The sequence below is a fragment of the Streptomyces sp. NPDC001714 genome (assembly GCF_042892755.1).
In the GTDB taxonomy this organism is placed as follows: domain Bacteria; phylum Actinomycetota; class Actinomycetes; order Streptomycetales; family Streptomycetaceae; genus Streptomyces.
Map to the genome: position 1 here is coordinate 169,151 of NZ_JBIAUL010000010.1, position 111,715 is coordinate 280,865.

At 72.4% G+C, this 111,715-nt stretch carries 105 protein-coding genes and 3 pseudogenes (2 of these 108 cut by a window edge); 54 read left to right on the forward strand and 54 right to left on the reverse strand.

Features of this window, described 5'->3' with window-relative positions:
- On the reverse strand, positions 1-1,173 hold the 5' portion of the coding sequence (locus ACFY0P_RS26105) for an FHA domain-containing protein (protein ID WP_388917650.1). It extends 594 nt beyond the left edge of the window; only the first 1,173 of its 1,767 coding nucleotides appear in the window; the start codon lies at positions 1,171-1,173; its stop codon lies off the left edge, out of view.
- 143 nt (positions 1,174-1,316) lie between these two features.
- On the opposite strand from ACFY0P_RS26105, the gene ACFY0P_RS26110 reads away from it, so the two are divergent.
- From ACFY0P_RS26110 to ACFY0P_RS26120, 3 genes and pseudogenes are all read left to right on the forward strand, one after another.
- Positions 1,317-2,471: a hypothetical protein gene (locus tag ACFY0P_RS26110; protein ID WP_388917652.1), complete on the forward strand. Its 1,155-nt coding sequence runs from the start codon at positions 1,317-1,319 to the stop codon at positions 2,469-2,471.
- A 797-nt stretch (positions 2,472-3,268) separates the two neighbouring features.
- Positions 3,269-3,427 (forward strand): annotated as a pseudogene (locus ACFY0P_RS26115) (IS5/IS1182 family transposase); the annotation flags it as partial.
- 1,011 nt (positions 3,428-4,438) lie between these two features.
- Positions 4,439-5,806 carry an MFS transporter gene (locus ACFY0P_RS26120; protein WP_388917655.1) on the forward strand — a complete coding sequence of 456 codons (1,368 nt, stop codon included), beginning with the start codon at positions 4,439-4,441 and terminating at the stop codon, positions 5,804-5,806.
- A 32-nt stretch (positions 5,807-5,838) separates the two neighbouring features.
- Here the strand turns inward: ACFY0P_RS26120 and ACFY0P_RS26125 are convergent, their stop codons facing one another.
- The 4 genes from ACFY0P_RS26125 to lnt all read right to left on the reverse strand — a co-directional run bounded on the left by ACFY0P_RS26125 (position 5,839) and on the right by lnt (position 10,904).
- On the reverse strand, positions 5,839-7,806 hold the full coding sequence (locus ACFY0P_RS26125) for a helix-turn-helix domain-containing protein (protein WP_388917658.1): 1,968 nt from the start codon (positions 7,804-7,806) through the stop codon (positions 5,839-5,841).
- Positions 7,807-7,882: 76 nt separating this feature from the next.
- Complete coding sequence (locus ACFY0P_RS26130) at positions 7,883-8,689, reverse strand: 3-hydroxybutyrate dehydrogenase (protein ID WP_388917660.1); 807 nt, start codon at positions 8,687-8,689, stop codon at positions 7,883-7,885.
- A gap of 54 nt (positions 8,690-8,743) precedes the next feature.
- Complete coding sequence (locus ACFY0P_RS26135; protein WP_388917663.1) at positions 8,744-9,223, reverse strand: NUDIX domain-containing protein; 480 nt, start codon at positions 9,221-9,223, stop codon at positions 8,744-8,746.
- Between the two features lie 67 nt (positions 9,224-9,290).
- On the reverse strand, positions 9,291-10,904 hold the full coding sequence (gene lnt, locus ACFY0P_RS26140) for an apolipoprotein N-acyltransferase (RefSeq protein ID WP_388917666.1): 1,614 nt from the start codon (positions 10,902-10,904) through the stop codon (positions 9,291-9,293).
- A gap of 254 nt (positions 10,905-11,158) precedes the next feature.
- Between lnt and ACFY0P_RS26145 the strand changes: the two genes are divergently transcribed.
- Positions 11,159-12,130: an O-antigen ligase family protein gene (locus tag ACFY0P_RS26145; protein ID WP_388918181.1), complete on the forward strand. Its 972-nt coding sequence runs from the start codon at positions 11,159-11,161 to the stop codon at positions 12,128-12,130.
- Between the two features lie 138 nt (positions 12,131-12,268).
- Here the strand turns inward: ACFY0P_RS26145 and ACFY0P_RS26150 are convergent, their stop codons facing one another.
- Both ACFY0P_RS26150 and ACFY0P_RS26155 read right to left on the reverse strand, forming a co-directional pair.
- Positions 12,269-12,826: a hypothetical protein gene (locus ACFY0P_RS26150; protein WP_351488072.1), complete on the reverse strand. Its 558-nt coding sequence runs from the start codon at positions 12,824-12,826 to the stop codon at positions 12,269-12,271.
- A gap of 89 nt (positions 12,827-12,915) precedes the next feature.
- A complete protein-coding gene (locus ACFY0P_RS26155) occupies positions 12,916-13,707 on the reverse strand; it encodes a glutamate racemase (RefSeq protein ID WP_388917670.1) in 792 nt (263 codons plus the stop codon).
- A 39-nt stretch (positions 13,708-13,746) separates the two neighbouring features.
- Here ACFY0P_RS26155 and ACFY0P_RS26160 point away from each other — a divergent pair, with 39 nt between their 5' ends.
- Positions 13,747-14,940 (forward strand): glycosyltransferase, encoded by a 1,194-nt coding sequence (locus tag ACFY0P_RS26160; protein WP_388917673.1) that lies wholly within the window; start codon positions 13,747-13,749, stop codon positions 14,938-14,940.
- Positions 14,941-14,960: 20 nt separating this feature from the next.
- Here the strand turns inward: ACFY0P_RS26160 and ACFY0P_RS26165 are convergent, their stop codons facing one another.
- Positions 14,961-16,316 (reverse strand): TerD family protein, encoded by a 1,356-nt coding sequence (locus ACFY0P_RS26165; RefSeq protein WP_388918184.1) that lies wholly within the window; start codon positions 16,314-16,316, stop codon positions 14,961-14,963.
- 278 nt (positions 16,317-16,594) lie between these two features.
- Between ACFY0P_RS26165 and ACFY0P_RS26170 the strand changes: the two genes are divergently transcribed.
- From ACFY0P_RS26170 to ACFY0P_RS26185, 4 genes are all read left to right on the forward strand, one after another.
- Positions 16,595-17,056: a DUF6643 family protein gene (locus ACFY0P_RS26170; RefSeq protein WP_388917676.1), complete on the forward strand. Its 462-nt coding sequence runs from the start codon at positions 16,595-16,597 to the stop codon at positions 17,054-17,056.
- 42 nt (positions 17,057-17,098) lie between these two features.
- Positions 17,099-17,923: an MOSC domain-containing protein gene (locus tag ACFY0P_RS26175; protein WP_388917679.1), complete on the forward strand. Its 825-nt coding sequence runs from the start codon at positions 17,099-17,101 to the stop codon at positions 17,921-17,923.
- Between the two features lie 207 nt (positions 17,924-18,130).
- Positions 18,131-18,736 carry a hypothetical protein gene (locus tag ACFY0P_RS26180; protein WP_388917682.1) on the forward strand — a complete coding sequence of 202 codons (606 nt, stop codon included), beginning with the start codon at positions 18,131-18,133 and terminating at the stop codon, positions 18,734-18,736.
- 175 nt (positions 18,737-18,911) lie between these two features.
- Positions 18,912-21,350 carry a right-handed parallel beta-helix repeat-containing protein gene (locus ACFY0P_RS26185; protein WP_388917685.1) on the forward strand — a complete coding sequence of 813 codons (2,439 nt, stop codon included), beginning with the start codon at positions 18,912-18,914 and terminating at the stop codon, positions 21,348-21,350.
- On the opposite strand, the gene ACFY0P_RS26190 is transcribed toward ACFY0P_RS26185, so the two are convergent.
- The gene (locus tag ACFY0P_RS26190) at positions 21,351-23,600 is read right to left on the reverse strand and encodes a hypothetical protein (protein ID WP_388918187.1); all 2,250 of its coding nucleotides are present in this window, start codon (positions 23,598-23,600) and stop codon (positions 21,351-21,353) included. It abuts the gene before it with no gap.
- Positions 23,601-24,055: 455 nt separating this feature from the next.
- Here ACFY0P_RS26190 and ACFY0P_RS26195 point away from each other — a divergent pair, with 455 nt between their 5' ends.
- The gene (locus tag ACFY0P_RS26195; protein WP_388917688.1) at positions 24,056-24,874 is read left to right on the forward strand and encodes a DeoR/GlpR family DNA-binding transcription regulator; all 819 of its coding nucleotides are present in this window, start codon (positions 24,056-24,058) and stop codon (positions 24,872-24,874) included.
- An 88-nt stretch (positions 24,875-24,962) separates the two neighbouring features.
- Positions 24,963-25,433: an SRPBCC family protein gene (locus ACFY0P_RS26200; protein ID WP_388917691.1), complete on the forward strand. Its 471-nt coding sequence runs from the start codon at positions 24,963-24,965 to the stop codon at positions 25,431-25,433.
- 4 nt (positions 25,434-25,437) lie between these two features.
- Here ACFY0P_RS26200 and ACFY0P_RS26205 read toward each other — a convergent pair whose 3' ends face one another.
- A complete protein-coding gene (locus ACFY0P_RS26205; protein ID WP_388917694.1) occupies positions 25,438-26,562 on the reverse strand; it encodes a PLP-dependent cysteine synthase family protein in 1,125 nt (374 codons plus the stop codon).
- A gap of 368 nt (positions 26,563-26,930) precedes the next feature.
- Between ACFY0P_RS26205 and ACFY0P_RS26210 the strand changes: the two genes are divergently transcribed.
- Together ACFY0P_RS26210 and ACFY0P_RS26215 are read left to right on the forward strand one after the other, a co-directional pair.
- Positions 26,931-27,254: a hypothetical protein gene (locus ACFY0P_RS26210; protein ID WP_301649398.1), complete on the forward strand. Its 324-nt coding sequence runs from the start codon at positions 26,931-26,933 to the stop codon at positions 27,252-27,254.
- Between the two features lie 214 nt (positions 27,255-27,468).
- Entirely contained in the window at positions 27,469-28,092 is a 624-nt protein-coding gene (locus ACFY0P_RS26215) for an ATP-binding protein (RefSeq protein ID WP_388917697.1), read from the forward strand.
- Between the two features lie 49 nt (positions 28,093-28,141).
- Here ACFY0P_RS26215 and ACFY0P_RS26220 read toward each other — a convergent pair whose 3' ends face one another.
- Positions 28,142-28,432: an SHOCT domain-containing protein gene (locus tag ACFY0P_RS26220; protein ID WP_388917700.1), complete on the reverse strand. Its 291-nt coding sequence runs from the start codon at positions 28,430-28,432 to the stop codon at positions 28,142-28,144.
- 155 nt (positions 28,433-28,587) lie between these two features.
- Here ACFY0P_RS26220 and ACFY0P_RS26225 point away from each other — a divergent pair, with 155 nt between their 5' ends.
- The 4 genes from ACFY0P_RS26225 to ACFY0P_RS26240 are packed head-to-tail and all read left to right on the forward strand — an operon-like array spanning position 28,588 to position 31,056.
- Positions 28,588-29,157: a TetR/AcrR family transcriptional regulator gene (locus tag ACFY0P_RS26225; RefSeq protein ID WP_388917703.1), complete on the forward strand. Its 570-nt coding sequence runs from the start codon at positions 28,588-28,590 to the stop codon at positions 29,155-29,157.
- Between the two features lie 5 nt (positions 29,158-29,162).
- Positions 29,163-29,552, forward strand: a complete 390-nt coding sequence (locus tag ACFY0P_RS26230) for a cupin domain-containing protein (protein ID WP_388917706.1) — start codon at positions 29,163-29,165, stop codon at positions 29,550-29,552.
- 14 nt (positions 29,553-29,566) lie between these two features.
- Positions 29,567-30,151 (forward strand): DUF4865 family protein, encoded by a 585-nt coding sequence (locus tag ACFY0P_RS26235; protein WP_388917709.1) that lies wholly within the window; start codon positions 29,567-29,569, stop codon positions 30,149-30,151.
- Complete coding sequence (locus tag ACFY0P_RS26240; RefSeq protein ID WP_388917712.1) at positions 30,148-31,056, forward strand: phosphotriesterase; 909 nt, start codon at positions 30,148-30,150, stop codon at positions 31,054-31,056. Before ACFY0P_RS26235 ends, ACFY0P_RS26240 begins: the two co-directional genes overlap by 4 nt.
- A 147-nt stretch (positions 31,057-31,203) precedes the next feature.
- On the opposite strand, the gene ACFY0P_RS26245 is transcribed toward ACFY0P_RS26240, so the two are convergent.
- Positions 31,204-32,676, reverse strand: coding sequence for a ketol-acid reductoisomerase (locus tag ACFY0P_RS26245; RefSeq protein WP_388917715.1), 1,473 nt, complete (start codon positions 32,674-32,676; stop codon positions 31,204-31,206).
- 88 nt (positions 32,677-32,764) lie between these two features.
- Between ACFY0P_RS26245 and ilvY the strand changes: the two genes are divergently transcribed.
- The gene (gene ilvY, locus ACFY0P_RS26250) at positions 32,765-33,619 is read left to right on the forward strand and encodes an HTH-type transcriptional activator IlvY (protein WP_388917718.1); all 855 of its coding nucleotides are present in this window, start codon (positions 32,765-32,767) and stop codon (positions 33,617-33,619) included.
- Between the two features lie 19 nt (positions 33,620-33,638).
- On the opposite strand, the gene ACFY0P_RS26255 is transcribed toward ilvY, so the two are convergent.
- Positions 33,639-34,877: an ROK family protein gene (locus ACFY0P_RS26255; RefSeq protein ID WP_388917721.1), complete on the reverse strand. Its 1,239-nt coding sequence runs from the start codon at positions 34,875-34,877 to the stop codon at positions 33,639-33,641.
- Between the two features lie 154 nt (positions 34,878-35,031).
- Positions 35,032-35,682 carry an alpha-ketoglutarate-dependent dioxygenase AlkB family protein gene (locus ACFY0P_RS26260; protein WP_388917724.1) on the reverse strand — a complete coding sequence of 217 codons (651 nt, stop codon included), beginning with the start codon at positions 35,680-35,682 and terminating at the stop codon, positions 35,032-35,034.
- Positions 35,683-35,749: 67 nt separating this feature from the next.
- On the opposite strand from ACFY0P_RS26260, the gene ACFY0P_RS26265 reads away from it, so the two are divergent.
- Positions 35,750-36,880 (forward strand): methyltransferase, encoded by a 1,131-nt coding sequence (locus ACFY0P_RS26265; protein WP_388917727.1) that lies wholly within the window; start codon positions 35,750-35,752, stop codon positions 36,878-36,880.
- Here the strand turns inward: ACFY0P_RS26265 and ACFY0P_RS26270 are convergent.
- Positions 36,867-37,738 (reverse strand): annotated as a pseudogene (locus ACFY0P_RS26270) (class II fructose-bisphosphate aldolase). The gene ACFY0P_RS26265 and the pseudogene ACFY0P_RS26270 overlap by 14 nt on opposite strands.
- 134 nt (positions 37,739-37,872) lie before the next feature.
- Between ACFY0P_RS26270 and ACFY0P_RS26275 the strand changes: the two are divergent.
- The gene (locus tag ACFY0P_RS26275) at positions 37,873-38,652 is read left to right on the forward strand and encodes a DeoR/GlpR family DNA-binding transcription regulator (RefSeq protein WP_388917730.1); all 780 of its coding nucleotides are present in this window, start codon (positions 37,873-37,875) and stop codon (positions 38,650-38,652) included.
- Between the two features lie 36 nt (positions 38,653-38,688).
- Here the strand turns inward: ACFY0P_RS26275 and ACFY0P_RS26280 are convergent, their stop codons facing one another.
- From ACFY0P_RS26280 to ACFY0P_RS26290, 3 genes are all read right to left on the reverse strand, one after another.
- Positions 38,689-39,084 (reverse strand): luciferase family protein, encoded by a 396-nt coding sequence (locus tag ACFY0P_RS26280; protein WP_388917733.1) that lies wholly within the window; start codon positions 39,082-39,084, stop codon positions 38,689-38,691.
- A 225-nt stretch (positions 39,085-39,309) separates the two neighbouring features.
- Positions 39,310-40,239 (reverse strand): carbohydrate kinase family protein, encoded by a 930-nt coding sequence (locus tag ACFY0P_RS26285; RefSeq protein ID WP_388917736.1) that lies wholly within the window; start codon positions 40,237-40,239, stop codon positions 39,310-39,312.
- Positions 40,236-40,913, reverse strand: a complete 678-nt coding sequence (locus ACFY0P_RS26290) for a class II aldolase/adducin family protein (protein WP_388917739.1) — start codon at positions 40,911-40,913, stop codon at positions 40,236-40,238. Before ACFY0P_RS26290 ends, ACFY0P_RS26285 begins: the two co-directional genes overlap by 4 nt.
- Positions 40,914-40,969: 56 nt before the next feature.
- Here ACFY0P_RS26290 and ACFY0P_RS26295 point away from each other — a divergent pair, with 56 nt between their 5' ends.
- Positions 40,970-41,647 (forward strand): TetR family transcriptional regulator, encoded by a 678-nt coding sequence (locus ACFY0P_RS26295; protein WP_388917742.1) that lies wholly within the window; start codon positions 40,970-40,972, stop codon positions 41,645-41,647.
- A 29-nt stretch (positions 41,648-41,676) separates the two neighbouring features.
- Here the strand turns inward: ACFY0P_RS26295 and ACFY0P_RS26300 are convergent, their stop codons facing one another.
- A complete protein-coding gene (locus tag ACFY0P_RS26300) occupies positions 41,677-42,003 on the reverse strand; it encodes a hypothetical protein (protein WP_388917745.1) in 327 nt (108 codons plus the stop codon).
- 157 nt (positions 42,004-42,160) lie between these two features.
- Between ACFY0P_RS26300 and ACFY0P_RS26305 the strand changes: the two genes are divergently transcribed.
- Positions 42,161-43,327, forward strand: a complete 1,167-nt coding sequence (locus ACFY0P_RS26305; protein WP_388917748.1) for an MFS transporter — start codon at positions 42,161-42,163, stop codon at positions 43,325-43,327.
- A 39-nt stretch (positions 43,328-43,366) separates the two neighbouring features.
- On the opposite strand, the gene ACFY0P_RS26310 is transcribed toward ACFY0P_RS26305, so the two are convergent.
- Positions 43,367-45,112: an alpha/beta hydrolase gene (locus ACFY0P_RS26310; protein ID WP_388917750.1), complete on the reverse strand. Its 1,746-nt coding sequence runs from the start codon at positions 45,110-45,112 to the stop codon at positions 43,367-43,369.
- Between the two features lie 122 nt (positions 45,113-45,234).
- On the opposite strand from ACFY0P_RS26310, the gene ACFY0P_RS26315 reads away from it, so the two are divergent.
- Genes ACFY0P_RS26315 through ACFY0P_RS26325 form a run of 3 tightly spaced genes read left to right on the forward strand, consistent with a single transcriptional unit; the run spans position 45,235 to position 46,945 of the window.
- Entirely contained in the window at positions 45,235-45,456 is a 222-nt protein-coding gene (locus ACFY0P_RS26315; RefSeq protein ID WP_388917753.1) for a hypothetical protein, read from the forward strand.
- A 13-nt stretch (positions 45,457-45,469) separates the two neighbouring features.
- Entirely contained in the window at positions 45,470-46,174 is a 705-nt protein-coding gene (locus tag ACFY0P_RS26320; RefSeq protein ID WP_388917756.1) for a CPBP family intramembrane glutamic endopeptidase, read from the forward strand.
- 36 nt (positions 46,175-46,210) lie between these two features.
- Positions 46,211-46,945, forward strand: a complete 735-nt coding sequence (locus ACFY0P_RS26325; RefSeq protein WP_388917759.1) for a maleylpyruvate isomerase family mycothiol-dependent enzyme — start codon at positions 46,211-46,213, stop codon at positions 46,943-46,945.
- Between the two features lie 27 nt (positions 46,946-46,972).
- Here the strand turns inward: ACFY0P_RS26325 and ACFY0P_RS26330 are convergent, their stop codons facing one another.
- The gene (locus ACFY0P_RS26330; protein WP_388917762.1) at positions 46,973-47,374 is read right to left on the reverse strand and encodes a MarR family winged helix-turn-helix transcriptional regulator; all 402 of its coding nucleotides are present in this window, start codon (positions 47,372-47,374) and stop codon (positions 46,973-46,975) included.
- Positions 47,375-47,460: 86 nt separating this feature from the next.
- Here ACFY0P_RS26330 and ACFY0P_RS26335 point away from each other — a divergent pair, with 86 nt between their 5' ends.
- Positions 47,461-48,936, forward strand: coding sequence for an MFS transporter (locus ACFY0P_RS26335; protein WP_388917765.1), 1,476 nt, complete (start codon positions 47,461-47,463; stop codon positions 48,934-48,936).
- Positions 48,937-49,095: 159 nt separating this feature from the next.
- On the opposite strand, the gene ACFY0P_RS26340 is transcribed toward ACFY0P_RS26335, so the two are convergent.
- From ACFY0P_RS26340 to ACFY0P_RS26350, 3 genes are all read right to left on the reverse strand, one after another.
- Entirely contained in the window at positions 49,096-49,761 is a 666-nt protein-coding gene (locus ACFY0P_RS26340) for a response regulator (RefSeq protein ID WP_388917768.1), read from the reverse strand.
- Entirely contained in the window at positions 49,758-51,032 is a 1,275-nt protein-coding gene (locus ACFY0P_RS26345) for a sensor histidine kinase (RefSeq protein ID WP_388917771.1), read from the reverse strand. The genes ACFY0P_RS26340 and ACFY0P_RS26345 overlap by 4 nt, the downstream gene beginning before the upstream one ends.
- A gap of 93 nt (positions 51,033-51,125) precedes the next feature.
- Complete coding sequence (locus ACFY0P_RS26350; protein WP_388917774.1) at positions 51,126-51,788, reverse strand: TetR/AcrR family transcriptional regulator; 663 nt, start codon at positions 51,786-51,788, stop codon at positions 51,126-51,128.
- Positions 51,789-51,992: 204 nt separating this feature from the next.
- On the opposite strand from ACFY0P_RS26350, the gene ACFY0P_RS26355 reads away from it, so the two are divergent.
- Positions 51,993-53,096 carry a medium chain dehydrogenase/reductase family protein gene (locus ACFY0P_RS26355; protein ID WP_388917777.1) on the forward strand — a complete coding sequence of 368 codons (1,104 nt, stop codon included), beginning with the start codon at positions 51,993-51,995 and terminating at the stop codon, positions 53,094-53,096.
- Between the two features lie 26 nt (positions 53,097-53,122).
- Here the strand turns inward: ACFY0P_RS26355 and ACFY0P_RS26360 are convergent, their stop codons facing one another.
- Entirely contained in the window at positions 53,123-54,343 is a 1,221-nt protein-coding gene (locus ACFY0P_RS26360) for a GDSL-type esterase/lipase family protein (protein WP_388917780.1), read from the reverse strand.
- A 56-nt stretch (positions 54,344-54,399) separates the two neighbouring features.
- On the reverse strand, positions 54,400-54,972 hold the full coding sequence (locus ACFY0P_RS26365) for a TetR/AcrR family transcriptional regulator (RefSeq protein ID WP_388917783.1): 573 nt from the start codon (positions 54,970-54,972) through the stop codon (positions 54,400-54,402).
- A gap of 87 nt (positions 54,973-55,059) precedes the next feature.
- Between ACFY0P_RS26365 and ACFY0P_RS26370 the strand changes: the two genes are divergently transcribed.
- The gene (locus ACFY0P_RS26370) at positions 55,060-55,554 is read left to right on the forward strand and encodes an FBP domain-containing protein (protein ID WP_388917786.1); all 495 of its coding nucleotides are present in this window, start codon (positions 55,060-55,062) and stop codon (positions 55,552-55,554) included.
- 10 nt (positions 55,555-55,564) lie between these two features.
- Here ACFY0P_RS26370 and ACFY0P_RS26375 read toward each other — a convergent pair whose 3' ends face one another.
- Positions 55,565-56,257 carry a TetR/AcrR family transcriptional regulator gene (locus ACFY0P_RS26375; RefSeq protein WP_388917788.1) on the reverse strand — a complete coding sequence of 231 codons (693 nt, stop codon included), beginning with the start codon at positions 56,255-56,257 and terminating at the stop codon, positions 55,565-55,567.
- 204 nt (positions 56,258-56,461) lie between these two features.
- Here ACFY0P_RS26375 and ACFY0P_RS26380 point away from each other — a divergent pair, with 204 nt between their 5' ends.
- A complete protein-coding gene (locus ACFY0P_RS26380; protein ID WP_388917791.1) occupies positions 56,462-56,965 on the forward strand; it encodes a nitroreductase/quinone reductase family protein in 504 nt (167 codons plus the stop codon).
- On the opposite strand, the gene ACFY0P_RS26385 is transcribed toward ACFY0P_RS26380, so the two are convergent.
- Entirely contained in the window at positions 56,955-58,238 is a 1,284-nt protein-coding gene (locus tag ACFY0P_RS26385) for a geranylgeranyl reductase family protein (RefSeq protein ID WP_388917794.1), read from the reverse strand. The genes ACFY0P_RS26380 and ACFY0P_RS26385 overlap by 11 nt on opposite strands.
- A gap of 192 nt (positions 58,239-58,430) precedes the next feature.
- On the opposite strand from ACFY0P_RS26385, the gene ACFY0P_RS26390 reads away from it, so the two are divergent.
- From ACFY0P_RS26390 to ACFY0P_RS26400, 3 genes and pseudogenes are all read left to right on the forward strand, one after another.
- The gene (locus ACFY0P_RS26390; RefSeq protein WP_388917797.1) at positions 58,431-59,786 is read left to right on the forward strand and encodes a dipeptidase; all 1,356 of its coding nucleotides are present in this window, start codon (positions 58,431-58,433) and stop codon (positions 59,784-59,786) included.
- 62 nt (positions 59,787-59,848) lie between these two features.
- A pseudogene (locus ACFY0P_RS26395) lies at positions 59,849-60,112 on the forward strand (MBL fold metallo-hydrolase); the annotation flags it as partial.
- Positions 60,113-60,122: 10 nt separating this feature from the next.
- Entirely contained in the window at positions 60,123-61,178 is a 1,056-nt protein-coding gene (locus ACFY0P_RS26400; RefSeq protein ID WP_388917800.1) for a protein kinase family protein, read from the forward strand.
- Here ACFY0P_RS26400 and ACFY0P_RS26405 read toward each other — a convergent pair.
- From ACFY0P_RS26405 to ACFY0P_RS26435, 7 genes are all read right to left on the reverse strand, one after another.
- Complete coding sequence (locus ACFY0P_RS26405; protein WP_388917803.1) at positions 61,151-62,203, reverse strand: ABC transporter ATP-binding protein; 1,053 nt, start codon at positions 62,201-62,203, stop codon at positions 61,151-61,153. The genes ACFY0P_RS26400 and ACFY0P_RS26405 overlap by 28 nt on opposite strands.
- Positions 62,200-63,318 (reverse strand): ABC transporter ATP-binding protein, encoded by a 1,119-nt coding sequence (locus ACFY0P_RS26410; RefSeq protein WP_388917806.1) that lies wholly within the window; start codon positions 63,316-63,318, stop codon positions 62,200-62,202. Before ACFY0P_RS26410 ends, ACFY0P_RS26405 begins: the two co-directional genes overlap by 4 nt.
- Positions 63,315-64,235, reverse strand: a complete 921-nt coding sequence (locus ACFY0P_RS26415; protein ID WP_388917809.1) for an ABC transporter permease — start codon at positions 64,233-64,235, stop codon at positions 63,315-63,317. The genes ACFY0P_RS26410 and ACFY0P_RS26415 overlap by 4 nt, the downstream gene beginning before the upstream one ends.
- Positions 64,228-65,214, reverse strand: coding sequence for an ABC transporter permease (locus tag ACFY0P_RS26420; protein ID WP_388917812.1), 987 nt, complete (start codon positions 65,212-65,214; stop codon positions 64,228-64,230). Before ACFY0P_RS26420 ends, ACFY0P_RS26415 begins: the two co-directional genes overlap by 8 nt.
- Before the next feature lie 70 nt (positions 65,215-65,284).
- A complete protein-coding gene (locus tag ACFY0P_RS26425; protein ID WP_388917815.1) occupies positions 65,285-67,102 on the reverse strand; it encodes an ABC transporter family substrate-binding protein in 1,818 nt (605 codons plus the stop codon).
- A gap of 257 nt (positions 67,103-67,359) precedes the next feature.
- Positions 67,360-68,400 carry an NUDIX domain-containing protein gene (locus tag ACFY0P_RS26430; protein WP_388917818.1) on the reverse strand — a complete coding sequence of 347 codons (1,041 nt, stop codon included), beginning with the start codon at positions 68,398-68,400 and terminating at the stop codon, positions 67,360-67,362.
- A gap of 133 nt (positions 68,401-68,533) precedes the next feature.
- Positions 68,534-68,725, reverse strand: a complete 192-nt coding sequence (locus ACFY0P_RS26435) for a hypothetical protein (RefSeq protein WP_388917821.1) — start codon at positions 68,723-68,725, stop codon at positions 68,534-68,536.
- Positions 68,726-68,993: 268 nt separating this feature from the next.
- Between ACFY0P_RS26435 and ACFY0P_RS26440 the strand changes: the two genes are divergently transcribed.
- Positions 68,994-71,012, forward strand: coding sequence for an NPCBM/NEW2 domain-containing protein (locus tag ACFY0P_RS26440; RefSeq protein ID WP_388917826.1), 2,019 nt, complete (start codon positions 68,994-68,996; stop codon positions 71,010-71,012).
- Between the two features lie 90 nt (positions 71,013-71,102).
- Here ACFY0P_RS26440 and ACFY0P_RS26445 read toward each other — a convergent pair whose 3' ends face one another.
- Positions 71,103-72,056, reverse strand: a complete 954-nt coding sequence (locus ACFY0P_RS26445) for an ROK family protein (protein WP_388917829.1) — start codon at positions 72,054-72,056, stop codon at positions 71,103-71,105.
- A gap of 213 nt (positions 72,057-72,269) precedes the next feature.
- On the opposite strand from ACFY0P_RS26445, the gene ACFY0P_RS26450 reads away from it, so the two are divergent.
- Positions 72,270-73,355: a LacI family DNA-binding transcriptional regulator gene (locus tag ACFY0P_RS26450; RefSeq protein WP_388918190.1), complete on the forward strand. Its 1,086-nt coding sequence runs from the start codon at positions 72,270-72,272 to the stop codon at positions 73,353-73,355.
- Between the two features lie 150 nt (positions 73,356-73,505).
- The gene (locus ACFY0P_RS26455) at positions 73,506-74,303 is read left to right on the forward strand and encodes a hypothetical protein (protein WP_388917832.1); all 798 of its coding nucleotides are present in this window, start codon (positions 73,506-73,508) and stop codon (positions 74,301-74,303) included.
- Here the strand turns inward: ACFY0P_RS26455 and ACFY0P_RS26460 are convergent.
- Positions 74,249-76,267 carry a protein kinase gene (locus ACFY0P_RS26460; protein WP_388917835.1) on the reverse strand — a complete coding sequence of 673 codons (2,019 nt, stop codon included), beginning with the start codon at positions 76,265-76,267 and terminating at the stop codon, positions 74,249-74,251. The two genes, ACFY0P_RS26455 and ACFY0P_RS26460, sit on opposite strands and share 55 nt — an antisense overlap.
- A gap of 82 nt (positions 76,268-76,349) precedes the next feature.
- Positions 76,350-77,654 carry a DUF6986 family protein gene (locus ACFY0P_RS26465; RefSeq protein ID WP_388917838.1) on the reverse strand — a complete coding sequence of 435 codons (1,305 nt, stop codon included), beginning with the start codon at positions 77,652-77,654 and terminating at the stop codon, positions 76,350-76,352.
- Positions 77,655-77,850: 196 nt separating this feature from the next.
- Here ACFY0P_RS26465 and ACFY0P_RS26470 point away from each other — a divergent pair, with 196 nt between their 5' ends.
- A complete protein-coding gene (locus tag ACFY0P_RS26470) occupies positions 77,851-78,804 on the forward strand; it encodes an endonuclease/exonuclease/phosphatase family protein (RefSeq protein WP_388917841.1) in 954 nt (317 codons plus the stop codon).
- 78 nt (positions 78,805-78,882) lie between these two features.
- On the opposite strand, the gene ACFY0P_RS26475 is transcribed toward ACFY0P_RS26470, so the two are convergent.
- The 4 genes from ACFY0P_RS26475 to ACFY0P_RS26490 all read right to left on the reverse strand — a co-directional run bounded on the left by ACFY0P_RS26475 (position 78,883) and on the right by ACFY0P_RS26490 (position 82,059).
- Complete coding sequence (locus tag ACFY0P_RS26475; RefSeq protein WP_388917844.1) at positions 78,883-79,845, reverse strand: electron transfer flavoprotein subunit alpha/FixB family protein; 963 nt, start codon at positions 79,843-79,845, stop codon at positions 78,883-78,885.
- 52 nt (positions 79,846-79,897) lie between these two features.
- Positions 79,898-80,686, reverse strand: coding sequence for an electron transfer flavoprotein subunit beta/FixA family protein (locus ACFY0P_RS26480; protein WP_388917846.1), 789 nt, complete (start codon positions 80,684-80,686; stop codon positions 79,898-79,900).
- Between the two features lie 241 nt (positions 80,687-80,927).
- Positions 80,928-81,437, reverse strand: coding sequence for a flavin reductase family protein (locus ACFY0P_RS26485; protein ID WP_388917849.1), 510 nt, complete (start codon positions 81,435-81,437; stop codon positions 80,928-80,930).
- A gap of 208 nt (positions 81,438-81,645) precedes the next feature.
- Positions 81,646-82,059, reverse strand: coding sequence for a TlpA family protein disulfide reductase (locus tag ACFY0P_RS26490; RefSeq protein ID WP_388918193.1), 414 nt, complete (start codon positions 82,057-82,059; stop codon positions 81,646-81,648).
- A 105-nt stretch (positions 82,060-82,164) separates the two neighbouring features.
- Between ACFY0P_RS26490 and ACFY0P_RS26495 the strand changes: the two genes are divergently transcribed.
- Together ACFY0P_RS26495 and ACFY0P_RS26500 are read left to right on the forward strand one after the other, a co-directional pair.
- Positions 82,165-82,581, forward strand: a complete 417-nt coding sequence (locus ACFY0P_RS26495) for a DUF4395 domain-containing protein (RefSeq protein WP_388917852.1) — start codon at positions 82,165-82,167, stop codon at positions 82,579-82,581.
- 187 nt (positions 82,582-82,768) lie between these two features.
- Complete coding sequence (locus tag ACFY0P_RS26500; protein ID WP_388917855.1) at positions 82,769-83,497, forward strand: lysophospholipid acyltransferase family protein; 729 nt, start codon at positions 82,769-82,771, stop codon at positions 83,495-83,497.
- A 3-nt stretch (positions 83,498-83,500) separates the two neighbouring features.
- Here the strand turns inward: ACFY0P_RS26500 and ACFY0P_RS26505 are convergent, their stop codons facing one another.
- The 5 genes from ACFY0P_RS26505 to ACFY0P_RS26525 form a co-directional block, all read right to left on the reverse strand.
- Positions 83,501-84,202 carry a B3/4 domain-containing protein gene (locus ACFY0P_RS26505; RefSeq protein ID WP_388917858.1) on the reverse strand — a complete coding sequence of 234 codons (702 nt, stop codon included), beginning with the start codon at positions 84,200-84,202 and terminating at the stop codon, positions 83,501-83,503.
- Positions 84,203-84,212: 10 nt separating this feature from the next.
- A complete protein-coding gene (locus ACFY0P_RS26510) occupies positions 84,213-84,806 on the reverse strand; it encodes a transglutaminase domain-containing protein (protein WP_388917861.1) in 594 nt (197 codons plus the stop codon).
- Between the two features lie 195 nt (positions 84,807-85,001).
- A complete protein-coding gene (locus ACFY0P_RS26515) occupies positions 85,002-86,072 on the reverse strand; it encodes a threonine aldolase family protein (RefSeq protein ID WP_388917864.1) in 1,071 nt (356 codons plus the stop codon).
- Positions 86,069-86,818 carry an SDR family NAD(P)-dependent oxidoreductase gene (locus ACFY0P_RS26520; protein ID WP_388917867.1) on the reverse strand — a complete coding sequence of 250 codons (750 nt, stop codon included), beginning with the start codon at positions 86,816-86,818 and terminating at the stop codon, positions 86,069-86,071. The genes ACFY0P_RS26515 and ACFY0P_RS26520 overlap by 4 nt, the downstream gene beginning before the upstream one ends.
- A 38-nt stretch (positions 86,819-86,856) precedes the next feature.
- Positions 86,857-88,254, reverse strand: a complete 1,398-nt coding sequence (locus ACFY0P_RS26525) for a DUF6421 family protein (RefSeq protein ID WP_388917870.1) — start codon at positions 88,252-88,254, stop codon at positions 86,857-86,859.
- Between the two features lie 413 nt (positions 88,255-88,667).
- Here ACFY0P_RS26525 and ACFY0P_RS26530 point away from each other — a divergent pair, with 413 nt between their 5' ends.
- Positions 88,668-89,351 carry a glycerophosphodiester phosphodiesterase gene (locus tag ACFY0P_RS26530; RefSeq protein WP_388917873.1) on the forward strand — a complete coding sequence of 228 codons (684 nt, stop codon included), beginning with the start codon at positions 88,668-88,670 and terminating at the stop codon, positions 89,349-89,351.
- Between the two features lie 15 nt (positions 89,352-89,366).
- On the opposite strand, the gene ACFY0P_RS26535 is transcribed toward ACFY0P_RS26530, so the two are convergent.
- The gene (locus ACFY0P_RS26535; RefSeq protein ID WP_388917876.1) at positions 89,367-89,906 is read right to left on the reverse strand and encodes a GNAT family N-acetyltransferase; all 540 of its coding nucleotides are present in this window, start codon (positions 89,904-89,906) and stop codon (positions 89,367-89,369) included.
- 124 nt (positions 89,907-90,030) lie between these two features.
- On the opposite strand from ACFY0P_RS26535, the gene ACFY0P_RS26540 reads away from it, so the two are divergent.
- Positions 90,031-90,429, forward strand: coding sequence for a VOC family protein (locus tag ACFY0P_RS26540; protein WP_388917879.1), 399 nt, complete (start codon positions 90,031-90,033; stop codon positions 90,427-90,429).
- 121 nt (positions 90,430-90,550) lie between these two features.
- Here ACFY0P_RS26540 and ACFY0P_RS26545 read toward each other — a convergent pair whose 3' ends face one another.
- The gene (locus ACFY0P_RS26545) at positions 90,551-91,141 is read right to left on the reverse strand and encodes a MarR family winged helix-turn-helix transcriptional regulator (protein ID WP_388917882.1); all 591 of its coding nucleotides are present in this window, start codon (positions 91,139-91,141) and stop codon (positions 90,551-90,553) included.
- Complete coding sequence (locus tag ACFY0P_RS26550; RefSeq protein WP_388917885.1) at positions 91,138-92,796, reverse strand: FUSC family protein; 1,659 nt, start codon at positions 92,794-92,796, stop codon at positions 91,138-91,140. Before ACFY0P_RS26550 ends, ACFY0P_RS26545 begins: the two co-directional genes overlap by 4 nt.
- A gap of 165 nt (positions 92,797-92,961) precedes the next feature.
- Here ACFY0P_RS26550 and ACFY0P_RS26555 point away from each other — a divergent pair, with 165 nt between their 5' ends.
- From ACFY0P_RS26555 to ACFY0P_RS26590, 8 genes are all read left to right on the forward strand, one after another.
- Complete coding sequence (locus tag ACFY0P_RS26555; protein WP_388917888.1) at positions 92,962-93,504, forward strand: DUF5134 domain-containing protein; 543 nt, start codon at positions 92,962-92,964, stop codon at positions 93,502-93,504.
- Between the two features lie 95 nt (positions 93,505-93,599).
- Positions 93,600-94,535 carry a M56 family metallopeptidase gene (locus tag ACFY0P_RS26560; RefSeq protein ID WP_388917891.1) on the forward strand — a complete coding sequence of 312 codons (936 nt, stop codon included), beginning with the start codon at positions 93,600-93,602 and terminating at the stop codon, positions 94,533-94,535.
- A 57-nt stretch (positions 94,536-94,592) separates the two neighbouring features.
- On the forward strand, positions 94,593-95,264 hold the full coding sequence (locus tag ACFY0P_RS26565) for a phosphatase PAP2 family protein (protein ID WP_388917894.1): 672 nt from the start codon (positions 94,593-94,595) through the stop codon (positions 95,262-95,264).
- 35 nt (positions 95,265-95,299) lie between these two features.
- Complete coding sequence (locus ACFY0P_RS26570) at positions 95,300-96,022, forward strand: HAD family hydrolase (protein ID WP_388917897.1); 723 nt, start codon at positions 95,300-95,302, stop codon at positions 96,020-96,022.
- 136 nt (positions 96,023-96,158) lie between these two features.
- Complete coding sequence (locus ACFY0P_RS26575) at positions 96,159-96,818, forward strand: TetR/AcrR family transcriptional regulator (RefSeq protein ID WP_388917900.1); 660 nt, start codon at positions 96,159-96,161, stop codon at positions 96,816-96,818.
- 96 nt (positions 96,819-96,914) lie between these two features.
- Positions 96,915-97,292, forward strand: a complete 378-nt coding sequence (locus ACFY0P_RS26580; protein WP_388917903.1) for a VOC family protein — start codon at positions 96,915-96,917, stop codon at positions 97,290-97,292.
- 167 nt (positions 97,293-97,459) lie between these two features.
- Entirely contained in the window at positions 97,460-98,803 is a 1,344-nt protein-coding gene (locus ACFY0P_RS26585) for an FAD-dependent oxidoreductase (protein ID WP_388917906.1), read from the forward strand.
- A gap of 126 nt (positions 98,804-98,929) precedes the next feature.
- A complete protein-coding gene (locus tag ACFY0P_RS26590; RefSeq protein ID WP_388917909.1) occupies positions 98,930-100,282 on the forward strand; it encodes a nucleobase:cation symporter-2 family protein in 1,353 nt (450 codons plus the stop codon).
- Between the two features lies 1 nt (position 100,283).
- On the opposite strand, the gene ACFY0P_RS26595 is transcribed toward ACFY0P_RS26590, so the two are convergent.
- Positions 100,284-101,606, reverse strand: a complete 1,323-nt coding sequence (locus ACFY0P_RS26595; protein ID WP_388917912.1) for an SGNH/GDSL hydrolase family protein — start codon at positions 101,604-101,606, stop codon at positions 100,284-100,286.
- Between the two features lie 377 nt (positions 101,607-101,983).
- Here ACFY0P_RS26595 and ACFY0P_RS26600 point away from each other — a divergent pair, with 377 nt between their 5' ends.
- Positions 101,984-102,778 carry a pectate lyase gene (locus ACFY0P_RS26600; protein ID WP_388917915.1) on the forward strand — a complete coding sequence of 265 codons (795 nt, stop codon included), beginning with the start codon at positions 101,984-101,986 and terminating at the stop codon, positions 102,776-102,778.
- A 59-nt stretch (positions 102,779-102,837) separates the two neighbouring features.
- Here the strand turns inward: ACFY0P_RS26600 and ACFY0P_RS26605 are convergent, their stop codons facing one another.
- Positions 102,838-103,254, reverse strand: coding sequence for an ester cyclase (locus ACFY0P_RS26605; protein ID WP_388917918.1), 417 nt, complete (start codon positions 103,252-103,254; stop codon positions 102,838-102,840).
- Between the two features lie 277 nt (positions 103,255-103,531).
- A complete protein-coding gene (locus ACFY0P_RS26610) occupies positions 103,532-104,290 on the reverse strand; it encodes a PaaX family transcriptional regulator C-terminal domain-containing protein (RefSeq protein WP_388917921.1) in 759 nt (252 codons plus the stop codon).
- A gap of 71 nt (positions 104,291-104,361) precedes the next feature.
- Between ACFY0P_RS26610 and ACFY0P_RS26615 the strand changes: the two genes are divergently transcribed.
- Together ACFY0P_RS26615 and ACFY0P_RS26620 are read left to right on the forward strand one after the other, a co-directional pair.
- A complete protein-coding gene (locus ACFY0P_RS26615) occupies positions 104,362-106,023 on the forward strand; it encodes an acyl-CoA dehydrogenase family protein (protein WP_388917924.1) in 1,662 nt (553 codons plus the stop codon).
- A 129-nt stretch (positions 106,024-106,152) separates the two neighbouring features.
- Positions 106,153-108,132, forward strand: coding sequence for a HEAT repeat domain-containing protein (locus ACFY0P_RS26620; protein WP_388917927.1), 1,980 nt, complete (start codon positions 106,153-106,155; stop codon positions 108,130-108,132).
- 50 nt (positions 108,133-108,182) lie between these two features.
- Here ACFY0P_RS26620 and ACFY0P_RS26625 read toward each other — a convergent pair whose 3' ends face one another.
- Positions 108,183-108,794, reverse strand: a complete 612-nt coding sequence (locus ACFY0P_RS26625; RefSeq protein ID WP_388917930.1) for a hypothetical protein — start codon at positions 108,792-108,794, stop codon at positions 108,183-108,185.
- A gap of 295 nt (positions 108,795-109,089) precedes the next feature.
- On the opposite strand from ACFY0P_RS26625, the gene ACFY0P_RS26630 reads away from it, so the two are divergent.
- From ACFY0P_RS26630 to ACFY0P_RS26640, 3 genes are all read left to right on the forward strand, one after another.
- Positions 109,090-110,175 (forward strand): WD40/YVTN/BNR-like repeat-containing protein, encoded by a 1,086-nt coding sequence (locus ACFY0P_RS26630; protein WP_388917933.1) that lies wholly within the window; start codon positions 109,090-109,092, stop codon positions 110,173-110,175.
- Between the two features lie 126 nt (positions 110,176-110,301).
- Positions 110,302-110,979, forward strand: a complete 678-nt coding sequence (locus ACFY0P_RS26635; RefSeq protein ID WP_388917936.1) for a uracil-DNA glycosylase — start codon at positions 110,302-110,304, stop codon at positions 110,977-110,979.
- Positions 110,976-111,715: the 5' portion of an N-acetylglucosamine kinase gene (locus tag ACFY0P_RS26640; RefSeq protein ID WP_388917939.1), read on the forward strand. Its footprint extends 274 nt past the window's final position; 740 of the gene's 1,014 nt are visible here — the first part of the coding sequence; its start codon is at positions 110,976-110,978; its stop codon lies beyond the right edge, outside the window. The genes ACFY0P_RS26635 and ACFY0P_RS26640 overlap by 4 nt, the downstream gene beginning before the upstream one ends.

Below are 111,715 nucleotides of genomic sequence, written 5' to 3' on the forward strand. Positions count from 1 at the left end.
GTCGCTGGTGTCCACGAACGCGAACGGCATGCCCATCATCAGCAGGAACCCGCCGCGCCGGACCTTGCGGCCGTACGACTTCACGGCCAGCGCGTGCGTCAGCTCGTGGACCAGCAGCGCGGTCACGTATCCGGCGGCCAGCAGGACCGGGCCCCACACGCCCGCTCCGCCGAAGTCCAGCAGGTGGTGCCGGCCCTGAGCGGCGAAGAACGCTACGAGGCCGCCGGCGACCGACAGCCAGGCGAGCAGCACCCCGGTCCGGGTGAACAGCCGCCAGCCGAAGGCCCGGTAGAGCCGGGTCACCAGTCGGTCGAGGCCCGGGACGGACAGCTCCAGCTTGAGCAGCGCCCGGTACACGGCACTCGCCGCGCGCCGCCAGCCCTTCGGCCGCTCCTCCTCCGGCCGGCCGGGCAGGCCGCGCAGCAGTCCGGCTTCCGCGAACGCGGCCAGCGTGGACTCGATGCGGGGCAGGGCGAGTTCGCCGTAGCGGTCGGCGTAGGCGAACAGCAGGTCCCGTACGGTGTTGTCACCGTCGACGGCGTGCCAGAGGAAAACCTGGCGCTCGTCCAGTTCCAGATAACGGCCGGTGCGGGTGCTGCTGAGCACCCAGCGGGGTGCGCCCCGTTCGGTGGGGATCTGTTTGAGGGCCCAGCCGGAACGGCGGCGGGGGCACGCGGTGAGAGGGCCGTTTGCCTCGGGGGCCTCCTCCTGCCCCGCCTGTCCGGCGGTGGGCAGATGGGTCAGCTCGGTGCCGACGACCATCGTGCGCGAGCCGATCCGGGTGTCGCGGGGCTGCTCGAACACCAGGCGTACGTCGCCCACGGACAGCTCGGTGCCGTCGGCAAGCCCGGCCGCGCCGCCGTGCAGGTCGACGCCGCCGACGGTGGTGCCGTTGAAGGAGTCCAGGTCCTCGATCCGGAAGCCCTCAGCAGTGCGGACGATGCGGGCGTGGCGGCGCGAGACGCTGGTGTCGGACAGGACCATGTCGTTGTCCTCGCCCCGGCCCAGTGTGGTGACCGGGCCGGTCAGCGAGACGAGCAGGGTGGGGTCGTCCAGGCCGCGCAGCTGAGGCGCGGCGTACGACGTCGGTGCGGCACCCCGGCGCGGGGTGCCGCAGTGCAGGCAGTACGGGAAGTCGCGCCGCACGTGGACGCGACAGACACGGCAGAGCATGCGGTGGCTCAGCCGGCGCCGGAGCCGCTGGCGAACGTTCCTGCGTCGAAGCCTGCGTCGGCTTCCGCGGCGGGGCCGGAGTCCGGCAGGTGCGTGGCGGCGTTTCCGAGGCTGGAGGCGGGCAGGCCGCCCTGGACGATGATGTGAGCACTGTGGTCACTCTCGCCGGAGGCGGACAGGCCACCCTGGACAATGATGGCGTTACCACCGCCGGGCTCACCGACACCGCCGGGACGCCGACCTATGTTCTCCTGGCTGCCTGCGCCGTTTCCGTCGCCCTCACCGTCACCGCCGCCATGGCCACCGCCACCGCTGGGACGATTGGTGTTCTCCGGGTCGCCACCACCCTCACCCCCACCGCCACCGCCCTCACCACCACCGTGACCACCACCGCCACTGGGACGATTGGTGTTCTCCGGGTCGCCACCACCCTCACCACCACCGCCACCACCCTCACCACCACCGCCACTGGGACGATTGGTGTTCTCCGGGTCGCCACCACCCTCACCACCACCGCCACCACCCTCACCACCACCGTGACCACCACCGCCACTGGGACGATTGGTGTTCTCCGGGTCGCCGCCACCTTCGCCACCGCCGCCACCGCCCTCACCACCACCGTGACCACCGCCACCGCTGGGACGATTGGTGTTCTCCGGGTCGCCACCACCCTCACCACCACCGCCACCGCCTTCGCCGCCGTCACGGTCGTAGATGCCACCGTGGCCGAAGTGACCGGCGTCCCCGCCGCCTTCCCCGCCGAAGCCGCCATGCCCCCCGAAGTCGCCGAAACCACCGGAACCGACACCACCGTCACCGAAACCACCGGAGCCGACACCGCCGTCACCAAAGCCACCGTCACCGAAGCCACCGTCGGCACCGCCGCCGAACCCGCCGTCGCCCCCGGCGCCGAAGTCACCGAAGCCCCCTTCGGCACCCCCACCGACCTGCCCACCGAGCCCGCCGAGGTCCGCGCCCGTACCCGCGTTCCCGTGATCGTCAAAACCGCCGAAGTCGCCGAAGTCGCCGAACTGCCCCTGACCACCGGCCAATTCGACGGGCGACCGGTCCAGCAGCGGGCCGCCGAGCAGGCTGTGGGAACCGGTCGACGCTACGTCGACACTGCCGACGCCCTCCTGACCCGCGGCGGGATCCGGCAGCTCCGACGAGTGGCCGGCGGGGGCCGGGCCCCCGGCGTCGTGGTCGCCGGAGACCTGGTCCGCCGGAACGGCGTGGGGCGTGGAGACGTCATGCGTAGCTGCGGAGACGTGGTCCGCCGGTACGGCGTGGTCGGTTGATACGGCGTGGTCGGCCGGGACGTCGTGGTGCGCCAGCGCATGCGCCGCGCTTCCGAAGAACAGGGACGACTTGGACAGCCGTGGGTCGAGAGCGGCCGGTCCCCCGTCGCTGCCGGACTCTACGCGGAGGGAGCGGAGTTCGGCGACCTGCGCGGGCGACAGGCCGAGTCTTCGCGCCACCTCGTCCGTGTCGCCATCGAGCTCGGCACGGAAGGCCGGATCGACGGCCAGACGGGTCAGGGCAGCACGATATGCATGGTCGGTCACGGTTCGGTCTCCGTCGGTCTGCGGGCGCTGATGCCGATCGCGGCGGAGCCGAGGATCCCCCCTGGTCGGCGGCAACTGCTATTTCCGGCCATCCCCGCCGATACCTGCAGAACACGTTATAGAGGCTTGGCATGGGCAACGCAAGAGCATCGAGCATGGCTGCCCGACGAGGACCAGGAGCGTCTGGACCGGCTCGCCGGCGTGCGCAAGAACGAGGCGGTCTGGGAGCACCAGCGCAAGTACGAGCAGAGCAAGCGCCAGTATCTGGGCGAGGACGTCCTCAAGGACACCGGCAGCGCCGTCGTGTGGTGGCTCACGAAGAACGACGAGCACGTGGCGAAGACCGTGGCCGACCTCCCCTTGCTGGCGCAGCTGACCTCCGCTGCCAACGACACCGACATCCCCGAGCGCCTGCTCGAGATGCTGCCGGACCGGTCGGGAGGACCCGGGACGCCGGACATCGGCACGGAGTCTGCCGATCTCCCGGCCCGTGAGCCCTCGGCTGCGGACCACCTGTCGGGGTTCTTCCCTGCCGCGGGACACCTACCATCGCCGAACGCGGCTACCGGGGCACCGGCCTGCTCATCCCGCACCGCAGACGACGGGACCGGACCCACCTCAGCCCGCGACGGGAAGCCGAGAACGCCACCCACTGCCGGGTGCGAGCAGGTTTCGAACGCGCTCACTCACATCCCATGAGGACACCCTCTGGACGATCCGGTCCTTCGGGCTCCATCCATCCGTGGCCGGGGCGCGCCGTGAGCGGCACGGAACATCAGGCGCACCCTCAAAGCGTCACAGGAACCCGGACCGCATGAGGCGCCGACCGCCTCGCAGCGCCAGCGCAGCCCATCTCGACGAAGCCGCACCGGAACACTCCTGTGCGTCTTCGTCGTCGCACTGTCTTGTGATGAGGTCCCCGTCAGGATGGTTCCGGGAGGGGCTTCGCCGTATCACCCGCTATCACTCAGCTGTCACGAACTCGGCGGACCCTCTGGAACCAGAAGGCGCTGACCTGCAATTCCGTGCCTGCCTTGGAAGCGCTGGACGTCCATCGACGGTCTCTACAACCTGTGCCATGTGGTATCGCACACCCAGGCGACTCCCATAAGGCGTCGCCCTTCCTGCCCTCAGTACCTCCCACGCACGAAGCCGAGGGACAGGAAAGGTCCGGACCGTACGCGGACCAACCAAGACGCAAAGGCCACCGCTTACACCCTGCAGTTCAGGGGCTCGCAAGCGCTGAACCACCAGCAGACGAGCGTACTTCGCGCAGGCGCAACGCCTTGTCTGCCCGCAGAGCCGAGCGGCATAGCCGGGTCGGCCTCTCAGTCAGGTCGCCTTCCGCGCAACGGCCCTGAGCCGATCAGCCCCAAGATGTCCGAGTTCAACGGAGCGTAGTCAGCACCAAGTCAGCACGGTAGGGGTGAACACGGGTGATGACGTGGGCTTTTAGTCAGCACCAAACCAGCACGGGAGTCAGCACCGCACAGGGAAATCACCCCGAACCGTGCGTCCCGGACAGCACTCGTTTCGACCATCTTCGAGCCCCTGAACCGCCCTTCCGTGAGCCAGCATGGTGGCCGCATGCATAGCTAACGCTCGAACTATGTTGCTCCACCACATGTGCGCCTGACCTGCATGTTTCTACCGTGTGCCGACACGTACCCGTCCCCACCACACACGAGGAAGTGGCGCACATGGCCTCCGGAACCACCGCTCCCCCACCACCCGTGAACCTAAAGCGCATCGTCGCCGCCAGCCTGATCGGCACGACCATCGAGTGGTACGACTTCTTCCTCTACGGCTCCGCGGCCGCCCTCGTCTTCAACAAGCTGTTCTTCCCCGACTCCGACCCGCTCGTCGGCACGCTGCTGTCGTTCCTGACGTATGCCGTCGGGTTCGCCGCCCGGCCGCTCGGTGCCCTGGTGTTCGGGCACTTCGGCGACCGGCTCGGTCGCAAGCGGCTGCTCGTGCTCAGTCTGCTGCTGATGGGTGGGGCGACGTTCGCGATCGGGCTGCTGCCCACGCATGCGACGGTCGGCGGTGCGGCACCCGTCCTGCTGACCCTCCTGCGGCTCGTCCAGGGGTTCGCGCTGGGCGGTGAGTGGGGCGGAGCCGTCCTGCTCGTCTCCGAGCACGGGGACGCGCGCCGGCGCGGCTTCTGGGCGTCGTGGCCGCAGACCGGGGCCCCGGCCGGCCAGTTGCTGGCGACCGGCGTGCTGTCGCTGCTCACCGCCGTCCTGTCGGACGACGCCTTCGCGAGCTGGGGCTGGCGGATTCCGTTCCTGCTCTCCGGAGTGCTGGTCGTCGTCGGTCTGTGGATTCGGCTCTCCGTCGACGAATCGCCCGTGTTCCGGGAGGCGTTGGCCCGGTCCGAGGCCCGGCGGACCGCCGGGAGCGCCGAACAGCCGCCGCTCGTCGGCGTGTTGCGGCACCACTGGCGTGACGTGCTCGTCGCGATGGGCGCGCGGATGGCGGAGAACATCAGCTACTACGTCATCACCGCCTTCGTCCTCGTCTACGCCACCACCTCCGCCGGTGTCTCCAAGCAGACCGCGTTGAACGCCGTACTCATCGGCTCCGCCGTGCACTTCGCCGTCATCCCGGCGTGGGGCGCGCTGTCGGACCGGGTCGGACGACGGCCCGTCTACCTGCTGGGCGCGGCCGGGATCGGGCTGTGGATGTTCCCGTTCTTCGCCCTCGCCGACACCGGGCGGTTCGGGTACCTGGTACTGGCGGTGACCGTCGGCCTGGTGCTGCACGGCGCCATGTACGCGCCCCAGGCCGCGTTCTTCGCCGAGATGTTCGCGACCCGGATGCGCTACTCGGGCGCCTCCGTCGGCGCCCAGTTCGCCTCCGTGGCCGCGGGTGCGCCCGCCCCGCTCGTCGCCACCGCCCTGCTGGCCGACTACGACAGCTCGACCCCGATCGCCCTGTACGTGATCGCGGCGTCCGTGCTCACCCTGGTCGCGGTGGGCGTGGCGAAGGAGACCCGGCGGCGCGACCTGGCCGACGACGGCGCCGCGACCGTCCCGGCGCGTGGCGAAGACGTACCCGCCCGCTGAGTCCGCGCCGCCGGTCCCCCGTCCCCGGGGGATCAGCGGCGCTCCGGCGCCGCCCCCAACCGGTGCAGGCGCAGCGCCAGTTGGATCTCCAGGGCGCGGGCGGGACTCTGCCAGTCGGCGCCGAGGAGGCGGGCCACCCGCTCCAGCCGCTGGGCCACCGTGTTCACGTGCACGTGGAGTTCGTCCTTCGTGCGGGCCGGGCTCATCCCGCAGGCGAAGTACGCGTCGAGGGTGCACAGCAGTTCCGTGCCGCGCCGTGTGTCGTAGGCGACGACCGGGCCGATGGTGCGGGTGACGAACGCGGCGACGTCCCGCTCACCGGCGAGGAGCAGGCCGAGGAAGCCGAAGTCCTCGGCGGCGGCGCCGTCACCGCCCCGGCCGAGGAGGTTCAGCGCGTCGAGGCAGCGGCGGCCCTCGGCGTAGCCGGCGGCCACGGTGTCGGGGCGGGTGGCGAGGTCGGCGACGGGGGCGGAGGCGCCGACGCTCACCGGCTGGTGGACGGCGGTGCCGAGGTGCCGGGCGGTGCGCCGGGCCACGTCGGCGGCAGTGTCGCCGGGGTCGAGGGGCAGCAGCAGAACGGTGCCGCCGTCGCGGGCGGCGGCCAGGCCGTGCCGGGTGGTGGCGAGGTGGGAGGCGGCCGCCCACAGCCGGCGACGCGCTGCCGCCGCCTCCTCGGCACCCGTCGCCGGGCCTTCCAGGCGGGCGGCGAGCACGACGTGGGTGGCATCGAGGTCGGCGTGCAACCGTGCGGCGCGGTCCCGCAGTTGGCGCGGTTCGCGGTCACGGGCGTCGAGGAGGTCGTCCAGCAGTTCGCCGCGCACCCGCTGTTCGGCCTCGGCGGCGGAGCGGCGGGCCAGCAGGAGCAGCGAGGTGACCATCGCGGCGCGCTCCAGGGTGCGCTGGTCGACGGGGTCGAGGCCGGGACGGCCGCGCAGTACGAGCGCGCCGAGGAGTTCGCCGCCCGCGGCGACCGCGGCGATCCAGTCGTCGCCGTGCCGTACCGCGTGCCCCTCCGTGCGGGATGTCTCCAGCGACCGCGTGTCGGCGGTGTCCGTGAACTCGACCGTACCGCCGAGGACCTGGGAGACGGCGGCGGCGACGTCCTGGACCTGGCCGCCGCGCAGCACGAGTTCGGCGAGCCGGTCGTGGATGTCCGAGGCACGTTCGATGACCACGCTGTGGTCCTTGATGATCTCGTTGGCCCGCTCCAGTCCGGCCACGGCCGAACGGGTCTCGGTGAGCAGGTTCGCCGTGTCGATGGCGGCCGCGGCGAGCGCGGCGAAGGAGCCGAGCAGCGCGATCTGCTCCCGTTCGAAGACGCGCTCCCGCCGGTCCGCCGCGAACAGCACGCCGATGACGTGCGGCCCGAGCATGAGCGGGACACCGAGGATGGCGACCAGGCCCTCGTCGCGCACTCCGGCGTCGATGGTGAGTGTGTGCTGGAAGCGGTCGTCCTTGAAGTAGTCGTCGGTGACGTACGGCCGCGCGGTCTGCGCGACGAGTCCGCCCAGCCCCTCCCCCATGCCCAGCCGCAGCTGCTGGAAGCGGGCCGCGACCGAGCCCTCGGTCACCCGCATGTAGGTGTCGCCGCGCGCCGGGTCGTTCAGGCTCAGGTAGGCGACGTCGGTGCCGAGCAACGAGCGGGCGCGCTGGACGATGGCCTGGAGCACGGCGTCCACGTCCCGCAGTCCTGCCAGGTCGTGGGCGGTCTCGAACAGGGCGGACAGCTCGGCCTCACGTCGGCGTCTGCCCTCCAGCTCGGTGCGGACCCGCAGCGCCAGGAGCTTGGCCCGCTCCAGCGAGGCGATCCGCTCCGGCGGGCGGTTCTCGGCGCGGGCGAGCAGCACGGGCTGCTCGTACGCCTCCGCCGAGGCGCCCCTGGCCAGCAGTTCGAGGTACACCGGCTCGGCACCCCCGGGCATTTCGGCGCCGGGGTCGAGGGCACCGGTCGCCGCGGCCGGGGCCGGCCGCCTGGCGGACTGCACGTGATTGCGAGACATGGTCACAGGATTCCGCATCGCCGCTCGGGCCCGTCGGGCCTGTGGAAAACTCCCGGGCCGACGGGTGCCCGGTCCGTCAGTGGGCCGTCCAGCCGCCGTCGAGCACCAGCGAGGTGCCCGTGACGAATGATGCCTGGGGGCCGCAGAGGTAGGCCACGGCCTCGGCGACCTCGTCCGGTTCGACGAGCCGTTTGACGGCGCTGTCGGTCAGGAGCACCTCGGACAGCACCCGTTCCTCGGGGATGCCGTGCGCCTGTGCCTGGTCGGCGAGCTGCTTCTCGACCAGTGGGGTGCGCACATAGCCCGGGTTCACACAGTTGGAGGTCACGCCATGGGGCGCGCCCTCCAGAGCGGCCGTTTTCGACAGACCCTCCAGACCGTGTTTGGCGGCCACATAGGCGGACTTGTACGGGGAGGCGCGCAGACCGTGGACGGAGGACACGTTCACGATCCGCCCCCAGCCCTGCCCGTACATGTGCGGCAGCGCGCCCCTGATGAGCCGGAACGGCGCCTCCAGCATCACGGTCAGCACGGTGTGGAAGACGTCCGGCGGGAACTCCTCGATGGGACGGACCAGCTGGATGCCCGCGTTGTTGACGAGGACGTCGGTGCCGGCGGCTGCGCGTTCGGCCGCGTCCAGGTCGGTGAGGTCGAGGACGTACGGCTCCACGGCCCCGCCGCCCGCCGGGCCCAGGGCCCGCCCGGCCGCGTCCACGAGCTCGGCCAGTCCGGGCTCGTCCCGGTCGACGGCTCTGACCCGGGCACCGGCCGCCGCGAGACGCAGGGCGCAGGCACGGCCGATGCCTCCGGCCGCGCCGGTGACGAGGGCGGTGCGGCCGTACAGGTCGAGGCCGGGGACGGTGGGGTCGCTGGGCGGGCTCATGGGTCGACCCTAGGCGGCGGCCCCCCGCTCCCACATGGCGTCAGCGCACATACTTCAGCTGAAAGCCGTAGCGTCGAACCACGTGGGTGCATCCGACATGGCCTGCTTGATCCGGAACACCCCGAACTCGTTCAGCTCCGGCAGGGCGTCCACGTCGAACCAGGCCACGTCGAGCGACTCGTCGTCGTTCACGCGGGCCTCGCCGCCGACGGCCCGGCAGCGGAACGTGATGTCCATGTACTGGCAGACATCCAGGTTCGGGTAGGTGACGGGCTCCAACGCCTGCACCAGGACCACCCGCTCGGCGACACAGCGCACCGCCGTCTCCTCGAAGACCTCCCGCACGGCGCAGGCCGCGGGCTGCTCCCCCGGCTCCGGAATGCCGCCGATGACCGACCACTTGCGGGTGTCGGTGCGGCGGCCCAGCAGCACTCGGCCGTCGTCGTCGAAGACGATGGCGGTGATCCCGGGCAGCCAGAGCAACTGATGGCCCGCGGTGGCCCGGATCGAGCGGATGAAGTCAGGAGTAGCCATGAGCCGACCCTAACCGCCGGGTTCCCCGCACCCGCCCGAAACCACGGGGCGTACAGCGGGTGTACGGCTACGCGTCACCGGCGCGCCGACCGCGCACTCCGGCCCCGATCGCCCAGCCCACCCCGCCCGCCGCGACCAGCACCAACGCGATCTCGGGCAGGATGCCCAGCCTGGTCGCGGGCGTCTCGGAGGTGCGCAGCGGCACCTTCTGCACCAGGTAGGCGGGCACGAACATGCCGGTCTTCTGGGTGATCTTCCCGTCCGGCATGATGACCGCGCTGACGCCGCTGGTCACCGGCACGGTGACGGTCCGGCTGTGCTCGACCGCGCGGATCCGGGACATGGCGAGCTGCTGGTACGTCATCTCGCTGCGGTCGAAGGTGGCGTTGTTGCTCGGCACGGAGATCATCTCGGCGCCGTGCGTGACGGTGTCCCGCACGTCCCAGTCGAAGGCGGCCTCGTAGCAGGTGGCGAGGCCGACCTTGGTGCCGTCGATGTCGAACACACCGGGCTTGGTGCCCCGGCTGAAGTCCTGGCGGACCATGCTGGTCCAGTCCTTGTTGATCGCGCCAACCAGACCGCGCAGCGGGAGGTACTCGCCGAAGGGCTGGATCTGCCGCTTGTCGTACGTCGCGGTCGGGCCCTTGACCGGGTCCCACAGGATCTGCTCGTTCAGCAGCTTGCCGCCCCGCTCGACGACCCCGCCGACCGAGATGGGCACGCCCATCGCCTTGGCGGCCTCGTCGATCACTGCGGCCGCGTCGGCGTCGGCGAACGGGTCGACGTCGGAGGAGTTCTCCGGCCACAGCACGAAGTCCGGCTTGGCGACCTTGCCCGCCTTGACGTCGGCGGCCAGCTTCAGCGTCTCCTTCACGTGGTAGTCGAGCACCGCCTGGCGCTGCGAGGCGAAGTCCAGGCCGGCCCGCGGCACGTTGCCCTGGATGACCGCGACGGTGACCGAACCGTCCTCGGCCCTGTCGCTCACCAGCACCCGCGCCGCGACCGCGCCCACCACGGGTACGGCCACGCTCAGCAGGGCCACGGCCGCCGCCCCGCGCCGGATCTCGCGCGTCCGGCGCCCCTCGACGGCCAGACGCCCCACTTCGTAGAGACCGAACCCGCACAGGACGACGGCGAACCCGAGCACCGGTGTTCCACCCACCGCGGCGAGCGGCAGGAAGACGCCGTCCGCCTGGCCGAAGGCGATCTTGCCCCAGGGGAAGCCGCGGAAGGGCACGCGCGCGCGTGCCGCCTCGCCCGCGATCCATATGGCGGCCGCCCACACCGGCCAGGCCGGGAGTTTGGAGACGGCTGCCACACCCACACCGACCAGCGCGATGAAGATCGCCTCGATGGCCACCAGCGCGAGCCATGGCCCGGGACCGACCTCGACGCCGGTCCACACCAGCAGGGGCAGCAGGAAGCCGAGCCCGAAGACGTAGCCGAGACCGAGAGCCGCCTTCCAGCTGCGGCCGCGCAGCACCCACGCGAATCCGGCGAAGGCGGGCAGGGCCAGCCACCAGAGGGTGCGCGGCGGGAAGCTGACGTACAGCAGCACTCCGCTCAGCGCGGAGGCGGCGGCCGGGACCAGGCGGCGGAGCAGCCGGAGGGCGCGTGCGCGGGGTGCGGGACGCGGCGTGAGCTGGTCCGACTGGTCCACGGAGGTTGCGGTGACGGTCACCCGGGGAGTGTACGGCGGTTGACCTTGCGGCCGACAGCGCGGTCTCGGCATGCAGGAATCACACCGTTCCCGCGCAAGTCATCCACAAAGCGGGCATCGCCGGTTACGGTGTGCCGAGGCGGGCGGCGGGGCCTGCCGCAGGTCGGGGGACCGGGGTACGGGGGGCGACGGTGGGGTCGACCGGAACGACGTCCGCTGCCGAGAGGGACGCGGACAACGACAACGACAACGACAGACGAAACGTTTCTGACGTGGTGGGCGTCGTGGTGCTCGGGGCGTGCGCCGGATGGCCGCTGATCTCGGCGACCGGCCGCGACGGACGGCCGGAGGGCGTGCTGCTGGCGGTGCTCGCGGTGGCCGCGGGCTATGCCGCGGGCCGGATGTCGGGGGCACTGCTGCCGGTGGCCGCGCCGAGTGCCGGCGCGCTGGCCGGGCTGGCCTTCGCGGTGGCGATGCCCCGGCTGGCGCCGGACCCCCAGTTCACGACTCCGCTCGGCCATGCCGGCGCCGTCGCCGCGCTGCTGGCACTCGCGACGGGCGGCGCGTGCTGCGCCGCGTGGGCGACGCCGGTTCCGGCGCTGCGGATCGGGCTGCGGGTGCTGGCCGCCGGGATCGCGGTGGCCGGGGCGGCCATGGGCTCGGCGGCCGGCTGTGCGGCCAGTGCCGTGGTCCTGCTGTGCTCCCTCGCCGCCGGCCGGATGCGGCGACGGGGTCCGGGCATCGCCGGGCTTGCCCTGGCGGCCGCGCTGGTGACGGGGACGGTCTGGGCGGTCGCCGCGGACGTCCTGCCCGCCGGCCTCTCCTCCGCCCTGGCGGGTCCCCTCACGGAGCACCGCGTCCAGCTGTGGCGGGACGCCCTGCGTCTCGCGCACCGGAACACAGCTGTGGGCGTCGGCCCCGGCCGCTTCGGCGAGCTGAGCGGCACCGCGTCCGAGGCCCTGGTGCCCGACGGCAGGCCGCACTCCGCGCCGCTCCAGCTGGCCGCCGAGCAGGGCCTGGTCGGCGTCCTGCTGCTGGCCACCGCGTTCTGCTGGATCCTCTACGCCCTGTGGCTGTCGCCTCGCGCCACGCCGGTCACCCTCACCGCGGGCGCGGCACTCACCACCCTGGCCGTGATCGCCGCGGTCGGCGACGCGCTGAGCTTCACGACGGTGTCGGCGGGCGCGGGCCTGCTGGCGGGCCTGGCGACGGCGCGGCCCTGGGTGGCGGGGGTGCCAGGCAGTTGAGCCGTACGGCTGGGTCGTGGAGATGTGTGGCCCGGCCACGGATACGGCCGTATGGCCCAGCCACATGTGATCACGCCACACTCGGTCCCGGCACACGCACCCCAGCCACCTGGGGTCCAGCCCCGTGTGCGGCCCGCGTCAGTGGGCCGTACCCGGTGTGATCGTCCGCAGCCGTTCCCGGATGACACGCACCGCGGACTCGGCGTTGTCCACGGTGATCGTGAAGGTGTGGCCGTCCCACAGACTCAGCACGATGCCCTCACCTCGGCGGACGACGACGGCTGTGCCCTTCTCGGGGCGCCAGCGGTAGCCCCAGCCGCCCCAGTGGCGCGGGGTGATCTGCGGGGAGAAGTCGGCGCCGACCACATGGGAGAGCGGAATACGACGGCGCGGTACTCCTATATGACCGCAGCGGACTTCGAGACACTCCCTGTCGAGCCTCAGGTCGACGTGGACGAAGGCGAGGGTGCCGAAGAGGACCAGCAGTCCGGCGGCGATACAGCCCACGACGGCCATCACCAGCGCGGTGACACCCGAGGTCCAGGCCGAGTCCACGGCCAGTTCGATACCGAGCGCCATGCAGGCCGCGCCGACCAGCGCCAGCAGCCACTGGACCCGGTTCGTGGCGCGCCCGGTCCAGACATCCGGGTGCGAGGCGTCCTCGTCCGGGGAGTGGTCGCGGGGGTGGTCCCTCATGTCTACGAGATTACTCAGGTTTCGCTGCGCGGGCACCGCGTCGCGGAGGGTGACTGCTCACATCGGGGGTGTCCCCGGCCCCGGACGGTTCACTGGGACGCGGCAGGACTGGCCGTGCGGAGCAGACGGGCCTCGGCGTAGCTGAGCGCGGCCTCGGGCAGTTCGCCCTCCCGGCCGTTGAGCAGCACTGTCACCGTGCCGGTGGCCGGTGCGCCCGGGGCCGGCTGCGCACCGATGCGGCGCAGCGCCTGCGCGGCCACGGCGCCGGCGGAGCCGTGCAGCACGAGAGGGGCGGCTCCGGGGCGCTGGACGGCGGCGCGGATACGTTCCGCCAGGAGTTCGTAATGGGTGCAGCCCAGGACGACGGTCGTCACGTCGTCGGGGGTGAGCCGGGCCGCCGCGGTCACGGCGGCGTCGATGGCGGCCTGGTCGGCGTGCTCGACGGCCTCGGCCAGTCCCCAGCAGGGCACCTCCGTGACCGGTACCCCGTCGGCGAAGTCCTCGATGAGGCCCCGCTGGTACGCGCTGCCCGTGGTGGCGGGGGTCGCCCAGATCGCGACGTGACCGCCGCCGGCGGCGGCCGGCTTGATCGCCGGGACCGTGCCGATGACCGGGATGCCGGGTTCCAGGCGCGCGCGCAGCGCCGACAGGGAGTTCACGGTCGCCGTGTTGCAGCCGATGATCAGCGCGTCGGGCCGCCGGGCGGCGGCGGCCTCGGCGACGGCCAGGGCGCGCTCGGTGATGCCCTCGGGGGTGCGCGGTCCCCAGGGCATGCCCTCGGGGTCGAAGGAGAGGACGAGATCGGCGTCGGGGCGCAGCCGCCGTACCGCTGCGGTGGCCGCCAGCAGGCCGATTCCGGAGTCGATGAGCGCGATCTTCACCCGGCCACGATAGACGATGGGCCGTTGGGGGCAGGTCGGATGGGGCAGACTGCGCGGGTGAGCGCCATCGCGTGGACCGCCGCCGTATCCCTCGCCGCCTGGCTGTGGCTGCTGCTCTGCCAGGGCTTCTTCTGGCGCACCGACGTCCGGCTGCCGCCCGGGCGCGAGCCCGCCGAGTGGCCGGACGTGTGCGTGGTGGTCCCGGCCCGGGACGAGGCCGCGGTACTGCCCCTGAGTCTGCCGTCGTTGCTGGCGCAGGACTATCCGGGTCGGGCGGAGGTGTTCCTGGTCGACGACGGCAGTACGGACGGCACCGGGGAACTGGCCCGGGAGCTGGCCGCGCGCCACGGCGGACTGCCGCTGACCGTGACCTCGCCCGGCGAACCGCCGGCGGGCTGGACGGGCAAGCTGTGGGCGGTACGGCACGGCATCACGCTGGCAGGCGCGCGTGGCCCCGAGTACCTGCTGCTGACGGACGCCGACATCGCACACGGGCCGGACAGCCTGCGGCTGCTGGTGGCTGCCGCCCGCGCCGGGGGCTTCGACGTGGTCTCGCAGATGGCCCGGCTGCGGGTGGCGAGTCCGTGGGAACGGCTCGTGGTCCCCGCCTTCGTCTACTTCTTCGCCCAGCTGTACCCGTTCCGCCGGATCGGACGGAAGGGCTCGCGCACGGCGGCAGCGGCGGGCGGCTGTGTCCTGCTGCGCGCCGACACGGCGGAGCGGGCGCGCATCCCGGACGCCATCCGGCACGCCGTGATCGACGACGTGGCGCTCGCCCGGGCGGTGAAGGGCACCGGAGGGCACATCTGGCTGGGTCTCGCGGACCGGGTGGACAGTGTGCGCCCCTATCCGCGCCTGCACGACCTGTGGCGGATGGTCTCCCGCAGCGCGTACGCGCAGTTGCGGCACAACCCGCTGCTGCTCCTCGGTACGGTCGCCGGTCTCGCGCTGGTGTACCTGGTGCCGCCGGCGGCGGCCCTGGCGGGAGCGGTCACCGGCAGCACGGCGGCGGTGCTCGTCGGCGCCGCGGCCTGGCTGGTGATGACCGCGACGTACCTGCCGATGCTCCGCTACTACCGGCAGCCGCTGTGGCTCGCTCCGCTGCTGCCGTTCACCGCGTTCCTCTACCTCCTCATGACGGTCGACTCGGCGGTGCAGCACTACCGGGGGCGCGGCGCGGCCTGGAAGGGCCGTACGTACGCGCGTCCCGACACGGTCGCCGACGAAGGCTGAGCCGCCCCTGTCGCCGGGCGTCACTTGCGGCCGGGCGTCCAGTTCATGCCCCAGCCGTAGGCGCGGTCGACGGTCCGCTGCGGGCTCACCCCGCGCTCCGGGACCAGGTAGCGCGCCTCGCGCTGTACGACCAGGTCACCGCCGGTGTTGGTGAGCAGCGCGAGCGCGCACACGGTCGAGGGGACCGTGCACTCGTCCAGGGAGAAGTCGACCGGGGCGCCGTGCTGGGGCTGGAGGGTGACCGTGGCGTGCAGGTCGGCGAAGGAGGTGGCGCCCTGGTAGATCGTCACGAAGACCAGGATGCGGCGGAAGTCCTGTTTGTGATCGAGGTTGACGGTGAGGTTCTCGCCGCTGGACACGGCGCCGGTGCGGTCGTCGCCGTCGAGGTGGATGTACGGGGGCCGGTTCAGGGAGCCGAAGGCGTTGCCGAGCGCCTGGACGACGCCCTTGCGGCCGTCGGCGAGCTCGTACAGGGCGCACAGGTCGAGGTCGAGGGCGCCCACCCCGCCGTTCCGGCCGCCCCAGCCCGGGAGCTGTTTGCGGACCTGCCAGTTGAGGTTGACCCGCAGCGCACCCGAGGTGCCGCCCTGTTTGGCCAGCGAGACGGAGGGGGCCGACTTGGTGAGCGTCACCTTGGACAGCCGTACCGGTGCGGTCGGCGGGGGCGGTGGGACGGGCAGACCCGCGGAGGTCGGCGCCGGATGCTGCGGGAAGGGCAGGCCGCGGGGTTGCGGCGGGGTGACCGGACCGGGGACCGGCGGAGCGACGGGAGCCGGGACCGGCGGAGCGACCGGGGCCGGCGGGGCGCCCTGCGGCATGGGCGGCCGCGCCGGGTGCTGTGGCTCGTCCACCGTGATCCCGAAGTCGGTGGCGAGCCCTTCCAGGCCGCTGCTGTACCCCTGTCCCACCGCACGGAATTTCCAGCCGCCCTGGCGGCGGTACAACTCACCGAGGACGAAAGCGGTTTCCACCGTGGCGCCCGCGCTGTCGAAGCGGGCGACCACGCTGCCGTCGGCCGCGTTCCGGACCTCGACGTAGAGGCCGGGGACCTGCCCAAACGTTCCGCCGTCGGCCGAGGCCGCGAGGACGATCCGCTCGATCGGGGTCTCCACGCGCGCGAGGTCGACGAAAAGGGTGTCCGTGACCAGGTCGCCGGAGCGCCGCTTGCCCTCGTGCCGGACCGCGCCCGAGGCGTGCGCCGGCTGGTTGTAGAAGACGAAGTCGCCGTCGGAGCGCACTTTCCCGGCGACCAGCAGCAGCGCCGAGGCGTCCGCGTCGGGGGCACCCGGACCGGAGCGCCAACCCAATTCGACACGCAGTGCCGTGGTCGGCACCGGCGTATTCGATCCTTTCGGCATTGACATGTCCGCCCCCATCATGTGTCGGCACGCCGGGCGCGCCCCGGCCGTCCCGGTCATCCCTACCCCCACAACCTATTCCCGGGGACAGGGATCTCCCATGAGCGGCACAGGAAGATCCCTGGCCAACTGGCGGTAACCGGCTCGGAACTCGGCCTTTACACGATCCGAACGCTGATTGCCGTCCTTTTTTGCCGAGTTCGCTCGGATTAGGGATCCGGCGTCACTGCCGACACGGAAAACAACCCTCTTATCGGTCTCCCCAACCAGCACATCGTGGGCTTAACTTATGTGCCATGACCTCCCCCCGCTCCACCTATGGCGGCGGCTACTACTCCGCCTCCTTCCCGGACACTCCGATCTACGACTCGCTCGTGGCCGAACGGGGCACTCCGCAGATCGCCCCGATCCGGGTTCCTCCCGCCTACGACGCGCCCAGCAGCTTCAGCAACCTGCCCGCGCTGCCGTCGGCCCTGCCCGCCCTCCCGGCGGGCCCCTCCTCCCAGCCGGCCCCCGGATACGGCTACCCGCAGCAGATGCAGCAGCCCGCGCCGCTGCAGCAGGCGCCCACGGCGTACATCCCCCAGCAGGCGACGGGCCCGCGCGGCTACCCCGCGCAGCAGCCGCAGCCGCCCCGTCCGATGATGGGCGGCACGGGTTACGAGGCGATGCGCCCGGCGGCGCCGCGCCCCGCGCCGACGGCTCCGTACCAGGACCCGTACAACAACCAGCAACAGCAGCAGTACCGCGGCTACTGATCGGCACCCCCCGATGTCCGTGCGGCCTGGCACGATGGCGTCATGGGGATGCCCGAACTGCAGTCGATCCACGTTCACCCGGTCAAGGCGCTCCGGGGCTTCTCGCCCCGGGAGGCCGTCGTGGAGCCCTGGGGGCTGACCGGTGACCGACGCTGGGTTCTGATCGACCACGGGGGAAAGGTCGTCACCCAGCGTGTGCAGCCGCGCCTCGCGCTCGCCGCTGCCGAGCTGCTGCCCGGCGGCGGCGTACGCCTGTCCGCGCCCGGCCGCACACCCCTGACGGTGCCGGTCCCGGAGCCGGGGGTCCTGGTGCCGGTGGACATCTTCGGTACGAAGGTGGAGGCGGTCCTCGCGGCGGAGGCGGCCCATGCGTGGTGCGGCGCGTATCTGGAGGCCGACGTCCGCCTCGCCCACATGGACGCCCCCGCGATCCGCCGCCCGATCGACCCGGACCACGCGCTGCCGGGCGAGACCGTGAGCTTCGCCGACGGCTATCCCCTGCTGGTCACCACGCAGGCCTCGCTGGACGCCCTCAATTCCCTGATCGTGCGCGGCGAACACCCCGACGAGGGCCCGCTTCCCATGGACCGGTTCCGGCCGAACGTGGTCGTGCGGGGCACCCGGGCCTGGGCCGAGGACGACTGGAGACGGATCGCCATCGGCGAGGTCGAGTTCCGGGTCGCGAAGATGTGCGGGCGCTGCGTCGTGACCACCACCGACCAGCTCACCGCCGAGCGCGGCCGAGAGCCGCTGCGGACGCTGGCGCGGCACCGCAGGTTCGGCAACCAGCTGGTCTTCGGCCAGAACCTGGTGCCCCACTCCCCCGGCACGATCCGGGTGGGGGACCCGGTCCGGGTCCTCGGCTGAGATTCCGGGAGCTGGGCGGTGGCGGTGACCGCGCGTCGGGCGATCTCCGTCGCGCTCCGGGAACCCGAGCCCGCAGCCCGGTCGTTGGGGGTCGTGAGAAGTTCATGAGAGTCCCTGCCGAGGGTGATTTCGCTCTCTCTTCGGCCAGGGGCTCGGGTGAACGGACCGGGCGGGGGTTATCACGGAGCGGGAAGGGGGTGGTGGTCGGTGCGAGCGATCCGCGGCCTGTGGCGCTGGCGGCACAATCCGCTGCGCCGCGCGACCGACCTGGCCGAGGCCTGGGTGGCCCTGGCGGCACTGGTACTGATCGTCGTGGCCGCGCCGCTGCTCGGCTCGTTCGTCGGCGCCGCCGCCCAGGACAGCCTCCAGCGGTCGGTCCGGCAGCAGCAGCACGACCGGCATCTGGTCCTGGCCACGGTGGTCCGCAGGCTGGGCGGCGCCCCGGTGGAGCCCGACCCCGACGCCACCAGCGCCCACGACACCCGCAGCCGCGTCCTCGCCGACTGGACGGCACCGGACGGCACTCGGCAGCACGGCCCGGTCCTGACGACCCTCGAATCCCCGCACAAGGGCGACCACTTCGACGTCTGGACGGACCAGAAGGGTGTCATAACGGCCCGTCCGCTGGACTCCGCGACGGCGACGACGCACGCCGTGCTGGCCGGGTTCGGCGCGGCAATGCTGACCGCGGGGCTGGTCGAGGGCGCCAGACGGATGATCGTCTGGCGTATGGTCCGTCGCAGATACGCACGGTGGGACCAGGCCTGGGACCGCGCGGGCCCGGACTGGGGCAAGGCCGGCACGGGCAGCTGACGGCCTTTCCGTCTCTGGTCAATTCACCACCTCGGCGCACGCTACGGTGGACCGGCCGAAGCCTATTCGGCATCGACCCGCGCGTGAGCGAACCGCAGGGGCAGGGCGCCGTCCTCGGTGCCGCCCCGAAGGCGAGCGAGCGATCAGTACGACGAGGTGGGGGCACGGCAACGCCATGGCACAGGGCACGGTCCAGGTGACGCACACCGGAACATCGAGGTGGCGGCGCCGCACGGGTGAGTACGCGTCGCTCGCCGCCGCCCTGGAGGCCGCCGCCGACGGCGACGTCCTCACGGTCGCGCCCGGCACCTACCGGGAGAACCTCGTCGTCCAGCGCGCGGTGACGCTGCGCGGGCCCGAGGGCTCGCCCGGCTCGGTGCGCATCGCCCCCGCGGACGGGGTCCCGCTGACCGTGCGCGCCTCGGCGGTCGTGCAGGACCTGCATGTCGAGGGCCAGGACGCGGCCGCGCCCGCACTGCTCGTCGAAGAGGGCACCCCCGAGCTGCTGGACGTGCGGATCGTCACCCGGTCCGCTGCCGGGATCGAGGTGCGCGGCGGAGCCCGGCCGACCGTGCGGCGGTGCACCGTGGACAACCCGGCGGGTATCGGGATCGCCGTACTCGACGGCGGCGGCGGGGTGTTCGAGGAGTGCGAGGTCGTGGCGGCCGGCCAGGCGGGCGTGGCGGTGCGCGGCGGCGGCCACCCGCGGCTCGACCGCTGCCGGGTGCACCACGCCTCGGGCCCGGGCATGACGGCCACCGGGGAGAACTCCGCGCTCGAAGCGGTGGGTTGCGAGATCTACGAGGTGCGCGGCTCCGGGGTGCAGGTCACCGCGCGGGCCACGGCGCACCTCACCGACTGCGACGTGCACCGCACCACCGCCGACGGGGTCACCCTCGACACGGACGCGGTGCTCACCCTCGCCGACTGCCGTATCCACGACATCCCGGAGAACGCGGTCGACCTGCGCTCGCGGTCGGTACTGACGCTGACCCGGACGACCGTGCGTCAGTTCGGGCGCAACGGGCTGTCGGTGTGGGACCCGGGCACCCGGGTGGACGCCAACCAGTGCGAGATCTTCGACAGCACGGGCGACTATCCGGCGGTGTGGGTCAGCGACGGCGCCACCGTGGTCCTCGACTCCTGCCGGGTGCACGACGTACCGGACGCCCTGTTCGTGCTGGACCGCGGCTCCCGCGCGGACGTCGTCGACAGCGACCTCTCCCAGGTGCGCAACACGGCGGTGTCGGTGAGCGACGGCGCCACCGCGCAGCTCGACGACTGCCGGATCCGGGACGCGGCCACCGGCGCCTGGTTCCGCGACCACGGCAGCGGCGGCACCCTCAACAACTGCACGGTGGACGCCACCCAGACCGGAGTGATCGTCACCAAGGGCGCCGACCCCACCATCGAGCGCTGCACGGTCGACTCCCCGGCCGAGGCGGGCTTCTACGTGTCGGCGGGCGGCCGCGGCACCTTCCAGAACTGCCGCGTCACCGGCAGCGGCGGCTACGGCTTCCACGTGATCGACGGCTGCCGTACGACGCTGCGCAGGTGCCGCACGGAGCGGTGCGCGCGCGGGGGCTACGAGTTCGCGGACGGCGGTCCGGACGCGGGTTCGGGCAGCGGCCCGGTGGTGGAGGACTGCACCAGCGACGAGAGCGGCAGCCTGCGCCCGCCCGCGGCGCGTGAGACGGCCGTACAGACCTCGTACCAGTCCCCCGGTCTGCTGGGCGCGATCCCCGGCCAGCGCAGTTCCGAGCAGGAACCCCTCCTCGCCCCGACGGCGCCCGAGGAACCGGCCCGGACCTCCAAGGCCGTGCTCGGGGAGCTCGACGCGCTGGTCGGCCTGGACAGCGTCAAGCGCGAGGTCCGTGCGCTGACCGACATGATCGAGGTCGGCCGGCGCCGCCAGCAGGCCGGTCTGAAGGCCGCCTCGGTCAAGCGGCACCTGGTGTTCACCGGCTCCCCCGGCACCGGCAAGACGACCGTCGCCCGGCTCTACGGCGAGATCCTCGCCTCCCTCGGGGTGCTGGAGAAGGGCCATCTGGTCGAGGTGTCCCGGGTCGACCTGGTCGGCGAGCACATCGGCTCCACGGCGATCCGTACCCAGGAGGCCTTCCAGCGGGCGCACGGCGGTGTGCTGTTCATCGACGAGGCGTACGCGCTGTCGCCGGAGGACGCGGGGCGCGACTTCGGCAAGGAGGCCATCGACACGCTGGTGAAGCTGATGGAGGACCACCGGGACGCCGTGGTGGTGATCGTCGCGGGCTACACCGAGGAGATGGAGCGCTTCCTTTCGGTCAACCCCGGTGTGGCGTCGCGTTTCTCCCGGACCATCACCTTCAGCGACTACGGCCCGGACGAGCTGCTGCGGATCGTGGAGCAGCAGGCCGACGAGCACGAGTACCGGCTGGCTCCGGGCGCCTCCGACGCCCTGCTGAAGTACTTCACGGTGCTTCCGAAAGGCCCCGCGTTCGGCAACGGCCGTACCGCCCGGCAGACCTTCGAGGCGATGGTGGAGCGGCACGCGAGCCGGGTCGCCCAGCTCGCCGACCCGACCACCGACGACCTCACCCTGCTGTACCCCGCGGACCTCCCCGAACTCGCCTGATCAGCCGCCCGGTTGCGGCCGCTGTCCGGGCAGCTCCGGGCGCAGCCGGGCCAGCAGCCGCTGCCGTTCCTCGGCGAAGGCCGGGTCCGCCTGGTAGTCGGAGTGGCCCAGGATCGGGGCGGGGAGCGGGTGGCCGGGGGTGCGCCCGTAGGCGAGCGGGTCCTTCAGGGGCGTGTGGTCGACTTCCGGTCCGTCACCGTCGGGGACCCGCACCGGACCGCCGATGGGGTCGGTGAGGCGGTAGAGGTTGCGCCAGCAGGCGACCTCGCGGTGCAGGGAGCCGAGTTCGGCGGGGCCGAAGTGGGCCGGGAACCACCGGCCGTACAGCCGCTCCAGCGGCGAGCCGTACGTCAGCAGGGCGACCCGTCTGCGGACCGACGGGGTCAGCTGCCAGGCGGCCGCGGCGGCGAGGACGCTGCCCTGGGAGTGGCCGGAGATGACCAGCCGACCGCCGGTGCGGCGGGTCCAGGTGTCCATCCGCCAGGTCAGGTCGGGGACGGCGCGCTCGGCGTAGCAGGGCGGGGCGAAGGGGTGGGCGGCGCGCGGCCAGAAGGTGCCGACGTCCCAGAGGATGCCGATGGTGCGCCGCGCGGAGGCGTCCTTGTAGGCGCGCCGGCCCCAGGTGACGAAGAGTACGAAGCCGAGCCCGACCAGCCAGGAGCCGAGCGCCTGCGAGGTCTGGGCCGCGCCGTGCACCAGGGCGTACGTCCGGTCGGCCGCCGCGTCCGGGGTCTTGCCGGTGGTCAGCGCGCCCACCAGCGCCCCGGCGCCCAACACCAGCGTGGCGGCGCACAGCACGGTGACGACGAGCGGCGTCCGGTCGGTGAGGACGGCCATGGCCCGGACCCGGGCGATACGGCGGCTGCGGGCCGTGTCCTCCGGCTCGCCGGGGTGGCCGAGGGCGACGGCGGCGCGTTCCACGCGGCCGAGCCTGGAGGTGCGCCAGGACAGCCAGGCGACCGCGGCGAGCAGCACCACCAGAACCGGCGGGATCACCGACGCCTGCCAGGTCAGCAGTACCGGAGGCCCGGCGATGGAGGTGCCGGTGCCGTCCAGCCAGTCGGAGACCCGCTGGGCGACCCCGCCCGAGATCACCCCGCCGAGCGCGCAGGCCAGCAGCGCGACCGCGGGCCCGCCGAGGCCGCGCATCGCGGCGCGCGGATCGGGCAGCCGGCGGTGCAGGTCGTGGGCGACGACCGCGAGGACGATCACCAGCCCGCCCTGGGCCAGGGCCAGACCGCCGAAGGTGGTGTCCCCGGCGAGCCGCCCCACCGAGTGCCACCCCGGCCGGGACCAGCCGGCGTACAGCGCCACGAGCACCAGCAGGGCGAGCGCGCCGAGCGGCAGGCGTCGTACGAGGTGCCGGTCGAGCTCCTGGTCGAGGAGGTTCTCGCTGCGGCCCCGGCGGCAGACCACCCACACCACGGCGAGGGCCCCGGCGATCAGGGCACCGGTCAGCAGCCACCCGGTCGTGTCGAGTACGGCGGTCCCGCCCCGCCGGCGGTCGAAGGCGGCCGCCGGCGCGAGGACCGCGGCGGCGACGGTGAGCAGGCCCGCGGCGGTGTGGGCGGCACGCAGCCGGGCGACCAGCCGGCGCCCGTACCAGAAGCCGGGGCTGCCGAGGGAGGTGTGGCCGGGCTCGGGGTCGTTGGCCAGGGGACGAGTCGACTCGTAGGCGCTCCAGGTGCGGTGCGAGAGGTACCAGAGCAGGCCGGTCAGGGCGGTGGGGACCAGGGCTGCCAGGGCGAGGCGGCGGCCAGGTGCGCTCCACCAGCCGCCGTCGGAGCCGGCCGGTGAGAGGAAACCTAGCCAGGTGTGCCGACGGGCGCAGGAGGTGACGCCCGCGCACTGCCATGCGGCGAGGTCCAGGGCGACCTCGCAGGCGGCGGCGACCAGTAACACCGTGAGGGTGAGCCCGGCGAGCCGGACCAGCAGGCCGTAGAAGCGCACGGTGCGCGGCCGGTCCTCGGCGGCGGGGCGCATCCAGTGCGCGAGGTTGACCACCATGAACGGCAGGAGCAGCAGCCACAGCGCGCGGGAGGCGTTGCCCGAGGTGAGGTTGCACCAGACGTACGCCTCGGACACCGTGCGGTCCCGGTAGTCGCCGGGCCGGGACTCGGCGTCGACGTCCTCGGCACGCCGGAAGACGGCGGCCGTGTCGTCGCCGGTGATCCGCACCGTGCGCGGATCGTCGAGCATCTTCTCGGGCGTGGTGCCGCCGACCCCGTGGACCAGGAGCTCCAGGTCGATCCCCGGTGTGGAAGGCCGCTCGGCCGGGTCGGGGTTCGCGGTCGCGGGCCGCTCGGCCGGATCGGACTCCGAGGTCGCGGGCCGGCCGACCGGCGCGGTCCCCGCCACGGCCGGCCGCTCGGCGGGACCTCTGCCGGTGGTGCGTTCCTGCGCGCGTTCCACTCTTCTCGCACTTCCCCCGTGACGCGCCGATGGTCTGTGTCCGTGCGGGTCTCAGGATCGCCGATTCCGGTGTGACGCACACCACTCGTCGCCGAATCTCCCCGTTGTGTGTGACAGCCCGTGCAGCACACGGTGACCAAATGACATGTGTGCACCGACACAGGGAGTGGCGCAACCTGTGTGGTCCCGTGAAAGGATGGGGCGCCCGCGCACCGGAGCCGAACGGAATGTCCTGGTCGAAGCCGGTACGCAGGGCGTGTCGGACGGCTTGAGGCGAGAGGACCGGAGCGTACGTGAGCGAGAACCAGAACCTCCTCGCGGAGCAGCGCCGCGCCCTGATCCTGGACGAGGTCCGGCGCCGGGGCGGCGTACGGGTCAACGAGCTGACCCGCAAGCTCGGCGTGTCGGACATGACGGTACGCCGGGACCTGGACGCGCTGGCCCGGCAGGGCGTGCTGGAGAAGGTGCACGGCGGTGCGGTGCCGGTGGTCGAGGCGAGCACCCACGAGCCGGGGTTCGAGGCCAAGTCGGGGCTGGAGCTGACCGCCAAGGAGGACATCGCCCGGACCGCCGCCGAACTGGTCGTGCCGGGTACGGCGATCGCCCTGTCCGGCGGCACGACGACGTACGCGCTGGCCCATCATCTCCTGGAGGTCCCCGATCTGACCGTGGTGACGAACTCGGTGCGGGTCGCGGACGTCTTCCACGCGGCCCAGCGCGTCTCCGGGCAGCGCCAGGGCGCGGCGACGGTGGTCCTGACCGGCGGGGTGCGCACCCCGTCCGACTCCCTGGTGGGCCCGGTGGCCGACCAGGCGATCGCGGCGCTCCACTTCGACCTGCTCTTCCTCGGCGTGCACGGCATATCGATCGAGGCAGGCCTCTCCACACCGAACCTCGCGGAGGCGGAGACCAACCGCCGCCTGGTGCAGTCGGCCCGGCGGGTCGTGGTGGTCGCCGACCACACCAAGTGGGGCACGGTGGGCCTCAGTTCGTTCGCCAAGCTGGAGCAGATCGACACGCTGGTCACGGACGCCGGGCTGCCCGCCGACGCGCGTGCGGAGATCTCCGAGCATCTGCGCCGGCTGGTGGTGGCAGGCGAGGCGGAGGTCTGATCGCGTCGGCGGTACAGACATCTGACGGACCGCCAGTTATCGTGGCGGAGCCGGTCAACCGCCTTATCGGCCAAGGGGGTTCTCGTCCATGGCACGCCGACTGCGCCCCGTGGGGCTCGACTTCGTCGAGACCGCGCCCGTACGCCTGGTCTTCGCGCAGGAGATGTCCGCGCCGCCCGAGCGGGTCTTCCACGCGCTCAACGACGACGTACCCGGCTGGGCGGAGTGGTTCGCCGCGGTGACCCACGCCGAGTCCGTCGACGACGGCGCCGGTCGCGACATCCGGCTCAAGGGCGGCGGGCGTTTCCGGGAGACGATCATCGCGGCCAAGGAGGCGGAGGTGTACGCCTACCGGGTGGACCTGACCAACGCCCCCGGTGCGCACGCCATCGCCGAGGAGTGGCGCCTCGTCCCGTCCGGCGGCGGCACTCGCGTGCAGTGGACCTTCGCCGTGGACGGCACGGCGCCGTTCCGCCTCGTGGTCAAGGCGGCACGCGCGGGGCTGGGCCGGGCCTTCCGGGCCGCGGTCACCGAACTGGACCGGCGCCTCTCGCGGTAATGGCTCAGCCGGGCCAGACTCCCGTCTCCAGCAGCGAGCCGATCGCCGCCGCGTAGGGCGCGATGTCCAGACCCTGTTCGGCGAGCCACCTGTCCGAGTAGTACTTGTCGAGGTACCGGTCCCCCGGGTCGCACAGCAGGGTCACCACACTCCCCTGCCGTCCCTCGGCCACCATTTCGGCGACGATCTTCAGCGCACTCCACAGCCCGGTGCCGGTCGACCCTCCGGCCTTCCGCCCGATCGCCCGCTCCAGTGCCCGCACCGCGGCCACGCTCGCCGCGTCCGGCACCTTCATCATGCGGTCGACGGCTCCGGGCACGAAGCTCGGCTCCATCCGAGGCCGCCCGATGCCCTCGATGCGGGACCCGCAGTCGCAGGTGACGTCCGGATCGCCGGTGGTCCAGCCCTCGAAGAAACAGGAGTTCTCGGGGTCGGCGACACAGATCCGGGTGTCGCGCTGGGTGTAGTGGACATAGCGCGCGAGTGTCGCGGAGGTGCCACCGGTCCCGGCCGTGGCGACGATCCAGGCCGGCTCCGGGAACCGCTCCAACTCCAGCTGGCGGAAGATGGATTCGGCGATGTTGTTGTTGCCCCGCCAGTCCGTGGCCCGTTCGGCGTAGGTGAACTGGTCCATGTAGTGGCCGCCGGTCTCCACCGCCAGGCGCGCGGACTCCTCGTACATTTTCCGGGAGTCGTCCACGAAGTGGCACTGTCCGCCGTGGAATTCGATGAGCCGGCACTTCTCGGCGCTCGTGGTGCGTGGCATCACGGCGATGAAGGGCACGCCGATGAGCTTGGCGAAGTACGCCTCGGAGACGGCCGTCGAGCCGCTGGACGCCTCGATCACCGGGCGGCCCGGCCGGATCCAGCCATTGCACAGGCCGTACAGGAAGAGCGAACGGGCCAGCCGGTGCTTGAGGCTTCCGGTCGGATGCGTCGACTCGTCCTTGAGGTACAGGTCGATGCCCCAGGCCTCGGGCAACGGGAAGCGCAGCAGGTGGGTGTCCGCCGAGCGGTTCGCGTCCGCCTGGACCTTGCGGACCGCCTCTTTGAGCCAGTCGCGGTAGACGGCGTCGCTGCGGTCGACATCGAGGGTGGCGCCGGTCCGGATCTGCGGGGTGGTGCTCACGACGGGGCTCCTTACGCTTCGCGCCGACAGCGTCCGAACGCGGCCGACGCATCGATCATAAACACCTTCCGCACGCTTCTCACCTGCATAAACGCATCTTTGGGCGCCTCAAAGGCACCCCTGGGGAACAGTGCCGAACACTGGCGCGAACGCTTCGGGGGCGCATTGCGGCGAGTGCTCCGAGCGCCCCCCGCCCGGCGGTCCGTGCGTACTGGTGCTCCGCGCCGAGGGCGGGCAGACTGCCACCGGACGGGACGAAGGTCTCGAACGGGGGCGCACACTGGATCACGACACGAGCCGGAGCGCGCCGGGCCGGGGCCACAAGCTTCCGGACGGCGACCGACGTACTCGAAAAGGGGCGGGGCAGGATGGCGGAGCCGGAGTTCACGGCGACGGGCGTGCGGATCGACAAGCGGCTGCGTTCGCTCACCCGGGCCGGGCAGGTCCGGATAAGGGACGGCAGGCTGCAGCTGCTGACGAGCTACGGCAGCGAGATCGACAGCGCACCCGTGCAGGCGGTACGGGCCTCGAAGCCATGGTTCGCGTCGGAGGACCGGGCCCTGGCCGACCTCAACGGGCAGCGCTACTCACTCACCCTGGGTGACCATGATCCGGCGCCGGGCGAGCCCGGTCCGCCCGCGGCGCGCCGCTTCATCGAGGCGGTACGGCGGGCCGCGGGGCGTGACCGCTGAACCGCACGGACCTGCGGGGCGTGACCGCTGAGGTACGGCGAGTTGCGGGACCGAACGCACTGGGTCACGCTTGTCTCACGTCACTCTGGGTTTACCGGCGATAACGCTGCGAACCAGCCCGCCGGCCACGACAGCAGGCGGCCCCATGGACGGCGGCGCCCTGCTGGATCCGTTCTCCGTGTTCTTCCGGACCTCACGTCGGGGAGTCGCAGCCGTGATCAAACACCCAAGCAGACACTGCTCGGTGGAGCTCCAAGCATTGCCCTCGCGGATCGGCCAGGTCCGCAGAATCGTATCTGCGCAGCTGCGCTACTGGCATCTCGATCCGTTGATCGACCGGGCCGCACTCGGTGTGACGGAGTTGCTCACCAACGTCCACCGGCACGCCCAGACCGACAAGAACTGCACCGTGGAGATCGAGCTCCAGCTCGACCGCCTCACGGTGTCGGTCCGTGACCACGATCCACGCCTTCCGGTGCTCGAGGACGGCACGGAGATCGCACCGATGGCCACCTGCGGGCGGGGGCTCGCGATGGTGGCCGCGGTCAGCGAGAGCTGGGGGGTACGGCCGCACGACGACGGCAAGGTCGTGTGGTTCACCCTGCCGGCCCCGGCGGCCACACCGAAGGCGGCCCACCCACAGCGCCGGGTCGCCGAACCGGCACCCCGCCGGATCATCGACCCGGAACCCGCGACCGCCGGTGTGCCCGTTTCCGCGCCCGCGACCGCTGGTGTGCCCGCCTCCGCGCCCGCGACCGCCGCCCCAACCCCCGCGCACGCGACCGCCGCTGCCCCCGGTGCCGCACACGCTCCCGCCCGCTCGGCTGTCGCCAGTTGAGCGGGCGGTGAGTCTCCTCGCCGAGTCTCTCCCCGGCATTACCGCTTCTTCACAGCGTGCCGCCCTTGCCGATGCGGCCGAACTGCTCCTCCAGGACGGACAGCCTGCGCCAGTACTCGTCCTCGTCGATCTCGCCGGAGGCGAAGCGGCGGCCGAGGAGCGCGAGCGGCGAGTCGCCGGACGGACGACCGGCGTCCATCGGACGCCAGGGCCCGCCCCGGCCGCGCCACGCGGTGCGGCGCAGGAACGTGACGACGCCGATCACGACGGCCGCCCAGATCAGCGGGAAGAACAGGATCCACGGGCCGGGCCCGCCGTTCCAGTTCGCCAAGGTCTGCATATCGGTCTCCCCAGGGTCTCGTTGTGATGTGTCGAGACTGACCGCCCGGAGGGGTCCGGGTCGTCGTGCAGCCGACGGCACCGGCCGTACCTCTTGGGGAGTACGCGCCGATGGGGCCCTGCTCCGAAAAGCGCCGACCTTCTGTAACTACTAGTATGTACAGTGGGCGTATGAGCACGTCGGAGAGGTTGATCGAGTCCACCCGCGAGCTGTTGTGGGAGCGCGGCTACGTCGGCACGAGCCCCAGGGCGATTCTGGAGCGCGCGGGTGCCGGCCAGGGCAGCATGTACCACCACTTCAAGGGCAAGCCCGACCTCGCCCTGGCCGCGATCCGGCGGACCGCCGAGGAACTGCTCGCCACCGCCGAGGGCGTACTCACCGGACCGGGCACCCCGTACGAGCGCATCGAGGCGTATCTGCGGCGCGAGCGCGATGTGCTGCGTGGCTGCCCGGTCGGCCGGCTGACCATGGACCCGGACATCATCGCCAGCGACGAACTGCGCGCGCCGGTCGACGAGACGCTCGACCAGATCCGGGAGCTGATCGCCGGGATCGTCGAAGAGGGCAAGGAGCAGGGCCAGTTCGGGCCCCTATTGGACGGCGAGGAGATCGCCGCGACCGTGCTCGCGACCGTACAGGGCGGCTATGTGCTCGCCCGGGCGTCCGGTTCCCCCGCCGTGTTCGACGCCGGGGTGCGCGGACTGCTGTCCCTACTGAGGAGTTGACGTACGTGCACATCACCAGACAGCGCCCGGACACCCGGCAGGGCCCGGCGGAGAACTTCACCGGCACGGTGTGGCTTGACGAGGTGGCCGCGCCCGCCGCCCCGTCCCGGCTGCGCATGTACAGCGTCCACTTCGCGCCCGGCGCCCACACCGCCTGGCACCGGCATCCGCACGGCCAGGTGCTGCACGTCCTGGAGGGCGAGGGGCTGGTGCAGCGCGAGGGCGGCGAGCCGGAGGCGATCCGCGCGGGCGACACGGTGTGGATCGAGCCGGGCGAACGGCACTGGCACGGCGCCGGGCCGCGCAGCTTCATGACGCATCTCGCGGTCGTGGAGGCCGCCGGCGACGGCACGACCACCGAGTGGCACGAGCACGTGACCGGCTACCCGGCCTGAGGAGGACCAGATCCATGCACGCCATGCAGTACGAGTTCACCCTGCCCGCGGACTACGACATGGACATCATCCGTTCCCGCGTCGCGCGCGTCGGACATCTGCTGGACGGCTGGGACGGCCTCGGCGTCAAGACCTACCTCATGCGCGAGCGGGGACATCACGGCTCGCCGGTGAACCAGTACGGGCCGTTCTATCTCTGGAACACCGTGGCAGGCATGAACGGTTTCCTCTGGGGAGGCGCCTTCCAGGGGCCTGTCGACGACTTCGGACGGCCGCGGATACGGCAGTGGACGGGCCTGGCCTTCGAGGAGGGCACCGCCGCCGGCTCGCCCGCCGCGTTCGCCGTACGGCGGCGGCAACCGGTTCCGGACGGCGTGGAGTTGGCCGCGTTCATGGCCGGCGCGGCGGACGAGACGGCGCGGCTGGCCGCCGAGGAAGGCGCGGTGCTGGCTGCGGCCGCCGTGGACACGGGCGCCTGGGAGCTGGTCCATTTCTCGCTCTGGGAGCACGACGCGCCCAAGGCAGGGGGCGATGTCTTCCAGGTACTGCATCTGTCGCAGCCCGGGCGTGGCGCGCTGGCGCGTGGGCGGCAGTGGTGAGCGGTGTCCGTACCGTCCTCGGTGACATCCGGCCCGCTGACCTGGGCGTATGCGACGCGCACGACCACCTCTTCCTCCGCAGCCCACGGCTGCCGGGGCAGGAGCTGAACGACGCGAGCGCCGCACGGGCCGAGCTGGCGGCGTTCCGGGCGGCGGGCGGGGCGACCGTCGTGCAGTGGACGCCGTACGGGATGGGACGGCGGGCCGCCGATCTGCCCCTGCTGTCCCGGTCCGCCGGTGTGCACGTGGTCTGCGCGACGGGACTGCACCAAGCGGCGCACTACGCACCGGAGTTCCTCGACGGACTGCGCGGGCGGCTCGCCGAGGTCTTCGTCTCCGAGCTGTCCGAGGGCATCGGTACGTCCGGCGTGCGCGCCGGTCTGGTCAAGGTGGCGGGCGGCTTCCACCACCTCGACGCGCACGCCCGCTGGACGATGACCGCGGCGGCCGAGGCCCACCACGCGACGGGCGCGCCGATCGCCGTCCACCTCGAGCTCGGCACCGGCGCGCTCGACGTACTCGACCTGCTCTGCGGGGAGCTGGGCGTCCCCGCCGACCGGGTGATCCTCGGCCACCTCAACCGCTCCCCCGACCTCGTCGTCCAGCGGCAGGCCGCCGCCACCGGCTGCTGGCTGGCCTTCGACGGGCCGTCCCGGGCCAACCACGCCACCGACTGGCGGATGCCCGAGGCCGTACGGGCCCTGGCCGAGGCCGGGTTCGGGGACCGGCTGCTGCTCGGCGGGGACACCGTGGTGGCGGGGGCGCGGTCGGTGGACGGCGGCCCCGGGATGCCGTACCTGCTGCGGCGCGTGCGGCCGCGGCTGGCGGCCGAGCTGGGCGCGGAGCACGTCGGCCGCATCCTCACCGACAACCCGGCCCGGGCCTTCGCCGTCGACTGGCGTTAGGTGCGCCGCTGGAAGCGCCACGGCATGCCGGGTGCCGACTGCGGCGCCGTCGTGGCTGGTCGCGCGGTTCCTCCCCCAGCCTTGGCCGGGGTACCCCCGCGCCCCTTGAGGGCGCTGCCGAAGCGCAGCGGACTTCGCCGGACCCGCTCAGGCCACGGAGATGTCCACCGACGGGCGGAGCTTCGCCGCGGCGGTCAGCGCCTCGTGCGCCGGGTGGGCGTCGAAGGCGGTCAACAGGTCCTGGTCGGCGGGGAGTCCGGCCGCCGGGTAGGCGATCTGCTCGAAGGCCGCCTGGAAGCGCGGGCCCCAGCGGCGGGTGCCGAGCCGGGCCGTGCGGGAGCAGTTGTCGACCATGTACGCCACGTCGCGGGCGTGCATGTAGGGCAGCAGCGAGTCGACCGCCTCGATGACGGACTCGTTGACGATCTCCGACCAGGGATGGCCGCGCTCGGCGAACTCGTCGACCTGCGCCATCATCGTCGCGACGAACACACCGGCGGTGAACGGCTCGACGGACAGCTCCCGTTCGGCACGCCGGGCCCGCACCCGCTCCCCCGCCGCCCACATCGGAGAGCCGCCGATCCTGCTCATCTCCCGCTTCCCGAGCCGCCGTTCGGCCAGGATCACGCTGCGCAGCTCGGTGCCGTCGGCGACCTCCTCGTAGATCTCGGCGACAAGCTCACGGGCCGGCCCGTAGGCCGCCGTGTACGCCCGGTCGAAGACGTCCCGGCCGACCGGGTCGAGGTCCTCGCGGACGGCCCCCAGCCCGGCCCGGGAGATGGTCCGGGCGATGGGCCCGGTCACGTTCTCGCAGGACCGCTCGTACGCCGTCACCTCGTCGTCCCCGGCGAGCCGGTAATGGCCGTACAGGCTCTCCACGATGCCGTGTACGGCACCGAGCAGGACGGCGCGCTCGCCGACGATGTCGGAGCGGTACTCGCTCTCCAGCGTGGTGCGGAAGGTGTACGGCGCGCCGAGCGCGACCGACCAGCCGAGGGCGAGGTCGGTGGACCGGCCGTCGGGGTCGGCATGCACGGCGAAACTGCTGTTGATCCCGGCGCCGTTGATCTCGGCGCCCTGTTCGTAGAGGCGGCGCACGGAGTCGCCCATGCCCTTGGGGCAGACGGCGATCACGCCGTGGCCGGCCGGGAAGTCGCCCCCGGTCGCCCGGAGATGGCCGAGCAGGAAACCGTGCGAGAGGCCGATGACCGCGCCGGGCTTCAGGGCCTGGAAGATCTCCTGGTGGTGGGCGGCGAGGGCGGCGTCGGCGATCAGCAGGAGGAGCAGGTCGCTGTCGGCGGCGACTTCGCGCCAGTCGCCGAGGGTGCCGTTCTCCTCGGTGAAGCCGTGCTCGCGGGCGTCGGCGGCCGAGGCGGAGCCGGGGCGCAGGCCGACGGTGACCGTGATGCCGGTGCCGGCGAGGGAGTCGCGCAGGTTGCGGGCCTGGGCGCGGCCCTGCGGACCCCAGCCGAGGACGCCGATCCTGCTCACCCCGGCGAACGCCTGGGGCAGCAGCGGGAAGAGGTGCCGTCCGCCGCGCAGGATGGTCTCCGTGCCGCCGGGCACGTCCATGGTTTCGAGTGCGAAGACGCCGGAGGTGTAGGTGGTCGTCGAGGTCATGGTCGAGTTGTAGGCTCCGGGCGGACGTTGCGACAAGCGCAACCTTCGCAGCGGTCTGTTGCAGATCCTGAAAGGGCCTGGTCACGGAGTGCGGGACGATCACCGGGGGCTGCGGCTCTTCCTCCATCTCGCGCACTCGCTGAACTTCGGGCGGACGAGCCTGGACTGCCATGTCAGCCCGGCGACGCTGACGCGGACCGTGCAGCGGCTGGAGGCGGAACTGGGCCACCGACTGTTCGACCGGGGCCCGCGCGGGGTGTCCCTGACGGCGGAGGGCCAGCGTTTCCGCGAATACGCCGTACAGGCACTGGAGTTGTGGCAGGCCTACCGCGACGAACACCCCGACCCGGCCGAACTCAGCGGCAGACTGGTGGTGTTCGCCACCGTGACCGCCTGTCAGGCTCTGCTGCCGGACCTGTTGGCGCCGTTCCGTGCTGCGCACCCGCAGGTACGGCTGGATCTGCGCACCGGGGACGCGGCGGCCGCCCTGGCCCGGCTCGACGAGGGCGAGGCCGATGTGGCCCTGGCCGGGATCCCGGCGCGGCTCCCGGAACCCCTGGTCGGCCGCACGGTGACGGTCACCGACCTGGTCCTGGTCACCGCACGCGACCGACCGGCCCCGGGCCTGGACGGCCCGTTCGTCCTCCCCCGGCGCGGGTTGGTGCGGGAGGCGGCCGACCGCTGGTTCCGGGCGCGGGGAGGGCCCGTGGACGTCGTCTGTGAACCGGACGGCCACGAAGCCCTGTTGGCCCTGGTCGCCCTGGGCTGCGGCACGGGGGTGGTCCCCCGGCTGGTCCTGGAACACAGCGCGGTGCGGGACCGGCTCGCGGTACTGCCGGCCGATCCCGCGCCGGAGCCGTTCCCGATCGGGCTGTGCGTACGCCGGTCCGACCTCAGGCGGCCGCTGGTGGCGGCGTTGTGGAGCCTGACGCCACGTGGGTGACGGGGTGGGCGGCGGCCCGTTAGCGAAGCGCCGCCAGCGGGTCGTCCAGCACCGGCTGCCAGGCCAGCTCGGCCGCTCCCACCAGGCTGTTGTGGCTCAGCGTGCACGGCAGGATCGGCACGCTGCCGCTCTGGCCCCACAGGCTGCGGTCGGCGACCACGGCACGCAGCCGCTCGGGATCGGCGTCCAGAAGAGTGCGGTGCAGGCCGCCGAGGATGATGCGGTCGGGGTTGAGGATGTTGACCAGTCCGGCCAGGCCCAGGCCGAGGCGGTCGATCAGCGCCTCGGTGGCCCTGCGGACGGTCGGGTCGGCGTAGTGGCCGCGGATCAGGTCCTCGGCCTGCCGGAGCAGCGACACCTCGGGGCCGGGATCGCGGCCCGCCTCGATCAGCAGCGCCAGGGGATCGGCCTCCACGTCCAGACAGCCCCGGCTGCCGCAGTGGCAGGGGCGGCCCTCGGGGTTGACGGCGAGGTGGCCGACCTCCAGGGCGAGGCCCGAACTCCCCGTGTGCAGGCGGCCGTCCAGGACCAGCGCGCCGCCGACGCCGCGGTGTCCGGTGGCCACGCACAGCAGGTCCCGGGCGCCCCGGCCCGCGCCGTGCCGGTGCTCGGCGAGCGCGGCCAGGTTCACGTCGTTGCCCGCGAACGCCGGGCCGGTGATCCCGGCCGCGCGCACGCACTCCGCGAAGATCCGGCGCACGGGCGCCCCCACGGGCCAGGCCAGGTGGAGGGGGTTGAGGGCCAGGCCCTCCGGTTCGGCGACGGCGGACGGCACGGCGAGACCGGCGCCGACGCAGCGACGGCCGGTGGTGCGCAGCAGGTCGGCGCCCGCCTCGACCACCGAGCCGAGCACCTTCGCCGGGTCGGCGTCGACGGCCTCGCAGCCGGGCGCGGTCGCGACGATCCGGCCGCCCAGGCCGACCAGCGCCGCGCGGAAGCCGTCGGCGTGGACCTGCGCGGCGAGGGCGACGGGGCCGCTCTCGGCGACCTCCAGGCGGTGGGAGGGGCGGCCCTGCGAACCTGCGGCGGCGCCCGGGTGGGCGTCCACCCTGATCAGGCCGAGCGCCTCCAGTTCGGCGGCGACGGCGCCGGCCGTGGCCCGGGTGACGCCGAGTTCCGCGGTGAGCACCGCGCGGGTGGGGGCGCGGCCGGTGTGCACGAGTTCCAGGGCGGGGCCGAGTGCGCCGCGTCCTCGGTCCAACCGGGGTTTCGAGGTGGTACCTTCCCCTGCCGGCCGGGGGTCCGCCTTGCTGCTCATGAGGGCGAGTTTGCCATGATCCGGAGTTGTGCCCGGGCGGGTGCACCCTTCGTACGGGTGCGGCGCCGTTGTGGCTGGTCGTACGGTTCCTTCCCCAGCCTTCGGCCGGGGGTACCCCCAGCGCCCCTTTGGGGCGCGCTCCAGCCGGGGCCTGTCAAAAGCCGCTCACTCTCAGCGTGACGTTCAGGCGGCCGGTCAGGCCCAGCTCCGCCGGTCCCGTGCCCGGGTGCACCCTCGGCACCCCGTGATAGGCGAGCCGCGACTCGCCCCCGAACACGAACAGGTCCCCCGACCGCAGCTCCACGTCCGTGTACGGCTTGCCCCTGCTCTCCGTGTTGCCGAAACGGAACACGCAGGTGTCCCCCAGGCTCAGCGACACCACTGGTGCGTCGGACTTCTCGTCGGCGTCGCGGTGCATGCCCATGCGGGCGTCGGCATCGTAGAAGTTGATCAGCGCGATGTCGTACGACAATCCGCCGACCGCCTCCGGCCCCAGGGCGTCGGTCACCGCGCGGCGGCCCAGTTCGCCGAGCCAGGCCGGGAACGGCTTGACGGGGCCGCCGTCGCCGTCGACGACCGTGCGGGCGTAGGCGTACGGGTGCCAGTGCCAGCCCAGGCAGACCTGGCGGGCGGTCATCGTGCCGCCGCCGGGCGTGCGGACCGTGCGCAGGCCGGCCGGGGGCCGGGCCCAGTCGCGGCAGGCGGCGAGCAGCGCGCGCTGCCGGTCGCCGTCCAGCCAGTCGGGGACGTGCACGGCGCCCGGTGCGATGCGGGCGTGCGCCCTCGGGAACAGCTCATCCTCCATGCCCCCATCCTGCCCGACCGGGTCTGAGCTGCGGTTCCGCTAGCCTGGACGCACGATGAGCGACCGTATGACGACTGCGTGGGGCGAGTTCGAGCTGTCCCGCTTCCCGGAGGATCCGCGTGACCGGCTGCGTGCCTGGGACGCCTCCGACGCCTACCTGCTGCGGTACCTCGACCGGGAGCGGACCGGGCTGTCCGGGACGGTCGTGGTGCTCGGCGACCGCTGGGGAGCGCTGGTCACCGCGCTGGCCGAGCACCGGCCGGTGCAGATCACCGACTCGTACCTCAGCCAGGAGGCGACCCGCGTGAACCTGGCGCGCGCGGGTGTCGAGCCGGGCGCGGTGCAGTTGCTGACCACGCAGGATCCGCCGCCGGAGCGGGTGGACGTGCTGCTGGTGCGGGTGCCGAAGAGCCTGGCGCTCCTTGAGGACCAGCTGCTGCGGCTGGCGCCCGCCGTGCACGCGGGCACGGTCGTGATCGGGACCGGCATGGTCAAGGAGATCCACACCTCGACGCTCCGGTTGTTCGAGCGGATGCTCGGCCCGACCCGGACCTCGCTGGCCGAGCAGAAGGCCCGGCTGATCCACTGCACGCCGGATCCGTCGCTGGAGCGCCCGGCGAATCCGTGGCCGTACAGCTACGCGCTCCCCACCGGGATCGGGGCCGTCTCCGGGCGTACGGTCGTCAACCACGCGGGCGTCTTCTGCGCCGACCGGCTCGACATCGGTACCCGGTTCTTCCTGGCGCATCTGCCCGAGGGGGGCCGTCGGATCGTGGACCTGGGGTGCGGGAACGGGGTCGTGGGTACGGCGGTGGCGCTGGCCGACCCCACGGCCGAGGTGCTGTTCGTCGACGAGTCGTTCCAGGCGGTCGCCTCGGCGGAGGCCACCTACAAGGCCAACGGGGTGCCCGGGCATGCCGAGTTCAGGGTCGGAGACGGGCTGGCCGGGGTCGCGGCCGGGAGCGTGGACGTGGTGCTGAACAACCCGCCGTTCCACTCCCACCAGGCGACCACCGACGCGACGGCGTGGCGGATGTTCAGCGGGGCGAAGCGGGCGCTGCGGCCGGGCGGCGAGCTGTGGGTGATCGGCAACCGGCACCTGGGCTACCACGTGACGCTGCGCCGGCTGTTCGGCAACAGTCGGCTGGTCGCGAGCGACCCGAAGTTCGTGGTGCTGAAGGCGGTCAAGCGCGGGTAGTGCCGCCGGTGAGCACGCCGATGATCCTGGTCAACTCCCGGGCCATCGCCTCCCGGCAGGCACCGAGACAGGTACGGGGAGTCGACGGCCTCGGGATGGTCCGCGAGGAAGTGGCGGACGGACGCGGTCATCGCCATGTTGAGCGCGGTGCCGATGTCGACCTTGGCGAGGCCCGCGGCCACCGCGGCGGCCAGACCCTCGTCCGGGACCCCGGAGGAGCCGTGCAGGACGAGCGGAACGGCACGGCGGCCGAGAGGCGTTCGACCGGGCCGTGCCGGTACTCCATCGCCGGGTGGGCCTCGGTCCAGGACAGCGAGGCCTCGCGCGTCTTGAGCCCGGCCTCGCTCGCGAGTCCGGCGGTCCAGCCGCGCCCGAGGAAGGTGACCTGGTCGCACTCGACCAGTCCTGGCGGCAGCGGAGTCGACAGTGCGGGGCGGGTGTCGGCGACCACGGCGTCGGTGGGCAGGCCGAGATGGGCGCGGAGCAGGGTGAACGCGCTGGTCGAGCACCGGGTCCGGACGACGGAGCGTTCGTCGGCGAAGTCGAGGACGACGAGGTTGTCGGCGGCCTCCGTCACAGGCGTCTCGGGGTCGGCGGTGATCGCGGCGGTGCGTACCCGTCCCTTCAACGCACCGCGCAGGTCCAGGACTTCGGTGGTGGTACCGGACCGCCGAGTCCTGCGGACTCTTGCAGTACGGCCGCGGCCTGGGCCATGAAGTACGAGCTGCCGCAGCCGACGATCGCGACCCGCTCGCCCTGAGCCGGGAGGGCGTGGGCTTGGCGGATGGCCTCGGTGGCGGCTCGCGGCGGCGGCCAGCACGCGGGCCGGCTGTTCAGCTCCCGGGTGATATGTGACATAGCACCGCCCCTCCCCCGGAACGCGTATCGTGATTGTTCTTGCAAGATAGCGCCAACTTTCAATCATCATCAAGCATTCAGCCGAAAGCCGGGTGCGCTAAGGTCGCCGGGAGATCGAGGAACGGAGGCGGCGGATGTCGCGCGACGCCCGCTGGAAGGCGCTGCTCGAGCTGCTGGTCGAACGCGGCCGCCTCGATGTGGAGGAGGCGGCGGCCGAACTGGCGGTGTCGGCGGCCACCATCCGCCGGGACCTCGACCAGCTCGCCGAGCAGCAGATGCTGGTGCGCACCCGGGGCGGCGCCGTGGTGCACGGGGTGTCGTACGAGCTGCCGTTGCGCTACAAGACGGCCCGGCAGGCGTCGGAGAAGCAGCGGATCGCCAAGGCGGTGGCGGACCTGGTCGCGCCGGGCGAGGCGGTGGGGCTGACGGGCGGTACGACCACCACGGAGGTGGCCCGCGCGCTGGCCGTACGCGGAGACCTCACCACCGGTACGCCGGCGCTGACGGTCGTCACGAACGCGCTCAACATCGCGAACGAGCTCGCGGTGCGGCCCCAGTTCAAGATCGTGGTGACGGGCGGGGTGGCGCGCCCGCAGTCGTACGAGCTCATCGGGCCGCTCGCGGACGGGGTGCTGGGCCAGATCACCCTCGACGTGGCGGTGCTCGGGGTGGTCGGCTTCGACGTCACGTACGGGGCTGCGGCCCACGACGAGGCGGAGGCCGCGGTCAACCGGCTGCTGTGCGAGCGCGCGGCCCGCGTGGTCGTCGCCGCGGACTCCAGCAAGCTGGGCGGGCGGGCGTTCGCCCGGATCTGCGCGGCGGAACTGGTGGACACGCTGGTCACGGACACGGGGGCGGCGCCGGAGACGGTGCACCGGTTCGAGGAGACGGGGATCCGGGTCCTGACCGTGTGAGGGCGACGCGGTACAGCCCTGCGACGCGGCCCGCTGTCACATCCCACTGGTGTCCGCGCTGACGAAACCCGCGCCCCGCTGGTCGTTGCAGCCGAACACCGGCAGGGCGGCCGGGTCGGGCCAGCTCTGCTGGGCCTGGAGGGCGACGCTCACCAGGGTCAGCAGCAGGTCGACGTCGCTCGCGGCGTCGAGTCGTATGGTCACCCACTGCGAGCCCGGGACGATCCGGATCGCCCCGGTGCTCTTGAGGTCCTTGGCGAAATGCCGGATGGCGTGGGTGGTGAGACGCAGGTCCACATCGCGGTCGGAGTGGAAGTGCGCGATCTCGCCCTGGGCCGAGCTCACGGCCTGCCCCAGACCGCAGCTCGGTACGGCCTGGGTCAGGTCGGGCCAGGTCGCCAGTTGCGCCAGAGCGCGCGAGGCCAACGTCATGGGGCCATCATGGCCCGCTCACTCTCCGGTAACCAACTAGCGAGCAGTTATTAACCGAGCTGTTGCCGGACTCCGTCCGAACACAGACGCCCGGGACGAGTGAATATCCGCAGGAATTCAGTGGTTCGAGGGACGGAGGGTACCTCTCGGACGTCCGGGACGGCCTGGCCGACGGCACGTTTCACTCACGTCCGACATCTGCCCTGCGCATGCCTGACACCTGCCCTACGCACGCCTGGCACCCGTCGCCGCGAACGCGTCGGCAGCGGCGAGGTCGAAGTCCCCGTGGTCGCTGCCGAGGCCCTGGGCGACCAGGGCCGCCACGGCGTTGCCGAGGACGGCGGCGTCGTACGGGGTGCGGCCCAGCCCTATGCCGTGGACGAATCCGGCCGAGAAGGCGTCGCCGCAGCCGGTGGTGTCCACTACGTCGATCTCGAAGGCAGGCACCGGCTCGGCGCCCTCGGCGGTGACCAGCAGCGCCCCGTCGCCGCCCCGGGTGACCGCGACCAGCCCGGCGCCGGCGCCGACCAGCTTCTTCGCGCCCGCCAGCAGGTCGTCCTCGCCCGAGAAGCCCAGTACCTGGTCGTCGTTGGGGAGGAGGTGGTCGACGTACGGCAGCGCGGCCGCGATCTGCTCGAAGCTGCCGAGGACGCCGGGTGCGAGGAGGTCCACGGAGGTCGTCACGCCGTGCTCCTTGGCGAAGTGCAGGATGCGCGCGGCTGCGTCTACGCCGATCAACTCCGGGCCACCGAGGTGGAGATGGTCGGCCTCGGCAAGGGCGTCCCAGGGTACGTCGTCGACGCCGTAGGTGATGTTGGCGCCGAGCAGGTGCAGGGAGGGCCGGTCGCCGTTGGGACGGATGGGCAGCACGCTCGCCGAGGTGGCGGTGTCGGTTCGCCGGACGAGGAACTCGGTGTCGATTCCGGCCTTGTGGAGCAACTGCACGAGCATGTCGCCGGTCGCGTCGGCGCCGACGGCCCCGGCGCTGCGCACGGTGGCGCCGAGCTTGGCGAGGCTCAGGGCGGTCCCGCCGGCGGTCCCGGCCGCGGTCATCCTGATGTCCTCGACCAGGGTGGCGCCCTGGCCCTCGGGTATCGCGTCCACCGGCCGGACCAGCACGTCCAGCACGTGCACGCCCATCGTGACGACTCTCATGGCTTGCCCTCCTGCAGGGATCGGGTGGTGCCGTAGTTCCGGGTGATCGCGGCCTCGATCACCGCGAGTTGCTGCGACTCGTCCAGGACGCGGGGCGTCCCGAGAGCCGCCGCGTGCTGGTAGACGCCGCAGGCCCACTCGAGCAACAGGGCGTTCTCGACCGCCTTGTCGAGGGTCGGGCCGACGGTGACCGAGCCGTGGTTGGCCATCAGGGCGGCGCTGCGGCCGTCGAGTGCGGCGAGCACCGACTCGGCGAGTTCCGGGGTGCCGAAGGTGGCGTACGGCGCCACCCGCACGGTGCCACCGAGGGCGAGCAACTGGTAGTGGACGCACGGTAGTTCGTCGAGCACGCAGGAGAGAGCGGTGGCCATCGGGGCGTGGGTGTGGACGACCGCACCGGCGCCGTAGCGCCGGTAGACCCCGAGGTGCAGGTCGAGTTCGGAGGTCGGCTGCAGGGTCCCGGCGACGACCTTGCCGTCCAGGTCGACCACCGTCACCTGGCCCGCGGTGAGTTGGGCGAGCACCGCGCCGGTCGCGGTGACCGCGACCCGGTCCGCCACCCGCACGCTGACGTTTCCCGCCGTCCCGATGAGCAGGCCCGCCGCTCCCAGGCGACGGCAGGCGTCCGCCACCGCGGCCCGCTCCTGAACCAGCGCGGAGCTTGAGTCCGTCATGGCCGCGACGGTAACGTAAACCTGAAACAAAGTCACCTTCAGGTTCAGGGGGTTGCGTGAGCGGGCCGATCGCCGAGGAGACCGGGGCCGTGTTGCGCCGTACCCCCCAACAGGCCCGCAGCAAAGCCCGGTTGGCGCGAGTGCTCAAGGCGGCTGAGCGCGTCCTGATCGCGGAGGGCGTGCCGGCCCTGACCACCACCCGGGTCGCGGCGGAGGCCGGGGTGTCGGTCGGCTCGCTGTACCAGTACCTGCCCGACCGGGACGCGATCATCGACGCGCTGGCCGCGACCTACTTCGCCCAACTCGAAGCGGTGATGGAGGAGTTCGTGCGCAGCGCGGCGACCGAGCGCTGGTCCGACCCGGTCGGCGTGCTGATCGACACCTACGCCGGGCTGTACCGCACCGAACAGGGCTTCAGGGCCCTGTGGTTCGGCAGCGGTCTGACCGACCGGACCCGGGCGGCGGACCGGGAGCACAAGCGCCGGATGGCCGACGGGGTGCGCCGGGTACTGCTCGCGCTCGGCATCGCGGGCGACGCCGAGGGACTCGGCCCCGCCTGCCATGCCGCCGTCCTCGCCGCCGACGCGCTCGCCCAGGAGGCCTTCCGCCGCGACGCCGAGGGCGACGCCGCCCTCCTCGACGAGGCGAAGGTCATGCTGCGCGGCTATCTCACGGCCCTGGCCGCCAGGCACGGGCGCCAGGACGGCAGTGCGGCGGCCAACGCTCCGCTCTGACGGGCCCGCTCCCGGGCCGGCCGCTCGAGTCAGCGCCGTGAAGTCGGGCAGTTCGCGCAGGGCCTGCCCGGCGCTCGCCGCCGGCCCGGCACCGTCCTGCGGTTCGCCCCGTCGGCGACGGCCCCGCCCGGGACAGCCGGCACGAGCATGGTGCCGGTCTGCACCGCCCCGAACGCACCGGCGGTGGCCGGGGAGCCGGTGAGGGCCAGGATGAGCAGCGGATGCGCGAGCCCCGCGATCCGCGGGCCGAGCAGGGAGCCGACCGCCCGGGCCCAGAAGACCTGGAACCGCCAGTTCCCGCGGAGCGGCACGGAAGCGGGCGCAGCCGCCCGGACGCCCACGGACTCGCTCGTCACTTTGTCTCCCCCATGGCCACGGAGGGCTCCTTCCCCGATCGCGAACGCCGGTCCGGGCTCGGTCCCGCGCGCCGCCCGTACCGCCCTTGTCCCAGCCCCGGCCCTCACCTAGCCTGAGTTTGTGCCGCTAATAAACAAAACCCGGACGCACAACGCCGTGCCCGGCAACGCCCTCACCCGACTCCGCATCGCCCTGACCGTCTTCTTCGCCATGGACGGCTTCGTCTTCGCCGGTTGGGTCGTCCGCATCCCGGCCATCAAGGAACAGACGGGCGCCTCGGCCGGCGCCCTGGGACTCGCCCTGCTCGGCGTCTCGGCCGGGGCCGTGATCACGATGATGTTCACCGGACGGCTGTGCCGCCGCTACGGCTCGCACCCCGTGACCGTCGTCTGCGCCGTCCTGCTCTCCCTCAGCGTCGCCCTGCCCCCGCTCACCCACTCGGTCCCGGCCCTCGGCGCCGTTCTGCTGGTGTTCGGCAGCGCCTACGGCGGCATCAACGTCGCGTTCAACAGCGCCGCGGTCGACCTGGTACGGGCCCTCCGGCGCCCGATCATGCCCAGCTTCCACGCCGCTTTCAGCCTGGGCGGCATGATCGGCTCCGGTCTGGGCTCACTGATCGCCGGCGTACTGACCCCCACCCAGCACCTGCTCTGCCTCACCGGCGTCGGTCTGGTGGTCACCCTGCTCGCGGGCCGCACTCTTCTGCGCACTCCCCCGCCGGCCCCACCCGCGGACGACGTACCGCAGGGGACGACCGCACCGCGCCGCCTGGCACCGCGCACCCGGCTGCTCGTCGTCACGTTCGGTCTGATCGCCCTGTGCACGGCCTACGGCGAGGGGGCCATGGCCGACTGGAGCGCCCTGCACCTGGAGCAGGACGTGGGCGCCGCACCCGGCGCGGCCGCCATCGGCTACTCCTGCTTCGCGCTCGCCATGACCGTCGGCCGGCTCAGCGGGACGAAGCTGCTGGGGGCCCTGGGCCAGACGCGCACCCTGGTGTTCGGCGGCGCGACCGCCGCGACCGGCATGCTGCTCGGCGCGCTCGCCCCGGCCCTGTGGGCGGCCCTCCTCGGGTTCGCGATCACCGGGCTCGGCCTCGCCAACCTCTTCCCCGTCGCCGTCGAACGCGCGGGCAGACTGGCCGGCCCCGACGGAGTCGCCGTCGCCTCCACCTTCGGCTACGGCGGCATGCTTCTCGGCCCACCCGCCATCGGCTTCATGGCGGACTGGCTCTCCCTCCCCACCGCCCTCACCACCGTCGCCGCCCTCGCCGCCACCGCCGCGGTCATCGCGCTCCTGACACGGCACACGGCCGGGCACTGACCGAGGTCTCCGCCCGGCCCGGGACGGCCCGACGGCCTTTCAGTCCAGCAACCCCGGTTCCCGGAGCGACTCCAGAGCCCCGGCCAGCCGCGCCGTGTCGGCGGCCGTCCACCCCGGCGGGCTCGTGATCTCCGCCCACGCGCTCGTCGGCAGGGTTCCGTACCGGTGGCCGAATCCGTCCGGCACGCTGTCGGCGCCGGCCAGATCGCAGGCCACCTGCCAGAACGTCAGCAGCGGATACCACCGCATCGCCGGTGAGACGTCCCTGGCCCGCGGCCGGTCCAGCCAGTCCGGCCGGTGGAAGGCGAGGTCGGGCGACCACCAGACGACCGGGTCGGAGCCGTTCTGGAGGTACACCGCGCGGGGCTCGCCCCAGGGCGCGTCCGGGATGCGGTAGTCCGCCGGTACCTGCGCGAAGCGCACATGCGCCCCGTCGGCGACCACCGGCCGCCACTCGGGGCTGCCCGGCTGCCGTTTCGCGGTGACCGAGTTCCACAGCGGGTTGTCGTAGGTCGGCCCGACGAACAGCGCGCCGCCGGTCTCCGCGACGAGCGTGGGCAGGGAGCCGTTCAGGGCGGACTCCATGGAGAAGGAGCCGAGGCTCTCGCCGTAGACGAGCAGTCGGGGACGGGAAGCGGCGGGGAGGGTCCGCCACTTGGCGTAGACGGCGTCGAAGAGGGCCCGTCCGGTGTCGGCGGCCTCGTCCTCGGTGAGTGCGGAGACCCAGCTGGGCAGGTAGGAGTACTGCATGGCGACCATGGCGGTGTCGCCGCCCCACATGTACTCCAGGGGTTTGCTGCCCTGGTCGTTGATCCAGCCGGTGCCGGTGGTGCCCATGACGGCGAGGATGCTGCGGGAGAAGCCACCGGTGCGTTCGAGTTCGCGTACGGCGAGGTCGGCGCGTTCGTCGAGGGTGTCGGCGGAGCGCAGGCCGACGTAGATCCGTACCGGATCCTCGGCCGGGCGGCCGGTGAAGGCGGCGATGTCGGCCTGCGGCGTGGCCGTGCCGACGAAGTCGCGGCCCTGGGCGCCGAGCGTGTCCCAGTGCGCGGCGGAGTCGGGGCTGCCGGAGAGGGTGCGCAGGCGGGGCTGGTGGACGCCCTTGGTGGTGCCCTGGTCGGCCAGGGACGCGCCGCTCTCGATCGCGTCCAGCGCGGCCCGCAGCAGGAAACCCTGGACGACTCCGACGATCACGAACGCGGCCAGGACGACCCCGGTGGCGTAGGCGACGGGGCGCGGGACGAGCGCGTCGAACGCGTGGACGGCGAGGCGGGTACCGAGCCGTACCGTTCGGGCGACCAGGAGCAGCAGCGTGGCGACGAGCGCGGCCACGACCGGGACCAGCGCCCAGTGCCACCAGACGATGTGCGGGGGCAGGGTGACCGCCCGGCGGACCTGGCCCTCCCAGCGCACGCTCCAGACGGTCACGGTGACCAGCGCGGCGGCCCCGAGCACGCCCAGGGCGGTCCACAGGGTACGGCGGACCCGCGGGCGGATCCGGATGCCCGCCCAGCGGAGCAGCAGCCGGGCGAGGGTCTCCAGTACGGCACCGACGGCGTAGCCGACGGCCGCCGAGACGCCGGCCGCGAGTCCCTGGAGCCACCAGGCCCGCGGGAGCAGGGACGGGGTGAGGGACAGGCAGTAGCACAGGACCGCCACCGCGATCCCGCCCCAGCACGGCCGCCGCCGGACCACCCGGTCGGGGCCCAGATGCCGGCGCACCCGCTCCGCCGCCCGCCGGGTCCAGTCCTTCGTACGATTCAGAGCCCTGCCCGCACCACTCACTTCGCCACCTCGGGACCACGATCGGCCACCGCACCGGCCGTCGCATCCGGAAGATCCTTCCGGACCGCTCTCCCCGCCGGGAAAAGGTGCGGAGCCGCCCGCGGTGTCCCATCGTGGTGGGCATGCCCCAGGCCCGGACGACCGAGCACCCCACCCCGTTCATCGACGTGGTCGCGCCGGAGTCGGCCATGGCCCGCACCCACGACCGCAACGCCCGGCCCAGCGCCCTGCCGCGGGAGGCGGGTGGCGAGGTCGTCACCGTCATCGGCGCCGAACCGGGCCCGGGTCGCGGCGGCGGGCACCGCACGGCCTGCCCGCCGCCGCGCGACCCGGTCGGCTTCTGACATCCCGCCCGGCATGCCGCTCCCCCGGCTCCCCACCCGTACCGCCGTGGCGGCGGTGGTGGCCGTGCTGGTGGTGGCGAACCTGCTGGACAACCGCTGGGCCGGGTCCTGGATCCTGGTCACCGCGGTCGTCACCTCGGCCGTGCTGGTGGGACTGCTGTTCTGGGCCGGGGGCAGCTGGCCGGAGCTGGGGCTGGGGCGGGACACCCTTGCGGACGGGGTGCGTTGGGCGGTGGCCCTGATCGGGATCGTGGTGGCGGTCTATCTGGGCGCGGCCCTGCTGCCGGTCACCCGCGGATTGTTCGCGGACCAGCGGACAGCCGCGCTGAGCGGCTCGGAGATCGCCTTCAAGGTGCTGGTCGCGGTACCCGTGGGGACGGTGCTGCTGGAGGAGACCGCCTTCCGCGGGGTGCTGTTCGCGCTGCTGTGCCGCCTGCGCACGGCCACGACGGCCGCGGTCCTCTCCTCCGTGCTCTTCGGTCTCTGGCACATCCTGCCCTCGCTGAACCTCAACAAGGACAAGCCGACGCTGGGTTCGCTCTTCGGGCACTCGGTCGCCGGGGCGGTTCTGGTGGACATCGGTGCCGTGCTGTTCACGGCCGTGGCCGGCTGCCTGCTGTGCTGGCTGCGCGATCGCAGCGGCTCCCTGCTGGCCCCGATGGCCCTGCACTGGGCGGTCAACGCTCTGGGATACACGGTGGGGTACCTGTTGCGCTAGCAGCGGGACCGGCCTCGCATCCGGCAGACTCGCGGCATGGAGACTGCTGAGTTTCTCGAGATCCTCGACCGGGAGGGCCGGCTGCTGGCCGCCGCCGCCACGGACGCGGGGCTCGACGCCCCGGTGCCCACCTGCCCCGACTGGCAGGTGCGCGACCTGCTGCGGCACACCGGCACCATCCACCGGTGGGCCGCCGGTGTCGTCGCCGGCGCCGAGACCTCGCCGCGCCCCGTCCCGGATCCGCCGGGAATCGACGGCCCCGAGCTGACCGCCTGGTACCGGGAGGGCCACCGCCTGCTCGTCGACACCCTGGGCGGCGCACCGCAGGACGTGCCGTGCTGGAGCTTCCACCCCGCTCCCGTCTCCTCACCGCTGGCCTTCTGGCTCCGCCGGCAGGCCCATGAGACGACCGTCCACCGGTACGACGCCGAGGCGGCGCGGGGTGGCCCGGCGACCCCGGTCGGCACGGGCTTCGCGGTCGACGGCATCGACGAACTGCTGCGCGGCTTCCACGCGCGCGCACGCAGCAGGGTCCGCAGCGAGCCCCCGCGGGTTCTGGGGGTGCGCACGGTGGACACGGACGCGGCCTGGACCGTACGGCTGTCGGAGCGACCGCCGGTCACGGAACTCGGCGCGCCCCACGACGCGATGACCGAACTCGCCGGTCCCGCCGACCAGTTGTACCTGGCCCTGTGGAACCGGGTGCCGGTGCCGAAGGTGATCGGCGACCCGCGACTTGCCGACCTGTGGGTGGCGAACTCGCGGATCTGAACGGCCGGACAGGGAGAGCCGCCGGACTCAACTCGGTTCGGCGGCCAGCATCCGGGTGAGCACGGCGCGCTGCACCGGCAGCACCTCGCCGTGCAGCGCGCGCCCCTTGCCGGTGAGCGCGACCCGCACACCGCGCCGGTCCTCCGGGCACATGGCCCGCTCGACCAGGCCGTCCTTCTCCAGGCGGGCGATCAGCCGGGACAGCGCGCTCTGGCTGAGGTGCACCCGCTCGGCGATCTCCTGCACGCGGAAACTGCAGACGCCGTCCGCCGCCGGGCCGTCGGAGAGCAGGTCGAGGACCTCGAAGTCACTGCCGCACAGGCCGTGGCCGTGCAGGGCACGGTCGAGCTCGCACTGGGTGCGGGCGTGCAGGGCCAGGATGTCCCGCCATTGCTCCACGAGTGCCTGTTCGGGCTTCTTCGCCGCCATCCGGGCACCGTAGCAGAAAATCCAGATTGTTGCATCGTAATTAAATGCATTTGCATTCGATGCATACGCATGTAGTGTCTGGGTCCATGACCTCTCCGCTCACCGCCCCCGCTTCCGAGGGACGCTGGACTCCCCGGCTCTGGGGCACGCTGCTGGTGCTCTGCGCCGCCATGTTCCTGGACGCACTGGACGTGTCGATGGTCGGCGTCGCCCTGCCGTCGATCGGCTCCGACCTGCACCTGTCCACCTCGACGCTGCAATGGATCGTCAGCGGCTACATCCTGGGGTACGGCGGCCTGCTCCTGCTCGGCGGCCGCACGGCCGACCTGCTCGGCCGACGCCAGGTGTTCCTCGTGGCCCTCGGCGTCTTCGCCCTCGCCTCGCTCCTCGGCGGTCTGGTCGACTCGGGCCCGCTGCTGATCGCCAGCCGCTTCGTCAAGGGCCTGAGCGCGGCCTTCACCGCGCCGGCCGGCCTCTCGATCATCACGACCACGTTCCCGGAGGGCCCGCTGCGCAACCGCGCCCTCTCCATCTACACCACCTGCGCGGCCACCGGCTTCTCCATGGGCCTGGTGCTGTCCGGCCTGCTCACCGAGGCCAGTTGGCGCTTCACCATGCTGCTGCCCGCGCCCATCGCCCTGATCGCGCTCCTCGCCGGCCTCAGGCTGCTGCCGCGCAGCACCCGCGAGCGCGACCACAACGGCTACGACATCCCCGGCGCGATCCTCGGCACCGCCTCGATGCTGCTCCTGGTGTTCACCGTCGTGGAGGCGCCGCAGGTGGGCTGGGCGTCGGCCCGCACCCTGCTCTCCTTCCTCGCGGTCGCCGTGCTGCTCACCGTCTTCGTCCAGGTCGAACGCCGTTCCCCCGGACCGCTCATCCGCCTCGGCGTGCTGCGCTCGGGCAACCAGGTCCGCGCCCAGCTCGGCGCCATCGCCTTCTTCGGCTCGTACGTCGGCTTCCAGTTCCTGACCACCCTCTACATGCAGTCCCTGCTCGGCTGGTCCGCGCTGCACACCGCCCTGGCCTTCCTCCCCGCGGGCGCGCTCGTGGCCGTGTCCTCGACCAAGGTCGGTGCGATCGTGGACCGCTTCGGCACCCAGCGGCTGATCGCGGCGGGCTTCGCGTTCATGGTGCTCGGCTACGCCCTGTTCCTCCGCGTCGACCTGAGCCCGGCCTACGCGGCGGCGATCCTGCCGTCGATGCTCCTGATCGGCGCGGCCTGCGCCCTGGTCTTCCCCTCCCTCAACATCCAGGCCACCAACGGCGTCGACGACCACGAGCAGGGCATGGTCTCCGGGCTGCTCAACACCTCGGTGCAGGTGGGCGGCGCCATCTTCCTGGCGATCGTCACGGCCGTGGTGACCGCGGGCGCGCCCGCCCACGCCACCCCGCAGGCGGTGCTCGACAGCTACCGTCCCGGGTTCCTGGTGGTCGCGGTCGTGGCCCTCGCCGGGCTGCTGATCACGCTCACGGGACTGCGCGCCCGGCGCCCGCAGCAGACCGTCGTGATCGCCAAGTCCACCTCCCTGGAGGCGGAGCGCGTGTCCGCACGTGACTGAACGGGCCGCCTCCGAACGTGTGCCCGGCGGGGGCCTGTAGCCCCGCCGGGCACACGGCTGTGAGACTGCCGGGACGACGACGTACGGGGGACGGCGCGGTCAGGCCGAGCGGGACGCGATCACCGTCGAGAGCGTGCTGGTCCGTATCCGGCGCTCGGCTCAGCCCAGCCAGCCCGGTCGTACCAGCCCCGACTCGTAGGCCAGGACGACCAGTTGGGCGCGGTCGCGGGCGCCCAGTTTGACCATCGCGCGGCTCACGTGGGTCTTCGCGGTGAGGGGGCTGACGACCAGGCGGCGGGCGATCTCCTCGTTGGACAGGCCGATGCCGACCAGGGCCATCACCTCCCTCTCCCGCTCGGTGAGCCGGGAGAGGACGCCGGCGGCGGCCGGCTCCTTGGAACGGGCCGCGAACTCCGCGATCAGCCGCCGCGTCACCCCCGGCGACAGCAGCGCGTCCCCGGCCACCACCGCCCTGACCGCGCGCACCAGTTCGTCCGGCTCGGTGTCCTTGACCAGGAAGCCGGAGGCACCGGAACGGATCGCCTCGAAGACGTACTCGTCCAGCTCGAACGTCGTCAGCATGACCACCTTGACGTCCGTCAGCTCGGGCTCGCCGGTGACCCGGCGGGTCGCCGCCAGGCCGTCCAGACGCGGCATGCGGATGTCCATCAGGACGACGTCGGGGCGCAGTTCACGCACCTTGCGCAACGCCTCCTCGCCGTCCGCCGCCTCACCGGTCACCTCGATGTCCGGCTGCGCGTCGAGCAGCGCCCGGAAACCGGCCCGCACCAGCGACTGGTCGTCGGCGAGCAGTACCCGGATCATCGGTCCTCCCGGTCGGTCCGGTCGTCCAAGGGCAGGACGGCCAGTACCCGGAAACCTCCGTCGGCCCGCCGTCCCGCCTCGATCGTGCCACCCAGGGCGGCCGCCCGCTCCCGCATCCCGGCCAGCCCGTTCCCGCTGCCGCCCGCGTCCGCCCCGGTCGCCGGACCGTCGTCGTCGATCAACAACCGCAGCTCCCCTCCCCCGTGTTCGAGCCGCACCCGCGCGTGCCGCGAACCCGAGTGCCGTACGACATTGGTCAGGGCCTCCTGCACGATGCGGAAGGCGGCCAGATCCGCGCCGGGGGCAAGGCGCGGCGGCTCCCCCGTCACCGCCACGGCGAGCCCGGCGCTGGCCGCCTGCTCCACCAGTTCCGGCAGCCGTCCGAGACCGGGTGCGGGGGCCCGCGGCGCGTCTCCCGGGGCGCGCAGGGTGTCGAGCACCTGGCGCACCTCGCCGAGGGCCTCCTTGCTGGCGGCCTTGATGGTGGTGAGCGCAGACCTGGCCTGCTCGGGGTCGGAGTCGAGGAGCGCGAGACCCATGCCCGCCTGGACGTTGATGACCGAGATGCTGTGCGCCAGGACGTCGTGCAACTCCCGGGCGATCCGCAGCCGTTCCTCGTCCGCGCGCCGCCGGGCCGCCTGGACGCGGTCGGCCCGTTCCTGGGCCCACTGCTCGCGCCGCAGCCGGACCAGTTCGGCCAGCGAGACGATGATCAGCACCCAGGTGGCGATGATCACCTCCTGGCCGGCGTCCGCACCCGTGTCGCCCGGCGGCGGCAGCCACCGGTACAGCCAGAGCGAGATCAGCAGATGCCCGGCCCACAGCATCCCGAGCGCCGCCCAGGCGGCCCTGCGGTGCCCGGCGACGACCGTGCTGAAGCAGGCCACGGCGACGGCCGCGAAGACCGGCCCGTACGGGTAGCCGGCACCGAGGTAGACGAGGGCGAGCGCGGCCGTGCCGAACGCCACCGTCACCGGGCGGCGGTGCCGCCACAGCAGCAGACCACAGGTGGCGAGGAACAGGAGGCGGGCGTAGGCGTCGAGGTGCTCGCGGTGGGGCTGGGTGTGGGCGGCGAAGTTCGAGCCCACCAGCACGAGGACGGTGAGCAGCAGGGTGGAGCGCCATGGGAGGCGGGGACGATGGGTCGCGCCGCCGGTGTCGGGGCCTGTGCCGGGGCCGGGGACTTCCGGGTGGTTCCACCACGGCGGGCCGTGGTGGAACCACTGCGCGGGGCCGCGCTCCCGTACCCGCTGCTCGTCCATGACCGCCACGCTAGACGCCGTGGCCCCGCGCGGGCGTCAGCCCGGCGAGGTGATCACGCGTACTCCCCGGGGAGTAGGCGGCAGTAGACCGGCCAGGCCTGGTCAGCGGCCGGATGCCAGCTCCGCCACCTCGGCGTCGAACAGCCGGTCGGGGCCGAAGCCCATGCCCGTGAAATGGCCGGCGAGTTCGAGGGACAGCACCCCGTGCATCCGGGTCCAGAAGGCCAGCGCCCGGCGCAGTACTCCCGGCGGCGCGGGGTGGCCCCCGGCCCACTCGCGGTGCTGGGAGAGGTGCGCGGTGAATCCCGCGGAGGCGGGCGGCGGCGCCTCGGGCTCGGCCGCCGCGCAGACGTCGAGCAGAGCCGCCATGATCTCCTGGGCGATGCCGGTGATGTCCTCGGGCGCGTGGTAGCCGGGGACCGGCGTGCCGTAGACGAGGAAGTAGCGCTGGGGGTCGTCGAGCGCCCAGCGGCGCAGGGCGTGGGCGAGGCCGCCGATACCGGCCCCGGAGCCGGCGGCGGCACGGAAGGTGTCGGCCAGGTCACGGTAGGCGTCCCGGATCAGCTCGGTGATCAGCTCGTCGCGGCTGCCGAAGTAGCGGTAGAGGGCCGGACCACTCATGCCCAGGTCCTTGGCGATCGCGTTGAGGGACAGGCCCGATGCGCCTGACTTGGCGATCTGCTCCCAGGCGCGCGCCTTGATGTCCGCTCGCACCTGGCTCCGGTACCGCTCGCGGGGGCTCACCGCGTCCGCGTCTGCCGCCATGGCCGTCACGCTCCTCTCACCAGCTTGCTCGTTTGAGGCTATCACTTTCGAGAGGGGCTCTAACAAGCGCGAAGTCCCCATTCGACGCGACGCCTTGACACTTCAGCGAGCACCAGTCATGTTTGTTATAGCTTCTAACGCAAGCGAGAACATCTCTCGCCTGCGAATGCTTCCTACACCCGTCTGCGCATGGAGGTCGCCGTCATGGGAACTGCAGGAACCGCTGGAACCGCAGGAACCGCCGGAAGCGCTCAGCTCGTCGAGGTAGTCCTGCCGGGCGTCGTGGAGCCGGAGGGGCTCCGCATCGAGCGCCGGGACATCCCGGCCCCGGCCGCCGGCCAGGTCGTCGTCCGCGTGGAGGCCACCGGCGTCTCCTTCGCGGAGCAGCAGATGCGCCGCGGCCGCTACTACGACCAGCCGCCCTTCCCCTTCGTCCCCGGCTACGACCTGGTGGGCACGGTGCTCACCGCCGGGGAGGGCGTCGAGCCCGGGCTCGTCGGCAAGCGCGTGGCGTCGCTGGTGAAGGTCGGCGGCTGGGCCAGCCATGTGGTGCTCGACGCGGCCGACGTCGTGCAGGTGCCCGCCGGTGTCGGCGCGGCGGAGGCGGAGACGCTGGTCGTCAACGGCATCACGGCCTGGCAGATGCTGCACCGCAAGGCCAGGGTGGGCAGCGGCGGCACGATCCTGGTGCACGGCGCCAACGGGGGCGTCGGCACGGTGCTCGTCCAGCTCGCGCGGGCGGCCGGTCTGCAGGTGATCGGCACGGCCTCCGCCCGTCACCACGCCGCGCTGCGGGAGCTGGGCGTGACGCCTGTCGACTACCGCGCCGAGGACGTCCCGGCCCGGGTCCGGGAGCTGGCTCCGGGCGGTGTCGACGCCGTCTTCGACCATCTCGGCGGCCGCAGCGTCATCGACTCCTGGCGGCTCCTCGCCCCGGGCGGCACCCTCGTCGCCTACGGCAGCGCCACCACCCGCGACGACTCCGGCTCCAAGCAGCTCCCCGTGCTGAAGATCCTCGGCCGGGTGTGGCTGTGGAACGCGCTGCCCAACGGCCGGCACGCCTACTTCTTCAACGTCTGGGAGGGCCGCGCCCTCGGCAAGGACCGCTTCCGGGCCCGGCTGAGCGCCGACCTCACCCAGGTCTTCCGGGCTCTTCAGCGCGGCGAGGTCACCGCGCGCATCGCCGCCCGGCTGCCCCTGACCGAGGCCGCCGAGGCCCTGCGGCTCGCCGAGTCGGGGACGGTCGCGGGAAAGATCGTACTGATCCCGGACAGCGGCGACGGAACGCCGGCCGACTCGGCGCGGTGAGCACCGCCGGCTCAGCGGCCGCAGGCTCAGCGCCCGTCGGCTCGGTGCCCGTCGGCTCGGAGATCGCCGCCGTTCCCCGCGAACGCGCCGTCGTCCGCGAAGGCCAGCCCGGCGAAGCGTTCGCCGATACGCCGGTGGGTGGCAGCGTCCGGGTGGAGCCCGTCGGGCAGCGGGAGTTCGGCGGCGTCGGCCTCGCCGTAGAGGGCACGGCCGTCGAGGTAGTGGAGGTGCGGGTCCTCGGCCGCGCGCTGGGCGACGATCCGGGAGAGCTCGTCCCGGATGACGTTCAGAGTGAGCTTGCCGCTCGCGCGCTCGGCCGGGTCGCCCGCGGCCGTGAAGGCGAGCCGGCCCGCACCGAGGGCACTCAGGTCCATGGCGGTGGGGCCCGGAGTGTCCTCGTGCATGGGACACAGGATCGGCGACACGACCAGCAACGGGGTGGTGGGGTGCCCCTCGCGGACGGTGTCGAGGAAGCCGTGCACGGCCGGGCCGAAGGCGCGCAACCGCATCAGGTCGGTGTTGACGACGTTGATGCCGAGCTTGAGGCTGATCAGGTCGGCGGGGGTGTCCCGGACGGCGCGGGCGGTGAACGGGTCGAGCAGGGCGCTGCCGCCCAGCCCCAGGTTGACCAGCTCCACGCCGGCGAGGGCGGCGGCGAGCGCGGGCCAGATGGCGGTGGGGCTCGCGGCGTCGGAACCGTGACTGATCGAACTGCCGTGGTGCAGCCAGACCTTGCGGCCGTGGTCGGGTACGGCGGCGAGCGGGGCGTCGGTGCGCAGCGCGACCAGTTCGGTGGTCTCGTTGTGCGGCAACCAGATCTCGACGGTCTTCTCGTCCTCGGGCAGGCCGGTGAAGCGGAGGGTGCCGACCGGTCCAGGGCGCAGCTCCACGGTCCCGGCGCCCATGTCGACGACCTGGACCGTGCCGCCGGACACGCTGCCCTGGCCGGCCAGGGCGCCGTCGACGAGCAGGTCGTAGACCCCGTCCGGGCGGGCCGGCGCGCCGACGTAGAGCCGCTTGGTGGGGAGGGTGTCCAGTTCCAGGGCGGTGGCGCGGGTCCGGAACACCAGCCGTACGCCGGAAGGCTGGGACTCGACCATGGCGAGCTGCGGGTCGGCGCACTGGGCGCGGGCCCGGGCCGGGAGCCGGTGCGGCAGGACGCCGTGCTCCGTGCGCTCCAGGTCGAGGGCGCCGCGCAGGAGCCCGGCGGTGATCGGCGTGGTGATCCAGCGGGGGTCGGTGTTCATCGCCTCTGCGTTCCGTCCGTGTTCCGGCTGCGTTCCGGCTGCTGCGTACGAGGGGGTCAGGTCGGGGTGGGCCAGTTGCGCAGCAGCGCGTCGAGGGCGTCCAGGACGCGGGCCCAGGACTGCTGGCTGTCGGGGGCGCTGTGGCTGAAGCCGCCGCTCAGTTCCAGGTCGACGTAGCCGTGGAAGACGCTGCCGAGCATCCGGACGGCATGGGTCTCGTCCGGTTCGGTCAGGTCGTAGCCGCGCAGGATCGCCCGGGTCATCTGGGCGTGCCGGACGCCGGCGCTGGCCGCCGCCGTCTCCGGGTCGAGGCGGAGCCGGGCCGCCGCGTAGCGGCCGGGGTGGGCGCGGGCGTAGTCGCGGTAGACGTCGGCGAACGCCACGAGGGCGTCCTTGCCGGCCCGTCCGGCCAGCGCGTCGGCGGCCCGGTCGGCGAGTTCCTCCAGCGCCAGCAGCGCGATCCCCGTCTTCAGGTCCTGGGAGCTCTTGACGTGCGAGTACAGGCTCGCGACCTTCACGTCGAACCGTCTGGCCAGCGCCGAGACGGTCACCTGGTCGAAGCCGACCTCGTCGGCCAGCTCGGCTCCGGCCCGGACCAGCCGTTCCGTGCTCAGTCCCGCTCGCGCCACACCTGCTCCTTGCCTATCGCCTATCGCCTCTCGCCAGAGTCGATTATGTATTTGCCTAAAGCTTATAGGCAAATTAGCGTGCGTTGCATGAGACAGCTGACCGAGCAAGAGATCCGCGCCGCGTTCGTGAACTGCACCAAGGGTGCGGCGAAACGCCTGAACATCCCGCACGACCTGGACGAGCGGCCGTGGGCCGACCTGGACTACTTCGGCTGGCGCGACCCCCAGGCACCCGATCGGGCCTACCTGGTGACCGAACTTGACGACGGTCACGCGCGGGCGGTGGCGCTGCGCTGTCCGAGCCCCGCCTCCTGGCAGACCCGGCGCAGCATGTGCTCGATCTGCCTGACCACGCACACCGGGGGCGTCTCGCTGATGGTCGCCGCCAAGGCGGGGAAGGCCGGACAGCAGGGCAACTCCGTGGGCGCCTACCTCTGCAGCGACCTCGCCTGTTCGCTGTACGTGCGGGGCAAGCGGGACGCGGGCGTGGGCGGGCGGATGCCGGAGTCGCTCACGCTGGAGGAGAAGATACGGCGGACCGTGACGAACCTCGCCGGGTTCCTGGACAAGGTGACGGCGTGAGCCGGGGTTGCTAGGGGAAGACCAGCCCCACCCCATGGGCGAGTTGCGCGGCCGCGTGCCGGAAGAACCGCTCCCGTTCCTCCACGACACCCTTGAACTGACCGAACAGTTCGAACCCCACCAGCCCGAACAGCTGGGCCCACGCCGCGGCCATGGCCACCGCCACCTCCGGCGGCAGGCCGGGCGTCAGTTCGTCGGCCATCCGGCGGGCCTCGGGAGCGAGTTCGGCCGGTACGGGGGTACGGGCCAGACCGCGCTGCTCGAAGGCCTCGCGCAGGATCCCGATGAGGACGAGGGCGACCCGGGCGGCCGGCGGGATGGTCGTCTCCGGCGCCGAGTACCCGGGCACCGGCGAGCCGTAGATCAGTGCGTACTCGTGCGGGTGGGACAGCGCCCAGCCGCGCACCGCCTCGCACACGACGACCCAGCGGTGCGCCGGGGCCGCGTCGGCGACACCGGCATGGGCGGTCTCGGCGGCCTCGCCGAGGGAGTCGTAGGCGTCGATGATCAGCGCGGTGAGCAGGTCGTCGCGGCTGGGGAAATAGCGGTAGAGCGCCGAGGAGACCATGCCGAGCTCGCGCGCCACGGCCCGCAGCGACAGCTTGGGCGCACCCTCGGCCGCGAGCTGCCTGCGCGCCTCGTCCTTGATGGCCGTGGTGACTTCCATCCTGGCTCGCGCGCGGGCGCCCTGCGGGGTGGTCATGGGGAGCAGTCTGCCATGTCTGCAGAGCAGTGCACACGTTTTGGAGCAGCGCACTTGATGTGGATCGGCGATCGCAAACACGAGCGATGCTCGCATACCAGTACACCGCTCAAAAGCGAGAGCAGTGCTCTTGCGGTGGATCACCGATCTCCCTCACACTGTCTCTCGAGCGAGAGCACCGCTCTCCCAACAGAGGGGGTCACCATGTCGTCGTCAAAGCCGCAGCCGTCGTCCCAGCCGTCCGGCCAGGCGTCCGGGCCGTCCCAGCCGTACTACGCCGAGGCCAACCCGGTGGCCGTCCGCATGAACAGCCTCGTCGGCTGGCTCGCCCGGCGCGGGATCAGCCTCGCGGGCAGCGCGGAGCTTTCCGTGCGCGGCCGTAAGAGCGGCAAGATGCAGCGCGTCCCGGTCAACCCGCACACGTACGACGGCACCCAGTACCTTGTCTCGGCGCGCGGCAACTCCCAGTGGGTGCGGAACATGCGCGTGGCCGGCGGTGGGGAGCTGCGGGTGGGGCGGAAGGTGCGGGAGTTCACCGTGGTGGAGCTTCCCGATGCCGAGAAGCTCCCGGTGCTGCGGGCCTACCTGGAGAAGTGGGGCTGGGAGGTCAAGCAGTACTTCCCCGGGGTGACGGCCAGGTCCTCCGACGACGAACTCGTCGCGGCCGGCGCCGACCACCCCGTCTTCCGGCTCACCGTCACGAAGTGACGGCTTCCTCGTCGGCCGGGGTGTCCGTCGGCGCGGTCTCCTTCGCCGCCGGCTCCGGGCCGAAGGCGGTGAGGGCACGCTGGGCGAGCGGGTGGGAGCGGATGAGCTCGCCGAGGGAGGTCCGGCCCTGGGTGATCTCCTTGAACGCCCGCCAGGCGGGACGGAACCCGGTCAGCGCGGCGTGGAACAGCCCGGGGCGGCGCTCGAACACCGCGAGCATCCGCTTGCCGACGCTCATCTCGACGCCGAGGCCCGCCTTGACGGCGAAGGCGTAGTTCAGCGCCTGGCGGCGGGTGTCGACGGCGTCGTGGGCCTCGGCGATCCGCACCGCCCACTCCCCGGCGAGACGCCCCGAGCGCAGCGCGAAGGAGATGCCCTCGCGGGTCCACGGTTCGAGCAGGCCCGCCGCGTCACCGCAGACCAGCACCCGGCCCCGGGACAGCGGGGAGTCGTCGGCGCGGCAGCGGGTCAGGTGGCCGGAGGAGATGCTCGGTTCGAAGCCGGCCAGGCCCAGCCGGGCGATGAAGTCCTCCAAGTACCGCTTGGTGGCGGCGCCTTCACCGCGGGCCGAGATGACGCCGACGGTCAGCGTGTCGCCCTTGGGGAAGACCCAGCCGTAACTGCCGGGCATCGGGCCCCAGTCGATGAGGACCCGCCCCTTCCAGTCCTCGGCGACCGTCTCCGGCACCGGGATCTCCGCCTCCAGGCCGAGGTCGACCTGGTCGACCTTCACCCCCACGTGGGCGCCTATGCGGCTGGCGCTGCCGTCGGCGCCGACCACCGCGCGGGCCAGCAGGGTCTCGCCGCCCTGGAGCACGACCGCGACCGTCCGCCGGTCCGGGACCGCCGAGCCGTGCTGCTCGACGCGCTGCACGGCGGCGCCGGTGCGCAGTTCGGCGCCCGCCTTCTGGGCGTGCTCGACCAGCTGCTGGTCGAACTCGGGCCGGTTGATCAGCCCGAACATCATCTGCTTGGAGCGGCGGGTGCGGGTGAACCGTCCGTTGTTGGAGAAGGTCACCGCGTGCACCCGGTCCTTGAGGGGCAGCTCGAAGCCGGGCGGCAGCGCGTCGCGCGAGGGGCCGATGATGCCGCCGCCGCAGGTCTTGTAGCGGGGCAGCTCGGCCTTCTCCAGCAACAGCACGCGCCGTCCCGCGACCGCCGCCGCGTAGGCGGCCGAGGCGCCCGCGGGTCCCGCGCCCACCACGACGACGTCCCACACCCGCTGCGCGTCGTCCGCCCGCACGTCGTCCGCCGAAGAATTCTCGCCGCTCACGATGGTCCGCTGCTCCGATCAAGCCGTAGAAGCCGTGTCAAGCCGAATCAAGCCGTAGGTCAGGCCCTGTCCGTCCGTAGGCCGACACCTGTCACCTGTCCCCCCGCATCCTACGGCGGAGATCGCCGCAGGCCACTGTGGGAGGATCGGTCCACTCACCAGTTCAACGTCGCACCCACGAGGAGCGTGCCCATGTCGTCCAATCCGGTCGCCGAGACCGTCGCCGCCCTGCTGCCCAGGGCCAAGGCGGAGCTCGCCGAGCTGGTGGCCTTCAAGTCGGTGGCCGACTTCGCCCAGTTCCCGAAGAGCGAGAGCGAAGGCGCCGCGAACTGGGTGGCCGACGCACTGCGCGCCGAGGACTTCACGGACGTCGCCGTACTGGACACCCCGGACGGCACGCAGTCGGTGTACGGCTATCTGCCGGGCCCGGAGGGCGCCAAAACGGTCCTGCTGTACGCGCACTACGACGTGCAGCCGCCGCTGGACGAGGCCGCCTGGACCACCCCGCCGTTCGAGCTGACCGAGCGGGACGGCCGCTGGTACGGGCGCGGTGCCGCCGACTGCAAGGGCGGCGTGATCATGCACCTGCTGGCGCTGCGCGCGCTCAAGGCGAACGGCGGTGTCCCGGTCAACGTCAAGGTGATCGCCGAGGGCTCGGAGGAGATGGGCACCGGCGGCCTGGAGCGGTACGCCGAGCAGCACCCCGAGCTGCTGACGGCGGACGCGATCGTCATCGGCGACACGGGCAACTTCCGGGTCGGGCTGCCGACGGTGACCACGACGCTGCGGGGCATGACCATGGTCCGCATCCAGATCGACACACTTCGGGGCAATCTGCACTCGGGCCAGTTCGGCGGTGCCGCCCCCGACGCCCTGGCCGCGCTGATCCGCGTCCTGGACTCGCTGCGCGCCGAGGACGGTTCCACCACGGTCGACGGGCTCGCGCCGGAGTCGCGGTGGGAGGGTCTGGAGTACGACGAGGAGCAGTTCCGCGCGGACGCCAAGGTGCTGGACGGTGTCGGGCTGATCGGTGACGGTTCGGTCGCGGACCGCATCTGGGCCCGTCCGGCGGTCACGGTGCTCGGCATCGACTGTCCGCCGGTGGTCGGCGCCACCCCGTCGGTGCAGGCCGGCGCGCGCGCCCTGGTCAGTCTCCGGGTGCCGCCGGGCGTGGACGCGGCGGAGGCGGCGAAGCTGCTCCAGGCCCACCTGGAGGCGCACACGCCGTGGGGTGCCCGGGTGCGGACCGAGACGGTCGGCCAGGGCCAGCCGTTCCGCGCGGACACCACCAGCCCGGCGTACCGGGCGATGGCCGAAGCGATGGCGGTCGCCTACCCGGACGAGACGATGCAGTACGCCGGTCAGGGCGGCTCCATCCCGCTGTGCAACACCCTCGCCGGTCTCTACCCGCAGGCCGAGATCCTGCTGATCGGCCTGAGCGAGCCGGAGGCGCAGATCCACGCCGTCAACGAGAGCGTGTCCCCCGAGGAACTGGAACGGCTGTCCGTGGCGGAGGCGCTGTTCCTGCGGAACTACGCGGCGGGCTGACGCACCCGGGGCGGCGGACAGGGACGGTCCGCCGCCGTACGTGGTGGGCTGAATCGCTCCGCCCCAGCCACAGGCACGGCAGCATCGCCCTCCATCTCCCTTCCCACGGCGTGCTGTTCACCGGGGACGCGGTCGCGGCCATGCCGGGCACCGGTGCGGTGATGCCCGGGGTGTTCAACCTCGACCGGGAACGGGCCGTCGCGTCCTTCCGGCGGCTGGCCGCCCTGGACACGGAGACGGCGTGCTTCGGCCACGGGGATCCGGTGACCGCCGACGCGGCACGGACACTGCGGGAATCCGCGGACACCTACGGCCCGCCGCGGTGACCATGGGGGGATGACCGACACCGCGCGCCGCATCGCCGCCCACGCCGACATCGCGACCTCCCTGGCCCTGCTCGGCGACGTCGAACTGGCCGCACTGGTCGCGTCCGGCGAGCCGCTCGGCACCGGGATCGGCGGCACAGCGGTGCGGATCACGGTGGACGGCAGGCCGGTGTTCGTGAAGCGGATCCCCCTGACCGACCGGGAACGGGAACCACGGCACGCCCGCTCCACGGAGAACCTCTTCGGCCTGCCGCCGTACTGTCACTACGGCATCGGTGCGGTCGGCGGCCCTGGGTTCGGAGCCTGGCGGGAGCTGGCCGCGCACGAGGTGACGACGAACTGGGTGCTGGCGGGCCGGTTCCCCGGTTTCCCGCTGCTCCACCACTGGCGGGTCCTGCCCAGCCGGCCCGCCCCGCTGCCCGGCGAACTCGCCGACGTCGACGGGGCGGTGGCCTACTGGGGCGGCTCCGCGGGCGTACGGGAGCGCATCGAGGGGCTGCGGGACGCCTCCGCGAGTCTCACCCTGTTCCTGGAGCACGTCCCGCACACTCTGCACGACTGGCTGGACGCGGAGCTGCGCACGGACCGGGCGGACTCGGCCTGTGTCCTCACGGCCCAGGGCCTGGCGGAACTCACCGCCTTCCTCTCGGAGAGCCATCTCCTGCACCTCGACGCCCACTTCGGCAACATCCTCACCGACGGCCGCCGGCTGTACCTCACCGACTTCGGGCTCTCCCTCAGCTCCCGCTTCCGGCTCGCCTCCGACGAACGGGACTTCTTCGACCGGCACCGGCACTACGACCGCGCGTACACCGTCTACTACCTGGTGATCTGGCTGGTCACCGCCCTGTACGGGTACCGGGGCGAGGAGCGCGCGGAGTTCGTGCGGGCCTGTGCCGGCGGGATACGGCCCGAGGGCATCCCGCCGGCCGCCGCCGACCTGCTGGTCCGGCACGCCCCGCTCGCCGTCGGCATGGAGGTCTTCTGCCGACGGCTGGAGCGGGAGAGCCGGCTGACGCCGTTTCCCGGCCCGGACGGTCACAGCAGCTGCACGCTCTCCGCGTAGTGGCAGGCGACCGGGTTGCCGCCGCCCCGGTCGACCAGGTCCGGCGCCTGCTCGACGCATGCGGTGCGCTCGCTGTCGGTGAGCTGGTTCGCGAACTTGGGGCAGCGGGTGCGGAACCGGCAGCCGCTGGGCGGGCGGACCGGGCTCGGGACGTCTCCCTGCACGGTGATCCGCTTCCGGGCGCGTTCCTTGCGCGGGTCGGGCAGCGGGATCGCGGAGACCAGGGCCTGGGTGTAGGGGTGGGCGGGGCGGGCGAAGAGCTGCCGGGCGGGGGCGATCTCCACCAGGCGCCCCAGGTACATCACCGCGACCCGGTGGGCGACATGGCGCATCACGGAGAGGTCGTGCGCCACGAACAGGAAGGACAGGCCCAGTTCGCTCTGGAGGTCCATCAGCAGGTTGAGGACGCCCGCCTGGATGGACACGTCCAGCGCGGAGACCGGCTCGTCCAGCACGACCACCTTGGGGCGCAGTGCCAACGCCCGTGCGATGCCGATGCGTTGGCGCTGGCCGCCGGAGAACTCGTGCGCGAAGCGGTTGCCGTGCTCGGGGTTGAGGCCGACCAGGCGCAGCAGTTCGCGCACCTCGTCGGGGGCGCCGGGGCCGTAGCGGCCGTGGATGCGCAGGGGTTCGGCGACGATCTCGTGGACGGAGATCCTGGGGTCCAGGGAGGCGTACGGGTCCTGGAAGACGATCTGCAACTCACGGCGTAGCGGCCGCATCTGACGTCGGCTCAGGTCGGTCAGCAGCCGGCCCCGGTAGTGGACGGAGCCCGAGGTGGCGGTCTCCAGGTTGAGCAGGGTCCGGGAGACGGTCGTCTTGCCCGAGCCGGACTCGCCGACCAGGCCGAGCGTTTCGTCGGCGTACAGGTCGAAGGAGACCCCGCAGACGGCGTGCACGTCGCCGACCCGGCGGCGGACCACGCCCCGCGACATCACCGGGAAGTGTTTGACCAGGTCGCGGACCTGGAGGACGGGGTCGCCCGTGCCGCCGTGGCCGGGCAGCGGGGGCAGCGTGTCGGTCATCGGGCATCGTCCTCCAGGTCCGCGAACCGGGCCAGGGCCTCGGTGTCGGCGCCGACGGCGTCGAAGACCTCGCCGGCCGCCGCGTCCACGAGTTCGTCGGCGAAGTGGCAGGCGCTGCGGTGGGCGTCGGATCCGGCGGGGCGCAGGGCGGGTTCCGTGCTGTCGCAGGGCTCCCGGCGCATCGGGCAGCGCGGGGCGAAGGGACAGCCCGGGGGCAGGTTGAGCAGCGAGGGCGGGGAGCCGGTGATGGGGGTCAGGCGGTCCTCCTCGCGGTCGAGGCGGGGCAGGGAGCCGAGCAGGCCCAGGGTGTAGGGCATGCGCGGGGTGTAGAAGATGTCCTCGACGGAGCCGGTCTCCACGATCCTTCCGGCGTACATGACGGCGACCCGGTCGGTGTGGCCGGCGACCACGCCGAGGTCGTGGGTGATCAGGACGAGCGCGGCGCCCGTCTCGGCGCGGGCGGCCTCCAGCGCCTCCAGGATCTGCGCCTGGACGGTGACGTCGAGGGCGGTGGTGGGCTCGTCGGCGATGATCACGTCCGGGTCGTTGGCGATCGCGATGGCGATGACGACGCGCTGGCGCATGCCGCCGGAGAGTTCGTGCGGGTAGCTGTCGACGCGCCGCTCGGGGCTCGGGATGCCGACCGTCCCGAGGAGTTCGACGGCGCGTGCGCGGGCCGGGCGTCTGCCCAGCCTGGGGTCGTGTCTGAGCAGGGTCTCGGCGATCTGGTAGCCGACGGTGTAGACGGGGTTGAGGGAGGTCATCGGGTCCTGGAAGACCATGGCGATGCCACTGCCCCGTACGTCCGAGAGCCGGGCGTCGGACATCCCGAGCAGCTCGGTGCCCTCGAACCGCACCGAGCCGCGCACCCGGGCCGAGCCGGGCAGCAGCCCCATCACGGCCAGTGCCGTGACGGACTTGCCGGAGCCGGACTCGCCGACGATGCCCAGCGCCTCGCCCCGCTCCAGCCGGTAACCGACGCCGCGCACCGCCCGTACGGTCCCGTCCTCGGTGGGGAACTCCACGCTCAGGTCCTCGACTTCGAGGACGGCGCCGGACTCCTCGCCCTTCCCCACGACCCTGTCGATGCCCTTGGGGTTGCCCGTGTCGGTCACTGTCGCACCCTTTGCTGCCGGGGGTCGAAGGCGTCGCGCAGCCCGTCGCCGATGAAGTTGATGGTGAGGGCGATGGCGATGATGAAGGCGCCGGGGATGTAGAAGAGCCACGGCCTGGTGTCGACCGCGGTCTGCGCCTGGGCGACCAGCAACCCGAGGGAGGTGTCGGGTGGTTGCACGCCGAACCCGAGGAAGGACAGGGCGGTCTCGGTGAGGATGCCGGTGGCGACCAGGATGGTGGCGTTCACGATGATCGGGCCGAGCGCGTTGGGCAGCAGGTGCCGGAAGATGATCCGGGTGTCGGAGGCGCCGAGCGCCCGGGCGGCCTCCACGAACTCCTTCTCGCGCAGGGACAGCACGGACGAGCGGACCACGCGGGACACGTACGCCCAGGTGAGTCCGGCGATGACCACGGCGATCCAGTACCAGGAGCCGCCGCTGCGCGAGGAGATGACCAGCGCGATCGCGAACAGCGGAAGGGTCAGCACGAGATCGGCGATGCGCATCATCAGCGCGTCGACGAACCCCCGGTAGAAGCCGGCGACCGCGCCCCACACGGCGCCTACCAGGGTGGAGCCGAGCGCGATCAGGATGGCGATCTTCAGCGAGGTCTGGGTGCCGCGCATCACCTGTGCGTAGGCGTCGTACCCCGAGGAGTCGGTGCCGAACGGGTGCTTCCAGGAGGGCGGTTGTGAATTGTCGGGTGTGTACTTGGCGTACGAGTAGTGCCAGAAGTGCGGGCCGGCGAAGGCCCACAGCACGATCAGCAAGAAGACGACCAGGCTGATCATCGCGGCCCGGTGGCGCAGGAAGCGGCGCAGGACGAGCTGGGTCTGGCTGCGCTGCACGACGGTGAACTCGCCGTCGTCGCTCGGCGTCCGGGTGCCGGCCGGCCCGAGTGCCCCGATGTCAGTCATAGCGGATCCTCGGGTCGAGTACGGCGTAGAGGAGGTCGGCGAAGAGGTTGAAGACGATGACGACGACGGCGGACAGCAGCAGCCAGGCCATCGTCCGGTAGACGTCGAGGGTGGTGGCGGCCTGGACGAGCATCTCGCCCATGCCGTGCCACTGGAAGATCGTCTCGGTGATGACCGCGCCGCCGAGGATGATCGCGATGTCGAGGGCGGTGACGGTGGCGAGCGGGATCAGCGCGGTGCGCAGGGCGTGCCGGGTGAGCACCCGGCCGCGGCGCAGCCCCTTGGCGCGGGCGAGCCGCACGTAGTCGCTGTCCAGGACTTCGAGCATGGCGGCGCGGGTGTAGCGGGTCCAGGAGGCGAAGGAGACCAGGGCCAGGGTGATGGTGGGCAGGATGAGGTGGCCGACGCGGTCGGTGAACTCGTTCCAGGTGGTGTCGACTTCGAGGTACGGGGACTTCTCGCCGATGGTGCCGAGGAACTGGCTGCCGGTCTCCTGGTTGAACCAGATCCCGGCCTGCTTGAGCAGCACCGCGAACCAGAACACGGGCATGGCGAGGAACAGGAAGCCGAGGAAGGTGATGGTGTAGTCGGCGACGCTGTACTGGCGGATCGCGCTGAACACGCCGAAGGCGATCGCCATCACGAGGGCGAGCAGCATGGCGGCGGCGACGAGGGTGACGGTGACCCGGAAGCGGGTGAACAGGTCGTGGCCGATGTCCAGGTTGGACTGGACGGACGGGCCCCAGTCGCCGTGCAGGACGCCGGTGATCCAGTTCCAGTAGCGTTCCACGACCGGTTCGTCGGCGTGGATGTGGCGGGCGAAGGCGGTCACGGCGGCCTTGCTGGGCGGCGGTTGCCGGGAGGTGGCGAAGTTGGCCACCGGGTCGCCGGAGTTGACGACGACCAGGAAGACGATGAACGTCGAGACGATCAGGACGGGTATGGAGACGAGGATGCGGCGCACGGTGTAGGCGAGCATGCGGTCTTCTCTCGCGGAGGCCCGGCCCCGGGGTCTCCGGGGCCGGGAATCGGTCCGGCTGGTCGCTGGGCTACTTCTTCAGGCCCCACTCGCCGACGTTGTACGGCGGTCCGACGTTGGTGGAGTTGTTGCGCATGTTGACGAACCGGGTCTGCACCGCGAGGAAGGTGGGTTTCTGGTAGAGCGGCAGCACGTAGGCGTCGTTGACCATGATCTGGTCGGCCTGGTCGAGCAGGGCGGCGGCCTTGGTCTGGTCGGTCTCGCCGATGGCCGTGCTGATCAGGGAGTCGACCTGCTTGTTGCTGTAACCGCCGTAGTTGCCGCCGGCTCCGGTCGTCCACAGCTGCTGGGCGCCGCTGATCGCGAAGGGCGAGGCGACCCAGGCGAAGACGATGATGTCGTACTGGTGGCCGGCCAGGACCGTGCCGAGGTCGGCGGCGCCGATCGGCTTGATCGTGACCTTGATCCCGAGGTTGGCGAGGTCGCTCTGCAGGATCTGGCACTCGCTCTGCCGGATCTGGTTGCCGGTGGTGTAGCGGCAGTTGAAGGGTCCGACGGCCTTGCCGTCCGGGGTCTTCAGGGCGGTGCCGACTCCGGTGAACCTGGCGTCGGTGAGGTACTTCTTGGCCTTGGTGAGGTCACCCGAGCCCTGCCCGCTGGCGCTGACCACGTCCTTGTAACCGGCCGTCCCCGGGACGAAGTTGTGGTTGTAGAGCTGCTTCACACCGGGATCGAACTGGGCGACCGTCTTGGCCATGATGTCCTTGACGCTGATGGCCGTGAACATCGCCTGCCTGAGGGCCAGGTACTTGCCGATCACCGGGTTGTGCAGGTTGAGGTCGAAGTGCTCCCAGGTCAGCCCGCTGCCGATGGTGTAGGTGACGTTGGGGATGGCCTTGACCTGGTTGACGAGGTCGACCTCGGGCTGCGGGTAGATGCCCTGGACCTCGTTGTTGCGCAGCGCGATCGGCTCCTGCGTGGCGTCCGAGATGACCTTGAAGATCAGCCGTTGCAGGGTGGCCTTCTTGCCCGTCCACTTCGGGTCGGGCTCGTAGGTGGCGTGGTCGTTGTCCACCCACTCGGTCATCTTGTACGGCCCCGCGGTCGCGTACTTGGTGGGCGGGTTCTTCTGGAAGTACTGCCAGCCCTGGGTCATCTGGGCGGCCGTCATGTTGGCCGCGCCGCCCGCCTTGGCCCCGGAGACCTTCTCGGCGACGTGCGCCGGGTAGAACGGGTAGCCCGCGCCGAACAGGGACTTCCAGTCGGCGTAGGGCTTGGCCATCACGACGGTGACGGTCTTGCCGTTGTCGGAACCGGTGACCGACTTGATGCGGTCGTAGCCGGCCGTGGTCTCCGGCAGACAGCCCTTGGTCTGGGTGGAGTCGCTGGCGGGCGGCGGCGGGCAGTCCTTGCCGTCGTTGGTGCGCCAGTAGTAGACGAAGTCGTCGGCGCTGATCGGGGTGCCGTCGTTCCAGGACGCCTTGGGGTTGATCTTGTAGACGAGGGTCTGCGGACTGGCGCTCGTCTGGGTCGCCGAGCTCACCAGGTCGGTGTTGAGCTTGACGCTGAAGTCCGGCTGCGGGACGAAGACCTGGGGCAGCACGGGGCTCAGCGCCTCGGCGTTCTCGAAGGTGTTGCCGTTGGTGTCCTGCACGTTCCACTGCTGGATGTTCTTCTCGATGACGTAGGTGAACGTGCCGCCGGCCTTGGTGGTGCCGGAGTTGCAGGTGTCGGCCTTGCCCTGGGTGGCGCAGGACGTGAGACCGGCGGAGGTGCCCTTGCCGCCACTGCCCCCGCCGCCTCCCCCGCTGCTGCAGGCGGCGAGCGCCAGGACGAGCCCGGCGGTCAGTGCGAGGCCCCTTGTGAGGGCCGAAGAGTGCGCGCGCATGTCCCTCCTTCAGCCGGTCGTTGTCCGGCCTGTGCACGGCGGCCAGCGGCCGCGAGGAAGTTGAGCTGCGCACCGACGGTAGAACGTCCGTGTACCTCCTTCACGTTCTTGTTCATACCGGGACGGCGACAATTCGCCCTCGTTTTCCCCCAGGAACCTTCCACCCCGGGCAAAGTCCCCTACACACACCCCGGAAATGCCAAAGTCCCCGCCAACATCACGGATGCGGCAAGGACTTGACGAACCATCAGGATATGTCAACCGACCGGGACACCGGCTTCCAGATAGAGCGCGGCGCCGCGCTCGCGGGCGCGCAGGGCCCAGCGGAGCCGTTCGTAGCGCACCGGCGGCAGCAGGTCGGCGGCCTCCTGTTCGGTGACGAACCGCCAGTCGCGCAGCTCCGGCCCGGGCAGCACCAGTCGCCCGGCCTCGGCGGAGTCCAGCCGGCCGCCGTCGAAGAGCAGGCGCAGCCCTCCGTAACGAGGCGGAGCGGGCTGCTCCCAGTCGACGACGAGGAGCCCCGGCAGCTCCTCCAGCCGTATCCCGGTCTCCTCCTCGACCTCCCGCACGCCTGCCCGGGCGGGGGCCTCGCCGGGCTCGACGACACCACCGGGGAACTCCCAGCCTGCCTTGTAGGTGGGGTCCACGAGGAGGACGCGGTTCTGTTCGTCGAAGAGGAGGACGCCTGCGGCGACGGTCTCGGCGGTGGGTTCGGGGGTTTGTACTATGTCACATACCGCCGCTTCGCCACTGCCGACCGCCCCCGCGATCCGCACCGCCGTCTCGTACGGACTGAGCGCGCTGGTGTCGACGAGATGGGCGTCGGCGCTGATCCAGGAGGCGAGGGCGGTGCGGTAGGGCTCGATCTGGTCGTAGGACCACTGCCGGATCCGGATCTCGCCGTCGGGCAGGTCGGGCGGGACCTCCCGGCCTGCTATTCGCTCGCGCAGGATCGTTTCCGCCGGGGTGAGGCACAGGTGCCGGACGGCGATCCGGCGGGCGGCGAGGCCGCCGAAGATCTCGTCGCGGTACTCCTGGCGCAGCAGCGTCATCGGAACGACCAGGGTTCCGCCCAGCTCGGCGAGCATCGCGGCCGCCGTGTCGATCACCAGCCGGCGCCAGATCGGCAGATCCTGGAAGTCGCCGACCTCGGCAAGGTGTTTGGCCGGCAGCAGGTGCGTCAGCGCCCCGCCGATGAGCTCGGGGTCGAAGAGCGTGCTGTTCGGGATCAGTTCGATCAGTTCGCGTGCGGTGGTGGTCTTACCCGCACCGAACGCGCCGTTGACCCAGACGATCACGGACTCCCCCTCTTCTGTTGGCCCCCTGTGGCTTGCCCGTTCCACACTGCCACGGAAACCAGTTCCCGTTGAGGGCGCGCAGACGGAGTGCCGGCGTCCCCTGCCCGGAACGCCGGCACCGTCGTCCGCCGGGCTACTCCTGACCCAGGAAGTCCGGGTCGGTCTGGAAGCTGTCCGCGCCGACGAGGTGGCCGACGTGCTCCAGGACGTCCGATACGTACAGGTCGCCGAGCGGGCCCTCGTCGGCCGCGTGGGACGGGGTGATGGCGGCCACCACGAATCCGGTGGCCAGGCTGGCGATGGCGAGCATGCTGCGCTTCTTCATGCCCGTCTCAACTGCGCCGACGGCCGGGGGTCACGGGCGTACCCGCGAGGGGAGCAACGCGGCACGCCCCACCGGAACCCCGGTCGCCGACCAGTTGGACATCGGACCACCCGTTTCGTTCGGGTCTGGACCAAACCGGCTCCGAACGAAATGTCGAACCATCATCACCGCTCCCTTTCCAACACAGTCAGACGGGTTCTAACGTAACCGCACAGAGCGATGACACGTACATGCCGTCATCGCACCATTCGCGAGTCGGAGGAACGTAATGACGCGTCACCCTCACACCCGCACGACCCGCCGAAGAGTGATCGGAGCACTGGCCGCGGCCCTGCTGTGTACGGCGGGCCTCGCCGCACCCGCCGTCGCCGACCCGAAGCCCGCCTCTCCCGCCCCGGCCGACGGCCTCGCGCTCACCCCGCCGATGGGCTTCAACAACTGGAACTCCACGCACTGCGGCGCGGACTTCGACGAGGCCATGGTCAAGGGCATCGCCGACCTCTTCGTGGCGAAGGGCCTCAAGGCCGCCGGCTACCAGTACGTCAATCTCGACGACTGCTGGGCGCTGCCCGAACGGGACGCGGACGGCAAGCTGGTCCCGGACCCGGCCCGGTTCCCGGGCGGCATCAAGGCCGTCGCCGACTACGTGCACGGCAAGGGCCTCAAGCTCGGCATCTACACCAGCGCCGGCACCAAGACCTGCAACGACGCCGGCTTCCCGGGCGCCCTCGGCCACGAGTACAGCGACGCCCGGCAGTTCGCCGACTGGGGCGTCGACTACCTCAAGTACGACAACTGCAACAACCAGGGCGTGGACGCCAGGCAGCGGTACACCACCATGCGCGACGCGCTCAGGGCGACGGGCCGCCCCATCGTCCTCAGCATCTGTGAATGGGGCGAGAACAAGCCCTGGGAGTGGGCCGCCGACGTCGGCCAGCTGTGGCGGACCACCGGGGACATCAGCGACAGCTGGGGCTCGATGGTGTCGATCCTGAAGCAGAACCTGCCGCTCGCGCCGTACGCGGGCCCCGGGCACTGGAACGACCCGGACATGCTGGAGGTCGGCAACGGCGGGATGACCGACACCGAGTACCGCTCGCACTTCTCGATGTGGTCGGTCATGGCCGCCCCGCTGCTCATCGGCACCGACCTGCGCAAGGCATCTCCGGCGACCTTCGACATCCTGGACAACAAGGAGGTCATCGCCGTCGACCAGGACCCGCTGGGCAAGCAGGGCACGGTGGTCTCCTCGGCGGACGGGCGCTGGGTCATCGCCAAGGAGATGACGGACGGCAGCCGCGCGGTCGCCCTGTTCAACGAGTCCGGCTCGCCCCAGCGCATCGCGACTTCGGCGACGGCCGTCGGCCTGCCGAAGGCCCCCGCCTACACCCTGCGCGACCTGTGGCAGCACCGGAGCTACAACACCGCGGGCACCATCTCCGCTCTGGTCCCGGCGCACGGCACGGTCCTGGTCCGGGTCGCCGCCGACCGGCGCTGGGCAGCCAACCCGCCGGCCGTCGAACTCGGTCTGGACGCCAGCCCGTTCACCGAGCCGGGCAGGACGTCCGCGCTCACCACGTCGGTCACCGACCTCGGCCGTACCACGGCGGGGAAGGTCGCGGTGTCCCTCACCGGCCCCGCGGGCTGGAGCGTCCGGGCGACCTCGCCGACGAAGGCCCCCGCTCTGACGACCGGCCGCGCCCTGCGCACCAGTTGGCAGGTGAGCGTGCCCGAAGGGACACCGAGGGGGGCGTACGGCCTCACCCTGAAGGCGGGTTACCGGTCGCCGACCGGAATGCGTGCCGAGAGCGCGACGACGGTCACGCTGACCGTCGCGGACCCACCGCCGGCCGGCAGCTCCTACCTCAGCGACCTGCCCTGGCTGTCGGCCGGCAACGGCTGGGGACCGGTGGAGCGCGACATGAGCAACGGGGAGACCGCCGCGGGCGACGGACATCCGATCACCGTCGGCGGGGTGGTGTACGCCAAGGGGCTCGGCACCCACGCCCGGAGCGAGGTCGACTACTACACCGGGAAGGCGTGCGAGAAGGTCACCGCGGACGTCGGGGTGGACGACGAGGAAGCCGCCAACGGCACCGTCTCCTTCGAGGTCTGGGCGGACGGCACGAAGGTCGCCTCGACCGGCGTGCTCACCACCGACATGCCCGCCCAGCCGCTCACCGCGGACGTGACCGGCGCCGAGGTGATCCGTCTCGTCGTCACCGACGGCGGTGACGGCATCACCTCCGACCACGGGGACTGGGCGGACGCGCGGATCACCTGCTGAGGTCCCACGCGTCCGTCCGCGGCCCGGTCGGCCGGTCCTGAACACCGGCCGACCGGGCCTGAACGTTCCTGCGCGGCCCGGCGACCGCCCTCAGACCCCGGCAGCCGCCGCGTCCGGCCTGGCGGCCAGTGCGGCCGCGGCTGCGCCCACCAGTCCCGCGTCCGTGCCCATCTGGGCCGGTACGACCGTCAGACGCCGGACGAAGGAGAGCGTCGCGTAGTCGGTGAGGGCCTTGCGCAGGGGCGTGAAGAGGATGTCCCCCGCCTTGCCCACTCCCCCGCCGATCACCGCGATGTCGATCTCGACCAGGGTCGCGGTGGCCGCGATCCCGGCCGCGAGCGCCTGCGCGGCCCGCTCGAAGGAGGCCACCGCGACCGGGTCGCCGGCCCGGGCCGCGGCCGCCACCGCCGCCGCCGAGGTGTCGCCGTCGGGACCGGGCCGCCAGCCGCCCTCCAGGGCGCGCCGGGCGATGTTGGGGCCGCTCGCGATGCGCTCGACACAGCCGCGCGACCCGCAGGGGCAGGGATCCCCGTCGAGGTCCACGCTGATGTGGCCGATGTGGCCGGCGTTGCCGGTCGGCCCGGGATGCAGCTTGCCGCCGAGCACCAGGCCGCCGCCGACGCCCGTCGACACCACCATGCACAGCGCGTTGTCGTGGCCGCGGGCCGCGCCCTGCCAGTGTTCGGCGGCCGTGATGGCGACGCCGTCGCCGATCAGCTCGACCGGCAGCCCGCCGGCGGCCGCCCGCACCCGCTCGACGAGCGGATAGTCCCGCCAGCCGGGCACGTTGACAGGGCTCACGGTGCCGGCGGAGGCGTCCACCGGACCGGCGCTGCCGATCCCGAGCGAGCGGGCGCGCCCCCACAGAGGTGAACCGGCGAGTTCGCCGACCACCTCCTCGACAGCCCCCATGACCGTCTCGCCGTCCTGCTGGGCGGGTGTCGCGCGCTGGGCGCGCGCCTGGATCCGTCCGTGACCGTCCACCAGCGCGCCGGCGATCTTGGTGCCGCCGATGTCCAGGGCCGCCACGAGGTCGGTGTGCATCAGAGTCAGTTCTCCCCGTCAACCATGAGTAGCCGAGTGACACAACAGGCCGGTCAAGCGGTGGGGGCGCAGGCCGGAGATTGCGGTGGACAGTCTCCCTCGCATCTGACAACGTTGTCCAGGCTCTATGCTCGACGCCACATCCTCATACAAACCCACGAGCCTGTGTATCCCTGATACAAACCCATGAGCCCAGACACAACCCGTGAGCCCATGCATCCCGTGGACGACAGGACAGGACGCCGCATCGTGCCCGACACCTCCCGCCGCGCAGACCGTCTTCCCGGCTCCCGTTACGGGACCCGGCCGACGATGAAGGACGTGGCGGCGCGGGCCGGTGTGGGCCTCAAGACGGTGTCCCGGGTGGTCAACGGCGAGCCCGGCGTGACACCGGACACCGAGCGCCGGGTGCAGGAGGCGATCGACGCGCTGGGCTTCCGCCGCAACGACAGCGCGCGGGTGCTGCGCAAGGGCCGTACCGCGAGCATCGGTCTCGTCCTGGAGGACCTGGCCGACCCGTTCTACGGCCCGCTGAGCCGCGCGGTGGAGGAAGTGGCCCGGGCGCACGGGGCGTTGCTCATCAACGGCTCCAGCGCCGAGGACCCGGACCGGGAGCAGGAGCTGGCGCTCGCGCTGTGTGCGCGGCGGGTGGACGGCCTGCTGGTGATCCCGGCCGGGGACGACCACCGGTATCTGGAGCCGGAGATCAGGGCGGGCGTGGCGACGGTGTTCGTGGACCGCCCGGCCGGGAAGATCGACGCCGACGTCGTGCTGTCCGACAGTTACGGCGGTGCCCGGGACGGGGTCGCCCACCTGATCGCGCACGGCCACCGCCGGATCGGGTTCATCGGCGACATGCCCCGGATCCACACGGCGGCCGAGCGGCTGCGCGGCTACCAGGCGGCGATGGAGGACGCCGGGATAGCCGTCGAGGAGGCGTGGACCTCCCTCGGCGTGACGGACCCGGAGCGGGTGCGCCGGGCGGCCGAGGAGATGCTGTCCGGTCCGGACCCGATCACCGCGATCTTCGCGGGCAACAACCGTGTCACCGTCACCGTGATCCGCGTCCTCGCCGAACAGACCCGCCCGGTCGCGCTCGTCGGCTTCGACGACATCGAACTCGCCGATCTGCTGCACCCCGGCCTCACGGTCGTCGCCCAGGACGCCGCCCTGCTCGGCCGCACGGCCGCCGAACGGCTCTTCCGCCAGCTGGACGGCACTCTCATGGCGCCGGAGCGCATCGAACTGCCGACCAGGCTGATCACCCGCGGCTCGGGCGAGCTGCCCCCGGCGGACTGAGCCGCCCATGACGGACCGGACGCCCACGGCACCGAGCCGCACGACCACCCGCCGGCCGCCCACCGAACCGAGCCGCACGACCACCGGCCGGCCGCCCACCGAAGCGAACCGCACGGCGTCCTGCCCCGTGCTCGCGGAACCGAGCCGCCCGTGACCGGCCGCACGCTCGCGGAGCTGGGTCTCGACGAGGCGCCGCGTGACCATCCGCTGACCTACCCCGGCGTCTGGCCGCCCGACTCCGGGCTTCTCGACGGCGACCGGCTGCTGCCGCTCGACCGGCTGGTGCACGACGGCGACCGGGTACCGGTGCTCGCGGTCGGCTCCAACGCCTCCCCCGCCCAACTCCAGCACAAGATGGCCGAGTCCGGCGTCAGCGGCCCCATCCCCATGGTGCGCACCCGGGTGACCGGTCTCGACGTCGGCGTCTCCGCCCATGTCAGCCGCCTCGGCTATGTCTCGGCGTCCCCGGTCGCATCCCCTTGGGCGGTAAGGGAGTTGTTCGTCCTCTGGCTGGACGGACGGCAGCTGGAGGTGATCGACGCGAGCGAGGGCGTTCCGCTGCCGAACGGCAACTTCGAGCGGGCCTGGCTGCCCGCCCCGGCCGTCCGAGCCACTCTCGCGGACGGCACGACACTCTCCGGCGTCCACGCGTACGTCAACCGGCACGGCGTGCTGCACGACGGCACCGGCACGCCCCGCCGCCATCCCGGCGAGCGCGCCCTCCTCACCGAACTCCTCACGGAGTCGGCCGAGTTGCGCGAGCTGTTCGGTGTCACGCCCGAGCAGTTCAGCGCGCGGGCGCGGGCCGACTCGGCGCTGTGCCGGCGCGGCACCCGGCTGTTCGCCGAGCGGAAGTGGGCGGTCGCGTCGGGGCTGGAGCACTACGTCCGTGCTCAGCAGACCGGAAGTCCGGGGAGCGGCTCGTCGTTCTCGCCGCCCTCGATGTAGACGTCGCTGATGTAGACGCCGGTGTTGCCCTTGTCGTCGTCGGTCTCGGCCCACCAGACGTTGGTCCGCTGGGCGTGGGTCTCGCGGCGGCCCAGGTCGACCTGGCAGTAGAACGAATGGACGCCCTGGCGGACCTTGCCGACCTTGACACCGTCGGCCGTGTAGGACTTGGCGCCGCCGCTGCGCACCTGGCAGGTGTACGTGCCGTCGCCCGCGTCCTGGCAGACCGGGGCGGGGGTCGCGGGGTCCGAGGCCGTCGCGGTGGCACCGGCGGTGCCGGAAGGGCTGGGGCCGGAGGTCCGGGCCGCGGAGGGCGTGGCGGAGGCGCTCTCCGCCGGGCCCGCCGGGTCGCCCCCGGCGGCGTGCGTGGCGCCGGTGACCGGTACGGTACCCGTCTCCTCGCCCTGCCCCACGGGATCAGCGCCCGCCGGGTGCCTGGCACCGGTGCCGCGGACGCTCTCCGAAGCGCCGGGCACCGTCGGGGCGGGCGGCCCCGCGTCCGTCCGCGCCGTCTGTCCCCCCTCGTTCCGTAACGCGACGGTCAGCCCGGTCGCCGTGAGGACCACGGCGACGGCCACCACGACGAGCATCCGGGCCCGACGGCGGGTACGGCCCGGCCGGGCGGGGCTCGCCGGGCCGTCCGGGGCACCGGGCCGGGTTGCGGGCTCCCGTCTCCGGGCGGGTACGAGGCCGGCCCCCGGGGTTCCGGCCTCCTTGACGAGTCCGGCGGCGGGCACCGGGGCGAGCCGGCCCACGGACTCCGGGGCAGGCTCTTCGGCAAACCCCTCGACGACCCCTTCGGCAGCTCCGTGAGCAGACCCTTGAGCCGTCCCGTGAACAGCCGCCTCCACGGCCCCTTGAGCGGGGCCCTCGGCGGATCCCTGGCCAAGGCCCGCTGCGGAGCCTTGCACGAGCTCGCCGTCAGCCTCCCAGCCGACCACTCCGGCCAACCCGTGGCCGGCCCCCTCATCGGCCCGCTCGTCGGCTCCTGGGGCCGGTCCGGGCCCCGGAGGCAGCGCGGGCACGCCAGTTCCGGTGACCGGCCGCGCCTGCCCCCGCAGGGCCGTCGTCGGAGTGTCCGCGACCGGTTCCCGCGCCACCGCCCGCAGCAGCCCGTAGGCCTCCTCGGCGTCCGGGCGGGCGTCGGGCCGCTTGTCCATCAGGCGCCGCAGGACGGGGGCGAGCGGGCCGGCCCTGCGGGGCTCCGGGAGGGGCTCGTCGACGATCGCGGTGAGCGTCGAGAACGTGGACGTACGACGGAAGGGCGAGGCGCCCTCCACGGCCGCGTACAGAGCCGCGCCGAGGGCCCAGATGTCGGAGGCCGGGCCGGGGGCCGCGCCCTTGGCCCGTTCGGGCGCCAGGTAGTCGAGGGAACCGACGAGTTCGCCGCTGCCGGTCAGGTTCGTGGCGGAGCCGTCGCCGGGATCGGCCATGGTGGCGATGCCGAAGTCGGTGAGGACGACCCGGCCCGAGCGGTCCAGGAGGATGTTTCCGGGCTTGACGTCGCGGTGCAGGACGCCGACCCGGTGGGCCGCGGCCAGGGCGTCCATGACCGCGGCGCCCACGCGGGCGGCCGCCTGCGCCCCGAGCGTGCCGCGCTCGCGGAGCAGGTCGTCCAGGGAGGGGCCGTCGACGAGTTCCATGACGATCAGCGGGCGGCCGTCGATCTCGGCGATGTCGTGCACGACGACCACCCCGGGGTGGCGGACCCGGGCGGCGGCCCGTGCCTCGCGCTGCATCCGCAGCCGCAGATCGGCCAGTTCGGGTCCGGCGCTGTCGGTGTAGGCGCGCAGCTCCTTGACGGCCACCTCGCGGCCGAGGACCTCGTCGACGGCGCGCCACACCACGCCCATCCCACCGCGCCCGAGCCGGGCCACGACCCGATACCGCCCTGCCAGCAGGCGACCGGTCCCGTCAGCCTGTCCGTACGAACCCGACACCGAAGCTCCGCCCCTCGCACACATCTGTGAATGGCGCACCAGAGTACGGGGCAGTGACAGGGTCGGTTCAAGTCGGCGGGAAAAGCCGTGACTTGACCGGTACGCGCTACTTCCCGGAGGCCGTCAGATCACCGCGCCGGGGCGTCGCGAAGCCCTCCAGATCCGCCCGGGTCAGACCGGTCAGCCGGGCCACCTCCCCGTTGTCGAGGGCGCCGCAGTCCAGGCCGCGCAGCAGGTAGCCGCTGAGGGCCTTGGCGGTGGCGGGTTCGTCCATGACGTCGCCGCCGGCGCGGTTGGCGTACCGGGCGAGCCGGGCGGCCGCCTGCTCCAGGCCCTCGCGGTAGAAGGCGAACACGGCCGCGTACCGGGTCGGGAGGTGGCCGGGGTGCATGTCCCAGCCCTGGTAGTAGGCGCGGGCCAGGGCGCGCCGGGTGAGACCGTAGTGCAGCCGCCAGGCGTCGTGCACCTTGGCCGTCGGGCCGACCGGCAGGACGTTGGTGGAGCCGTCCGACACGCGTACGCCCGTACCGGCGGCGGCGACCTGCATGACCGCCTTGGCGTGGTCGGCGGCCGGGTGGTCGCTCGCCTGGTAGGCGGCGGAGACCCCGAGGCAGGCGCTGTAGTCGAAGGTGCCGTAGTGCAGTCCGGTGGCGCGGCCCTCGGCGGCCTGGATCATCCTGGCGACGGTGGCGGTGCCGTCGGTGGCGAGGATGGACTGGCTGGTCTCGATCTGGATCTCGAACCCGATTCGGCCGGGCTCCAGTCCGTGGGTCTTCTCGAAGGCCTCCAGGAGCCGGACCATCGCGGTGACCTGTTCGGGGTAGGTCACCTTGGGCAGGGTCAGCACGAGCCCGTCGGGCAGTCCGCCGGCCGCGATCAGTCCGGTGAGGAAGATGTCGAGGGTGCGGATGCCCCGGTCGCGCACCGTGGCCTCCATGCACTTCATCCGGATGCCCATGTACGGCGCCGCGGTGCCCTCGGTGTACGCCTCGGCGATCAGCCGGGCGGCGCGGGCGGCCGTCTCGTCCTCCTCGGCGTCGGGGCGGGGGCCGTAGCCGTCCTCGAAGTCGACGCGCAGGTCTTCCACCGGCTCGCGCTCCAGTTTGGCGCGGACCCGGGAGTGGACGGGCTCGGCGAGGTCGTCGGGCAGGCCGAGGACGGCGGCGAACGCGGCGGCGTCGGGGGCGTGTCGGTCGAGGGCGGCGAGGGCCCGGTCGCCCCAGGAGCGGATCGTCCCGGCCGTGAAGGCGTCGCCGGGGACGTACACGGTGTGGACGGGCTGGCGGGTCCCCGGATCACCCGGATAGCGGCGCTCCAGTTCGGCGTCGACGGGTGCGAGGGAGGCGCTGATCTCCTCGCTGACGGCGCCCGCGAGGCTCGTCGCCACCTTCTCCTGCCGGCCCTGACCCATCCCAGACCCTCCTGTTTTCCACTGTACGGAATCAACAATCCGTTGAATGAAGGTATCCGGGCGCCTTCGGAGCGGTCAACACCGTGTCCACGGGGCGACACGCCCCCATCTGGGCATGTTCACGCTCATCACACTCCTGGGTATCACACTGCTCAACGCCCGCCCGCCCGGCTTGTGCCCCCCTGAAGGAGCCGTCGTGCCGAACCAGCGTCGAGTCACCCGCCGGCTGGGACTGCAGGCCCTGTTGGCCGCAGCGGTCACCGTGCCCCTCTCCAGTGCCGCGATCACCGCCTCCTCCGCCTCCTCTGTCTCCGCCGCCGGATCACGGGCCCGCCGGGTCGCGACCCTCGCGGCACCGGCGCGGCCGGCGCCCCGCCTCGACGTCATGACCTTCAACCTGCGGTACGCCGGCACCGCCGAGCCCAACAGCTGGGCCGACCGCCGCCCGGTGATGGCCGAACTGCTACGCCGCGCACAGCCCCAGGTCATGGGCACCCAGGAGGGGCTCTACCAGCAGCTGCGCGACATCGACAGCGACCTCGGGCCGCACTACGACTGGGTCGGCACCGGCCGCGAGGGCGGCAGCCGGGACGAGTCGACAGCCATCTACTACGACATCCGGCGCCTGGTCCCGCTGGAGCACTACACCTTCTGGCTCTCCGACACCCCGGAGGTCATCCGCTCCAACACCTGGGGCGCCGCCTTCCCCCGCATCGTCACTTGGGTACGGTTCCGCGACCTGGCCGACGACGGGCGGGAGTTCTACGTCGCCAACACCCACTTCGACCAGAAGAGCCAGTACGCCCGCGAGCGCAGCGCCACGCTCCTGGTGAAGCGGATCGCGGAGTTCGCCCCGAGGCTGCCCGTCGTGGTGACGGGCGACTTCAACGCGTACGCCCACAAGAACCGGGCCTACGACACCCTGGTGGACTCGGGGCTCGTCGACACCTGGGACGCGGCGGAGCACCGCGGCCCCCAGTACGCGACCTTCCACGGCTACCACCGCCTCAAGCCGGACGGCGACCGGATCGACTGGATCCTGACATCGCCGGGGGTGACCACGCACCGGGCGACGATGGACACCTTTTCGTGGCACGGCCAGTTCCCGAGCGACCACCTGCCCGTGCAGGCCACCCTGAGCCTGCGCTGAACCGGGCCCGTGCGGACAGCACGAGGCCCCCGTGACCGGTGTCGGTCGCGGGGGCCTCGGCCTGTCCGGCGGCGGCGGTCAGCCCTTGCGGGCCTTGACCTCCTCGGTCAGCTGCGGGACGACGTCGAAGAGGTCGCCGACCACGCCGAAGTCGACCAGCTCGAAGATCGGGGCCTCGGCGTCCTTGTTGACGGCCACGATGGTCTTCGAGGTCTGCATGCCCGCGCGGTGCTGGATCGCGCCGGAGATGCCGTTGGCGATGTACAGCTGCGGGGAGACGGACTTGCCGGTCTGGCCGACCTGGTTGGTGTGCGGGTACCAGCCGGCGTCGACGGCGGCACGCGAGGCACCCACAGCCGCGCCGAGGGAGTCGGCGAGGGCCTCGATGATCGCGAAGTTCTCGGCGCCGTTGACGCCACGGCCGCCGGAGACCACGATCGCGGCCTCGGTCAGCTCCGGACGCCCGGTCGACTCGCGCGGGGTACGGCCGGTCACCTTGGTGCCGGTCGCCTGGTCCGAGAAGGTCACCGCGAGGGCCTCGACGCTGCCTGCGGCCGGGGCGGCCTCGACGGCGGCGCTGTTGGGCTTGACCGTGATGACCGGGGTGCCCTTGGAGACACGGGACTTGGTGGTGAAGGACGCGGCGAACACCGACTGGGTGGCCACCGGGCCCTCGTCGCCGGCCTCCAGGTCGACGGCGTCGGTGATGATGCCCGAACCGATGCGCAGCGCCAGACGGGCCGCGATCTCCTTGCCCTCGGCGGAGGACGGGACCAGCACGGCGGCCGGGGAGACGGCGGCGACGGCGGCCTGGAGGGCGTCCACCTTCGGGACGACCAGGTAGTCGGCGTACTCGGACGCGTCGTGGGTGAGGACCTTCACCGCACCGTGCTCGGCCAGCGCGGCGGCGGTGTCGGCGGCGCCGTTGCCCAGCGCGACGGCGACGGGCTCGCCGATGCGGCGGGCCAGGGTCAGCAGCTCCAGGGTGGGCTTGCGGACGGCGCCGTCCACGTGGTCGACGTAGACGAGGACTTCAGCCATGGGAATGCTCTCCTGCTTGGATAAGTTGAGGGGCGGTCAGCGACTGCTGGGCTCAGATGAACTTCTGGCCCGCGAGGAACTCGGCGAGCTGCTTGCCGCCCTCGCCCTCGTCCTTGACGATCGTGCCCGCCGTACGGGCCGGACGCGCGGTGGCGCCCTCGACCGCGGTCCAGGCACCCTCCAGGCCGACCTCCTCCGCCTCGATGTCGAGGTCGGACAGGTCCCAGGACTGCACCGGCTTCTTCTTGGCCGCCATGATGCCCTTGAAGGACGGGTAACGCGCCTCACCCGACTGGTCGGTCACCGACACGACCGCCGGCAAGGAGGCCTCCAGCTGCTCGCTGGCCGCGTCGCCGTCGCGGCGGCCCTTGACCGTGCCGTCCTCGACCGAGACCTCGGAGAGCAGGGTGACCTGCGGGACGCCGAGGCGCTCGGCGAGCAGGGCCGGGACCACACCGGCGGTGCCGTCGGTGGAGGCCATGCCGGAGACCACCAGGTCGAAGCCGGCCTTCTCGATCGCCTTGGCCAGCACGAGGGAGGTGCCGATGGCGTCGGTGCCGTGCAGGTCGTCGTCCTCGACGTGGATCGCCTTGTCCGCACCCATGGACAGCGCCTTGCGCAGCGCGTCCTTGGCGTCCTCGGGACCCACGGTCAGAACGGTGACCTCGACGTCGTCGTCCGAGTTCTCCGCGATCTGCAGCGCCTGCTCGACCGCGTACTCGTCCAGCTCGGAGAGGAGACCGTCCACGTCGTCACGGTCGACGGTCAGGTCATCGGCGAAGTGCCGGTCGCCAGTGGCGTCGGGCACGTACTTCACAGTGACAACGATCCTCAGGCTCACGCCGGCTCTCCTACTGCATCGTCTCTTCTGGGCTGCCTCTTGCAGGCAGCATAGGCGCCTCAAGCGGCTCATCCCGGTCGGGGCGGCCGAGCGCTCCGAACGAAATATTACTCACCAGTACACTCAGGTCATGCCCGCTAAGCAAGCGCTTTGAACTGTGACCTTCGCAACGCAGCGTAACCGGAACTCGACGCGTTCGCAGAACGAGGGGCGTGTGATTCCCGGAACCAGGGGCGTGTGATCAGTCCCGCAGGCCGTTGAAGCCGCCCTGGTGGTACAGGAGCGGCCGGCCGGCGCGGGAGGGGTCGCCGACGAGCACCTCGGCCAGCACGATCCGGTGGTCACCGGCCGGCACGCGGGCGACGACCCGGCACACCAGCCACACCAGTACGTCGTCGAGGACCGGGACACCAGCATGGCCGTCCCGCCAGTTGGTGGGCGCCCCGAACCGGTCGGCGCCGCTGCGCGCGAAGGTGGCCGCGAGCTCCGCCTGGTGCTCGCCGAGGATGTGCACGCCGATGTGCTCGGCGGTGGATATCGCGGGCCAGCTGGAGGCGCCCGTGCCGACGCCGAAGGAGAGCATCGGGGGCTCGGCGGAGACGGAGGCGAGGGAGGTGGCGGTGAACCCGACCGGGCCGTCGGCGCCGCGCGCGGTGATCACCGCCACACCGGCCGCGTGCCGCCGGAAGGCGGAACGGAGCAGATCGGGAGAGGCGAGCTGAGGGGTGCCGAGGTCGGGCGTGGCCGTCATGGAATTGTCCTTCTGCGAGGGGCGGTGTTCGGGTCCGTGGCTGCTCAACAGCCCGGACAGCGCGCGCTCGCGGTGCGGGCCAGGTCCACGTGGGCCCGCCCGAAGAGAAGGAGTTCCTGAGGCATACGGTCAGGCTGACGATAGGTGGTGCGCCCAGTCAAGTACGTTCCGGCATATGGGAGGTGCCTCACCGTCATCGGCACGGCCGTCAGACCGCCTCGCCCAGCGCCGCGATGACGTCCGCCTTGCGGGGCTGTCCGGTGGCCCGGCGCACCACCCGGCCGTCCGCGTCGAGCACCAGCACGGTGGGGGTCTTGAGGATCTCCAGCTCGCGTACGAGGTCCAGGCGGTCCTCGGCGTCGATCTCGACGTGGGTGACGCCGGGCACCATCCCCGCGACCTCGCCCAGCACCCGCCGGGTGGCCCTGCAAGGGGCGCAGAACGCGCTGGAGAACTGCACCAGGGTGGCCCGTTCGCCCAGTTCGCCGCCGAGTTCGGCCGCTCCGAGCCGCTTGCCGTCGTCCCGCCCGCGCACCCGTACCCTCCCGCTCCGCCGCCTGTGCAGCACTCCGTAGACGCTCGCCGCCGCGAGCACCGCCACGCACACCACGAGTCCGGTCATCACCGGACAAGGATCCACGAGACCGCTCACCAACGGGAAAAGCGTTCACAAGACTGCAAAGATTCCCGGCTCCCCTACCGGCCCGCGGGGCGGAATCCTTGGTTCATGGATATCGACGCACGTGGGCCGCGGTTCGCGGCGGCCGTGACGACGGTCGTGCTGGCCGCCGCCCTCATCACCCGAAGCCCCTGGATCCTCGCCTGGCAGACGCTGGCGTTCGCGCTCGGCGCGGCCGGGGGCATGACCCGCTCGCCGTACGGCTGGGCGTTCCGCACAGCCGTACGACCGCGCCTCGGCCCCCCGACCGAGTTCGAACCGCCGGAGCCCCCGCGGTTCGCACAGGCGGTCGGACTGGTCTTCGCCGGGCTCGGTCTGGTCGGATTCGCGCTGGGCCCCGCGTGGTTGGGCCTCGCGGCGACCGGAATCGCGCTCGCCGCGGCCTTCCTGAATGCGGCATTCGGGTACTGCCTGGGCTGCGAGATGTTCCTGCTCGTGCGGCGGTTGGGGGTGCGCGCGGAGTAAAGGCGCGTTAAAAGCGCGAGGTGGATCAAGGGGCGAACGTGACGAGGATCTCGCCGCGCCCGGGCACCAGGGCTGGCTCCCCGTCCGTTCTTCGGGCACCATCTGCGAGACGCCGTAAACCTACGGCTCCGTAACTTCCCGCCGGGAGCCCCTTTCCCAGGCAGAGCAGAAAGGGTCCGTCCCGCCCATGGCAGAGCTGGTCTACCGTCCCGTCATCGGTTTCGCCAAGACGCTGTTCAAGGTCTGGGACCTCAAGATCGACTGCCAGGGTTCGGAGAACATCCCGCGCTCGGGCGGCGCCGTGCTGGTGAGCAATCACATCAGCTACCTGGACTTCGTCTTCGACGGCCTGGCGGCGCTTCCGCAGAAGCGCCTGGTGCGGTTCATGGCGAAGGAGTCGGTGTTCCGGCACCGGATCTCCGGTCCGCTGATGCGCGGGATGAAGCACATCCCGGTGGACCGCAAGCAGGGCGAGGCCGCCTACCAGCACGCGCTGGACTCGCTGAAGTCCGGTGAGATCGTGGGCGTCTTCCCGGAGGCCACGATCTCCCAGTCCTTCACGCTGAAGAGCTTCAAGTCGGGCGCGGCGCGCCTGGCCCAGGAGGCCGGCGTCCCGCTCGTGCCGATGGCCCTGTGGGGCACCCAGCGCATCTGGACCAAGGGCCAGCCGCGCAACTTCAAGCGGAACCACCTGCCCATCACCATCCGGGTCGGCGAGCCGGTCGACGCGCCTCGGGACCAGTACGCGGGCGCCATCACCCGCCGGCTGCGCGAGCGCGTCCAGGAGCTTCTTGACGCCGCCCAGCGCGCCTACCCGGCCCGTCCCAAGGACGCGTCCGACACGTGGTGGCTCCCTACCCATCTGGGCGGCACGGCCCCCACGCTGGACCAGCTGAAGGCCGCCGAGGCGATCTGAGCCTCAGCCGGCCGACTCGGGCGCGCGCACCTCGATGCGGGCGCCCGGGCTGAACTTCTCCAGCAGTTCGGCGAGTTCGGCGCCCGCCGACGCCACCTCGGGTACCGGCACCGGGGCGAGACCCTCCAGGAGGAAGACCGCCGAGGCCGTCCGCTCCGTGAGGCGGGTGCGGGGGCCCTGGCGCCAGTTCCAGCGGCGGCAGGTGACTCCGGCGTCGTCGCACCACACGACCTCGCCGGCGTCGGGGTGCTCGACGGTCTCCTCGCCCCCGGCCACGGTCACGAAGTCCTCCTCGCCCGTGGCGCGCAGGAGGCGCATCCCGCCCTGGACAAGGTCGAGGTCCTCACCCCCGACCGGGATCAGGTGGGCGACGCTGATCGCGTTGTAGAGGTCCACGAGCAGGTTGATGCGGGGCAGGCCGCCGTCCGCGAGGGCCCGCCTGGCCAGCGCCTCGGCCGAGTTGCGGGTGCGGGACGGCTTGGACCCGAAGGCCGTGTAGGCCGCCCGCCAGGCCACCATGTGCGGGTCCTCGTGCGGGGCGCGCCCGTCGAGGCGTACGGCCAGCCGCCGGGCCGCCTCGTCGAGGAGCGCCGAACTCGCCTCGGTGCTGGGCCCGTTGACCAGGCCATGGGCCTCGATGGCGACGTGCGTGAAGCCGGGCGCGAGGGCGCGCACCTCGTCGGACACGGTGAGCGTGAGAGTCATGGGCCTTGCCTCAGAGTGCGGTGGGGAGGGTCTTCCAGAGGTACGGGCGGTCGGGCGCCGCTTTGAGCACGCCGAGCACGACCGGGTGTGGTTCAGCGTACAGGACTGGATAGTCCATCTCATTGGACTGAGGGTCGGGGACCCAGGCCAGCCGTTCGCCGTCGAGGGAGAACCGGGCGTCGACGCCCGGTTTGTTGCCGCGCGGGTCCTGCCGGTGCCAGGCGCCGCGGAAGCGGACGGCGATCAGACCGTGCACGACGTGGCCGCCACCGTCGTCGCCCGCCAGCCGCTGATAGCACAGGGCCGCCGGGATGTCCTCGGCGCGCAGCAGGGCGGCCAGGGCGTGGGCCTTGGCGTAGCAGATGCCGGTGCGGTGCTCCAGCACGTCCGAGGCCCGCCAGGTCACGCGCATGTCGCCGGAGTCCTGGGAGTGCGGGATGGCGTCCCGTACGTATTCGTACGCGGCACGTGCATAGCCATACGAGTCCTCGGCACCCGCCGCCAGTCGGGCGGCCGTCTCCCGGACCAGGGGATGGTGATGGTCGATGACCTCGTCGGCGGCCAAGTATGCGGACAGGTCGGCGGTGTTCTGGATGAGCTCCATGGCCGCAGAGCATAGAAATGCGATCACCCGAGCGTCAATGATTTTTCAGGTGAACGCATATCTATGCATCAAGCCGCCTCTGCAGCGCCCCGCGAGGGGCGCTGGGGGTACCCCGGCCGAAGGCTGGGTGAGGAACTGCGCGACCAGCCACGACGGCGCCGCAGCCGAAAGATCACGGCGCTCCCGCCGGAGGCCTCAGCGCGTCATCTCCTCCTTGAGCGCCGCCACGAACGCGTCCACGTCCTCCTCGGTCGTGTCGAAGGCGCACATCCAGCGCACGTCGCCGGCCGCCTCGTCCCAGAAGTAGAACCGGAAGCGCTTCTGCAGGCGCAGGCTCACGTCGTGCGGGAGGCGGGCGAAGACGCCGTTGGCCTGCACCGGGTGGAGGATCTCCACGCCGTGCACGGCCCGGACGCCCTCGGCGAGCCGCTGGGCCATCTCGTTGGCGTGCCGGGCGTTGCGCAGCCACAGGTCCTTGGCGAGCAGTGCCTCCAGCTGGACCGACACGAAGCGCATCTTGGAGGCGAGCTGCATGGACAGCTTGCGCAGGTGCTTCATGTGGCTGACGGCGTCCTGGTTGATCACCACGACCGCCTCGCCGAAGATCGCGCCGTTCTTGGTGCCGCCCAGGGAGAGGATGTCGACGCCGACGGCGTTGGTGAACGTGCGCATCGGTACGTCCAGGGAGGCCGCCGCGTTGGCTATCCGGGAGCCGTCCAGGTGCACCTTCATGCCGTGCCCGTGGGCGTGCTCGCAGATCGCGCGGATCTCGTCCGGCGTGTAGAGGGTGCCCAGCTCGGTGCTCTGGGTGATGGACACCACCTGGGGCATCGCACGGTGCTCGTCGTCCCAGCCGTACGCCTGCCGGTCGATGAGGTCCGGGGTGAGCTTGCCGTCGGGGGTGGGCACGGTGAGCAGCTTGAGGCCGCCCATGCGCTCGGGGGCGCCGCCCTCGTCGACGTTGATGTGCGCGCTCTCGGCGCAGATCACCGCGCCCCAGCGGTCGGTCACCGCCTGGAGCGCGACGACGTTGGCGCCGGTGCCGTTGAAGACCGGGAAGGCCTCCGCGGTGGCCCCGAAGTGGCTGCGGACGATCCGCTGGAGGTTCTCGGTGTACTCGTCCTCGCCGTACGCCACCTGGTGGCCGCCGTTGGCGAGGGCCAGGGCGGCCAGCACCTCCGGGTGGGCTCCGGCGTAGTTGTCACTGGCGAAACCGCGGACCCGCGGGTCGTGGTGGCGACGCGCGTCGGTCTTCGGAGGGTTCACGGCTTCTCGGTCAGCCACAGACGGTTTCCGTTCACTTCGGCGGCGGACTTGCTCCAGACGCCCTCGATGGCCTCGGCCAGGTCCTTGACGTCGGTGAAGCCCGCGAACTTCGCGTTGGGCCGCTCGGCACGCATCGCGTCGTGCACCAACGCCTTCACCACCAGGATGGCAGCGGCGGAGGTCGGGCCCCCGGCGCCCCCGGCCTTGCGGAAGTAGTCCGCGAGGGCGAGCGTCCAGGCCTCGGCGGCGGCCTTGCCCGCGGCGTACGCGGCGTTGCCCGCGGTGGGCCTGCTCGCGGCGGCGGCGCTGATCAGGACGTACCGGCCGCGCTCGCTGCGCTGCAGCGCCTCGTGGAAGGCCAGGGAGGTGTGCTGCACGGTCTTGACGAGCAGCAGCTCCAGGAAGTCCCAGTCGTCGAGGCTGGTCTTGGTGAAGGTCTCGCTGCCGCGCCAGCCGCCTACCAGGTGCACCAGGCCGTCGACGCGGCCGAAGTCCTTCTCGACGTGGGTGGCCCAGTCCCGGGTGGACTGCAGATCGAGCAGATCCACCGTGTCACCCGTGACGCTCGCGCCGCCGGACGCGTAGCGAGCCGCGTCCACGGCCTCCGAAAGACGCTGCGGATCGTTGTCCGCCCCTACGACGGTCGCGCCCGCCTCCGCCAGGCGCAGCAGCGTCGCCCGGCCCGCCGGTCCACCCGCCCCGGCCACCGCGATGACCGCACCACTGAGAGACCCGTTGCCCGCCATGTGCTTCCCCTCTTGAGCAGTGTTCCGCTGCCGGTCGCTCACGCGGCGACCGGCTCGGCGCTGTCCGCCGTGATGCCGCGAGTCGCAGCGATCACGTTCTTCAGTTTCTTGGACAGGGCCTCGTAGAACATGCTCAGCGGAAACTCGTCCGGAAGCACGTCGTCCACGAGCTTGCGCGGCGGCAGGGTCAGGTCCAGGGCCTCGGGGCCCTTGGCCCACTTGGACCCGGGGTGGGGGGCGAGATAGGTGGCGACCAGCTCGTACCCGGCGAACCAGTGGACGAGCTTCGGGCGGTCGATGCCGTCCTTGTACAGCTTCTCGATCTCGGCGCACAGCTGGTTGGTGACCTGCGGGGCACGCTCCCAGTCGATGGCGAGCCTGTTGTCGGTCCAGCGGACCACGTCGTGCCTGTGCAGGTAGGCGAAGAGCAGCTGGCCGCCGAGCCCGTCGTAGTTGCGGACGCGGTCGCCGGTGACCGGGAAGCGGAACATGCGGTCGAAGAGCACCGCGTACTGGACGTCACGGGCCTGCGGGACGCCGTCGGCCGCCAGCTTCACGGCCTCCTTGAAGGCGGTGAGGTCGCAGCGCAGCTCCTCCAGGCCGTACATCCAGAACGGCTGGCGCTGCTTGATCATGAACGGGTCGAACGGCAGGTCGCCGTGGCTGTGGGTGCGGTCGTGGACCATGTCCCACAGCACGAAGGCCTCCTCGCAGCGCTTCTGGTCGTGGACCATCGCGGCGATGTCCTCGGGGAGTTCGAGGCCCAGGATGTCGACGGCCGCGTCGGTGACCCGGCGGAACCGGGCGGCCTCGCGGTCGCAGAAGATGCCGCCCCAGGAGAATCGTTCCGGCGCTTCGCGCACGGCGATGGTCTCGGGGAAGAGGACGGCGGAGTTGGTGTCGTAGCCGGCCGTGAAGTCCTCGAAGGTGATGCCGCAGAACAGCGGGTTGTCGTACCGGGTGCGCTCCAACTCGGCCAGCCAGTCCGGCCAGACCATGCGCAGCACGACCGCCTCCAGGTTGCGGTCCGGGTTGCCGTTCTGCGTGTACATCGGGAAGACGACCAGGTGCTGGAGGCCGTCCGCGCGGCCGGCCGCGGGCTGGAAGGCGAGCAGCGAGTCGAGGAAGTCGGGCACCTGGAAGCCGCCGACGGCCCACCGCCGCAGGTCCGTCACCAGCGCGCGATGATAGTCGGCGTCGTGCGGGAGCAGCGAGGACAGCTCTTCCACGGCTTCGACGACACGCCGCACGGCCGCCTCCGCGTCGGAACGCGCCGGCGCGCCGTCCGCCTCGAAGTCGATGGAGCCGTCCTTCGACTGCCATGGCCGGATCCGCTCCACGGCATCCTTGAGCACGGGCCATGCCGGGTGCTCAATCACCCTGGTCACGGGAGGAACCTGCTCCTCCGAACCCACCTGCACAAGAATTTCCGTCATGACCCATCCTCCACGGGAGAAGCTTCCGTTAGGACACCGTATGCATACGAGGTTTCTCCCAGCAAGGGGGCCCTCAGGAAATTATCCTGCAGCATCCCGCCTTCACCGCGCTTTTTCCTGTGCGAAACCGTGAAGGCGCTCACATTCACTACGATCGGTGATGAGGCGTCAGCTCCGGGGGACCGCACGGATCCGGCCGGTCAATGCGCGAGGGGACGCGCCCACCACCGGGTGACCGCCGACCGGGGCACGGGCCAGGTGTCGCGCACCCGGCGCACCAATCCCCCCGTGTACGTACGGGTTCATCGCGACGGGCGGCCATTAGGCTGCGCCCAGCCGCGTGGACAGCGACGTCCGTCGTACGGTTCGCGCGCCTGCACCCACCGCCGCCGTCGACGGAAGCGAGTTGAATCTTGAACTTCCTCACCATCGGTCACCGCGGAGTCATGGGCGTCGAGCCCGAGAACACCCTCCGTTCCTTCGTCGCCGCGCAGCAGGCCGGCCTCGACCTGATCGAACTCGATCTCCACCTGAGCAAGGACGGCGCCCTGGTCGTCATGCACGATGCGGAGGTGGACCGCACGACCGACGGCACCGGCCCGATCGCCGAGAAGACCCTGGAGGAGCTGCGGGGGCTGGACGCGGGCCGGGGCGAGCGGGTGCCGGTGTTCGAGGAGGTCCTGGACGCGGTACGGACGCCGTTGCAGGCCGAGATCAAGGACGTGGCCGCGGCCAGGGCGCTGGCCGAGGTCATGCAGCGGCGGGACCTGGTCTCCCGGGTCGAGGTGTCCTCGTTCCACGACGAGGCGGTCGCCGAGATCGCCCGGCTGGTGCCGGGGGTGCGCACCGCGCTGATCGCCAGCCGCTACGGCACCGACGTCGTGGAACGGGCCCAGGAGGCGAGGGCGGCCACCCTCTGCCTGAACATCCGGCGGCTGACCCTGGAGGTCGTCGAGCACGCCCGCAAGGCGGACCTCAGGGTGATCGGCTGGGTGGTGAACACCCAGGACGAGCTGCGGCTGGTGCGCGCGCTCCAGCTGGACGGCGCGACGACCGACTACCCGGAGATCAAGCGCACCGCCCGCTTCACGGCCTGAACGCCGGCCCGCACCTCACACCAGGGGCTTGACCAGCAGCTCGAACTGCAGGTCGTCGCGTTGCGGAATGCCGAAGCGCTCCTCGCCGTACGGGAACGGCGTCATCTTTCCCGTACGGCGGTAGCCGCGCCGCTCGTACCAGGCGATCAGGTCCTCGCGCACCGAGATCACCGTCATGTGCATCTCCGTCACGCCCCAGTCCTCGCGGGCCTGGCGTTCGGCCTCGGCGATGACGACCTTGCCGAGACCGGCGCCCTGGAGGGCGGGGCTCACCGCGAACATGCCGAAGTAGGCGTGGTCGCCGCGGTGTTCGAGCTGGCAGCAGGCGACGACCCCGCCGTCCCGCTCGACGACGAGCAACTTGCTGTCCGGCGCCTTGATCACTTCGAGGACGCCCTCCGGGTCGGTGCGCTGCCCCTCCAGGATGTCCGCCTCGGTGGTCCAGCCGACCCGGCTGTCGTCACCCCGGTAGGCCGACTCGATCAACGCGACCAGGACGTCCACGTCGGCGTCGGTGGCGTCGCGGAAGGCCGGTCCGGCTGCGGCGTTCTCCATGGGCGGGTTCTCCGATCTCAAGCGCGACTGAGCCGGAGCCGAGCCTATCGCCGCTCCCCCACTCCCCTTCCCGGCACCCGCGCCGTCCGGATCCCGCCGCAGGCTGCCACTACGCTCCGGTCGCATGGTGCATGTACTGAGCAGCCGTACGCTGATCCACCCCACCGACCCCGAGCGCTCCCGCGCCTTCTACGGTGAGCGGCTCGGGCTCGCCGTCTACCGCGAGTTCGGGGAGGGCCCGGAGCGCGGCACGGTCTACTTCCTCGGCGGCGGGTTCCTCGAGGTCTCCGGGCGGTCGGATCTCCCGGCCTCACCGGCCGTGCAGCTGTGGCTGCAGGTCGCGGACGTCGCGGCTGCGCACGAGGAGCTGGTGGCGAAGGGCGTCGAGATCGTGCGCCCGCCCCTCAGGGAGCCGTGGGGCCTGGTCGAGACGTGGATCGCCGATCCGGACGGGATCAGGATCGTGCTGGTGGAGGTGCCGGCCGACCACCCGCTGCGCTACCGGCCGACGGTAGCGCCCTGAAGGGGCGCTGGGGGTACCCCCGGCCGAAGGCCGGGAGAACTGCGCGGCCGGCCACGACGGCGCCGCAGTCGACACACGTCATTTCGCGGCACTTCCAGCGAAGCCGAAGCGGATCCGGCGGTCAGGCCCGCAGCGCGCCCATCCGCCCCTCCAGTCGGCCGAGCAACTCCGCGAGGAGCCCCGCCAGTTCGCCCTGGCCCTCGGGGGCGAGGACGGACAGCACGGCCGTCTCGTAGGCGAGTTGCTCGGGCAGGATGCCGTCGACGAGGTCGCGGCCGGTGTCGGTGAGGCGCAGGTGGGCGACCCTGCGGTCACGGGCGTCGCCGCGCCGCTCGACCAGGCCGCGTTCGGTGAGCTGCTTGAGCCGTTTGGTGACGGCGGCACCGGAGGAGAAGGTCTCCTTGGCGAGTTCGCTCGGGGTCAGCTCGTGGCCGGTGCGGCGGAGCGCGCCGAGCAGGTCGAACTCGGGGCGGCTGAGGCCGGCCCGGCGCAGCGGGGCGTCCTCGGCCTGCTGGAGGAGGGCGGCGCAGCGGTTGATCCGGCCGATGACCTCCATGGGACCCGTGTCCAGCGCGGGATGGACGCTTCGCCACTGCCGGACGACGGCCGCGACCGTGTCGTCCCGGCGCGCGCCCCAGCCCACCCCCGCGGCCTCTTCCGCGCCTCTGTCCGCGTCGCTCCCGGCCGCCGGTCGTCCGTTGGTCGCCGTCATGGCCGTACGTCCTCCGTTGTCCTCGCGCCGCCCCAGGAGTGCGCTCCCTGGCGTCGTACCGTCGCGGCGAGCGTACGGTGTCCGGACTGCTCGGCGAGCACGACCCGCTCCTGGGGCAGTGCGCGCTGCCACCACTCGCCGGACGCGGCGTCGGCCGTGGCGCGCAGATCGGCCAGGGCGGCGGACAGGGTGCGCCTGGCGGCCTCCAGGGCGCGCGGGGCCGGCTGCGGATCGGTGAGCAGGCGGGCGGCCTGTTCGCGGGCCCGTTCGACGGCGGTCAGGGCGTGTTCGATGCGGTCGCCGGCCCGGCGGTTGGTGACGACGACGGCGGTGGCGAAGCCGACGAGCGCGCCGACCACGGTGTCCACGACCCGCTCGGTGATCAGCTGTCCGGCGTCCTGGGTGCGGGCGAACTCGGTGACGAGCAGGGCCATCGGGGTGACGCAGACGCTGCCGAGCCAGTAGTTGCGGCCGATCAGCGCCTCGGCGCCGAAGTTGAAGGCGAGGCAGCACAGCACCAGGGCGGCCGGGTGGAGGTGGGCGAGCGGCACGACGGCGGCGAAGACGAGGACGCCGAGGAGGTTGCCGACGACACGCTGCACCCCCCGGCTCCAGGTGAGCGTGACGTTGGCCTGGTACAGGGAGGCGGCGGTGACCAGCGCCCAGTAGGGGCGGCCCACGCCGAGGGCGAGGGAGACGTAGCCGGCGAGGGCGCAGCCGAGCGCGGTGCGGGCGGCGAGAGGGGCGAGCGGGCCGAGCCGGCGCCACAACGGGCGCTGCGGTACGGCGCGTTCGGCGTCGACGCCGAGGAGGTCGTCGTCGGCACCGGCCACCCGCGGGACGCGTCCGGTGCCGCGCAGCGCACGGGCCCAGCCGCGCAGCAGCGCCGGGTCGGCGTCGGCCGGGGCGGCGAGGGCGACCTCGGCGCGGACGACGAGGTGTTCGAGCGCGCGGCGGGTGCGGTCGGTGCGGGCGCCGGTGGCGAGCAGGGACTGCCAGGCGGTCTGCACGGCGGCGGCCGCGGCGGCGCGGGTCCGGTCCCGGCCGTCGCCGGTGCCGCGGGTGTCGGCGTGGGCGGCGGTGGCGTTCAGGGCGTGGGCGGTGGCCCGGCGTTCGGGACCGTGCGGGCGGAGCAGCCCGGGGGCCATGCCGACCAGCCAGGCCCAGGCGCCCGCCGCGAGGGCCAGCCCGAGGTGGCCGGGGACCTGGCTGAAGGTCTGCGGGGCGAACAGAGAGGCGGAGCTGATGAAGGTGAGGACCACGTTCCCGGGCGGGCCGACGCGGGTGGCGTCGCAGAGGACCTTCTGCACGGCGGCCATGAGCGCGCCGACGGTGACCAGGACCGCCGCGTTCGTGGTGAGCGAGGCGGCGGTCAGCGCGACGGCCAGGCCGCCGACCATGCCGAGGATCACCCAGGCCAAGGTGCGGGCGCGGGCGAGGTAGGGGCGGTTGTGGCCGTAGAGAGCGCACAGCGATCCGGCCATCGTGTACATCGCCAGGTCGAGGCGGCCGAGGGCCAGCAGGGCCAGGTTGGGCGGGGCGACCGCGGCGACCACGCTGAAGGCGGGCTTGAACCAGATGTCGGAGGGCCGGCCGAGGCGCAGCACACCGGCGAGGGGCAGACGGCGGGTGGTCGTGGGGGTCGCGGCGCTCATACCCATCAATTTAGCATGTGTTTTACTCGTAAAACGTATTCGAACGATCCTGCTCACAGGCTGTGCTCCGCCGAATGCTCCCCGTGTACACCCTTGCGCTCGCGTGCGCGCCGTACGGCCGGGGCATCGCATCCCTCGACGCGACGTCGAGCGGGGAGGTGCGCTGTGCACGGACCGGCTTCGCCCGGCTGGCTGCTGGTCGCGGTGTGCGCGGCGACCGGTGCCTACTGCCTGCTGCGGATGCGCAGCGGTGTCCAGGAGCAGCGGCGCGCCGCGGGCGGCGAGGCGCTGATGGGGTTCGGCATGGCCGTCATGGCCGTGCCCGCGACGGTGTTCACCCCGCCGACGTGGGCGTGGCCGCTGTACGGCGCGGTGTTCGGCGCGGCCGCGCTGCGCGCCCTGTGGAGCGCTCGCAGCAGCCCGCACCATCTGCACCATCTGGTGGGGGCCGGGGCGATGGTCTACATGGCGGTGGCGATGGCGGCCTCCCCCGGCGGCCACCATCACGGCGGCGCCGGAGTCCCGCTGGTGACCGGGCTGTTGCTGCTCTACTTCACCGGCTATGTGCTGCTGTCCGGCGCGCGGCTCGTCCCGGTCGCGGTGGCCGCCGGGCCGGGCTCGGTCAAGTGGGGCGACCGGCCCGAGCTGGCGCGGGCGTGCCGGCTGTCGATGGGGATCGGGATGGTGGCGATGCTGCTCGCCCTGTGAGGCCGTGACAGCGCTCGCGGCGCAGACGTTGCTTGCGTCACTTTGGCGTAATGGCCTGTACCCGTGAGCGGTCCTGCGCTCATAGGGTGCAGGCCATGATGGTCCCCGTGGCACTGCTGCTGCTCGGCGCGCTGACCGCCGTGGCCGGCCCCCGGCTGCTCGCCCGGGCCGACTGGACCGACCGGGAGCCCGTGGTCGCGCTGTGGGTGTGGCAGTGCGTGGTGGCGGCCGTCCTGCTGTGCTGCGCGCTGTCGATGACGCTGAGCGCGGCGGCGGCCTGGCAGGCGGTGCGCGGGCATGTGTTCGCGACGGCCCCGAGCGGTGTGGTGGACGCCTACGCGCTCGGTACGACCGGCCCGTGGGCGGCGGTGACCGCGGTGGTCCTCGCCTGCGCCGGGCTGTGGAGCGGGGCGATGCTGGTACGGGAGATCGCGCGGGCCAGGGCCAGACGCAACCGGCAACAGGCCGAACTGCTGGTGCGGTCACCGCTGTTGCCCGGCGAGGAACCGGCCGGCGGCCGGCTCGTCGTCCTCGAGGGCGAGCGCCCGGATGCCTGGTGGCTGCCCGGAGCGGCGCCCCAGCTCGTCGTGACCACGGCTGCGTTGCGTCGCCTGAAGGGCCGTCAGCTGGATGCGGTCCTCGCCCACGAGCAGGGCCACGCGCAGGCCCGGCACGACTGGCTGCTGCACTGCTCGGCCGCGCTGGCGGGCGGGTTCCCGCAGATCCCGGTGTTCGCCGCGTTCCGCGACGAGATGCACCGGCTGGTCGAACTGGCCGCCGACGACGTGGCCTCCCGCCGCCACGGCCGGCTCACCACCGCGCTCGCACTGGTCGAACTCAACGAGGACCGGGGCGTGTTCGGCCCAGGACCGACGCCGCACGCCCATGTCCCGCAGCGCGTCGACCGGTTGCTCACCGCCCCGGACCGCCTGCCCGCCCGGCACCGGCTGCGACTGACCGCGACGGCCGCCCTGGTCCCGGTGATCCCGGTGCTGGTGGCGCTCGTACCGAGTCTGCGCGCCCTCGGGTAAAGCCGTATCCGTCAGGGGGAATTGCCCTGCGGGCAATGATTCGGCAAAGATCGCGTCATGCGCCCCCCACCCAGCGACCGCCCTGCTCCCCTTCTCGCGACCGCCGTTCTCGCCCTCTCCTCGGCGCTGCTGCTCGCCCTCGTCGCCGGCGAGTGGCCTCCCCTGGTCGCGGTGGACGAGGACATCGCCGACGCCACCCACCGCTGGGCGGTGGCGGACCACGGCACCACGCAGGTACTGCGCGTCCTGGCGGACTGGGTCTGGGATCCGCTGACCATGCGCCTGCTGTGCGCGGCGGTCGCGGTGTGGCTGGTGTGGCGGCACTCGGCGTGGTGGACCGCGCTGTGGCTGACCCTGACCTGCGCGCTGGGGACGGCCGCCCAGCAGTCCCTCAAGGCCGCGGTCGGCCGCCCGCGCCCGGCGTGGCCCGACCCGGTCGACTCCGCCCACTACGCGGCCTTCCCGTCCGGGCACACCATGACGGCCACGGTGGTCTGCGGCCTGCTGCTGTGGCTGCTGCACCGCTACGGCACCGGTCGCGCCATCTGGCGTACGGCCCTGGCCGCGGCCGGGTTCTCGGTCGTGGGCGTCGGTCTGACCCGGGTGTGGCTCGGCGTCCACTGGCCCTCGGACGTGCTCGGCGGCTGGCTGCTCGGGGCCCTGGTGGTGGCGCTGGCGGTGCTGGCGTACGAGTGGGAGCGCGACGGCCGGGGACGCCCCCGCCCGTAGCCCGCACCACAGCGCCCGTCGGTAGAGTCCGGCACATGACTGCCGTGCTCTTCGACTTCTCCGGGACCCTCTTCCGTATCGAGTCCACCGAATCCTGGCTGCGGGCGGTGCTCGCCGAAGCCGGGGTACCGCTTGCCGAAGCCGAGTTGAAGGAGGCGGCGCGGGCGCTGGAGGTGGCCGGGGCGCAGCCCGGCGGCGCCTTCCCGAAGGCGCTGCCCGCGGAGCTGTCCGGGGTGTGGGCGGTGCGGGACGAGAGCGCGGAGCTGCACCGGGCCGCGTACACCGGCCTGTCCCGGCAGGTGGCGCTGCCGGACCCGGCCCTGCACGACGCCCTGTACGAGCGGCACATGGACCCGCGGGCCTGGTCACCGTATCCGGACGCCGCCGGGGTCCTGCACGCGCTGCGCGAGCACGGCATCGGGGTCGGCGTGGTCAGCAACATCGGCTGGGACCTGCGCCCGGTCTTCCGCGAGCACGGGCTCGACGCGTACGTGGACGCGTACGTCCTGTCGTACGAACACGGCGTCCAGAAGCCGGATCCACGGCTCTTCACGGTGGCGTTGGAGGCCCTCGGGGCCGAGGCCGCCGAGACGCTGATGGTCGGGGACAGCAGGCCGGCCGACGGCGGGGCGGCGGCGCTCGGCTGCCGGGTGCACTTCGTGGAGCATCTGCCGGTGGCCGAACGGCCGGACGCGCTGCTGCCGGTCCTGGACCTGGTGGGCGCGGCCCGCCGACCGGCCACGCCCACCCAGGCCTGACCTGTCGCGCCGTCCGCCCGAGACGCTCCCCCGTGTCGCCCCGGACGGACGGCAGCCCTGGACAGGCCCCGCGCAGGGCGGTGCCCACTGCGTCGATTATAGTTGGCTGGCAGCCAGTCAACGCAGGAGTTCCAGGATGTCCCCCCGCAGCCCCTCGGTCAATGAAGAATTGCGCAGGCGTTCGCGCGAGCGGCTGCTCCAGGCCGCGGTGGAGCTGGTCGACGAGCACGGCTTCGAAGCGACCACGCTGGGCGCCATCGCGGACCGGGCGGGGTCGGCGCGCGGACTGGTGTCGTACTACTTCCCGGGCAAGCGCCAGCTGGTCCAGTCCGCCGTGCACCGGCTGATGCACCGCACGCTGGAGGAGGCGCTGGAGCACGAGCCGCACACCGAGGACGGGCGGGAGCGGCTGGCCCGGGCCATCGACGCCATCCTGGGCCTCGCGCACGACCGGCCGGTGCTGATGCGCCAGCACATGGCGGGCCTGCTCCAGGGCGAGGGCTTCGTGCAGTGCCCCGAGCAGCGGCGGCTGTCGGAGCTGCTGGGCGACACCGTCGCACGGTACGGCTCGCACCACGTCGAGACCGACTATCCGATGCTGCGTGCCGTGCTGATGGGAGCGGTGTACGCGGCGCTCGTGCCCGGCGTGCCGATGCCGATCCCGGCACTGCGGGCAGAGCTGTTCGAACGCTATGGGCTCGACTTGGAGCTGGGCCTGCCTCGGGAGTCCACGCCGAAGGCCGAACGGCGGGACCTGTCCCGGTTCTTCGCCACCGGGGACCGGACCGAGCCCTGATCCGGATCCGAGTCCGAATCCCGACCCGGATCAGGGTCCGAAGGCCGAGGTCTGCCGGCCCTGGACGACGGGACGCATCCATGATCGACTTGGGCCATGGGTTCTCTGATACGCCATGTCACCATCGACGCCGCCGACCCGTTCGCCCTTGCGGGCTTCTGGGCTCAGGCCCTGGACGGCTCGCTGGCCGATGACGACTTTCCCGGCGATCCGGCGGCCGTGGTCACGACCGCTGCCGGCACCTTGCTGTTCATCAGGGTCGACGACCGCAAAGCGGTGAAGAACCGCGTGCACCTGGATCTCCAGCCCCAGGACCGCACCCGGGACGAGGAGGTCGAGCGCCTGCTCGCGCTCGGCGCCACGCTCCAGGGGGACCACCGACGGCCCGACGGAACCGGGTGGGTGACGCTGTACGACCCCGAGGGCAACGAATTCTGCGTGGAACGCAGCGCGGCGGAGCGGGCGGCCCGCTGACCGCGAAGGCCGGCCGGACCGCCGGCTCCTGGCGCATACGCAACGCGACCACATGATCACACTCCCGGCACCCGGACGCGCGTCCACGTCACCCCAGCGGCCCCTGTCTGGACGACCGGGCCGGTGGGATGCTGGAAGCACCAGCCCCTCGGGCAAGGAGTCCCCCCGTGTTGCGTGTCGCCGTCGTCGGCTCCGGGCCGAGCGGGTGCTACACCGCCCAGAACCTCGTCCAACTCGACCCCACGGTCCGCGTGGACGTCCTGGACCGGTTGCCGTGCCCGTACGGACTGGTGCGCTACGGCGTCGCCCCGGACCACGAGAAGATCAAGTCGCTGCAGGGGAATCTGCGCACCGTGCTCGAGCACGAGCGGGTGCGGTTCCTCGGCGGGGTCCGGGTGGGGGGCACGGGCGGGCTGCCGGTGGAGCGGCTGCGGGAGCTGTACCACGCGGTGGTGTACTGCGTGGGCGCCGCGACCGACCGGCGGCTCGGGATTCCCGGCGAAGAGCTGCCGGGCAGCTGGTCGGCGACCGAGTTCGTGTCCTGGTACAGCGCGCATCCGGACGCGATCGACGCGGGGTTCGTGCGCGACGCCCGGTCGGCGGTGGTCATCGGGGTCGGCAACGTCGCGGTGGACGTGGCGCGGATGCTGGCCCGGGGCGTGGCGGAGCTGAGCCCCACCGACATGCCGCAGGCGGCCCTGACGGCGCTGTCGGCGAGCCGGATAAGAGAGGTCCACGTGGTGGGCAGGCGGGGCCCCTCGCAGGCCCGCTTCACCACGAAGGAGCTGCGCGAGCTGGCCGGGCTGCCGGGGACCGAAGTCCGCGTTGAAGCAGGCGAGTTGGCGCTCGATCCGGCCTGCGCCGACCCCTCCGGGCTGCCCGCGGCCCAGCGTCGCAACGTGGAGGTGCTGCGCGGCTGGGGCGAGGCGGGCGGCCGGGGCGCGGACCGCAGCATCCGGCTGCGCTTCTTCCTGCGTCCGGTCGAACTGCTCGACGAGGGCGGACGGGTGGGCGCGGTGCTCTTCGAACGCACCGAGCCGGACGGCAGGGGCGGGGTGCGCGGCACCGGGCGGTACGAGACGGTGGAGGCCCAGTTGGTGCTGCGGTCGGTCGGCTATCGCGGGGTGCCGCTGGAGGGGCTCCCGTTCGACGAGGAGAGCGGCACCGTGCCCCACCAGGCGGGCCGGGTCCTGGACAGCTGCTTCGGCGTGCCCGGCGACTACGTGGCCGGCTGGATCAAGCGCGGCCCGACCGGCGTCATCGGGACCAACCGGCCCGACGCCAAGGAGACGGTGGCCTCCCTCCTGGAGGACGCGCCCGCACTGCTGCGCAAGGAGGTGCCGGAGGATCCGGTCGCCGCGCTGCGCTCGGCGGGCATCGAGCCGGTCCCGTGGACGGGGTGGCAGGCGATCGAGCGGGCCGAGGCGGCGCTCGGGGCCCGGCTCGGCCGGAGCGTGGTCAAGCTCGCCGACTGGGACTCGCTGCTGACGGCTGCGCGGACCGGTTCGTAGCGGAGCCGAATCCGTCCGCGTCCAGGTGGGCATGACACGTATCGACAACAGACCGGAAATCAACAAATTGTTCAAGCCACTTACGGTCTCGTGCTGTCCGGATGTCGTCCCCGCTCTGGAGTCCCCATGGCCACCACCGGCGCCTCCGTCCATCCCGTCGACGAGGTCCCACCCGTACGGCAGTTGACCGCGTTCGGCCTCCAGCACGTGCTCGCGATGTACGCGGGCGCGGTCGCCGTCCCGCTGATCGTGGGCGGCGCGATGAAGCTGTCGGCCGCCGACCTGGCGTATCTGATCACCGCCGACCTGCTGGTGTGCGGCATCGCCACGCTCATCCAGTGCGTCGGCTTTTGGCGCTTCGGCGTCCGGCTGCCGATCATGCAGGGCTGCACGTTCGCGGCGGTCTCACCGATGGTCCTCATCGGTACGACGGGCGGCGGACTCCCCGCGATCTACGGCTCGGTGATCGTCGCGGGCCTGGCAATCATGCTGCTCGCGCCCGTCTTCGGGAGGCTGCTGCGCTTCTTCCCGCCCCTGGTCACCGGCACGGTGATCCTGATCATCGGCGTCTCGCTGCTGCCGGTCGCCGGGAACTGGGCGGCGGGCGGCGCCGGTGCGAAGGACTTCGGGGAGCCGAAGAACCTGGCGCTGGCGGCCTTCGTGCTCGCGGTGGTGCTCGGCGTGCAGCGGTTCGCGCCCGCCTACCTCGCCCGGATCGCGGTCCTGATCGGCATCGCGGTGGGCCTCGCGGTGGCGGTGCCCTTCGGGTTCACGGACTTCAGCGGGGTCGGTGACGCCGGCTGGCTCGGCATCAGCACGCCGTTCCACTTCGGGGCGCCGACGTTCCGGGCTTCGGCGATCGTCTCCATGCTGGTGGTTGCCCTGGTCACGATGACCGAGACGACCGGTGACCTGCTCGCGGTCGGCGAGCTGACCGGCCGCCGGGTCGAGCCGCGTTCGCTCGCCGACGGACTGCGCGCCGACGGCCTCTCGACCGTCCTCGGCGGTGTCTTCAACACCTTCCCGTACACGGCGTTCGCGCAGAACGTGGGCCTGGTCGGCATGACCCGGGTGCGCAGCCGCTGGGTGGTCGCGGCGGCCGGCGGCATCCTGGTGCTGCTCGGTCTGCTGCCCAAGCTGGGCGCGGTGGTCGCGGCGATTCCGGCTCCGGTACTGGGCGGCGCGGGCCTGGTGATGTTCGGCACGGTCGCGGCGAGCGGCCTGCACACCCTGGCGGCCGTCGACTTCCACGGCAACGACAACCTGACGGTGGTGGCCGTCTCGGTGGCGGTCGGCGTGCTGCCGGTGGGCGTGCCGACGGTCTACGCGAAGTTCCCGGACTGGTTCCAGACGGTGATGAACAGCGGCATCAGCGCGGGCTGCCTCACGGCGATCGTGCTGAACCTGCTCTTCAACCACCTGCCGTCGAGGGCGGATGCGGCCCCGGGAACGGTCCCCACCGGAGCCGAGTCCGCCTGACTCACCGCCCGCCGAACAGCTCCGCGGGCACCGCCGCCGCCAGCGCCCCGTACCCGGTCGGGTTGAGGTGCAGCCAGTCCCCCACCTGAAGGTCGGCCCGCAGCCGGCTCGGGTCGGACGGGTCCCGTACCACCCGGTCGAAATCGATCACCGCGTCGAAGTGCCCGGCCCCCCGGATCCACGCGTTGACGCGCTGCCGGGCCGCCTCCCGGACACCCCCGCCGTCGTCGTAGGCGTTGCCGCCGAAGGGCAGCAGGGTGGCACCGTAGACGCGGATGCCCTGGGCGTGGGCGCGGACGACGATCTGCTGGTAGGCGGCGATCAGGTCGTCGGCGACGACCTGCTGGGCCTGCGGGGTGGCGGCGGCGGTGCCGATGTCGTTGACGCCCTCGAAGACGATCAGCCAGGAGACCCCGCTGCGGGAGAGGACGTCCCGGTCGAGGCGGGCCAGGACGTTGGAGCCGAGGCCGTCGTTGAGGACCCGGTTGCCGCCGGCCGCCTGGTTGAGCACGGCGATGTCCGACGTGCCGGCCCCGGACTGCAGACGGTCGAAGAACTGATCGGGCCAGCGGTCGTTGCCGTTGGTCGTGGACCCGCGGCCGTCGGTGAGGGAGTCGCCGAGCACCGCCACGGCCCGGGTCGCGGCGGGCGCCAGGACCTCGACGTCGCTCAGCAGGTACCAGTGGTCGACCGGCGTCGCGCCCGGCAGATCCGGGTCCTGCGCGTGGTCGCCGCCGAGGAGGTACGAGGTGGTGCGCGAGCCCGGGTGCGAGGTGAGCGCCAGATCGGGCTGGCCCTGCGCGGTGTACGCCGTGACCGTGAGCTCGGACCCCGGGCTCAGCTCGAAGTCCACGGGATCGGAGACGACCTGGGCCCCGACGGGTACGACGGTCGCGGCGCGCCCGGAGAACGTCACCGGGTGCAGGCTGCCCGGAACGATCGCGCTGACCCCCGCCCGTCCGCCCGCCGGCAGCGCCACGGTCACCGAGGTGAGCGGGAGCGGGGTGTCGCCGTAGGCGTTGGAGAAGCGCAACCGGAGCCGGTGGGCGCCGACGGTCACGCGGACGGTCTGGCGCAGGGTGGTGTCGGCCAGGACCGACTTCTCCCCCGTGAACGGCGCGGGCGGCAGATTGCCGGCCTCGGTGAGCTGGGGCATCCCGGTCCAGGTGTTCACCCAGTGGCCGCCCCGGTGGGGGGCCGAGGTGACCTGGCGGGGGCTGCGGACCAGCGCGGTGACGGCCGTGGCGGTCACCACCAGGGCGAGGGCGAGGACACAGGTGCTGAGGAGGGTGGCGAGCGGCGTTCTGCCGGGCTGCGGCTTCACGGGGACCTTCCTGTCGCGAGGGGACGACGGCTGAGCCGTCGTCGACTGACCGTGCAGGGGCCCCTTTCCGATCGCGGCTCGGTGCGGCGTCGTGCGAGGAACTTCCGGCATGGTGGCATGGACACGGCCATCCATGGAAGCGCTCCCACGTCACTTCGCGGACGCCGCGATCGACCGGAACGGATGCGGCGCGAAGCGTTGACTAGAAAGCGCTTGCATCCTACGTTCCGTTCAGGAATCTGATCGATGCATCTTTAGGCACCCGCGTTCGCGCAGGCGTCCGCATGCAGCGTTCCAGGACATGAATGTCCGACGGGTACTTGGACGGTCCAGCTGAACGCGAACAGGCCCCCCACTCGAAAGAAGGCATACGGGACATGGCTTCAGGAGCACGGAGCAGTGCGCGCGCACTGACGGGCGGCATGGCCGCCCTGGGACTCTCGATTGGCATGGTCATGATGACCGATGCCTCGGCGGACGCGGCCACCTGGCCCACCGCGACCGGCAGCCAGGCCGTCACCGCGACCATCAAGCTGTCGGGCACGAAGGACTACGGGATGCTGCGCCTGTACGGCAGCGGCGACCTGGGCACGGGCGGGCAGAGCGAGGACCAGGACCCGATCCTCGACCTGGCGGCCGGCACCGTCCTGAAGAACGTCATCATCGGCGCACCCGCCGCGGACGGCATCCACTGCGAGGGCAGCTGCACCCTGCAGAACGTGTGGTGGGAGGACGTCGGCGAGGACGCGGCGACCTTCCGCGGCTCCTCGTCGTCCAACGTGTACACGGTCTCCGGCGGCGGTGCGAAGGAAGCCGGCGACAAGGTGTTCCAGTTCAACGGCGCCGGGACACTGAACGTCTCCGGCTTCGCGGTGCAGAACTTCGGCAAGCTGGTCCGCTCGTGCGGCAACTGCTCCACGCAGTACAAGCGCACGATCAACCTCAACACCATCGAGGCGACGTACAAGGGCAGCGCGCTGGTCGGGATCAACACCAACTACGGCGACAGCGCGACGCTGAAGAACATCACGATCGTCGGGGACAGCAGCAAGAAGATCGTGCCCTGCCAGAAGTACCTCGGCAACGACACGGGCGCGGAACCGACGACGAACGGGAGCGGGCCGGACGGGACGTACTGCAAGTACGCGAGCTCGGACATCATTTACAAGTGAGCCGGGGCGGTGGGGCCGCCGCATCCCGCCGCCCCGCGGCCCCACCGGCACGCGCCCGTCTACACCTCGACGAGGCCGAGCTGACGCAGCATGCCGAGTTCGTCGCTGCTGCCCCAGCGTTCGACGAGTCTGCCGTCGCCGTCGAAGCGGCTGATCTGCATGCCCCGGTAGCTCACCTGCTTGCCGGTCGCCGGCCGCCCCATCAACGGCCCCAGGTGCGTGCCGGAGATGACATAGGCGAAGGCCAACTCGTCGTCGGTGGCGACCAGGTGCTCCACCTGGAGGGCCAAATCGGGAAAGGCCGTTCGCAGCTCGCCGAACATGGTCTTGTACCCCTCGGGCCCCGACGTCTGTCCCGGGGCGGGATCATGGTCGATCGAGTCGGCCGCCACGATCTCGTCGAGGGCGTCGAGGTCGCCGGCGACGACGGCCTCTCCGAAAGCGGTCTGCGCGGCGATGTTCGTCTGCTGAGCCATGGGCACTCCCGAAGCATCTGGGCCACTGGCCTGTCTGTCGGCTGCGAAGCGCATGCACACGGTATGTCGACCGTACACCGGTCCCCCATCCCCAGCATGTCTGCGCGGCGGGCCTTCGGGGCGACCGCTCCGCGCCGGGCCTCACGCGTCCAGCCGTAGCCGCCGCAGTACGTCCCGGGTGCGCCCGGCGGGCGAGCCGGCCGATCCGCATGTCGCTCGCCTCGAGGAACGCTGGCCCTGCCCCTGAGGGTGAGGTCGAGCCGCCACGACAGAACGGTCAGTCGGTCGACTCCCGCGTCGGGCCGCTCACTTCCACCCGGTAGTCCGCGTACGCGGCGCGCAGTTCGTCGCCCGGCCAGTCGCCGGGCAGGAGTTCCGGGGGCAGGACGGGGTCGGTCAGCAGGTGGCGTACCGCTGCCGCGAAGACCGTGAAGCGGTCGGCGGGGAGCCGGGATGCGGACGCTCGGGCCAGGAGGGCTCGGGCGGTGGCGGACCAGGTGGTCAACGGCCAGAGTCCGGCGGCCAGCTCGGGTGCGGGGCGGTCGGGGCGGGCCGTGTAGGACTGAGCGGTGTCCGCGAGGTCGGCGGGGAGGGGCCGCGCCAGGTTCGCCGGGCGGAGCCAGACACCCTCGCGGAGTTCGGCCAGGCGGAGGGAGGTCAGGCGGGTGCGCAGGTCGGCGCGCGCGGCGGGGCCGCGGCCCGTGGCCGTGATGACCAGCATCTCCCAGTCGCCCCGCCACGCGCGCGTACGGGGCCGTACCGCCTCGTCCTGGCGGCGCTGGCGGGCCAGCAGCCGGTCGCTGAGACCGTAGACGGCGTCGTCGGTGCGGCGCAGGTCGCCGGCCGCCGTCATGCGGCTGAGCGCGGCCCGGAGGGTGGAGCCGCCGACCCCGAAGGGCTCGACGAACCGGATCAGGTCCTTCACCGGCAGCCGGGGCGGATGCGTGCCCAGCAGCAGGCTCAGCACGACCGACCGGGCGGACAGGGGCCGCAGGTCGACGTCGGCGGACTCGGCGGACACGTCCTTCATGTGCATGGTCACGTACTGTACGTCCGGCGTCATATTGCACTATTGCTGCGGTCGCAGGATTACTGCAACATGGAGCCATGGACTCGACCGTCGCGCTCCCGAAGCCGCAGTACGCCACTCACGACGTCACCAACCAGGCGCCCCCGCTCGCCCCGTACGATGCCTCCGACGACCCGGCCCTGATCGAGGGGCTGCGCCGGGAGGGGGCGGAGTGGGCCGAGGCGGGGATCCGGCGGCTCGGGGTACGGGCCGGGAGCGCGGAGGCACAGGAGTGGGGCGAGTTGGCCAACCGGCACGAGCCGGAGCTGCGCACCCACGACCGCTACGGCAACCGGATCGACGAGGTCGACTTCCACCCCGGCTGGCACCACCTGATGCGGGCGGCGGTGGAGGAAGGGCTGGCCGGGGCCGCCTGGGCGGACGACCGGGCGGGGGCGCATGTCGCGCGGACGGCGGGTGGACTGGTGTGGGGGCACACCGAATCCGGCCACGGGTGTCCCACGTCCATGACGTACGCCGCCGTTCCGGCGCTGCGCACCCAGCCCGAGCTGGCCAAGGTGTACGAACCGCTGCTGACGAGCCGGGAGTACGAGCCGGGACTGCGCGTGCCGACGGAGAAGCCGGGGCTGCTCGCCGGGATGGGCATGACCGAGAAGCAGGGCGGATCGGACGTACGGACGAACACGACGGCCGCCACGCCCACCGCCGAGCCGGGCGTCTACACCCTGCGCGGGCACAAGTGGTTCACCTCGGCGCCCATGTGCGACGTCTTCCTGGTGCTGGCCCAGGCACCGGGCGGCCTGTCCTGCTTCCTCGTCCCGCGCGTGCTGCCGGACGGCAGCCGCAACGCCTTCCGCATCCAGCGCCTGAAGGACAAGCTGGGCAACCGCTCCAACGCGTCCTCCGAGCCGGAGTTCGACGGGACCGTGGCCTGGCTGGTCGGGCCCGAGGGGCACGGGGTGAAGACCATCATCGAGATGGTCAACTGCACCCGCCTCGACTGCGTGATGAACTCGGCGACCCTGATGCGCAAGACACTCGTCGAGGCCGGTCATCATGTGCGCCATCGCAGCGCGTTCGGCGCGCGCCTCGTCGACCAGCCGCTGATGCGCAATGTTCTGGCCGACCTGGCGGTGGAGTCGGAGGCCGCGACCACGCTGACCCTGCGGCTGGCGGGGGCCGCGGACCGCGCGGTGCGCGGGGACGAGCAGGAGCGGGCCTTCCGGCGGATCGCGACCGCCGTCGGCAAGTACTGGGTCACCAAGCGTGGCCCGGCCTTCACCGCGGAGGCCCTGGAGTGCCTGGGCGGCAACGGCTACGTCGAGGACTCCGGCATGCCCCGCCACTACCGCGAGGCCCCGCTGCTGTCGATCTGGGAGGGCTCGGGGAACGTCAACGCGCTCGACGTGCTGCGGGCGCTGTCCCGCGAACCGGGCGCCGCCGACGCCCTGTTCGGCGAACTCGCGCACGCGCGGGGCGCGGACGCCCGGCTGGACGCGGCCGTGACCCGGCTGAAGAACGAATTGGCCGAGACCGATCAGGTGGGGGCGCGCCGGCTGGTCGAGCGGATGGCGCTGGCGCTGCAGGCCTCGCTGCTGGTCCGGTACGCCCCGGCCGCCGTCGCGGACGCCTTCTGTGCGACCCGGCTCGGCGGCGACTGGGGGCACGCGTTCGGCACCCTGCCCGCCGGCACCGGGTTCGACGCGATCCTGGAGCGGGCGCTGCCTGGCCGGAACTGATCCCTGTGCGGAGCGCCGTCGGCCGGTGACCGCCGACGGATCGCACAGAGTTGCCGTCCGATTCCGCATCGTTGTCAGTGCCGTGGTGCAGACTCCCGAACAGGTGGTACTCGCCTGGGGAGGACAACGGTGTTCACGGGGATCGACGAGGTCGACTGGGCCTCGCTGCGGCACGCGTACGGCAGCGCGGCGGACGTGCCCGGACTGCTGCGCGGACTGGCCTCGGCGGACGCGGCCGAGCGGGAGGTCGCGCTCGACGGAATGTACGGCTCGGTGCACCACCAGGGGAACGTGTACGACTCGACGCTCGCCTGCGTCCCGTTCCTCTTCGCACTCGCCTCCCGCCCGGAGGTGCAGGACCGGGGCGCCATAGTGGAACTGCTGGTCAGCATCGGCGCGGAGAGCGCCGGTCCCCGGGCCCGGGCCGCCGTCCGCGCCGGCGCCGCGGCACTCGTGCCACTGGCCGACGACCCGTGCCCCGGAGTGCGGCGCGCGGTGCCCGGGGCGCTGGTCCGGTTCCTCGACGAGCCGGAACGGGTGCTGGCGCTGTTACGGCGGCGGATCACGGTCGAGCGCGACGAGCAGGTGCTGCTCGCCCTGACCGAGGCCCTCGGGCTGTTCGTACGGTGCCGTCCCGGCCGGGCGGCCGGGGCGGTGGAGGTGCTGGCCGCGCAGAGCGGGCCGCCGCACGCCCCGACGGCGCGGCTGGCCGCGCTCGGACAGCTGGGCCTCGGCGCGCCGGAGCGGCTGCCCGCCGACCTGGTGCCGACCGCGGTCCGGCTGCTCAGGGAACGGTCCGAGCGGCGGGCGGCCGGTCCGGCCCGGGTGGACGCGGACACCCTGGTCGGCCGGATACGGCGGCTGCGGCCGTCGGACGAGGAGGGTTCGTATCTGCTGCGCACCCTGCACCGGGCGCTGGACGACCGGGTGGCGGACCGGATCGCGCTGCTCGTGGGCCAGTTGAGCAGCCCGGATCCGATGGACCGGTGCAACGCGGTGCGGATGTCGGCCGGGCTGTTCCGTGGCTGGCGGGCGGACTTCACGGCGCCCGTCTCGCTGATAGGTACGCAACTGGGCCGTGAACAGGACCAGTTGCGGGACGCGGCGGTCTCGGTGCTCGTGGAGCTGTTCGGGCTGGCCGCACCGGCCGCCGACGAGCTGCACGCGCTGGTGACCGTACGGCCCGACCTGTGGGTGCACACCTGGGAGCGCGGCAGACCCTCGCTGGGCGGTCCGCTGAAGGCGCTGGCCAGGAGCGGTGATCCGCGCGCGGTGCCGGCCCTGGCCCAGTTGCTGGCGAGACCGGTGGTGCCCGGCGGGCTGGGCTTCGAGATCGTGCATCTGGGCCCGGCGGCCGCCCCGCTCGCGCCCGCGCTGCGGCGCCGGCTCGGCCAGGTCGACCCGGACTCGCCCGAGGCCGCCGTGCTGGCCGCTCCGCTGCTGGCGGCGGTCACCGCTCTCAAGGACCCCGCGGCGGTGCCGGAGGTGCTGCGGCTGCTGCGCGGCGCACCGGACGGGCTGGGGGCCCGGGAGGCCCTGGTCCGGCAGGCGGTACGGGCGCTCGACGTCCTGGGGCCGGCGGCCCGGGCTGCGGCGCCGGTCCTGCGCGGGCTCCTGGACACCCGGTACGCGACCCTGGCGGCGGGGGCCCTGTGGTCGGCGGAGGGGGAGGCGGCCCCCGTACTCCCCGTGCTGCTGCGGGAGCTGACGCACGGCCGCCACCGCAGCGCGCGGACGGCTGCCGAGCAGCTGGGCCGGCTGGGGGCGGCCGCCCGCGGCGCGGTGCCCGCGCTGCGCCGGCTGGCCGGGTCCGGCCGGGTGTGGGAACGGGCGGCGGCGGCCGAGGCGTTGTGGCGGATCGACGGGGACCCGGAGCCGGTGCTTCCGGTGTTCCGGGCCGCCTGGTCGGAGAACCCGTACACCCGGGGCGCGATCGCCGGCTGTCTGGCCGCGATGGGCCCGGCGGGTGCCCCGCTGCGCGACCTGGTGACGGCCGAACTCGCCGACGCCCGGCGGCACACGGCGCGGCCGGGCGGCTACGGCAGCCACGACATCGCCCAGGACGAGCGGCTGCTCGCCCACTGCCGCCAAGCGCTGGCAGGTCAGTGACCGATGCCCGTGCCCGCGGGCACGGGCATCGACGCCGCCGGGCGCCGACGTCAGCCGGTCGTCCGGCCCCACTGCGGTCCGAGCCGTGCCCATTCCGCGTCCCAGCGGTCCATCCGCCGTCGCTCCAGCCGGCCGCACACCACCAGCCCGGCGACGAACGGGACGGCGGCCGCGGTCAGCCCGACCAGGCCGCCGACCAGCGCGGAGCGGAAGTGGGCCTCGGAGGCGGTGGCGGGCCGGGTGACGAGATGCCCCTGGGGGTCCGTCCAGACGGTGACCGGGGTGCCGACCTTGCTGCCGGCCGGGACCCGCGCCTGGCCGGTGTGCGCGGAACCGTCGGCGACGGTCCAGCCCACGCGCGCCCAGACCCGTTCGCCGTTCGTCGATTCGGAGGAGCCGGAGGAGTCGGACTTCGGTCTCGCCGAGCCGGGCGCCTTGTCCATGACATGGGCCACGACCGGGTGCCATTCGACGCGCTCGCGGGCCAGGCCGTCCTCGACCGAACGGGCCGCCGCGAGCCCGGCGAGCACCCCGGCCAGCAGGGTGAGCAGCCAGGCGCCGAGCAGCACCCAGGCCTCCATCGTGTCGGCGCGACGCTTCAGCGGGTTGCGCCGCCAGCGCCACAGCCAGACCTTCGGACCACGGAACGCCTTCAAAGGCATCCTCCTCACGCGCGCACGGACAGCCCGGACCGCCCTCCCATACGGGAGAGGCCGCCCCGTTGCTCACGGCGAACTCCGAGTCGACGGTCGCACGACCGACCCCGCTCGCGCAGGCGTCTCCCGGAACGCGTTCCGCCGCCTTGTTCGACCGGCCGACACGGCGGCTTCGACCTGCGGTGACGTCGTCCCCCGGGGGACTGTCAGTGGCGGGGTGCAGACTGGCCGATATCTGAGTGCCGGCTGTGACAGGAACTGAGACCGGGACTGTGACAAGGACGTCATGGAGGTGATCGGCATGACCGAGGTTCTGCTGGCCGTGGGGACCCGCAAGGGGCTCTTCCTCGGGAGGCGGCGCGGTGGCGCCTGGGAGTTCGACGAGAGCCCCTACTTCAACGCACAGGCGATCTACTCGGTCGCCATCGACACCCGGGGCGAGCGGCCCCGGCTCCTGGCGGGCGGCGACAGCGCGCACTGGGGGCCTTCGGTCTTCCACTCCGACGACCTGGGCCGCACCTGGACCGAACCGGCCCGGCCCGCCGTGAAGTTCCCCAAGGACACCGGTGCCTCGCTGGAGCGGGTCTGGCAGCTCCATCCGGCCGCCGCCGAACCGGACGTGGTCTACGCGGGCACCGAACCGGCCGCGCTGTACCGGTCCGAGGACCGCGGGGAGAGCTTCGATCTGGTCCGGCCGCTGTGGGAGCACCCGACGCGCGACAAGTGGGTGCCGGGCGGCGGCGGTGAGGGCCTGCACACCGTGGTCACCGACCGGCGCGACCCGAAGGCGGTGACGGTCGCCGTCTCGACGGCCGGCGTGTTCCGCACCGGCGACGGCGGCGCGAGCTGGACGCCGTCCAACTCCGGTGTCTCCGCGGTGTTCCTGCCGGACCCCGATCCGGAGTTCGGCCAGTGCGTGCACAAGATCGCGCAGGACGCGGGGGATCCGGACCGGCTGTATCTGCAGAACCACTGGGGCGTGTACCGCAGCGACGACGCGGGGGCGCACTGGACGGACATCGGCGCGGGGCTGCCGTCCACGTTCGGTTTCGCGGCGGCCGCCCATCCGCACCGCGGGGAGACGGCGTACGTCTTCCCGATCAACGCGGACGCCGACCGGGTGCCGGCCCAGCACCGGTGCCGGGTCTTCCGCACGGCCGACGCGGGCCGGACCTGGGAGCCGCTGTCGGCGGGGCTGCCGCCGGAGGACCACTACGGCACGGTGCTGCGCGATGCGCTCTGCACGGACGACGGGGACCCGGCGGGGGTGTACTTCGGCAACCGCAACGGCGAGGTGTTCGCCTCGGCCGACGACGGCGACAGCTGGAGCCAGTTGGCCTCCCATCTGCCGGACGTGCTGTGCGTGCGGGCGGCGGTCGTCGCCTGAGGTCGAGTCTCTGGAATGAGGGAGGTTTCTGTCATCCGGGTCGACGCTCCGGTCGTCCTCGGTCGTCCCGCGACGACGGGGACCTCGGCTTGATCGCCGGCCCGTCCACGGCAGTAGGGTGACGCCGTGGCACCACGACCCTTGCATGAAATCGTCGAACCGGGCTGGGCGAAGGCCCTGGAACCAGTGGCCGGGAGGATCGCCGCGATGGGCGACTTCCTGCGCGCGGAGATCGCCGCGGGACGCACCTACCTCCCGGCCGGCCCGAACGTCCTGCGGGCCTTCCAGCAGCCCTTCGACGACGTCCGCGTCCTGATCGTCGGCCAGGACCCGTACCCGACCCCGGGGCACGCGGTGGGGCTGTCGTTCTCGGTGGCACCCGAGGTACGCCCGCTGCCGGGCAGCCTGATCAACATCTACCGGGAGCTGAACACCGACCTGGGCCTGCCCCAGCCGTCCAACGGCGACCTCACCCCGTGGACCCGGCAGGGCGTCCTGCTGCTCAACAGGGCGCTCACCACGGCCCCGCGCACCCCGGCCGCACACCGGGGCAAGGGCTGGGAGGAGGTCACCGAGCAGGCGATACGGGCGCTGGCCGGCCGCGGCAAGCCGCTGGTGTCCATCCTGTGGGGCCGCGACGCCCGCAATCTCCGCCCGCTGCTCGGCCAGTTGCCGGCGGTGGAGTCCGCGCATCCCTCGCCCATGTCGGCGGACCGCGGCTTCTTCGGCTCCCGCCCGTTCAGCCGCGCCAACGACCTGCTGATCCAGCAGGGGGGACAGCCGGTGGACTGGCGTCTGCCGTGAGCGACGAGGGCGGCGAACCCCGGGAGGCGGGGTTCCTCGCCGTCGACTCCGGCGGCTCCGGGTTACGGGCCGTCGTCGGTGTGCCGGGACGGGAGCCGTCGGCGCCGCGGGAGTCCCGGGAGCCGGTGCGGACCGGGGCGCGGGGCCTCGACCCCGGGCATCTGCTGGAGCAACTGCTGCCCATGGCGCGGGCGCTGGCCGACTCGTACGGGCTGGAGCGGGTGACGACGGCCGTCGTCGGCGCCGCCGGGCTGGCCAGCCTCGGTGACGCGCTGCGGGCCGAGCTGCCGGGCGCGCTGGCCCGCGAGCTGGGTGTGCGGACGGTCGCGCTGGCCGCCGACGCCGTGACCGCGTACGTCGGCGCCCTGGGTCCGCGGCCCGGCGCGGTGGTCGCCGCCGGGACCGGGCTGATCGCGATCGGTACCGATCTCACCCGGTGGCGGCGGGCGGACGGCTGGGGGCACCTGCTGGGCGACTGCGGCAGCGGCGCCTGGATCGGCCGGGCCGGCCTGGAGGCGGCGCTGCGCGCCCTCGACGGGCGGGACGGCGGCTCGGCCGCGCTGCGCGCCTGTGCCGAGGAGCGGTTCGGGCCGCTGTCCGGGCTGCCCGGACAGCTCTATCCGCGCGCCGACCGGCCCGCCGTACTGGCCTCCTTCGCGCCGCACGTCGCGGACTGCGCCGACCGGGGCGACCCGGTCGCGGCCGCGATCCTGCGTGCCGCCGCCCGGCACATGGC

Excerpts from the sequence above, each read along its gene's own strand:
- ACFY0P_RS26120 (WP_388917655.1), top strand. The coding sequence starts at position 4,439 with ATGGCCTCCGGAACCACCGCTCCCCCACCACCCGTGAACCTAAAGCGC.
- ACFY0P_RS26125 (WP_388917658.1), bottom strand. The coding sequence starts at position 7,806 with ATGTCTCGCAATCACGTGCAGTCCGCCAGGCGGCCGGCCCCGGCCGCG.
- ACFY0P_RS26130 (WP_388917660.1), bottom strand. The coding sequence starts at position 8,689 with ATGAGCCCGCCCAGCGACCCCACCGTCCCCGGCCTCGACCTGTACGGC.
- ACFY0P_RS26135 (WP_388917663.1), bottom strand. The coding sequence starts at position 9,223 with ATGGCTACTCCTGACTTCATCCGCTCGATCCGGGCCACCGCGGGCCAT.
- ACFY0P_RS26150 (WP_351488072.1), bottom strand. The coding sequence starts at position 12,826 with ATGAGGGACCACCCCCGCGACCACTCCCCGGACGAGGACGCCTCGCAC.
- ACFY0P_RS26160 (WP_388917673.1), top strand. The coding sequence starts at position 13,747 with ATGGGGCAGACTGCGCGGGTGAGCGCCATCGCGTGGACCGCCGCCGTA.
- ACFY0P_RS26165 (WP_388918184.1), bottom strand. The coding sequence starts at position 16,316 with ATGGGGGCGGACATGTCAATGCCGAAAGGATCGAATACGCCGGTGCCG.
- ACFY0P_RS26170 (WP_388917676.1), top strand. The coding sequence starts at position 16,595 with ATGACCTCCCCCCGCTCCACCTATGGCGGCGGCTACTACTCCGCCTCC.
- ACFY0P_RS26175 (WP_388917679.1), top strand. The coding sequence starts at position 17,099 with ATGGGGATGCCCGAACTGCAGTCGATCCACGTTCACCCGGTCAAGGCG.
- ACFY0P_RS26185 (WP_388917685.1), top strand. The coding sequence starts at position 18,912 with ATGGCACAGGGCACGGTCCAGGTGACGCACACCGGAACATCGAGGTGG.
- ACFY0P_RS26200 (WP_388917691.1), top strand. The coding sequence starts at position 24,963 with ATGGCACGCCGACTGCGCCCCGTGGGGCTCGACTTCGTCGAGACCGCG.
- ACFY0P_RS26210 (WP_301649398.1), top strand. The coding sequence starts at position 26,931 with ATGGCGGAGCCGGAGTTCACGGCGACGGGCGTGCGGATCGACAAGCGG.
- ACFY0P_RS26220 (WP_388917700.1), bottom strand. The coding sequence starts at position 28,432 with ATGCAGACCTTGGCGAACTGGAACGGCGGGCCCGGCCCGTGGATCCTG.
- ACFY0P_RS26225 (WP_388917703.1), top strand. The coding sequence starts at position 28,588 with ATGTACAGTGGGCGTATGAGCACGTCGGAGAGGTTGATCGAGTCCACC.
- ACFY0P_RS26235 (WP_388917709.1), top strand. The coding sequence starts at position 29,567 with ATGCACGCCATGCAGTACGAGTTCACCCTGCCCGCGGACTACGACATG.
- ACFY0P_RS26245 (WP_388917715.1), bottom strand. The coding sequence starts at position 32,676 with ATGACCTCGACGACCACCTACACCTCCGGCGTCTTCGCACTCGAAACC.
- ACFY0P_RS26255 (WP_388917721.1), bottom strand. The coding sequence starts at position 34,877 with ATGAGCAGCAAGGCGGACCCCCGGCCGGCAGGGGAAGGTACCACCTCG.
- ACFY0P_RS26260 (WP_388917724.1), bottom strand. The coding sequence starts at position 35,682 with ATGGAGGATGAGCTGTTCCCGAGGGCGCACGCCCGCATCGCACCGGGC.
- ACFY0P_RS26265 (WP_388917727.1), top strand. The coding sequence starts at position 35,750 with ATGACGACTGCGTGGGGCGAGTTCGAGCTGTCCCGCTTCCCGGAGGAT.
- ACFY0P_RS26275 (WP_388917730.1), top strand. The coding sequence starts at position 37,873 with ATGTCGCGCGACGCCCGCTGGAAGGCGCTGCTCGAGCTGCTGGTCGAA.
- ACFY0P_RS26280 (WP_388917733.1), bottom strand. The coding sequence starts at position 39,084 with ATGACGTTGGCCTCGCGCGCTCTGGCGCAACTGGCGACCTGGCCCGAC.
- ACFY0P_RS26285 (WP_388917736.1), bottom strand. The coding sequence starts at position 40,239 with ATGAGAGTCGTCACGATGGGCGTGCACGTGCTGGACGTGCTGGTCCGG.
- ACFY0P_RS26290 (WP_388917739.1), bottom strand. The coding sequence starts at position 40,913 with ATGACGGACTCAAGCTCCGCGCTGGTTCAGGAGCGGGCCGCGGTGGCG.
- ACFY0P_RS26315 (WP_388917753.1), top strand. The coding sequence starts at position 45,235 with ATGCCCCAGGCCCGGACGACCGAGCACCCCACCCCGTTCATCGACGTG.
- ACFY0P_RS26320 (WP_388917756.1), top strand. The coding sequence starts at position 45,470 with ATGCCGCTCCCCCGGCTCCCCACCCGTACCGCCGTGGCGGCGGTGGTG.
- ACFY0P_RS26325 (WP_388917759.1), top strand. The coding sequence starts at position 46,211 with ATGGAGACTGCTGAGTTTCTCGAGATCCTCGACCGGGAGGGCCGGCTG.
- ACFY0P_RS26330 (WP_388917762.1), bottom strand. The coding sequence starts at position 47,374 with ATGGCGGCGAAGAAGCCCGAACAGGCACTCGTGGAGCAATGGCGGGAC.
- ACFY0P_RS26335 (WP_388917765.1), top strand. The coding sequence starts at position 47,461 with ATGACCTCTCCGCTCACCGCCCCCGCTTCCGAGGGACGCTGGACTCCC.
- ACFY0P_RS26340 (WP_388917768.1), bottom strand. The coding sequence starts at position 49,761 with ATGATCCGGGTACTGCTCGCCGACGACCAGTCGCTGGTGCGGGCCGGT.
- ACFY0P_RS26350 (WP_388917774.1), bottom strand. The coding sequence starts at position 51,788 with ATGGCGGCAGACGCGGACGCGGTGAGCCCCCGCGAGCGGTACCGGAGC.
- ACFY0P_RS26355 (WP_388917777.1), top strand. The coding sequence starts at position 51,993 with ATGGGAACTGCAGGAACCGCTGGAACCGCAGGAACCGCCGGAAGCGCT.
- ACFY0P_RS26360 (WP_388917780.1), bottom strand. The coding sequence starts at position 54,343 with ATGAACACCGACCCCCGCTGGATCACCACGCCGATCACCGCCGGGCTC.
- ACFY0P_RS26370 (WP_388917786.1), top strand. The coding sequence starts at position 55,060 with ATGAGACAGCTGACCGAGCAAGAGATCCGCGCCGCGTTCGTGAACTGC.
- ACFY0P_RS26375 (WP_388917788.1), bottom strand. The coding sequence starts at position 56,257 with ATGACCACCCCGCAGGGCGCCCGCGCGCGAGCCAGGATGGAAGTCACC.
- ACFY0P_RS26380 (WP_388917791.1), top strand. The coding sequence starts at position 56,462 with ATGTCGTCGTCAAAGCCGCAGCCGTCGTCCCAGCCGTCCGGCCAGGCG.
- ACFY0P_RS26390 (WP_388917797.1), top strand. The coding sequence starts at position 58,431 with ATGTCGTCCAATCCGGTCGCCGAGACCGTCGCCGCCCTGCTGCCCAGG.
- ACFY0P_RS26400 (WP_388917800.1), top strand. The coding sequence starts at position 60,123 with ATGACCGACACCGCGCGCCGCATCGCCGCCCACGCCGACATCGCGACC.
- ACFY0P_RS26405 (WP_388917803.1), bottom strand. The coding sequence starts at position 62,203 with ATGACCGACACGCTGCCCCCGCTGCCCGGCCACGGCGGCACGGGCGAC.
- ACFY0P_RS26415 (WP_388917809.1), bottom strand. The coding sequence starts at position 64,235 with ATGACTGACATCGGGGCACTCGGGCCGGCCGGCACCCGGACGCCGAGC.
- ACFY0P_RS26420 (WP_388917812.1), bottom strand. The coding sequence starts at position 65,214 with ATGCTCGCCTACACCGTGCGCCGCATCCTCGTCTCCATACCCGTCCTG.
- ACFY0P_RS26425 (WP_388917815.1), bottom strand. The coding sequence starts at position 67,102 with ATGCGCGCGCACTCTTCGGCCCTCACAAGGGGCCTCGCACTGACCGCC.
- ACFY0P_RS26435 (WP_388917821.1), bottom strand. The coding sequence starts at position 68,725 with ATGAAGAAGCGCAGCATGCTCGCCATCGCCAGCCTGGCCACCGGATTC.
- ACFY0P_RS26440 (WP_388917826.1), top strand. The coding sequence starts at position 68,994 with ATGACGCGTCACCCTCACACCCGCACGACCCGCCGAAGAGTGATCGGA.
- ACFY0P_RS26445 (WP_388917829.1), bottom strand. The coding sequence starts at position 72,056 with ATGCACACCGACCTCGTGGCGGCCCTGGACATCGGCGGCACCAAGATC.
- ACFY0P_RS26450 (WP_388918190.1), top strand. The coding sequence starts at position 72,270 with ATGCATCCCGTGGACGACAGGACAGGACGCCGCATCGTGCCCGACACC.
- ACFY0P_RS26460 (WP_388917835.1), bottom strand. The coding sequence starts at position 76,267 with ATGTGTGCGAGGGGCGGAGCTTCGGTGTCGGGTTCGTACGGACAGGCT.
- ACFY0P_RS26465 (WP_388917838.1), bottom strand. The coding sequence starts at position 77,654 with ATGGGTCAGGGCCGGCAGGAGAAGGTGGCGACGAGCCTCGCGGGCGCC.
- ACFY0P_RS26475 (WP_388917844.1), bottom strand. The coding sequence starts at position 79,845 with ATGGCTGAAGTCCTCGTCTACGTCGACCACGTGGACGGCGCCGTCCGC.
- ACFY0P_RS26485 (WP_388917849.1), bottom strand. The coding sequence starts at position 81,437 with ATGACGGCCACGCCCGACCTCGGCACCCCTCAGCTCGCCTCTCCCGAT.
- ACFY0P_RS26490 (WP_388918193.1), bottom strand. The coding sequence starts at position 82,059 with ATGACCGGACTCGTGGTGTGCGTGGCGGTGCTCGCGGCGGCGAGCGTC.
- ACFY0P_RS26495 (WP_388917852.1), top strand. The coding sequence starts at position 82,165 with ATGGATATCGACGCACGTGGGCCGCGGTTCGCGGCGGCCGTGACGACG.
- ACFY0P_RS26500 (WP_388917855.1), top strand. The coding sequence starts at position 82,769 with ATGGCAGAGCTGGTCTACCGTCCCGTCATCGGTTTCGCCAAGACGCTG.
- ACFY0P_RS26505 (WP_388917858.1), bottom strand. The coding sequence starts at position 84,202 with ATGACTCTCACGCTCACCGTGTCCGACGAGGTGCGCGCCCTCGCGCCC.
- ACFY0P_RS26510 (WP_388917861.1), bottom strand. The coding sequence starts at position 84,806 with ATGGAGCTCATCCAGAACACCGCCGACCTGTCCGCATACTTGGCCGCC.
- ACFY0P_RS26520 (WP_388917867.1), bottom strand. The coding sequence starts at position 86,818 with ATGGCGGGCAACGGGTCTCTCAGTGGTGCGGTCATCGCGGTGGCCGGG.
- ACFY0P_RS26525 (WP_388917870.1), bottom strand. The coding sequence starts at position 88,254 with ATGACGGAAATTCTTGTGCAGGTGGGTTCGGAGGAGCAGGTTCCTCCC.
- ACFY0P_RS26535 (WP_388917876.1), bottom strand. The coding sequence starts at position 89,906 with ATGGAGAACGCCGCAGCCGGACCGGCCTTCCGCGACGCCACCGACGCC.
- ACFY0P_RS26540 (WP_388917879.1), top strand. The coding sequence starts at position 90,031 with ATGGTGCATGTACTGAGCAGCCGTACGCTGATCCACCCCACCGACCCC.
- ACFY0P_RS26545 (WP_388917882.1), bottom strand. The coding sequence starts at position 91,141 with ATGACGGCGACCAACGGACGACCGGCGGCCGGGAGCGACGCGGACAGA.
- ACFY0P_RS26550 (WP_388917885.1), bottom strand. The coding sequence starts at position 92,796 with ATGAGCGCCGCGACCCCCACGACCACCCGCCGTCTGCCCCTCGCCGGT.
- ACFY0P_RS26560 (WP_388917891.1), top strand. The coding sequence starts at position 93,600 with ATGATGGTCCCCGTGGCACTGCTGCTGCTCGGCGCGCTGACCGCCGTG.
- ACFY0P_RS26565 (WP_388917894.1), top strand. The coding sequence starts at position 94,593 with ATGCGCCCCCCACCCAGCGACCGCCCTGCTCCCCTTCTCGCGACCGCC.
- ACFY0P_RS26570 (WP_388917897.1), top strand. The coding sequence starts at position 95,300 with ATGACTGCCGTGCTCTTCGACTTCTCCGGGACCCTCTTCCGTATCGAG.
- ACFY0P_RS26575 (WP_388917900.1), top strand. The coding sequence starts at position 96,159 with ATGTCCCCCCGCAGCCCCTCGGTCAATGAAGAATTGCGCAGGCGTTCG.
- ACFY0P_RS26580 (WP_388917903.1), top strand. The coding sequence starts at position 96,915 with ATGGGTTCTCTGATACGCCATGTCACCATCGACGCCGCCGACCCGTTC.
- ACFY0P_RS26590 (WP_388917909.1), top strand. The coding sequence starts at position 98,930 with ATGGCCACCACCGGCGCCTCCGTCCATCCCGTCGACGAGGTCCCACCC.
- ACFY0P_RS26600 (WP_388917915.1), top strand. The coding sequence starts at position 101,984 with ATGGCTTCAGGAGCACGGAGCAGTGCGCGCGCACTGACGGGCGGCATG.
- ACFY0P_RS26605 (WP_388917918.1), bottom strand. The coding sequence starts at position 103,254 with ATGGCTCAGCAGACGAACATCGCCGCGCAGACCGCTTTCGGAGAGGCC.
- ACFY0P_RS26610 (WP_388917921.1), bottom strand. The coding sequence starts at position 104,290 with ATGCACATGAAGGACGTGTCCGCCGAGTCCGCCGACGTCGACCTGCGG.
- ACFY0P_RS26615 (WP_388917924.1), top strand. The coding sequence starts at position 104,362 with ATGGACTCGACCGTCGCGCTCCCGAAGCCGCAGTACGCCACTCACGAC.
- ACFY0P_RS26625 (WP_388917930.1), bottom strand. The coding sequence starts at position 108,794 with ATGCCTTTGAAGGCGTTCCGTGGTCCGAAGGTCTGGCTGTGGCGCTGG.
- ACFY0P_RS26630 (WP_388917933.1), top strand. The coding sequence starts at position 109,090 with ATGACCGAGGTTCTGCTGGCCGTGGGGACCCGCAAGGGGCTCTTCCTC.